Annotated in this window: 121 protein-coding genes, 1 other RNA gene and 1 other annotated feature (2 of these 123 cut by a window edge); of the genes, 16 read left to right on the top strand and 106 right to left on the bottom strand. The window is 45.4% G+C overall.

Annotated features, from left to right (window positions below):
- From dnaG to rpsU, 16 genes are all read right to left on the bottom strand, one after another.
- Positions 1–1,201, bottom strand: the 5' portion of a protein-coding gene (gene dnaG / locus HT574_RS12655; RefSeq protein WP_175244863.1) for a DNA primase. The gene continues 602 nt to the left of window position 1, outside the view; the window shows 1,201 of its 1,803 coding nt (coding positions 1–1,201); it begins with the start codon at positions 1,199–1,201; the stop codon falls past the left edge of the window.
- A gap of 38 nt (positions 1,202–1,239) precedes the next feature.
- Positions 1,240–1,689, bottom strand: coding sequence for a YaiI/YqxD family protein (locus HT574_RS12650; RefSeq protein ID WP_042406269.1), 450 nt, complete (start codon positions 1,687–1,689; stop codon positions 1,240–1,242).
- A 308-nt stretch (positions 1,690–1,997) separates the two neighbouring features.
- Complete coding sequence (locus HT574_RS12645; protein ID WP_042406273.1) at positions 1,998–2,798, bottom strand: pyruvate, water dikinase regulatory protein; 801 nt, start codon at positions 2,796–2,798, stop codon at positions 1,998–2,000.
- Between the two features lie 19 nt (positions 2,799–2,817).
- Positions 2,818–3,447: a transcriptional regulator CcpN gene (ccpN, locus tag HT574_RS12640; protein WP_255212249.1), complete on the bottom strand. Its 630-nt coding sequence runs from the start codon at positions 3,445–3,447 to the stop codon at positions 2,818–2,820.
- Positions 3,448–3,653: 206 nt separating this feature from the next.
- Positions 3,654–4,463 carry a DNA repair protein RecO gene (gene recO, locus HT574_RS12635; protein ID WP_175244862.1) on the bottom strand — a complete coding sequence of 270 codons (810 nt, stop codon included), beginning with the start codon at positions 4,461–4,463 and terminating at the stop codon, positions 3,654–3,656.
- 29 nt (positions 4,464–4,492) lie between these two features.
- The gene (locus tag HT574_RS12630; protein ID WP_017435639.1) at positions 4,493–4,636 is read right to left on the bottom strand and encodes a YqzL family protein; all 144 of its coding nucleotides are present in this window, start codon (positions 4,634–4,636) and stop codon (positions 4,493–4,495) included.
- Positions 4,637–4,733: 97 nt separating this feature from the next.
- Complete coding sequence (gene era, locus HT574_RS12625; RefSeq protein ID WP_175244861.1) at positions 4,734–5,642, bottom strand: GTPase Era; 909 nt, start codon at positions 5,640–5,642, stop codon at positions 4,734–4,736.
- Positions 5,635–6,033 (bottom strand): cytidine deaminase, encoded by a 399-nt coding sequence (locus HT574_RS12620; protein WP_217499508.1) that lies wholly within the window; start codon positions 6,031–6,033, stop codon positions 5,635–5,637. Before HT574_RS12620 ends, era begins: the two co-directional genes overlap by 8 nt.
- 115 nt (positions 6,034–6,148) lie before the next feature.
- Positions 6,149–6,508: a diacylglycerol kinase family protein gene (locus tag HT574_RS12615; RefSeq protein WP_175244860.1), complete on the bottom strand. Its 360-nt coding sequence runs from the start codon at positions 6,506–6,508 to the stop codon at positions 6,149–6,151.
- 2 nt (positions 6,509–6,510) lie between these two features.
- The gene (gene ybeY / locus HT574_RS12610) at positions 6,511–6,981 is read right to left on the bottom strand and encodes an rRNA maturation RNase YbeY (protein WP_017435635.1); all 471 of its coding nucleotides are present in this window, start codon (positions 6,979–6,981) and stop codon (positions 6,511–6,513) included.
- Positions 6,978–9,083 (bottom strand): HD family phosphohydrolase, encoded by a 2,106-nt coding sequence (locus tag HT574_RS12605; RefSeq protein WP_175244859.1) that lies wholly within the window; start codon positions 9,081–9,083, stop codon positions 6,978–6,980. Before HT574_RS12605 ends, ybeY begins: the two co-directional genes overlap by 4 nt.
- 55 nt (positions 9,084–9,138) lie before the next feature.
- Complete coding sequence (locus HT574_RS12600) at positions 9,139–10,101, bottom strand: PhoH family protein (RefSeq protein WP_017435633.1); 963 nt, start codon at positions 10,099–10,101, stop codon at positions 9,139–9,141.
- A gap of 2 nt (positions 10,102–10,103) precedes the next feature.
- The gene (gene yqfD, locus HT574_RS12595) at positions 10,104–11,291 is read right to left on the bottom strand and encodes a sporulation protein YqfD (protein WP_175244858.1); all 1,188 of its coding nucleotides are present in this window, start codon (positions 11,289–11,291) and stop codon (positions 10,104–10,106) included.
- Positions 11,292–11,312: 21 nt separating this feature from the next.
- Entirely contained in the window at positions 11,313–11,597 is a 285-nt protein-coding gene (gene yqfC, locus HT574_RS12590; protein WP_017435631.1) for a sporulation protein YqfC, read from the bottom strand.
- Between the two features lie 103 nt (positions 11,598–11,700).
- A complete protein-coding gene (locus HT574_RS12585) occupies positions 11,701–12,153 on the bottom strand; it encodes a GatB/YqeY domain-containing protein (protein ID WP_017435630.1) in 453 nt (150 codons plus the stop codon).
- Positions 12,154–12,167: 14 nt separating this feature from the next.
- On the bottom strand, positions 12,168–12,341 hold the full coding sequence (gene rpsU / locus HT574_RS12580) for a 30S ribosomal protein S21 (RefSeq protein WP_008879912.1): 174 nt from the start codon (positions 12,339–12,341) through the stop codon (positions 12,168–12,170).
- Between the two features lie 152 nt (positions 12,342–12,493).
- Between rpsU and HT574_RS12575 the strand changes: the two genes are divergently transcribed.
- A complete protein-coding gene (locus HT574_RS12575; RefSeq protein WP_175244857.1) occupies positions 12,494–13,426 on the top strand; it encodes a Na/Pi symporter in 933 nt (310 codons plus the stop codon).
- On the opposite strand, the gene deoC is transcribed toward HT574_RS12575, so the two are convergent.
- The 13 genes from deoC to gpr all read right to left on the bottom strand — a co-directional run bounded on the left by deoC (position 13,423) and on the right by gpr (position 28,274).
- Entirely contained in the window at positions 13,423–14,094 is a 672-nt protein-coding gene (deoC, locus tag HT574_RS12570; RefSeq protein WP_175244856.1) for a deoxyribose-phosphate aldolase, read from the bottom strand. The genes HT574_RS12575 and deoC overlap by 4 nt on opposite strands.
- Positions 14,095–14,217: 123 nt before the next feature.
- Entirely contained in the window at positions 14,218–15,573 is a 1,356-nt protein-coding gene (mtaB, locus tag HT574_RS12565; protein WP_175244855.1) for a tRNA (N(6)-L-threonylcarbamoyladenosine(37)-C(2))-methylthiotransferase MtaB, read from the bottom strand.
- An 11-nt stretch (positions 15,574–15,584) separates the two neighbouring features.
- The gene (locus tag HT574_RS12560; RefSeq protein WP_175244854.1) at positions 15,585–16,334 is read right to left on the bottom strand and encodes a 16S rRNA (uracil(1498)-N(3))-methyltransferase; all 750 of its coding nucleotides are present in this window, start codon (positions 16,332–16,334) and stop codon (positions 15,585–15,587) included.
- An 18-nt stretch (positions 16,335–16,352) separates the two neighbouring features.
- Positions 16,353–17,288 (bottom strand): 50S ribosomal protein L11 methyltransferase, encoded by a 936-nt coding sequence (gene prmA / locus HT574_RS12555; protein ID WP_175244853.1) that lies wholly within the window; start codon positions 17,286–17,288, stop codon positions 16,353–16,355.
- A 5-nt stretch (positions 17,289–17,293) separates the two neighbouring features.
- The gene (dnaJ, locus tag HT574_RS12550) at positions 17,294–18,436 is read right to left on the bottom strand and encodes a molecular chaperone DnaJ (RefSeq protein ID WP_175244852.1); all 1,143 of its coding nucleotides are present in this window, start codon (positions 18,434–18,436) and stop codon (positions 17,294–17,296) included.
- Positions 18,437–18,582: 146 nt separating this feature from the next.
- The gene (dnaK, locus tag HT574_RS12545; RefSeq protein WP_175244851.1) at positions 18,583–20,409 is read right to left on the bottom strand and encodes a molecular chaperone DnaK; all 1,827 of its coding nucleotides are present in this window, start codon (positions 20,407–20,409) and stop codon (positions 18,583–18,585) included.
- Positions 20,410–20,433: 24 nt separating this feature from the next.
- A complete protein-coding gene (grpE, locus tag HT574_RS12540) occupies positions 20,434–21,102 on the bottom strand; it encodes a nucleotide exchange factor GrpE (RefSeq protein WP_175244850.1) in 669 nt (222 codons plus the stop codon).
- Positions 21,103–21,199: 97 nt separating this feature from the next.
- Positions 21,200–22,234, bottom strand: coding sequence for a heat-inducible transcriptional repressor HrcA (gene hrcA, locus HT574_RS12535; RefSeq protein WP_042406309.1), 1,035 nt, complete (start codon positions 22,232–22,234; stop codon positions 21,200–21,202).
- An 83-nt stretch (positions 22,235–22,317) separates the two neighbouring features.
- Positions 22,318–23,460 carry a radical SAM family heme chaperone HemW gene (hemW, locus tag HT574_RS12530; protein WP_175244906.1) on the bottom strand — a complete coding sequence of 381 codons (1,143 nt, stop codon included), beginning with the start codon at positions 23,458–23,460 and terminating at the stop codon, positions 22,318–22,320.
- A gap of 70 nt (positions 23,461–23,530) precedes the next feature.
- Positions 23,531–25,360: a translation elongation factor 4 gene (gene lepA, locus HT574_RS12525; RefSeq protein WP_017435619.1), complete on the bottom strand. Its 1,830-nt coding sequence runs from the start codon at positions 25,358–25,360 to the stop codon at positions 23,531–23,533.
- A gap of 162 nt (positions 25,361–25,522) precedes the next feature.
- Positions 25,523–25,864: a YqxA family protein gene (locus HT574_RS12520; protein ID WP_042406314.1), complete on the bottom strand. Its 342-nt coding sequence runs from the start codon at positions 25,862–25,864 to the stop codon at positions 25,523–25,525.
- Between the two features lie 14 nt (positions 25,865–25,878).
- Positions 25,879–27,078 carry a stage II sporulation protein P gene (gene spoIIP, locus HT574_RS12515; RefSeq protein WP_175244849.1) on the bottom strand — a complete coding sequence of 400 codons (1,200 nt, stop codon included), beginning with the start codon at positions 27,076–27,078 and terminating at the stop codon, positions 25,879–25,881.
- A gap of 77 nt (positions 27,079–27,155) precedes the next feature.
- Entirely contained in the window at positions 27,156–28,274 is a 1,119-nt protein-coding gene (gene gpr / locus HT574_RS12510; RefSeq protein WP_175244848.1) for a GPR endopeptidase, read from the bottom strand.
- A gap of 207 nt (positions 28,275–28,481) precedes the next feature.
- Between gpr and rpsT the strand changes: the two genes are divergently transcribed.
- A complete protein-coding gene (rpsT, locus tag HT574_RS12505; protein ID WP_042406317.1) occupies positions 28,482–28,751 on the top strand; it encodes a 30S ribosomal protein S20 in 270 nt (89 codons plus the stop codon).
- A gap of 48 nt (positions 28,752–28,799) precedes the next feature.
- Here rpsT and holA read toward each other — a convergent pair whose 3' ends face one another.
- Complete coding sequence (holA, locus tag HT574_RS12500) at positions 28,800–29,834, bottom strand: DNA polymerase III subunit delta (RefSeq protein WP_175244847.1); 1,035 nt, start codon at positions 29,832–29,834, stop codon at positions 28,800–28,802.
- Between the two features lie 286 nt (positions 29,835–30,120).
- Between holA and HT574_RS12495 the strand changes: the two genes are divergently transcribed.
- On the top strand, positions 30,121–30,255 hold the full coding sequence (locus tag HT574_RS12495) for a YqzM family protein (RefSeq protein ID WP_017435613.1): 135 nt from the start codon (positions 30,121–30,123) through the stop codon (positions 30,253–30,255).
- Positions 30,256–30,301: 46 nt separating this feature from the next.
- Here HT574_RS12495 and HT574_RS12490 read toward each other — a convergent pair whose 3' ends face one another.
- From HT574_RS12490 to HT574_RS12480, 3 genes are all read right to left on the bottom strand, one after another.
- Complete coding sequence (locus tag HT574_RS12490) at positions 30,302–32,587, bottom strand: DNA internalization-related competence protein ComEC/Rec2 (protein WP_175244846.1); 2,286 nt, start codon at positions 32,585–32,587, stop codon at positions 30,302–30,304.
- Positions 32,588–32,621: 34 nt separating this feature from the next.
- Positions 32,622–33,077 (bottom strand): ComE operon protein 2, encoded by a 456-nt coding sequence (locus tag HT574_RS12485; protein ID WP_017435611.1) that lies wholly within the window; start codon positions 33,075–33,077, stop codon positions 32,622–32,624.
- Between the two features lie 104 nt (positions 33,078–33,181).
- Positions 33,182–33,787, bottom strand: coding sequence for a helix-hairpin-helix domain-containing protein (locus HT574_RS12480; protein ID WP_175244845.1), 606 nt, complete (start codon positions 33,785–33,787; stop codon positions 33,182–33,184).
- 98 nt (positions 33,788–33,885) lie between these two features.
- Here HT574_RS12480 and comER point away from each other — a divergent pair, with 98 nt between their 5' ends.
- On the top strand, positions 33,886–34,707 hold the full coding sequence (gene comER, locus HT574_RS12475; RefSeq protein WP_017435609.1) for a late competence protein ComER: 822 nt from the start codon (positions 33,886–33,888) through the stop codon (positions 34,705–34,707).
- A 187-nt stretch (positions 34,708–34,894) separates the two neighbouring features.
- On the opposite strand, the gene HT574_RS12470 is transcribed toward comER, so the two are convergent.
- The 8 genes from HT574_RS12470 to HT574_RS12435 are packed head-to-tail and all read right to left on the bottom strand — an operon-like array spanning position 34,895 to position 39,954.
- Positions 34,895–35,638, bottom strand: a complete 744-nt coding sequence (locus tag HT574_RS12470; RefSeq protein WP_175244844.1) for a class I SAM-dependent DNA methyltransferase — start codon at positions 35,636–35,638, stop codon at positions 34,895–34,897.
- Positions 35,635–35,991, bottom strand: a complete 357-nt coding sequence (rsfS, locus tag HT574_RS12465; RefSeq protein WP_175244843.1) for a ribosome silencing factor — start codon at positions 35,989–35,991, stop codon at positions 35,635–35,637. The genes HT574_RS12470 and rsfS overlap by 4 nt, the downstream gene beginning before the upstream one ends.
- Positions 35,988–36,566, bottom strand: coding sequence for a bis(5'-nucleosyl)-tetraphosphatase (symmetrical) YqeK (yqeK, locus tag HT574_RS12460; RefSeq protein WP_175244842.1), 579 nt, complete (start codon positions 36,564–36,566; stop codon positions 35,988–35,990). The genes rsfS and yqeK overlap by 4 nt, the downstream gene beginning before the upstream one ends.
- Complete coding sequence (locus tag HT574_RS12455; protein WP_017435605.1) at positions 36,535–37,125, bottom strand: nicotinate-nucleotide adenylyltransferase; 591 nt, start codon at positions 37,123–37,125, stop codon at positions 36,535–36,537. The genes yqeK and HT574_RS12455 overlap by 32 nt, the downstream gene beginning before the upstream one ends.
- Before the next feature lie 39 nt (positions 37,126–37,164).
- Positions 37,165–37,458 carry a ribosome assembly RNA-binding protein YhbY gene (gene yhbY, locus HT574_RS12450; protein ID WP_175244841.1) on the bottom strand — a complete coding sequence of 98 codons (294 nt, stop codon included), beginning with the start codon at positions 37,456–37,458 and terminating at the stop codon, positions 37,165–37,167.
- Positions 37,459–37,462: 4 nt separating this feature from the next.
- Positions 37,463–38,296, bottom strand: coding sequence for a shikimate dehydrogenase (aroE, locus tag HT574_RS12445; protein WP_081160182.1), 834 nt, complete (start codon positions 38,294–38,296; stop codon positions 37,463–37,465).
- 36 nt (positions 38,297–38,332) lie between these two features.
- Positions 38,333–39,439 (bottom strand): ribosome biogenesis GTPase YqeH, encoded by a 1,107-nt coding sequence (gene yqeH, locus HT574_RS12440; protein WP_017435602.1) that lies wholly within the window; start codon positions 39,437–39,439, stop codon positions 38,333–38,335.
- Positions 39,439–39,954 carry a YqeG family HAD IIIA-type phosphatase gene (locus HT574_RS12435; RefSeq protein ID WP_175244840.1) on the bottom strand — a complete coding sequence of 172 codons (516 nt, stop codon included), beginning with the start codon at positions 39,952–39,954 and terminating at the stop codon, positions 39,439–39,441. The genes yqeH and HT574_RS12435 overlap by 1 nt, the downstream gene beginning before the upstream one ends.
- Positions 39,955–40,292: 338 nt before the next feature.
- Between HT574_RS12435 and HT574_RS12430 the strand changes: the two genes are divergently transcribed.
- Complete coding sequence (locus tag HT574_RS12430; protein WP_017435600.1) at positions 40,293–40,433, top strand: sporulation histidine kinase inhibitor Sda; 141 nt, start codon at positions 40,293–40,295, stop codon at positions 40,431–40,433.
- A gap of 20 nt (positions 40,434–40,453) precedes the next feature.
- On the opposite strand, the gene HT574_RS12425 is transcribed toward HT574_RS12430, so the two are convergent.
- Complete coding sequence (locus tag HT574_RS12425; protein WP_017435599.1) at positions 40,454–41,233, bottom strand: phosphatidylserine decarboxylase; 780 nt, start codon at positions 41,231–41,233, stop codon at positions 40,454–40,456.
- Positions 41,234–41,355: 122 nt separating this feature from the next.
- On the opposite strand from HT574_RS12425, the gene pssA reads away from it, so the two are divergent.
- The 3 genes from pssA to motB all read left to right on the top strand — a co-directional run bounded on the left by pssA (position 41,356) and on the right by motB (position 43,617).
- Positions 41,356–41,895: a CDP-diacylglycerol--serine O-phosphatidyltransferase gene (gene pssA / locus HT574_RS12420; RefSeq protein WP_175244839.1), complete on the top strand. Its 540-nt coding sequence runs from the start codon at positions 41,356–41,358 to the stop codon at positions 41,893–41,895.
- Positions 41,896–42,071: 176 nt separating this feature from the next.
- Complete coding sequence (motA, locus tag HT574_RS12415; RefSeq protein ID WP_175244838.1) at positions 42,072–42,863, top strand: flagellar motor stator protein MotA; 792 nt, start codon at positions 42,072–42,074, stop codon at positions 42,861–42,863.
- Positions 42,856–43,617: a flagellar motor protein MotB gene (motB, locus tag HT574_RS12410; protein ID WP_175244837.1), complete on the top strand. Its 762-nt coding sequence runs from the start codon at positions 42,856–42,858 to the stop codon at positions 43,615–43,617. Before motA ends, motB begins: the two co-directional genes overlap by 8 nt.
- A 62-nt stretch (positions 43,618–43,679) precedes the next feature.
- Here the strand turns inward: motB and ytvI are convergent, their stop codons facing one another.
- From ytvI to HT574_RS12395, 3 genes are all read right to left on the bottom strand, one after another.
- Complete coding sequence (gene ytvI / locus HT574_RS12405; RefSeq protein ID WP_175244836.1) at positions 43,680–44,705, bottom strand: sporulation integral membrane protein YtvI; 1,026 nt, start codon at positions 44,703–44,705, stop codon at positions 43,680–43,682.
- A gap of 117 nt (positions 44,706–44,822) precedes the next feature.
- Positions 44,823–45,416, bottom strand: a complete 594-nt coding sequence (gene uptA / locus HT574_RS12400; RefSeq protein WP_017435594.1) for an undecaprenyl phosphate transporter UptA — start codon at positions 45,414–45,416, stop codon at positions 44,823–44,825.
- A gap of 144 nt (positions 45,417–45,560) precedes the next feature.
- Entirely contained in the window at positions 45,561–46,826 is a 1,266-nt protein-coding gene (locus HT574_RS12395) for a cation:dicarboxylate symporter family transporter (RefSeq protein ID WP_175244835.1), read from the bottom strand.
- Positions 46,827–47,019: 193 nt separating this feature from the next.
- On the opposite strand from HT574_RS12395, the gene sigK reads away from it, so the two are divergent.
- Positions 47,020–47,730, top strand: a complete 711-nt coding sequence (gene sigK, locus HT574_RS12390; RefSeq protein ID WP_017435592.1) for an RNA polymerase sporulation sigma factor SigK — start codon at positions 47,020–47,022, stop codon at positions 47,728–47,730.
- Positions 47,731–48,062: 332 nt separating this feature from the next.
- Here sigK and HT574_RS12385 read toward each other — a convergent pair whose 3' ends face one another.
- From HT574_RS12385 to HT574_RS12365, 5 genes are all read right to left on the bottom strand, one after another.
- Positions 48,063–48,293 carry a YrhC family protein gene (locus HT574_RS12385; RefSeq protein ID WP_017435591.1) on the bottom strand — a complete coding sequence of 77 codons (231 nt, stop codon included), beginning with the start codon at positions 48,291–48,293 and terminating at the stop codon, positions 48,063–48,065.
- Between the two features lie 64 nt (positions 48,294–48,357).
- Positions 48,358–49,494, bottom strand: a complete 1,137-nt coding sequence (locus HT574_RS12380; protein WP_175244834.1) for a bifunctional cystathionine gamma-lyase/homocysteine desulfhydrase — start codon at positions 49,492–49,494, stop codon at positions 48,358–48,360.
- Between the two features lie 2 nt (positions 49,495–49,496).
- A complete protein-coding gene (locus tag HT574_RS12375) occupies positions 49,497–50,420 on the bottom strand; it encodes a PLP-dependent cysteine synthase family protein (protein WP_175244833.1) in 924 nt (307 codons plus the stop codon).
- A gap of 64 nt (positions 50,421–50,484) precedes the next feature.
- On the bottom strand, positions 50,485–51,183 hold the full coding sequence (gene mtnN / locus HT574_RS12370; RefSeq protein WP_175244832.1) for a 5'-methylthioadenosine/S-adenosylhomocysteine nucleosidase: 699 nt from the start codon (positions 51,181–51,183) through the stop codon (positions 50,485–50,487).
- A gap of 15 nt (positions 51,184–51,198) precedes the next feature.
- Positions 51,199–51,846 (bottom strand): class I SAM-dependent methyltransferase, encoded by a 648-nt coding sequence (locus HT574_RS12365; RefSeq protein WP_175244831.1) that lies wholly within the window; start codon positions 51,844–51,846, stop codon positions 51,199–51,201.
- Between the two features lie 242 nt (positions 51,847–52,088).
- Here HT574_RS12365 and HT574_RS12360 point away from each other — a divergent pair, with 242 nt between their 5' ends.
- Positions 52,089–52,295, top strand: a complete 207-nt coding sequence (locus tag HT574_RS12360) for a YrzA family protein (RefSeq protein ID WP_175244830.1) — start codon at positions 52,089–52,091, stop codon at positions 52,293–52,295.
- A gap of 36 nt (positions 52,296–52,331) precedes the next feature.
- Here the strand turns inward: HT574_RS12360 and HT574_RS12355 are convergent, their stop codons facing one another.
- The 25 genes from HT574_RS12355 to HT574_RS12235 form a co-directional block, all read right to left on the bottom strand.
- Positions 52,332–52,967 (bottom strand): YrrS family protein, encoded by a 636-nt coding sequence (locus HT574_RS12355; RefSeq protein WP_175244829.1) that lies wholly within the window; start codon positions 52,965–52,967, stop codon positions 52,332–52,334.
- A gap of 72 nt (positions 52,968–53,039) precedes the next feature.
- On the bottom strand, positions 53,040–54,818 hold the full coding sequence (locus tag HT574_RS12350) for a peptidoglycan D,D-transpeptidase FtsI family protein (RefSeq protein ID WP_175244828.1): 1,779 nt from the start codon (positions 54,816–54,818) through the stop codon (positions 53,040–53,042).
- A 49-nt stretch (positions 54,819–54,867) separates the two neighbouring features.
- The gene (gene greA, locus HT574_RS12345; protein WP_017435584.1) at positions 54,868–55,344 is read right to left on the bottom strand and encodes a transcription elongation factor GreA; all 477 of its coding nucleotides are present in this window, start codon (positions 55,342–55,344) and stop codon (positions 54,868–54,870) included.
- Positions 55,345–55,471: 127 nt separating this feature from the next.
- Complete coding sequence (gene udk, locus HT574_RS12340) at positions 55,472–56,107, bottom strand: uridine kinase (RefSeq protein WP_017435583.1); 636 nt, start codon at positions 56,105–56,107, stop codon at positions 55,472–55,474.
- A 1-nt stretch (position 56,108) separates the two neighbouring features.
- Positions 56,109–57,377 (bottom strand): peptidase U32 family protein, encoded by a 1,269-nt coding sequence (locus HT574_RS12335; RefSeq protein ID WP_017435582.1) that lies wholly within the window; start codon positions 57,375–57,377, stop codon positions 56,109–56,111.
- 60 nt (positions 57,378–57,437) lie between these two features.
- The gene (locus tag HT574_RS12330) at positions 57,438–58,367 is read right to left on the bottom strand and encodes a peptidase U32 family protein (RefSeq protein ID WP_061579637.1); all 930 of its coding nucleotides are present in this window, start codon (positions 58,365–58,367) and stop codon (positions 57,438–57,440) included.
- Positions 58,364–59,017, bottom strand: coding sequence for an O-methyltransferase (locus HT574_RS12325; RefSeq protein ID WP_175244827.1), 654 nt, complete (start codon positions 59,015–59,017; stop codon positions 58,364–58,366). Before HT574_RS12325 ends, HT574_RS12330 begins: the two co-directional genes overlap by 4 nt.
- Positions 59,018–59,156: 139 nt before the next feature.
- Complete coding sequence (mltG, locus tag HT574_RS12320) at positions 59,157–60,251, bottom strand: endolytic transglycosylase MltG (protein ID WP_175244826.1); 1,095 nt, start codon at positions 60,249–60,251, stop codon at positions 59,157–59,159.
- 127 nt (positions 60,252–60,378) lie between these two features.
- Positions 60,379–60,666, bottom strand: a complete 288-nt coding sequence (locus HT574_RS12315) for a DUF1292 domain-containing protein (RefSeq protein ID WP_017435578.1) — start codon at positions 60,664–60,666, stop codon at positions 60,379–60,381.
- Between the two features lie 16 nt (positions 60,667–60,682).
- A complete protein-coding gene (gene ruvX / locus HT574_RS12310; protein ID WP_017435577.1) occupies positions 60,683–61,099 on the bottom strand; it encodes a Holliday junction resolvase RuvX in 417 nt (138 codons plus the stop codon).
- Between the two features lie 3 nt (positions 61,100–61,102).
- Complete coding sequence (locus HT574_RS12305) at positions 61,103–61,369, bottom strand: IreB family regulatory phosphoprotein (RefSeq protein WP_017435576.1); 267 nt, start codon at positions 61,367–61,369, stop codon at positions 61,103–61,105.
- Positions 61,370–61,439: 70 nt separating this feature from the next.
- Positions 61,440–64,073 (bottom strand): alanine--tRNA ligase, encoded by a 2,634-nt coding sequence (gene alaS, locus HT574_RS12300; protein ID WP_175244825.1) that lies wholly within the window; start codon positions 64,071–64,073, stop codon positions 61,440–61,442.
- Between the two features lie 325 nt (positions 64,074–64,398).
- Positions 64,399–65,460: an AI-2E family transporter gene (locus HT574_RS12295; protein WP_175244905.1), complete on the bottom strand. Its 1,062-nt coding sequence runs from the start codon at positions 65,458–65,460 to the stop codon at positions 64,399–64,401.
- A 95-nt stretch (positions 65,461–65,555) separates the two neighbouring features.
- Positions 65,556–65,690, bottom strand: a complete 135-nt coding sequence (locus HT574_RS12290; RefSeq protein WP_175244824.1) for a YrzQ family protein — start codon at positions 65,688–65,690, stop codon at positions 65,556–65,558.
- A gap of 12 nt (positions 65,691–65,702) precedes the next feature.
- Positions 65,703–65,894, bottom strand: coding sequence for a hypothetical protein (locus tag HT574_RS12285; protein WP_015864601.1), 192 nt, complete (start codon positions 65,892–65,894; stop codon positions 65,703–65,705).
- A gap of 16 nt (positions 65,895–65,910) precedes the next feature.
- Entirely contained in the window at positions 65,911–66,384 is a 474-nt protein-coding gene (locus tag HT574_RS12280; RefSeq protein ID WP_175244823.1) for a PRC-barrel domain-containing protein, read from the bottom strand.
- 35 nt (positions 66,385–66,419) lie between these two features.
- Positions 66,420–68,774 (bottom strand): SF1B family DNA helicase RecD2, encoded by a 2,355-nt coding sequence (recD2, locus tag HT574_RS12275; protein WP_175244822.1) that lies wholly within the window; start codon positions 68,772–68,774, stop codon positions 66,420–66,422.
- Between the two features lie 18 nt (positions 68,775–68,792).
- Positions 68,793–69,455 carry a tetratricopeptide repeat protein gene (locus tag HT574_RS12270; protein WP_175244821.1) on the bottom strand — a complete coding sequence of 221 codons (663 nt, stop codon included), beginning with the start codon at positions 69,453–69,455 and terminating at the stop codon, positions 68,793–68,795.
- 145 nt (positions 69,456–69,600) lie between these two features.
- Positions 69,601–70,716 (bottom strand): tRNA 2-thiouridine(34) synthase MnmA, encoded by a 1,116-nt coding sequence (gene mnmA, locus HT574_RS12265; RefSeq protein ID WP_175244820.1) that lies wholly within the window; start codon positions 70,714–70,716, stop codon positions 69,601–69,603.
- Between the two features lie 17 nt (positions 70,717–70,733).
- Positions 70,734–71,876, bottom strand: coding sequence for a cysteine desulfurase family protein (locus HT574_RS12260; protein WP_175244819.1), 1,143 nt, complete (start codon positions 71,874–71,876; stop codon positions 70,734–70,736).
- 18 nt (positions 71,877–71,894) lie between these two features.
- On the bottom strand, positions 71,895–72,311 hold the full coding sequence (gene cymR / locus HT574_RS12255; protein ID WP_175244818.1) for a cysteine metabolism transcriptional regulator CymR: 417 nt from the start codon (positions 72,309–72,311) through the stop codon (positions 71,895–71,897).
- A gap of 10 nt (positions 72,312–72,321) precedes the next feature.
- The gene (locus HT574_RS12250; protein WP_175244817.1) at positions 72,322–72,981 is read right to left on the bottom strand and encodes a YczE/YyaS/YitT family protein; all 660 of its coding nucleotides are present in this window, start codon (positions 72,979–72,981) and stop codon (positions 72,322–72,324) included.
- A gap of 48 nt (positions 72,982–73,029) precedes the next feature.
- Complete coding sequence (locus HT574_RS12245; protein ID WP_175244816.1) at positions 73,030–74,340, bottom strand: replication-associated recombination protein A; 1,311 nt, start codon at positions 74,338–74,340, stop codon at positions 73,030–73,032.
- A 38-nt stretch (positions 74,341–74,378) separates the two neighbouring features.
- Positions 74,379–75,272, bottom strand: a complete 894-nt coding sequence (locus tag HT574_RS12240) for a TetR/AcrR family transcriptional regulator (protein ID WP_175244815.1) — start codon at positions 75,270–75,272, stop codon at positions 74,379–74,381.
- A gap of 111 nt (positions 75,273–75,383) precedes the next feature.
- Entirely contained in the window at positions 75,384–78,434 is a 3,051-nt protein-coding gene (locus tag HT574_RS12235) for an efflux RND transporter permease subunit (protein WP_175244814.1), read from the bottom strand.
- 194 nt (positions 78,435–78,628) lie between these two features.
- On the opposite strand from HT574_RS12235, the gene HT574_RS12230 reads away from it, so the two are divergent.
- Positions 78,629–79,279: an RsfA family transcriptional regulator gene (locus HT574_RS12230; protein ID WP_175244813.1), complete on the top strand. Its 651-nt coding sequence runs from the start codon at positions 78,629–78,631 to the stop codon at positions 79,277–79,279.
- Between the two features lie 84 nt (positions 79,280–79,363).
- Here the strand turns inward: HT574_RS12230 and HT574_RS12225 are convergent, their stop codons facing one another.
- The 12 genes from HT574_RS12225 to HT574_RS12170 form a co-directional block, all read right to left on the bottom strand.
- Entirely contained in the window at positions 79,364–80,128 is a 765-nt protein-coding gene (locus HT574_RS12225) for a tRNA threonylcarbamoyladenosine dehydratase (RefSeq protein WP_175244812.1), read from the bottom strand.
- A 166-nt stretch (positions 80,129–80,294) separates the two neighbouring features.
- Positions 80,295–80,479: non-coding RNA, 6S RNA (ssrS, locus tag HT574_RS12220), on the bottom strand.
- Between the two features lie 91 nt (positions 80,480–80,570).
- Positions 80,571–82,346, bottom strand: a complete 1,776-nt coding sequence (aspS, locus tag HT574_RS12215; RefSeq protein ID WP_175244811.1) for an aspartate--tRNA ligase — start codon at positions 82,344–82,346, stop codon at positions 80,571–80,573.
- A gap of 12 nt (positions 82,347–82,358) precedes the next feature.
- A complete protein-coding gene (hisS, locus tag HT574_RS12210; RefSeq protein WP_017435559.1) occupies positions 82,359–83,630 on the bottom strand; it encodes a histidine--tRNA ligase in 1,272 nt (423 codons plus the stop codon).
- A gap of 47 nt (positions 83,631–83,677) precedes the next feature.
- Positions 83,678–83,909 (bottom strand) — a binding site (T-box leader).
- A 68-nt stretch (positions 83,910–83,977) separates the two neighbouring features.
- Positions 83,978–84,154, bottom strand: coding sequence for a hypothetical protein (locus tag HT574_RS12205; RefSeq protein WP_017435558.1), 177 nt, complete (start codon positions 84,152–84,154; stop codon positions 83,978–83,980).
- 92 nt (positions 84,155–84,246) lie between these two features.
- A complete protein-coding gene (gene dtd, locus HT574_RS12200) occupies positions 84,247–84,705 on the bottom strand; it encodes a D-aminoacyl-tRNA deacylase (RefSeq protein ID WP_175244810.1) in 459 nt (152 codons plus the stop codon).
- Between the two features lie 14 nt (positions 84,706–84,719).
- Entirely contained in the window at positions 84,720–86,918 is a 2,199-nt protein-coding gene (locus HT574_RS12195; protein WP_175244809.1) for a RelA/SpoT family protein, read from the bottom strand.
- A gap of 189 nt (positions 86,919–87,107) precedes the next feature.
- Complete coding sequence (locus HT574_RS12190) at positions 87,108–87,620, bottom strand: adenine phosphoribosyltransferase (RefSeq protein ID WP_017435555.1); 513 nt, start codon at positions 87,618–87,620, stop codon at positions 87,108–87,110.
- Positions 87,620–89,977, bottom strand: a complete 2,358-nt coding sequence (gene recJ / locus HT574_RS12185; protein ID WP_175244808.1) for a single-stranded-DNA-specific exonuclease RecJ — start codon at positions 89,975–89,977, stop codon at positions 87,620–87,622. The genes HT574_RS12190 and recJ overlap by 1 nt, the downstream gene beginning before the upstream one ends.
- Positions 89,978–90,034: 57 nt before the next feature.
- A complete protein-coding gene (locus HT574_RS12180; protein WP_175244807.1) occupies positions 90,035–90,937 on the bottom strand; it encodes a cation diffusion facilitator family transporter in 903 nt (300 codons plus the stop codon).
- 168 nt (positions 90,938–91,105) lie between these two features.
- Entirely contained in the window at positions 91,106–93,358 is a 2,253-nt protein-coding gene (gene secDF / locus HT574_RS12175; RefSeq protein ID WP_175244806.1) for a protein translocase subunit SecDF, read from the bottom strand.
- Between the two features lie 174 nt (positions 93,359–93,532).
- On the bottom strand, positions 93,533–93,826 hold the full coding sequence (locus HT574_RS12170) for a post-transcriptional regulator (RefSeq protein WP_175244805.1): 294 nt from the start codon (positions 93,824–93,826) through the stop codon (positions 93,533–93,535).
- Between the two features lie 117 nt (positions 93,827–93,943).
- Between HT574_RS12170 and spoVB the strand changes: the two genes are divergently transcribed.
- Together spoVB and HT574_RS12160 are read left to right on the top strand one after the other, a co-directional pair.
- The gene (spoVB, locus tag HT574_RS12165; protein WP_175244804.1) at positions 93,944–95,506 is read left to right on the top strand and encodes a stage V sporulation protein B; all 1,563 of its coding nucleotides are present in this window, start codon (positions 93,944–93,946) and stop codon (positions 95,504–95,506) included.
- A gap of 68 nt (positions 95,507–95,574) precedes the next feature.
- Positions 95,575–95,949, top strand: a complete 375-nt coding sequence (locus HT574_RS12160; RefSeq protein ID WP_175244803.1) for a TIGR04086 family membrane protein — start codon at positions 95,575–95,577, stop codon at positions 95,947–95,949.
- Positions 95,950–95,991: 42 nt separating this feature from the next.
- Here HT574_RS12160 and yajC read toward each other — a convergent pair whose 3' ends face one another.
- The 15 genes from yajC to nadB form a co-directional block, all read right to left on the bottom strand.
- Positions 95,992–96,267 carry a preprotein translocase subunit YajC gene (gene yajC / locus HT574_RS12155; RefSeq protein WP_175244802.1) on the bottom strand — a complete coding sequence of 92 codons (276 nt, stop codon included), beginning with the start codon at positions 96,265–96,267 and terminating at the stop codon, positions 95,992–95,994.
- Positions 96,268–96,290: 23 nt separating this feature from the next.
- Positions 96,291–97,433 carry a tRNA guanosine(34) transglycosylase Tgt gene (tgt, locus tag HT574_RS12150; protein WP_175244801.1) on the bottom strand — a complete coding sequence of 381 codons (1,143 nt, stop codon included), beginning with the start codon at positions 97,431–97,433 and terminating at the stop codon, positions 96,291–96,293.
- 17 nt (positions 97,434–97,450) lie between these two features.
- Positions 97,451–98,479, bottom strand: coding sequence for a tRNA preQ1(34) S-adenosylmethionine ribosyltransferase-isomerase QueA (queA, locus tag HT574_RS12145; protein ID WP_175244800.1), 1,029 nt, complete (start codon positions 98,477–98,479; stop codon positions 97,451–97,453).
- Between the two features lie 15 nt (positions 98,480–98,494).
- Positions 98,495–98,701 (bottom strand): DUF2905 domain-containing protein, encoded by a 207-nt coding sequence (locus HT574_RS12140; protein ID WP_175244799.1) that lies wholly within the window; start codon positions 98,699–98,701, stop codon positions 98,495–98,497.
- Complete coding sequence (gene ruvB, locus HT574_RS12135) at positions 98,698–99,699, bottom strand: Holliday junction branch migration DNA helicase RuvB (RefSeq protein WP_042406397.1); 1,002 nt, start codon at positions 99,697–99,699, stop codon at positions 98,698–98,700. The genes HT574_RS12140 and ruvB overlap by 4 nt, the downstream gene beginning before the upstream one ends.
- A 14-nt stretch (positions 99,700–99,713) precedes the next feature.
- Positions 99,714–100,319, bottom strand: a complete 606-nt coding sequence (ruvA, locus tag HT574_RS12130) for a Holliday junction branch migration protein RuvA (protein WP_175244798.1) — start codon at positions 100,317–100,319, stop codon at positions 99,714–99,716.
- 124 nt (positions 100,320–100,443) lie between these two features.
- Positions 100,444–100,926 carry an intercompartmental signaling factor BofC gene (locus HT574_RS12125; protein ID WP_175244904.1) on the bottom strand — a complete coding sequence of 161 codons (483 nt, stop codon included), beginning with the start codon at positions 100,924–100,926 and terminating at the stop codon, positions 100,444–100,446.
- Positions 100,927–101,121: 195 nt separating this feature from the next.
- Positions 101,122–101,865 carry a YebC/PmpR family DNA-binding transcriptional regulator gene (locus HT574_RS12120; protein WP_175244797.1) on the bottom strand — a complete coding sequence of 248 codons (744 nt, stop codon included), beginning with the start codon at positions 101,863–101,865 and terminating at the stop codon, positions 101,122–101,124.
- A 112-nt stretch (positions 101,866–101,977) separates the two neighbouring features.
- Positions 101,978–102,706: a YhcN/YlaJ family sporulation lipoprotein gene (locus tag HT574_RS12115; protein WP_175244796.1), complete on the bottom strand. Its 729-nt coding sequence runs from the start codon at positions 102,704–102,706 to the stop codon at positions 101,978–101,980.
- A 110-nt stretch (positions 102,707–102,816) separates the two neighbouring features.
- Positions 102,817–103,557: an NAD(+) synthase gene (gene nadE, locus HT574_RS12110; RefSeq protein WP_017435539.1), complete on the bottom strand. Its 741-nt coding sequence runs from the start codon at positions 103,555–103,557 to the stop codon at positions 102,817–102,819.
- Positions 103,558–103,595: 38 nt separating this feature from the next.
- Positions 103,596–104,540, bottom strand: coding sequence for a phosphotransferase (locus HT574_RS12105; protein WP_175244795.1), 945 nt, complete (start codon positions 104,538–104,540; stop codon positions 103,596–103,598).
- Positions 104,527–105,975: a SafA/ExsA family spore coat assembly protein gene (gene safA / locus HT574_RS20290; RefSeq protein ID WP_175244794.1), complete on the bottom strand. Its 1,449-nt coding sequence runs from the start codon at positions 105,973–105,975 to the stop codon at positions 104,527–104,529. The genes HT574_RS12105 and safA overlap by 14 nt, the downstream gene beginning before the upstream one ends.
- Positions 105,976–106,131: 156 nt before the next feature.
- Positions 106,132–107,235, bottom strand: a complete 1,104-nt coding sequence (gene nadA, locus HT574_RS12095) for a quinolinate synthase NadA (RefSeq protein WP_175244793.1) — start codon at positions 107,233–107,235, stop codon at positions 106,132–106,134.
- Positions 107,236–107,255: 20 nt separating this feature from the next.
- A complete protein-coding gene (gene nadC, locus HT574_RS12090) occupies positions 107,256–108,086 on the bottom strand; it encodes a carboxylating nicotinate-nucleotide diphosphorylase (protein ID WP_175244792.1) in 831 nt (276 codons plus the stop codon).
- Positions 108,087–108,123: 37 nt separating this feature from the next.
- Entirely contained in the window at positions 108,124–109,671 is a 1,548-nt protein-coding gene (gene nadB, locus HT574_RS12085) for an L-aspartate oxidase (protein ID WP_175244791.1), read from the bottom strand.
- Between the two features lie 108 nt (positions 109,672–109,779).
- Here nadB and HT574_RS12080 point away from each other — a divergent pair, with 108 nt between their 5' ends.
- The 3 genes from HT574_RS12080 (at position 109,780) to HT574_RS20520 (ending at position 111,810) form a co-directional block, all read left to right on the top strand.
- A complete protein-coding gene (locus tag HT574_RS12080; RefSeq protein ID WP_175244790.1) occupies positions 109,780–110,919 on the top strand; it encodes an IscS subfamily cysteine desulfurase in 1,140 nt (379 codons plus the stop codon).
- A 1-nt stretch (position 110,920) separates the two neighbouring features.
- Positions 110,921–111,460 (top strand): transcription repressor NadR, encoded by a 540-nt coding sequence (locus tag HT574_RS12075; protein ID WP_175244789.1) that lies wholly within the window; start codon positions 110,921–110,923, stop codon positions 111,458–111,460.
- Between the two features lie 224 nt (positions 111,461–111,684).
- Positions 111,685–111,810, top strand: a complete 126-nt coding sequence (locus HT574_RS20520; protein WP_375154105.1) for an NUDIX hydrolase — start codon at positions 111,685–111,687, stop codon at positions 111,808–111,810.
- Between the two features lie 247 nt (positions 111,811–112,057).
- Here the strand turns inward: HT574_RS20520 and pheA are convergent, their stop codons facing one another.
- The 4 genes from pheA to HT574_RS12050 form a co-directional block, all read right to left on the bottom strand.
- A complete protein-coding gene (pheA, locus tag HT574_RS12065) occupies positions 112,058–112,906 on the bottom strand; it encodes a prephenate dehydratase (protein WP_175244788.1) in 849 nt (282 codons plus the stop codon).
- Between the two features lie 19 nt (positions 112,907–112,925).
- Positions 112,926–113,369: an ACT domain-containing protein gene (locus HT574_RS12060; RefSeq protein WP_305798070.1), complete on the bottom strand. Its 444-nt coding sequence runs from the start codon at positions 113,367–113,369 to the stop codon at positions 112,926–112,928.
- A 26-nt stretch (positions 113,370–113,395) separates the two neighbouring features.
- On the bottom strand, positions 113,396–114,682 hold the full coding sequence (gene obgE / locus HT574_RS12055; protein WP_175244786.1) for a GTPase ObgE: 1,287 nt from the start codon (positions 114,680–114,682) through the stop codon (positions 113,396–113,398).
- Between the two features lie 207 nt (positions 114,683–114,889).
- Positions 114,890–115,343: the 3' portion of a sporulation initiation phosphotransferase B gene (locus HT574_RS12050; protein ID WP_175244785.1), read on the bottom strand. It continues 89 nt past the right edge of the window; only the last 454 of its 543 coding nucleotides appear in the window; its start codon lies beyond the right edge, outside the window; the stop codon is at positions 114,890–114,892.

Below are 115,343 nucleotides of genomic sequence, written 5' to 3'. Positions count from 1 at the left end.
TTTCGCGAAGCACTTCCTCAATATAACGGATTTTATCATTCTCGTTCTGCAAGTTTTTTCCCCTGCGGAAATACATCATTTTAAACGTCATCAGCGAGCTGCTAGCGTCAATAATATCACGCTGAAACCGCGCTGCACCATATTTCTTTATATATTCATCCGGGTCGAGGCCATCAGGAATTGTGGCGACTTTCACATGGCAGCCTGCATCCGCCAACAGCTTTGCGGCGCGGAATGTCGCTTCTATTCCCGAAGCATCGCCATCATAGCAAATAATGACTGTATCGACATTGCGCCGAAGGATGCGCGCATGCTCTTCCGTCAACGCTGTGCCCATCGTTGCCACCGAATGGGCAACTCCTGCCTGTACGGCAGAAATGACATCAGCGAATCCTTCCAATAAAACGGCTTCTTGATGCTTTCGAATATGTAGGCGCGCTTGATGAAAATTGTATAAAATGCTCCCTTTATGGAAAATCGGTGTTTCCGGGCTGTTTAAGTATTTCGGCTGACCTTCCCCAAGCAGCCGGCCCGAAAAACCGACAGCATCTCCGTGATGATTATGAATGGGAAACATGATGCGGTGGCGAAAACGATCGACATAGTCGCCGTTTTCTTTGCGAATGATCAACCCTGCCTTTTCCATCAGGCTGGGTGAAAAGCCGCGCCCTAGCAAAAGTTTGACAGCGAAATCGCGTGAATCAGGCGCATAGCCGATTTCAAACTGATCGATCATTTCCCTTGTCCATCCACGCATTTGTAAATAATCAAAAGCTTCCTGTCCTTCCTTTGTATTGACAAGCAAATGATGGTAAAATTTTTTCAAAAGCGCATGCGCTTCGATCATCATTTTTGTTTCGCCTGCGTCGGTGCGACGGTGCTTATCAACGTCGTCCAACTTGAAAGCGGACAAATCCACGTTTGCCTTTACGGCCAGCCGCTGGACCGCTTCAATAAAGGATAGACCTTCTATGTCCATTAAAAACGAGAATACATTTCCGCCAGCACCGCAGCCGAAACAATGAAAAATTTGTTTCTCTGGAGAAACCGAAAACGACGGGGTCTTTTCCCCATGGAACGGACATAACCCAAAATAGTTACGTCCTTGTTTTTTCAACTGGACGTAATCGCTAATCACATCGACAATATCGATGCTACGGCGAATCGCTTCAATCGTTTCTTCGGGAATACGGTATCCCATATGAACAGCTCCATATCTTATTATTCTCGGGTCTATGTCTATTTTCCTGTAAGTTTCGACAAAATTTTTTCGAAATTTTGCCGAAAACGGCGACGATCCTGGTCAGAAAATTGTTTCATTCCTTTCGGATATACTCCTTGCCTTCGCAGTTTTGCATGAAAATAGCGATGGTAAAGAGCATTTGCCATCTCTTCCTCTTTATACACCTTTCCGCGCGGAGAGATGACATGCACGCCGCGGCTCACCAGCATGCTTGCCAATCCCACGTCCTGGGTCACCACCACATCCCCTCGTGCCGCATGATTGAAAATGTACAAATCCACCGCTTCCTTTTCTGTATCAACGTATACCCACTTCATTTGTTGCAACGGTGAAAAGTGATTGTACGACGAAATAAACACACTTGGTATATTATATTTCGCGGCAAGGGAGAAAATTTCAATTTTTATCGGGCAAGCATCCGCATCTACAAAAACCGTCGGTCCCACTGTCTATATCTGACTGCTATCGCCGTTCATCGCGCGTTGTCTAGAATAGGCTAATGAAGCAACCAGATTTACACCTCCTATTATTCTACACCATTCTCAAAAATCCTTCTTTTTCCCCCCGTATAATGAACGAATTTTGTCGAAAAAAATTTTACACTTGCCCTTGACAAATAACTATAAATAGTTTACTCGTCTTTTACACGCTCTAAACCTATATTGTGCATTTTTCTCGCAATTTTTTATTATAATATAAACATTGAAAATATGCTACAAAAAATAAAAGCACAATTCACATGAACGTGAATGTGCTACAGTTTTCTTTTCTTCATAATAATGCTTGCTGTTTCTTCGACTGCTTTATTCGTCACATCGATCACATCGCAGCCGATTTTCGCGACAATTTCATCGAAATAAGCAAGCTCTTCTTTAATGCGGTCCATATTGGCATAAATAGCCTGGTCATTTAATCCAAGCGACTTTAGACGCTCGCGGCGAATCGAAAGCAGCTTTTCCGGACTAATTTTCAAGCCGAAACATTTTTCGCTCGACACCTGAAACAGCTGCTCCGGCGGCTCTACTTCCGGTACGATCGGCACGTTGGCCACTTTTAACCGCTTATGGGCCAAATATTGTGATAGCGGCGTTTTCGAAGTGCGCGATACACCGATTAAAACGATGTCAGCGCGCAAAATTCCCCGCGGGTCGCGCCCGTCATCATATTTAACCGCAAATTCAATCGCTTCAATTTTCTTAAAATAATCCTCATCCAATACACGCACTTGTCCTGGTTCATACCTTGGCGTTAATTGAAACAGATCGCTCATTTTTTCAATCAGCGGCCCGATAATGTCATACGCTATCACTCCTTCGCGCGCTGCTTCCTCAAGAAGAAACTGGCGCATCTCCGGAACGACGAGAGTAAAGGCGATAATTCCCTGATTCATTTTCGCTAGCGCCACCACTTCGGCCAGCGTCGTTTTATCTTCTACATACGGTACGCGTTTGATCTGAATATGGGAGCTATAAAACTGGCTTGCTGCCGCTTTCACTACAAGTTCCGCTGTTTCCCCTCCTGAATCGGAAACAACATAAACAAGGCGTTGATTCATCTTTCTCCTCCTTTTTCTCCTACAACAAATCGTCTTTTGCTAGCGCAACGAACGCCTTTGTCATATTGGTTTTCGTTATTCGTCCAATGACTTCGTACCCTTTCTCTGTTTTCCGCACTACCGGCATGGCATCGATCTGCTTTTCGATCAGCCGTTCTGCTACTTCAATAAGCGGATCATCTTTATAGCAAACCGCTATATTCGGCATTCTTGTCATAATGATATTGACTGGAATCGCCGTTAACTCCTGTTTGCCGATGCTTGCACGCAGCAAGTCTTTCCGTGATAGTACACCAACTAACAGCGATTCATCGTCAACGACAAACAAGGTGCCGACATCTTCGAGAAACATCGTCACAATCGCATCATATACGCTTACATTTTCATTGACAACCACCGGAATTGACTGGTAATCAGCAACCTTTATCTTTTTTATTTTATCAGCCAGCAGCTGCGATCCCGTTTTTCCTGTATAAAAATAGCCTACCCGAGGCCGCGCTTCCAAATAACCGGCCATTGTTAAAATCGCCAAATCCGGACGCAATGTGGCCCTTGTTAAATTCAACTTCTCGGCAATGCTTTCGCCGGTAATCGGGCCATGATCTTTCACAATTTGCAAAATTTGTTCTTGGCGTTTATTCAGTTCGATCGTTGCTCACCACCTTGCCTAAAAGCTATATAAGTTTAACTTGAAGATTAGACCTCTGATGATAAAAAATTTGTCATAGATTTTCGACTGTCACGCATTAGCGTGACAGTCGAAAAACATCGTGATCCTTTGATAAATGGCAAGTTCTATAATTTATTATACTATACTCCGTTTCTAAGGAGAAAATTTTGTATCTGAAAAGATAACTAATGATCGCTTGCTTTTTCGTTGTTTTTATTGTGGTTTCCCATGTTTTGGCCAGATGAACTTATCTCTTTTAATTCATCGATTTGACTTAAAAAACGTTTCGTTTTCAGCGATAATCCGGAATATTCATCATAATAGGAAGAAATGACGGTACGGAGTTCTCGCTTCGTTTTTTCTTTTACAGAAATAGTTCCTAGCCTTGATATATCGATGTAATAAAACAAGCGCAACAGTCGGACAGCGGCTGCGGAAAGGGGAATGCGGTGCGGATCGGCAGACTCGCAGCGATGACAAAGAAAACCGGCTTCCTTCACTGAAAAAGAAAAATTCCCCTCCGTTCGACTGCATATTGCACAACGATCTAATGTCGGGGGAATCCCCATCACCGATAACATTTTTACCTCATAAATACAAGTAAGAATCTCTAAATCTCGCCCTTCGTTCATATATTGTAATGTCTGCAGAAGCAGTTCAAATAAATATGGATTGCGCTTTTGCTCCTCGGTAATTTTATCTGTCAGCTCTACAATATAGGATGCATATGCTGCAGTGAAAATATCCTCGCGGATGGTGCGCATGGAATCGATGATTTCTCCCTGATGCAGCACGCCAACCCCACGGCTTCTGCGGATTAAGTAATGGCCGTATGTAAACGGTTGTGTAACGGCAGAAAGGCGGCTGCTTGGCTTTTTCGCTCCCCGTGCCATTGCAGCCACCTTTCCCCATTCTCTCGTGAAGAAAGTAACGATTTTATTTGTTTCGCCATAATCAATGGTACGAATGACCACTGCTTCACATTTTTCAAACAATCGTATCACCACCGATTTACGAACGCTCATTAAAAAATAGGCTGATCAACTTCCTCCAGTTCCGCTTCTTGTTCATCGCCGCTAAGCTGTTGCTCTCTTTCCAGCTCTTTAAAAAGAAGATATGTGTCGATATTGCCTGTTTGGCTAAATAATTTCCAAGTGAATTCAAGCATGGAACCACACCTCTTTCCGCCTGCAGCATTGCTTGTTTTTCCGTCTAATAATAGGTTGACTCCAACAGAAATGTTTATGTTACATAAAATTTTCTAATTAATACTCCTCTTCCCGGAATCCGAAATCGCGCAACTGGGCAAGGCGATTGCGCCAATCCTTTTGCACTTTGACCCATAGCTCCAAAAATACTTTTGACCCAAGCAGGGCTTCAATATCCATGCGCGCCCGCTGTCCAATTTCTTTTAGCATCCGTCCTTGCTTTCCAATAATGATCCCTTTTTGCGAATCGCGTTCTACGATAATGACGGCACCGACATAAACGGTGTCACTATCCTTGCGCCGCTCAATGCTTTCCACCACGACAGCAATAGAATGCGGAACTTCCTCACGCGTTAAGTGAAGCGCTTTCTCACGAATCAACTCCGCGATAATAAACTGTTCCGGATGATCGGTGATTTGGTCAGGCGGATAATATTGTGGGCCTTCCGGCAAATATTTTTTAATTTGCTCGACCAAATTTTCCACATTATTTCCTTGCAATGCGGAAATCGGAACGATTTCAGCAAATGGATAAAGATCTTTATATTGATCGATTAGCGGCAACAAATCATCCGGATGGACTTTATCAATTTTGTTCATGACTAGAAACACCGGAGTGTTTACCTCTTTCAGCCGTTCAATAATAAATGCATCGCCGCGTCCAAATCCTTCTTCAACGTTAACCATAAACAAAATAAGATCGACTTCCCTTAACGCGTTCAGCGCCACCTTCATCATAAAGTCGCCAAGCTTATGTTTTGGCTTATGCACTCCTGGCGTATCAATAAAAATAATTTGTGCATCTTCTGTCGTGTAAACACCTTGAATTTTATTTCGCGTCGTTTGCGGCTTATCGCTCATAATAGCGATTTTTTGGCCAATGACACGGTTTAAAAACGTAGATTTTCCAACGTTTGGTCTACCGACAATTGCTACGAATCCTGATTTATATCCTTCCTTATTCATGGATATCCTCCGCTGAAAAAGCTTTTGGTAATAGTTCTCCCACTGTTAGTTCCATTATATCACCGTTTAAATTTGCCAATATTACTTTCATATCACTTGGACATAGCTCGAAAATAACTTGACGGCAGGCGCCACAAGGGGATACCGGCCAGGGTGTATCGGCAATCACCGCAAGGGCGACAAATTCCGTGTCCCCTTCCGAATACGCCTTAAAAAGCGCCGTTCGTTCCGCACAATTGCACATGCTGTAAGCAGCGTTTTCAATATTGCAGCCGCGGTACACTTTTCCGTCTTTGGTTAATAAAGCGGCGCCAACTTTAAATTTCGAATACGGAACGTAGGCATATTCTCGTGCTTTTTTTGCTTCTTCGATGAGTTCATTCTTTTTCAACGTTTCTCTTCCTTTCTCGGCTTGGAAGGCAATGTACCTCTTCTTTTATTTTACAAAAAATCTTTATAAATTTCATCTCTCGTCATGAAAATGTAACAGAAAAATTAGAATTTTCCTACTTATCTATCATATATGGCAGAAAGATGATGATTCCAATGGCCACTGCAACGATGGCGGCGAACAAAACAGCGGCCGCCGCAATATCTTTTGCCGCTTTTGCCAACGGATGGAAGTCGGTTGTCATCAAATTGACAACACGCTCGATCGCCGTGTTGATAAGCTCTAACGTAATCACGCTCCCGACGGTCAGCAAAAGAATAAGCCATTCCCATTTAGAAATACGAGCGACAGCAGCAGCAGCAATGGCAACAACAGCTAGGGCGATATGAACGCGCAGATGCTCCTCTTCTTTAATTGCGGTCCTCATTCCTGCCCATGCGCAAGCAAACCGTTTTTTTTCCTTCTGCCAATTCATAGCTATCTCCTTAATCCAAATTGCTTTAAAATCTCTTCTTGCTTAGAAAACATCGTTTTCTCTTCTTCCTCCGTTTGGTGATCGTAACCTAACAGATGCAAAAAGCCGTGCACCGCCAAAAAACCGAGTTCGCGCATGAACGAATGCCCGTATTCTTCGGCCTGTTCTTTTGCCTTTGGAATAGAAATAATAATGTCGCCAAGCAATGGCGGAATATCGGCGCCGATAATTTCAATCTCTCCTTCTCCTTTTTCCTCAAGCGCGAAGGAAATCACATCGGTTGGCTGGTCTTTTCCACGGTAGTCGCGGTTGATGATGCGGATTCGTTCATTGTCGACAAAGGAAACGCTCACTTCTGCCCCTTGAGGGACGCCTTCAATTTCCGCCGCATGGTTTAGCAACCGCTCGATCATCGTTATTTGTTCTTCTGTAACTTCATTCGTTTCGTCGATAAAATCGATGTGAAGAATCATGCGTGTTTCACCTTTTCCTTTCTTATCTCTGGATATTCAATGCGCGAATGAAATACACCATTTAGCGTCTCACAAAACGAACGGGCGACAATTTCTAATTCTTTTAACGTAATATCACATTCGTTCAATTGGTTGTCTTGCAAACGGTCAGCAATAATGGAGCGCACAATTTTTTCGATTTTTTCCTGGGACGGGCTAGAAAGCGAGCGCACTGCCGCCTCCACGCTATCCGCAATGCTAACAATCGCCGCTTCCTTCGTTTGCGGCTTCGGCCCCGGATAGCGGAATTCTTCCTCCAGTACAAAGCCCGTTTGTTCCAGAGCTTTATGATAAAAATATTTTAACAAAGTTGTACCGTGATGTTGTTCGGCAATGTCAATAATTTCCTTTGGCATGCGGTGCTTTTTTAATATTGCCACTCCGTCTGCTACATGAGCAAGAATAATATTTTTGCTTAACTGCGGCGATAAATGATCGTGCGGATTCCCGCCGATTTGATTCTCGATAAAATAGCGCGGCCGTTTCGTTTTTCCGATGTCATGGTAATAGCAGGCGACGCGCGCCAGCAGACCGTTCGCACCAATCGCTTCGCACGCAGCTTCGGCCAAATTGGCGACCATAATGCTATGATGGTACGTTCCCGGCGCTTCGATTAAAATTTTGCGAAGCAGCGGGTGATTCGGGTTAGACAGTTCAATTAGTCTGATCGATGATAAAATCCCGAATGCCGCCTCCAACATTGGCAATAGCCCAATCGTCAAAATAGCGGAAAAAATGCCGGAAGCAAGCGCCATTAGCAAGAACATTCCAATTTCCGAAAGCGAATAATGGCCGTTTTTTAACAAGATCATGGCCAGTATCAATACCATATTAATAAAAGCAACAAATAATCCAGCCTGCCAAATTTTTGCCTTGCGCAGCTGTTGATGCAAAAAGAAGCTGCCTGCCAACCCGCTTGCTAGCAAATAAATGGCTAACGAAACTTGTATCGTGCCGTTTGCGCCTATTTCCTCATTAAACATCAAACTTCCGCATACAGCGCAAAGAATTGCCGTCATGATCGCTATTCGTTCCCCAAGCAAAATGCGCACCAGCATGGTGCCGAAAGCAATCGGCACCAGATAGCCGGTGGAAACAGTATCTCCTTGCGGCAAGAGGCGGACAAGCTCCATTATCAGCATAGTGATGGTAAATATCGTTGTAAATAGAAATAAATCCGTGTTGGTCCGTTCGCGTCCAAAGTAATAAACAAGCGGAGAAAGCAATAATAGCACAAGCATGGAAAGGCCGATCAACGGATGGAAAGAATGGTCGTTTTGCAATAAGCCGGCAAGCTGCAGCTGGTGGTAAATTTCATTCGTAATAAACTGTCCTTCCTCTACGATCACTTGTCCCTGCAAAATTTTTACCGGCTTAACCTCATCCATTACCTGTCTCCGCTTTTCTTCCGTAGCCGCCCGGTCATAAACCACGTTTGGAATGACAGCCTGTTTTGTAAGCTTTATAACGATTTCTTTTAATGACGGCGAAAGCATCGCATACTTCAATTCATCTGCTGCTTTTTCTCTTGCCTTATCTAATTCCTCCTGCGTAATTCGTTCCCTCATAATCAAATGGACGGCCGTTACCGCTGCTTCTTTCGCAGTTTTTATATCTTCTGGAGCCGCATGAAGCAGCGCTTCCCACTCGTTGGCCGACAAATAAGAAAACCATTCAGGCGGCAGCCGCTCCTGCAGCGCGCCGACCATGTCCGTCTCCACTTCGTTTTCCCTTTTTGCTTGTTCCTGTATGTCCACAATGGCTGTAAATAAGGACGAAATTAAATCGACGCGGTTTTCCGCATATTCTTTTTTTAATGTATAAATATCAGCCACTTTATTGGCCGCTTCTTCTTTCAGCCGTTCGGTCGCCTCCTTATCTTCGATCGTAATCGGCGACCGGATTGTTTCTTTTGCGACGTCAAACAGGCGCAGTTCATATTGGCGCGGCTTTACATGCCAGTAAAGGACGGAAAACAGCATTAGCCCTAAAAACAAAAACAAAAGATAGCGGACAAAACGAACACGGCTCGTATGCTTTAGAAAAAAGTGAATCCTTTCCAACGGTTTTCCCCTCACTTTAAAGAAAAGACCCTGCGGGAAACGGGTCTTTTTTTATCTATAAACCTGCCTGATTATACGCTTCAATAATTTTCGCCACGAGCGGGTGGCGCACTACATCTGATTGCTCGAGAAAAACAAATGAAACACCGCTGATGGTAGCCAATATTTCTTTAGCTACGGCAAGGCCTGATTTGACTCCCTTCGGCAAGTCCACTTGTGAAATATCGCCGGTAATGACCATTTTTGAACCAAATCCTAGCCTCGTTAGAAACATTTTCATCTGAGCCGGCGTTGTGTTTTGCGCTTCATCTAAAATGACAAAAGCATCTTCTAACGTTCTCCCGCGCATGTAAGCGAGCGGAGCAATCTCGATCGTTCCACGCTCGATAAGGCGCTGCGTATGGTCTACCCCCAACACATCGTGCAGCGCATCGTAAAGCGGGCGTAAATACGGATCTACTTTTTCTTTTAAATCTCCCGGTAAAAACCCTAAACTTTCTCCCGCCTCCACCGCCGGACGAGTCAAAATAATGCGCTTCACTTGGCCGTTTTTTAGCGCCCGAACAGCCATGACTACCGCCAAGTACGTTTTCCCGGTTCCAGCTGGACCGATACCGAAAACCAGATCATGCTGCTTAATGGCGGTTACATAATGCCGCTGTCCTAGCGTTTTGACGCGAATCGGTTTTCCTTTTGCATTTTTCGTTATTTCTTCCTCATATAAACTGACCAAATAGTCGAGTGCTCCCTTTTTCGCTAACTGTATCGCATACATCACGTCCCGCTCGCTAATCGTAATTCCCTTGCGGATGATGATCAATAAGTGGCGCAGCAAGTCATCCACAAGCTGTACTTGCTCGGGGGTACCGGAAACACTCACTGTTTCCCCTCTTGTTACAATGGAAACCCCCAATTCCTCTTCCAATCGTTTGAGATGGGCATCATGAATGCCGAACAAGGCAATGGCTTCGTTTGCGTTTTCTAATTGCTGACTGATCGTTACAAACTCCTCTAACATTCTCAATCTCCTTGAACGATAGGTTGTGGTATTGCGATATTTTCAATCACTTGATAATGCAATTCTACCACTACTTTACCATTCTCTTTCGTCTGATGCAAAACTTTTTCGCCTTTTATGGAAGCATCATCAGGCAGTTTCTCTTTTAATTCCTCGCGGGCAAGTTCCTTTGCCTTTGCAAACGCTTCTTCCCACGTATAGCTCCGCTTTACTTCTGCTGTTTCCCGGAAAATGACGCGCTCATAATATAAGGGCAAGTCCCATTTCCAAAAACGAAACGGCCTTTTTTGTACATTGATTTCATAATTGGTAAACTTCGGCTTTTCCCATCCCCAAACCGGAAGAGAAATATTTCCTATTTTTATATAATGTTTTTCCATATATTTTCCTGTCAAGACGCGAAAAGTGGCATCAAGTGGCAGGACAACGGTAGACTTGTACCATGTTTCGCCAAAAATTTTCCCCCTTGCCGGCACTAATTTTGTTTGCCCTTCTTTCCCGATAATTCCAGACACGAGCAGCTGCCCCTTTGTAACATGGTCATGAACGGAAACAAGCGGCTGTCCTTCTTCAACAAACATATCAGTAATAATCGCCTTCTTTTTCGCTACTAAATGCTGCGCCCCTATTTTTTTCGGCTCTTCAGGCTGTTCTTTTTCTACCACCCGAAAATAAAGCGTTGTCCCTTTCCATTCTACACCAACCCATGTAATCGCATCGATGCGATCTGTCAATTTCTTTTGAATCGTTTCCGGATCATCAACGAGAAATTGAAACGCTCCTTTTTCTATCCCCATTCTTTTTAATTCTTTCCAAATCCGGTATTCCGTCTCCGGCTTTGCCCCTTTGATTTCAATCCCCCATGTCATGTTGGAAAGTAAAAAAACAATAACGAAAAATAAACATATTCCGAGCAAAAACCCGGTGTTCGACAACGCTTTTTTGCAGAAAAAAGGAAACCCTGTTTTTCCGACAAAATAAAGCTTGCACTCGCTTTTGCGGGCGACGATGCGCAACCGCTTCACATCGCTTAACTTAATAAAAAACGTCACAATATGGTCGCTATGCTTTTTCACATTCCAAATGACAATATCGTTGCGCACACACGCGTTCAGCAAACGTTCCACACCTTTTCCTTGTGCTTTCACCCTTACGCTGCCAATCAGTATGTTCATCCATTGATTTTTCATCGTATTTCCTCCCGTGAATGGTTATTCATCTATATAAATCACTTGGTTGATTTTCCCTTCCAACAAAATTTCTTCTGGCAAAATCGTTTTGATGACAAACTTTTCGCCGCGAACAAGCAGCTGCCCTTGCTTCAAAAGCAGGCGTAGTTCTTTATCGCTAAACGTCAACAGCCCTCGGTGATTTTCAATATAAATATGTATTTGCCCAACCATCGTAATGCGGGGAAGGTCCATCACAATATCAGCGGGAAGCTCCAGTTTATCGGTAATCCATCTTTTCATCTTCTGGCGCCACTTTTTCACCATAAAAAAGAACCCCCTTTCATCTCATATGTATGAGAAGAAAAGGGGTTATAGCACCTGTTTTGCAAAAACAAAGGGCGCCCGTCTACACGGAGCACCCTGTTCATCATGATTGTGAAAGTTGTTGTTGGACAAGTTTATTGACGAGAGAGCCATCCGCTTTTCCTTTTACTTTCGGCATGATCGCTCCCATCACTTTCCCCATATCCGCTTTCGAGGAAGCTCCTACTTCGGCAATCGTCTGTTTGACAATTTCCAAGAGCTCTTCCTCTGTGAGTGGTTTTGGCATATATGATTGAACAATTTCCAATTCTACCTTCGTTTTTTCGACAAGGTCAGCACGGCCTGCGTTTTCGAATTCCTGGAGGGAGTCTTTACGCTGCTTTAATTCTCGAGAAAGAACGGTTAGCTCTTCGTCTTCCGATAATTCGCTTTTCCCTAGTTTAATCGCTTCGTTTTGCAACGCCGCTTTCAACATGCGAAGAACGGAGAGTTTTTCTTTTTCTCTGCTTTTCATCGCCTGCTTCATGTCGTCATTTAAACGATCGAGAAGACTCATATATACACCCTCTTTTAATGCTTGCGCTTTCTAGCCGCTTCAGATTTTTTCTTCCGTCTGACGCTTGGCTTTTCATAAAATTCGCGCTTTCTTACTTCTTGCAGTGTACCTGTTTTGGAAACGGCACGTTTGAAGCGACGAAGAGCGTCGTCAATGGATTCGTTTTTTCGAACGATGGTTTTTGACATCCTGCTTCCCTCCCTCCGAGCAACAACCATTACATTTTGTTACTATGCGTGTACTTGTCAATTATAATACATGCTTGCGCCAAAGGTCAATAAAAAACTGTCATTGTTCACCTTCCTTGCCCATACAAATAGGATGAAAGGGGGAAGGACAAGTGGTGCAATTGCTCATCTGGTTTTCGGTTTATACTGGCATTTTTCTTCTTGGCATGTTTATGATGAAAGCAGGATTTTACACTTTATCTGGACACCGTCTAAAACGCTGGCTATTACGCTTTACAGACACCCCGTGGCAAGGATTTCTCACCGGAACGGTGACGACTGCCCTTATGCAAAGCAGCTCTGCCGTCATGGTAATTACAGTTGGGCTCGTCTCCACCGGCTATCTTACATTCCGGCAATCGATCGGCATTATTTTAGGAAGCAATATCGGCTCTACCATCACGACAGAAATCATGACACTCCATGTTGGCGACAACGCCATTCCATTGCTTTTCGTTGGCGCGATTCTCGTCTTTTTTGGTCGTTACCGTCTTGCCTATAGCATCGGAATGATTATGGTCGGGCTCGCTTCTTTATTTTTTGCCATGAACGGGTTTAGCCAATTAGCAAAACCGTTGGCCGCTTATCCGATCATTGACGAGTGGCTGAAAAAAACGAACAATTCCCCGCTTGCCGGAATCATGATCGGCATTATTTTTACAGCCATTATTCATTCGAGTGCGGCAATGATCGGCATCGCCATGGGGTTTTTGAATGAACATCTATTAACATTGCCAGCCGGCATCGCCATTTTGCTTGGCGCGAATATCGGTACATGTATAACCGGCCTCCTTGCCAGCATCGGTTCCGCATATGAAGCAAAATTAACGGCGTATACTCATTTATGGTTTAATGTCATCGGCGTGATCATCTTTTATTTTTTTATTGACCCGCTCGCTTTTGTTGCTGGCAAGCTAAGTAATTCCCCGGATGTGCAGCTGGCTCATGTCAGTGTCCTGTTTAACGTTATTTGTTCGTTGGCGGCGCTGCCATTTGTCCGCTGGATCGAAGCGGCTATATTATTTTTTCACGGCCGGCGTTTTTAATAATCAGAGTGGGCTGTTTTCCCTTCGATAATCGCTACGCCCGAACTTGTGCCAATGCGCGTCGCCCCTGCTTGTATCATGGCGTTTGCACTTTGTATGTCACGGACGCCGCCGGAAGCTTTCACCCCGATGGACGGGCCGACCGTTTTGCGCATTAATGCCACATCTTCGACTGTCGCACCGCCGGTAGAAAATCCGGTCGACGTTTTGACATAATCCGCGCCTGCTTTCACCGCAAGCTGGCAAGCACGCACTTTTTCTTCTTCTGAAAGCAGACATGTTTCAATAATTACTTTGACAAGCGCTTTCCCCTTCGCCGCTTCGACAACGGCGCGAATATCGCGTTCCACAAGCTCATCGTTTCCATCTTTCAGCGCGCCGATATTGATCACCATATCGACTTCCGCCGCCCCGTTTTCAATCGCGTTTTTCGTTTCGAACGCCTTTGTTTCCGGCGTATTGGCTCCGAGCGGAAAGCCGATTACCGTACATACTTTCACATCCGTGCCTTTTAACAGTTCGGCGGCGGTTGCCACCCATGTCGGATTGACGCAGACGGAAGCAAATCCATACCGTTTTGCTTCTTCACACAGCTTTACAATATCGTTTTTTGTTGTATCCGCTTTCAACAAGGTATGGTCAATCATTTTGGCAATATTTGTTTCCAACTTCATCAATCTCCTTTCATGCATAGAGGTCTGACCTCTATCATCATACCATTTTGAACAAAAAAAAACTAGTCTACAGCATATTTTTATAGTAAACAAAAACCCAGCTCTGTACTAGCTGGGTTATGAGCTTAATTCGACGGATTGCGGGATGTCATCCGTCACGACGCGGACAAATTCGCCTTCATTATACGGATATCCGGCTTTTGTAATTTTTACTTTAACGATTTCACCGACCATTTCTTCAGTAGCCGGGAATTTTACTTTTAAATAGTTATCGGTGTAGCCGATATACAGACCGCTTTCCGGATTTTCTTTGTCCCGTTCTTCCGGAATTACTTCCAGCACTTGTCCTTCAAATTGCGAAGCATATTCTTTCGCCAGCTGATCAGACAGCGCAATTAAACGGCGGACGCGATCGTGTTTCACATCCTCATCCACTTGATTTGGCATGCGTGCGGCCGGCGTGCCTGTCCGTTTGGAATACGGGAAAACGTGGAGTTCGGAAAAGTGCTGTTCGCGCACAAAGTTGTACGTTTCCATAAACTCTTCTTCCGTTTCGCCTGGGAATCCGACGATCACGTCTGATGTAATCGCCAATTCAGGGAACACTTCACGCAAACGTGCTAGCCGCTCGGCAAAAAATTCGGTTGTATATTTGCGGCGCATCCGTTTTAATACGGTATTGGAGCCCGATTGAAGCGGAATATGCAAATGGCGCACGATCTTATCGGAACGCCGCAGCACTTCGATCACTTCATCGGTAATTTGGCTCGCTTCAATCGATGAGATGCGGAGCCGTTTCAGACCGACAACTTGCTCGTCCAAATCGCGGAGCAGCGCCGCAAAGTTATAGTCTTTCATATCCGTTCCATAACCGCCTGTATGGATGCCCGTTAAAACAATCTCTTTATAGCCGGCGTTAACTAGCTGCTGCGCCTGGCGGATGATTTCTTTCGGATCGCGGGAACGCATTAATCCGCGCGCCCATGGAATGATACAAAAGGTGCAAAAGTTATTGCATCCTTCTTGAATTTTTAAAGAGGCACGCGTCCGGTCGCTAAACTCCGGAACGTCCATTTCTTCGAACACGCGTGTTTTCATAATGTTGTGAACGGCATTAATCGGCTGGCGTTCACGCTGAAACTGTTCCACATATTCTAAAATTTTTCCGCGGTCTTGTGTGCCGATGACGATATCCACCCCCGGAATCGCCATTACTTCCGCCGGAGACGTTTGCGCGTAGCACCCCGTCACGCACACAACCGCATCCGGATTCCGGCGAATGGCGCGGCGAATGACTTGGCGGCTTTTTTTATCGCCTGTGTTCGTCACCGTGCAAGTATTGATGACATACACGTCAGCACGGCTTTCAAAATCTTTCCGTTCATAGCCTGCCTTTTTAAACAATTGCCAAATCGCTTCCGTTTCATAATGGTTGACTTTACATCCAAGAGTATGAAATGCAACGGTTGGCATTTGCTCTCACCTCACTGTAGTTCAAATTGGTACGAAGCAGCCGCTAACAAATAAAGCGGCGCCGTTTCGGTCCGCAAAATCCGCGGACCGAGGCTGCAGGAAAAAAAGCCATGCTGCCTCAGAAGGTCAACTTCTTCATTGGAAAAGCCACCTTCTGGTCCAAACACGGCAAGGAGAGACTGGCCTCGCTTCATTTGTTGAAAAATAGCAGCAAGCGTTTGATGATTGCCGCGCTTCGCCTCTTCCTCATAGGCAACCATTCGGCAATCCATCGTTTTCGCAAACTCGATCAGCTCATGGATCGTTAGCGGAGTGTGTATATCGGGAATTTGGCTGCGATGAGCTTGCTCTGCCGCCTCTTTTGCGATTTTTTTCCATCGATCTATTTTTTTATCCGCCTTTTTTGCGTCCCATTTGACAACAGAACGAGCCGCCAAAAAAGGAAGGAAAGCGAAAGCGCCGAGCTCCGTTCCCTTCTGAATCACAAGCTCCAGCTTATCTCCTTTCGGCAGTCCATGGGCAATATAGACGCGAATAGGCAGTTCCGTTTGTTCTTCTATCCATTCTACAACACGAGCTATTACATTCTCACTGGTAATTTGTTCAATTTCGCACCGAGCCGTTTTGCCGTTCGAAAGGACGCAAATCAATTTGCTTCCTTTTCCCATGCGCATCACGCGGACAATATGGTGGTAGTCATCGCCGCCAATGGCAATCCGGTCATTCGCCTGTTGATTGTCGGGGACAAAATATCGCTGCAACGCAATCCCTTCTTTTCATCATTTTTTGACGATAAACGCCACCCAATCTTCCATTACTAACGTTTCCTCAATGACAAATCCTGCCGCTGTTAAACCATCTTTTACTTCCTGCTTCTTCGCCTGAATAATTCCAGACGTAATAAAATATCCGTCTTTTTCAAGAAGGCGATACGCGTCATCAACAAAGCGCAAAATAATTTCCGCTAAAATATTGGCAACAATAATGTTTGCCCGTTCATCGATGTGGTCAAGCAGATTGTTTTGCGAAACAGTCACGATATGCTGCACCTTATTTAGCTTGACATTCAACCTTGCACTATCGACAGCCACTGGATCCAAGTCAAGAGCGCGGACGGATTTGGCGCCTAGCATTGCTGCGGCAATGCTTAAAATGCCGGAACCAGTGCCGACATCAATGACCTTATCCCCAGGCTTTACATATTTCTCCAGTGCCTGAATACACATGACTGTCGTCGGGTGGGTTCCTGTGCCAAACGCCATGCCCGGGTCCAATTCAATAATCAATTCGTCGCTCGACACTGGCTCATAAACTTCCCACGTCGGAACAATCGTAAATTTTTCTGATATTTTCACAGGATTATAATATTTTTTCCAGGCGGTTGCCCATTCCTCTTCATTTACTTCGCTGATGGTAATCTTATTTTTTCCAATATCAATATCGTACAATAATAAATTGTTAATCGCCTGTTTAATTTCTTCCACCGTTTCTCCGAGAAAGCTGTTGACCGGCAAGTACGCTTTAATAATGACGCCTTCTTCCGGATAATCGTCCGGATTCAGCTCATATACTTCCCCAAACCAATCTTCTCTTTCTTTTATTAAATCATACGGGTCTTCGATCACGACCCCTCCTGCCCCTGCTTCGTGCAAAATATTCGAAATCGCCTCGACTGCCTCGTGCGTCGTATGGATGCTGATTTCTGACCATTTCATAAAATTCATGATTCTCCTTTAAACGCTTTTTTTACCTTATCAAAAAAGCGGTCATGTGGTTCATGGTGCATGCTGGCACCACCCAATTGGTCAAATTCACGCAGCAATTGCTTTTGCTTTTCTGTCAGCTTCGTCGGCGTCACAACGCGGACGATAACATGCTGGTCGCCATAGCCGTAGCCGCGCACATTTGGCACTCCTTTTCCTTTTAAGCGGAATCTCGTTCCTGTTTGCGTGCCTGCCGGGATTTTTAACTTCACTTTTCCATGTAGAGTCGGGACTTCGATCTCATCCCCAAGCGCTGCCTGCGCAAATGTAAGCGGCACTTCGCAATAAATATCATCGCCGTCGCGTTCAAAAAATTCATGTGGCTCCACATGAAAGATAATATATAAATCTCCTGGCGGCCCTCCGTTAATCCCCGGCTCTCCTTGGCCGGCAACGCGCAGCTGTTGTCCGTCATCAATTCCGGCCGGGATTTTCACATGGATTTTTTTCCGTCGTTTTACGCGGCCGGTGCCGCCGCATGTCGTACATTTTTCCTTAATATATTTCCCTGTTCCGCCGCAATATGGACATGTGCGGCGATTGACGATGCGCCCAAACGGGGTGGATTGCTCCGTGCTGATTTGTCCAGCCCCGTGACAATGCGGACATGTTTCCGGCTTTGTACCCGGTTTTGCTCCGGTGCCATGGCAAGTGTCGCATGTTTCTTCGCGCGGAATTTCAATATCGGTTTCTTTGCCAAATGCTGCTTCCTCAAATGTCAATGTCATCGTATATTGCAAATCGGCTCCAGCTCTAGGAGCATTCGGATTACGCCGGCGGCCGCCGCCAAAAAAGGTGTTGAAAATATCCTCAAAACCGCCGAAGCCGCTAAAACCACCAAAATCAAAATCATCGCTGCGGAAGCCACCGAAACCTTGATTTGGATCGGCGTGGCCAAACTGATCGTAATGGGCCCGCTTTTGGTCATCGCTTAACACTTCGTAGGCTTCTTTAATTTCTTTAAATTTTTCCGCCGCATCGGGCTCTTTACTCACATCTGGATGATACTTTTTCGAAAGCTTCCGATATGCTTTTTTAATCTCCTCTTTTGTCGCATTTTTGCTGACTCCGAGAATTTCATAATAATCTCGCTTCGCCATGATGATCATCCACTCCCGATTCACTCACATGAAGATAATTTTAGCATTTCTCTCTTTTTGATTGCAACAGATTTAAGCCGTCATCTTCTTATTAGCAAAAAAGTCAAAGCCAAGACAGGCCTGACTTTGACTTTTTCACCAATGTATTATTTATCATCTTTTACTTCTTCGAATTCTGCATCAACTACATTATCGTCTTTCTTCGTCGCGCCGTCAGCTCCCGTTTGCTGATTTTGCGCTTGCTTTGCTGCTTGTTCGTATAGCTTCATCGATAGCTGCTGCACCGCTTCTTGCAGCGCTTCTTTCTTTTTGCGGATTTCATCGAGATCGTTTTTCTCAAGCGCCGCTTTCAACGCATCTTTTGCTTCACGCGCTTTTTTCATTTGCGCTTCGTCTACTTTTCCTTCCACTTCTTTTAACGTCTTCTCCGTCGTAAATATTAAGTGGTCGGCCTCGTTGCGCAGTTCGGCCGCTTCTTTCCGTTTTCTGTCCGCTTCAGCGTTTTCTTCCGCCTCTTTAATCATGCGCTGAATTTCTTCTTCGGAAAGACCGGATGACGATTTAATGGTAATCGATTGCTCTTTGTTCGTGCCCAAATCTTTGGCTCGGACATGGACAATGCCGTTGGCGTCGATATCAAACGTTACCTCAATTTGCGGTACGCCACGCGGTGCCGGCGGAATATCCGTCAATTGGAAACGGCCAAGCGTTTTGTTATCGGCCGCCATTGGGCGTTCCCCTTGCAACACGTGAATGTCGACCGTTGTCTGGTTATCTGCTGCTGTCGTGAAAATTTGTGATTTGCTTGTCGGGATCGTCGTATTGCGTTCAATTAATTTCGTAAATACGCCGCCCATCGTTTCAATTCCAAGCGACAGCGGAGTAACGTCAAGAAGAACGACGTCTTTTACTTCGCCAGCGATCACACCGCCTTGGATCGCTGCGCCGATCGCTACCACTTCATCCGGGTTGACCCCTTTATGCGGCTCTTTTCCAAGTTCGCGTTTAATTGCTTCCTGTACAGCCGGGATACGCGTAGAACCACCGACCAGAATGATTTTATCAATATCTGCCGGTGTTAAGCCCGCATCTTGCAACGCTTGGCGAACCGGTCCCATCGTACGTTCGACAAGGTGGGCGGACAACTCTTCAAATTTTGCTCTTGTTAATGTTGTTTCTAAATGGAGTGGGCCGCTTTCATTAGCGCTGATAAACGGCAAGGAAATTTGCGTTTGCATGACTCCGGAAAGTTCTTTTTTCGCTTTTTCGGCAGCGTCTTTCAACCGTTGCAGCGCCATTTTATCTTTGGATAAGTCGATGCCGTGCTCCTGCTTAAATTGGTCGACTAAATAATCGATAATTACTTGGTCAAAGTCGTCCCCGCCAAGATGGTTATCGCCGGCCGTCGCTTTTACTTCAAACACGCCGTCTCCAAGTTCAAGAATCGATACGTCAAACGTACCGCCCCCCAAGTCATAAACGAGGATCGTTTGATCTTCTTCTTTATCCAAACCGTACGCAAGCGCAGCGGCCGTCGGCTCGTTAATGATGCGTTCTACTTGCAAACCCGCAATGCGTCCAGCATCTTTCGTCGCTTGACGTTGTGCATCGTTAAAGTAAGCCGGAACGGTAATGACTGCTCTTGTTACCGGTTCTCCTAAATAATCTTCTGCATACGATTTTAAGTATTGCAAAATAATTGCCGAAATTTCTTGTGGCGTATATTTTTTGCCTTCGATTTCTACTTTATAGTCCGTTCCCATATGGCGTTTAATGGAGATGACGGTATTTGGGTTCGTAATCGCTTGTCGCTTCGCTACTTCGCCGACTAAACGTTCTCCGTTTTTAAACGCCACAACAGAAGGAGTAGTGCGGCTTCCTTCCGGATTTGGAATGACCTTCGGCTCGCCGCCTTCTAATACGGCAACACAGGAGTTGGTTGTTCCTAAGTCAATACCGATAATTTTGCTCATTACGATCACCCTCCTAATACTCATTTACTGACTTACTTTTACCATTGCTGGACGAATGACACGGTCTTTCAGTTTATAGCCTTTTTGAAATTCTTCCACGACCGTGTTTGGTTCATAGTTGCTGTCTTCTACTTGCATCACCGCCTGATGCAAATGCGGGTCGAACGGTTTGCCAACCGCTTCGATCGCCTCGACCCCTTCTTTTTTTAAGGCGTCTAATAGGGAGCGGTAAACCATTTCCATTCCTTGTAAAATAGATTTCGCCTGTTCGTTTTCTGTCTCTATTTTTAACGCGCGCTCAAAGTTGTCCAAAGCCGGCAATAGATCGCTCACCAAACTTTGGGCGCGGTACTTTTCTGCTGCTTCCATTTCTTGTCGCGTGCGGCGACGGAAGTTTTCAAAATCGGCATATAAACGAAGATAGCGGTTTTCCATTTCTTTTATCTTCGCTTCAAGTTCCGCAATTTTCGCGTTTGCCGCCGCCAGCTCATCGTTTTGTCCTTGCTCCGCTTTTGGCTGTTCTTCTTCAGGTGCTTCTTGTTGCGCTTGCATATTTTCCTGCTGCGCGTTTCCCGCACTTTCCTCCTGCTGTTCATTTTTGGCGCGTTCTTCTGCTTTCCCCTCTTGCGGTTCTGGCGCTGTCCGCTCTTGTTCATATGTAGCTTTTTCTTGAGTTGCTTTTTGTTGTTCCATCGGTTTCACCTCCCTTTAAAGCAGCATGTCTATGTATAAATGGTCACAAGGAAAGGATGGATTGCACCCATCCATCCATTATCCAATATGACCATTGCTAACTATTTTGATACCATTTTGTTAACACGGTGGATAAATCGGAAGCCACCCTATTTAAAATGGTAATGGCGCGGGAATACTCCATTCGTGTCGGTCCAAGAATCGCAATGGTCCCCAACTGCTCATCGCCGATCGAATATGTCGCTGTAATCAGGCTGCAGTTCTCCATTCCGCTTAATTGATTTTCACGGCCGATCGTCACTTGAATGCCTTTACGGTTATGTTTGCGCAACAAACGATAAAAATCTTTTTCCTGTTCAATCATTTTCATAAGCGGACGAATTTTTTGAATGTCGCTAAACTCCGGCTGGTTAAGCATATTCGTTTTCCCGGCAAAAAACATCTTTTCTTCCTGAGGGATGTCCAGCGTCTCGACAATCGTTTTCAACATGCTATCGTAGTTATGAATATGCTTGCGCAGCACATCGGCCACTTCTTTATAAATTTTATCCTTTAAATCGATCAGCGGGACGCCAATTAGCCGTTCGTTTAAAATATTCACCATTTTTTCTAGATCAGATGGGTTCACCGACGCAGGAACGGTAATAACATGGTTTTCTACATGTCCCGTATCGGTAACAATAATTGCCACAGCGGTTTGCTGGTTCAACGGAATGATTTGGATTCGTTTTAATTTATTCTCTTTCACCGCCGGCCCAAGAGCAATCGACGTATAATTCGTCAAATCGGATAAGATTTGCGCCGATTTTTGCACCACTTTCTCCAATTCGTAAATTCGCTCAGCAAAAATAGACTTGATTTTTTGAATATCTTCTTTCGTTAAACGCTGCGGTGATAACAAATGGTCGACATAATAACGATATCCTTTTTCCGACGGCACCCTACCGGAGGATACATGCGTTTTTTCGATATATCCAAGCTCCTCTAAATCTGCCATTTCATTGCGGATCGTCGCCGAACTTAAAGCAATTTCATGTTTTTTCGATAACGTCCGCGACCCGACAGGCTGTCCGGAGCGGATAAAATCATCAATAATCACTTGCAAAATAAGCAATTGGCGCTCCGTTAACACGCTCATCACCTCTGTTAGCACTCAAATACACCGAGTGCTAAATCTATTATTAAGGTATCAAATCCATATGCTAATGTCAATGTTTACATTCCGGTGAGAAACGCTTGAAACACCTCGTTGCCAAGGAGTCGTCCGCGGCGAGTCAGGCGCACGTGCGTGTCTGTTTCCTCAAGCAGCCCCTTTTGCCGTTCGGCACGAATGGCTGCCCCAAACACATCATGCATGTCTCTGCCGAACTTTTCGGAAAAGCGCCGTTTGGATACTCCTTCTGTTTTTCTAAGTCCCAGAAACATTTCTTCTTCCATTTGTTCCATCCATGTGACACGATGAACTTCACGATACGGCAGTCCTGTTTCCTGTACTTTGGCGATATATTGTTTAATCGGACCGATATTAACGCGGCGAACGCCATTTACATAGCTGTGGGCTCCTGCACCGATGCCGTAATATTCTTCATTGTTCCAATACGTTAAATTATGGCGGCTTTGAAAGCCTGGGCGCGCATAGTTGCTAATTTCATATTGCTGATATCCGTGAAGTTCCATCTGTCGCATCGCTTCCTCATACATTTCTGCTTCTTCCTCTTCGCTCGGTAACAGAAGCGTTCCTTTTCTCCACAGATTGTAAAAAATCGTTTTTGGCTCAATGATGAGAGAATAAGCGGAAATATGCTGAATATCAAGGGAAAAGGCGATTTCCAGGTCCTCCTGAAACTGCTGCAGCGTCTGGTTAGGCAACCCATACATTAAATCAATGCTGATATTATCAAAGCCGGCTTCTTTCGCTAATGAAATCGTACGCATGACATCGTCATAGCGATGTGTCCTTCCTATTGTCTTTAATAGGGAATCATGAAACGTTTGCACCCCGAAACTTAGGCGGTTGACCCCCGCGGCTTTTAACAGCTGCAGCTTTTCTTTTGAAAGTTCATTTGGATTCGCTTCAAATGTAAATTCCACTTCGTCTTTGGAAAAACGGAAGTGTTTATAAATGCTTTCGAGCAAAAAATCAAGCTGCTTCATTTCTAAAACAGTCGGAGTCCCGCCGCCGACAAACAAAGTATCAAGCCGCTCGGCTGGAAAGACTTCCACCGTTTTTTTCATTTCCCGCTCCATCGCTTGCAAATATTCATCCACCGGTTGGCCTTGGAAAAACACTTTATTAAAATCGCAATAGTAACAGATTTGCGCACAAAACGGTATGTGGAAATACGCGGATTTCACCAACATAAACATCCTTTCCTATAAATAAACAAGGCTATCCCGAAAAAGGAAGAGACAGCCTTGTACATACAGATTATTTTTTATTATCATCGATTTTTAAGACCGCCATAAACGCTTCTTGCGGAACTTCAACCGAACCGATTTGCTTCATCCGTTTTTTTCCTTCTTTTTGTTTTTCCAATAGTTTGCGCTTCCGTGATACGTCCCCGCCGTAACATTTCGCCAACACGTTTTTGCGCAGCGCTTTAATGGTCGAACGGGCAATAATTTTATTGCCGATGGCCGCTTGCACCGGCACTTCAAACTGCTGGCGCGGGATTAAGTCTTTTAATTTTTCGACAATCACTTTCCCCCGCTCGTACGCCGCGTCGCGGTGAACAATGAACGATAACGCATCAATTTTTTCGCCGTTTAAAAGAATATCCATTTTCACTAAGTTTGACGGCTTATAGCCAATCAGTTCATAATCAAACGAAGCATATCCTTTTGTGCTCGATTTGAGCGTATCAAAGAAGTCATAGACAATTTCCGAGAGCGGAATATCATAAATTAAGGTGACGCGTTTTTCATCTAAATATTGCATATCGACAAAGTTGCCGCGTTTCGCTTGACACAGCTCCATCACCGGCCCCACATAATCATTCGGCACCATAATGGTCGCTTTGACGTATGGCTCCTCGACATGGTCAATTTTTTGCGGTTCCGGCATATTGGACGGATTATCAACTTCTACTTCCGTTCCGTCTGTTAAGTGCACTTTGTAGACGACGCTAGGCGCTGTTGTGATTAAATCAATATTAAATTCACGTTCAATGCGCTCTTGAACGATTTCCATATGCAATAACCCAAGGAAGCCGCAGCGGAAACCAAACCCGAGCGCTTGCGATGTTTCCGGTTCAAAATAAAGTGCCGCATCGTTTAATTGCAGCTTTTCTAACGCTTCGCGCAAATCGTTATAGCGGGCTGTATCGATCGGATACATGCCGCAAAAGACCATTGGGTTTAGCTTGCGGTATCCTGGCAGCGGCTCGGAAGCCGGATTTTCTGCATCGGTGATCGTATCGCCGACGCGCGTGTCGCTTACATTTTTAATGGAAGCCGTTAAATAGCCGACATCGCCGACCGTTAATTCGTCGACTTGTTTTGGCTTTGGCGTAAACACACCGACTTCGACGACCTCAAACTCTTTGCCAGTAGACATCATCTTAATTCGCTGCCCCGGCTTCACCGTTCCATCGACAACGCGAATATAGGCGACAACGCCGCGATAGGAGTCGTACAGCGAATCAAAAATAAGCGCCTTTAACGGTGCATCCGGGTCGCCGGATGGCGCTGGAATTTTCTCTACAATTTTTTCTAAAATTTCTTCAATGCCAATGCCGACTTTTGCCGAAGCCAGCACCGCATCCGATGCGTCAAGCCCGATTACTTCTTCAATCTCCTGGCGAACGCGTTCCGGTTCGGCGCTTGGCAAATCGATTTTATTAATGACCGGCAAAATTTCTAAATTATTATCGATCGCTAAATAGACGTTGGCCAGCGTCTGTGCCTCAATGCCCTGGGCCGCATCGACGACAAGAATCGCTCCTTCGCAAGCAGCAAGGCTTCGCGACACTTCATACGTAAAATCGACATGGCCAGGCGTATCGATTAAATGGAAAATATATTCTTCCCCATCTTTTGCTTTATACTTTAACTGAACCGCATTTAGTTTAATGGTAATGCCGCGCTCCCGCTCCAAATCCATCGAATCTAGCATTTGCTCTCGCATTTCCCGCTCGGAAAGCGCACCTGTTTTTTCTAAAATGCGGTCCGCGAGCGTCGACTTTCCATGGTCGATATGAGCAATAATGGAAAAATTGCGGATCCGATCGCGCCGTTTTAATCTTTCTTCTCGATTCATCTCTCTCACTCCTACTATTTCCCGAAACTACACTAGCTTTGATTATAGCAACAGAGCAAGCAAGATTCAATGACATAGTTTCGCAAACGCTCTCGTTATAAAGAAAAACATTGGCGAACCGTTTTCCTGCGTTTCGCCAATGTTCTTTTATCTTTCTGATTGTCACTTTCCGAATAGTTTGGTGAAAAACGAAAGCAGCTGTTCCATCAACGTCTCGATTGCGTTGGCAAATTGTTTGCCAAGCTCGGAAAAAAGGTTGAACGCTTTTATTTTTTCGATCTCTTCTTTTTTCTCCTGTAGATCATCTACTTCCACTTTTTTTCCGAATACAGACGCCTCGATTTCTCCGCTTTGGTTTTTGGAAAGATGGAGTACAGACGGCAGCGACGTGTCCTCATATCCTCTCATCTTTTGCATTCCTTCATTTGCCTGCTGCATGCCGAGCAATACGCCAAAAAAGAGGATCAGCACAGCAAAGCAAAATTGAACGATAAATTTGGCCATACCACTCCGCTCCTTTATCGTTTTTCTGCCGGTGCGGGTGCCTGAACTTTTTGCGCCTGCCAATAATACTCGCTAAACGCATCGGCAAGCGCGGATACGGACCGAAACAGCTCTTCAAAGGTATTATCCACTCCACCGACTTCAATTAAAATCGCATTTTGCGATAAATCTTGATTAAATTTTCCGTTCGTCCCGGCTCCTTTTTTTTCGATCACCCCGCGGCTCAGCCCAGGATATTTCTTTTGCAGCAATTGATGAAGCTGTGTAGCAAGCTGCAAATTTTTTTCATACTTCGCGTTTTCGCCGCCGATAATAAAAGCAACGCGCGCATAATCGACGCCATTAATCGTGACGGTTGTGTATTTTCGCCTGCGCGAATCGCGATGAATATCGATGAAATATTGCAAATCGTGGTTTCTGCCCATTGCTTCGACGACGGTTTTTCTCGACATATCATAAGCTTGATAATATTTCATTCCTTTTTTTTGCAGTTCCGCCTCAATATCCACCTCGCTTACTTCCGCTCCAATACCGCGTTTTTCTAATTCTTCCGCCAATTTTTCTCCCACTTTTGTCACATTTACCGTCCGATGGAATGCTAAATCAGGATCTGTCACTCCTTTTAAGGCAGGTAAGTATGATTCACGTGTATGTGTATGGTAAATATATACAACCCTTCTGCCGCCTGTCGTTTGCGTTGGTGGGGGAACTTGCTTCTCCTCATGTTTTTGATCTGCCTTCTCTAGGTCTTCGAGGGAAGCTTGCCGTTCTGCAAGCATCACCTCAAGCGGCGGGGCAGATTCGTACGGCATGTTGGTGTAGTCCGTTCCTTCTCCGGCAACGATAATTTTGCTGTCATATAAAGCAAATCCCGGAAGCTCGCTGCCGAGCAAGCTGCGCGGGTCGTCCGGATTCACGCTTGTTGCCATGCGAAACAACATGGCCGAATAACTCACCTGCTGCCGCTCCTTTGGCAGCATTTGCGAAAAATAATGGTTTTCAAAACTAAATAAGCGGACAAATGTCTCATTCGGAAAATGATTCGTTACGTAATTCACGGACGAAGAAGAAATTCGGTATTCAGGGTTTAATGATGTAATCGCTCCTACCAGCGTAAATACCATCATGCAACCCAATACCGCTAAAATCATGATTTTTTTAAGGCTGGCTCCCGGAACGGCAACGATCATGTGCGGAGAACGCCACTTTTTCATGTTTTCACCCTTTCCCAGCTTGTCTACTAATTTAACGTATGGCCAAGCTGGAAAAGATAGAACTTCTTTTTTCTCTATTAATGGGTGTAGGAACCAGTATTATGTTGATCAATTTGCTCATGCAATGCAGCATTAAGCCCGCTTGCTAATAAATTGGCCATATCGCCAATAAACATATCGACTTCTTTTGGCGTCACCATTAAATTATGGCCAAGCGGGGCAAGCACTTCATAAATCAAGCGGCGCTTTTCCTCTTCCTCAAGCGTGCCGATCATGCCAAGAAATGTCGAACGCTGCTCCGGCGACGGCATGTCCTCTTCTGCCAGCTTCTTTTTCTTGCCAAATGTCCATCCTGCTGGAGCAAGGGCGCTAGACGGCCGGTTTCCTTCACGCATTTCTCTGCCAAAATGCTTCAAAATAAAATCAATTGTATCACTTGTAATCGATACCGCATCGACCACGGTCGGCACCCCAATGGAAATAACAGGAATCCCTAACGTTTCTTTGCTTAATTCCTTTCGTTTATTTCCCACCCCCGAGCCTGGATGAATTCCTGTGTCGGAAATTTGAATCGTTGCATTGACCCGTTCGATTGAACGGGACGCTAAAGCATCAACCACAATGATAAAATCTGGATTTGTTTTTTTGACAACCCCATCGATAATATCGCTTGTTTCAATCCCTGTTGTTCCCATTACCCCCGGAGCAATTGCGCTTACCGGACGAAACCCTTCTTCGACGCTTTCGGGCTCAAGATGAAATAGATGCCTTGTAATCAGCAAATTTTCCACCGTCAACGGCCCTAACGCATCCGGTGTTACGTTCGAATTGCCCAAGCCAACAACAAGGCAGCTCGCTTTTTTGCCAATGTGCAATCGCTGCAAAAATTGGCTTAACTCCTTGGCGAATATTTCTTGCACTTTCTGCTGCAGCTCCGTATTATGTTCGCGAATCCCCTGCGCCTCAATCGTCAAATAATTTCCTGGCTTTTTTCCAATCGATTTTGATCCTTCTTCCGTCACTTGTACATACGACAGCTTAACCCCATCTATTTCGCGGTCGCGAATCATGACGCCTTCAATCGGGGAGGCGCTTTCTTTCTTCTGTTGCAGGCGTTCCTCTACGGCGATTTCATGAGCTTCGATCGCTAAATCTGTCCGCACCGAATACATGCTTAAATCCACTGACTGATCCATATCGTTCCTCCTAAAACATATCGTTTTTCTTTTAGTGTCGCCGTTTTTTACACTTCTCATTCGTTTTTTGCACCATCAGTAAAGCATTTTTGCTTGAATGATCTTGCATAATTAGACCTCGTTTGATAGAATAACACTTGTTCTTACTGTTCTTTAATACGGAAATAATATAAGAACAGAGATGGCAGATGACGGAGGTGAAAGAACGTGGCAAATATTAAATCGGCTATTAAACGTGCAAAAACAAGTGAAAAACGCCGTGCTCACAACGCTTCGATGAAATCGGCAATGCGTACAGCGATCAAAAAATTTGAAGCGTTGGTTGAATTAAAAGATGTAGAAAAGGCCCAAGAAGCATTCATTATTGCTTCCAAAAAGCTAGACAAAGCGGCAAGCAAAGGCCTCATTCATAAAAATACAGCTAGCCGGCAAAAATCCCGTCTAGCGAAAAAGCTAAACAGCATTATCGCATCCTAATAAAAAACGACCTGATGGCAGGTCGTTTTTTATATCGGCAAAATATAATTATTCGGCTTTAGTGAACATTCCTTCATTCCAGCGCATCAGTAGCAGCTCCATTACCAGCTGCCGATCCATCGCCCCGCTTTTCATCTCATAGTCCGCTTCGGCAATCTGCCTTACAGCCGCCGCCAGCTCTTGTTCGGAAAACAGCGCCGCTTGTCCCATCGCCAGCTTAACGCGAAACGGATGCACTTTCAAAATAGAAGCGATTTGCTGCTGACCATATCCTCTCGACATCAGCCATTTTACTTGATATAAAAGGCGGAATTGACTGGCAAGGAGCGCCAAAATTTTCAGCGGCTCCTCGTTATTTTCGAGCAAATCGTAAAACACCTGCAGCGCCTCGGCGATTTGCCGCTTCGTCACTTTTTCCACTAATACGAACACGTTTTGCTCTAATGTGCGGGAAACGAGCATTTCCACCGTCTCTTGCTGGATCGTTCCTCCCGATCCGACAAACAAAGCAAGCTTGTCTAACTCGTTGGCAAGCGTTGTTAAATTCGTTCCCGCTAGCTTTAACAAAGTATCAATGGCATTTTCCTCTATCGTTACATTGTCCTGTTTTACTCTCTCCGCGACCCATGCGCGCAGTTCTTTTTCTGCAAGCGGGGCGGCCACTAAAACCTCGGCATGTTCCTTTATTAATTTCGTTATTTTTTTACGCTCGTCCAATTTTTCATACGGACCCGCGAAAATGACGATCGAAAAAGAAGAAGGTGACAATATGTACGATTCTAATTTTTTTAAGTCATGCTCCACTTCTTTTTCCTTCTCCGCTGTAAAAAAGTAAGGGTTTTTAATGAGAATGACGCGTTTCTCTCCAAAAAACGGAAACGTTTCTGCGTCTTCCAACGCCGTTTGCACCGGAGTCTCTTCGCAATCGTACACCGATGCATTCCATTCCCGTTCCTCTTCGGCTAATGCGGTGCGAAGCAAAAGTTCATATGTTTCCGTTAATAAAAACGATTCGGTGCCATATAATAAATAGAGGGGAGACAGACGACCTTTTTTGATTTTTCCCCAAAAGTCAACCACCATATTTCTCTTCTCCATTTCTGTCAACAATTTTTCTCTGTTGAAAAGATACAATGTTTTTCTTATTTTTACAAGGGAACCGGTTAGCGGGAAAACCGGCTCCCCTTTATATAAACGTTGACAAATAAGTCCTAGGACCTTATTTGTCAACGGGTTATTTTTATATTTTCCCGGGCGCAGAAAAGTATTTGTGTCAACTGTTGTTAACAAAGGAAATGGACAAGGGGATATAGATTTTTTTTTCTTTTTCGTCTATACTAAAGATGATTGCACGAGGAGGGGTAAAAGGATGAACGTATTTGAAAAAGACGTACAAAGCAAACGCAATGACGCCGTTGACTCTGCTGTTGGTTTTATCGTTTCATTCGGCTTTTTTGCAACGATGTTCATTATTGCCACATTAATTAAATTTTTCGGATCGTAAAGAGATTGCTTACATAAGCAGTCTCTTTTCTTTTTCGTACTATATGTTATGGCAACATGACAGAAAAGGTTCCGTGGTTTTTTACATAAGTATAGCGCACCGCACCATGCTGATCCGTCCGCAAAATAAGCGTATTTCTTTTCTGCAAACGTTCGATCACGGACGGAGAAGGATGGTGGTAACGGTTATGTTCGCCCACCGAAATGACTGCTATTTTCGGCTGGATTTGGTCCAAAAATAATTCTGTTGTCGAAGTGGCGCTCCCATGGTGCGCGACTTTTAACACGTCCGCTTTTAACCGTGGGAATACGTTAACCAACTCTTTTTCCCCAGCTTCTTCTATATCCCCCGTAAACAGCCAGGATACGCCGCCAAGTTTTGCATATAATACAATGGAATTATTATTATCCTTGGCATCCGTCGCAGACGGATGGAGAACGTAAAAAGAAGTTCCGCCCGCACTCCATCGGTCTCCTCTTGCCACGTTCAACACGTGAATATGTTTTTGCCGCGCAAGTTGAAGGAGTTTTGCCTGCAGCGGCGAATGGTTTCCATCCCCCTTACTGACTAGCAGCTCCTTGACGGCAAACGTACGTATGATTTCTTCTGCCGCTCCAATATGATCCACGTCTTCGTGTGTAGTAATCAGCTTATCAAGCGATCTTACTCCGTTTGATTTTAAAAAAGGAATAACAACATCTTTGCCCACGTCCCATTTTCTTTTTCGTTGTTGCCACGTTTCCCTTTGCTGCGGCAATGTTCCGCTGGTATCAATTAGATACACCGCTTTGCGATAGGGCAATTCGATATAGATGCAGTCTCCTTGTCCGACATCTAAAAAAACAACCTCGCCATAACGGTCAATATACGGGCTCAACGCATGAAGCGCGATCACGATGACAACCCATCCGATTCCCCAATAACGCCGCTTCTCCATTTGCACAAAGGCAACCAAAATGGCCGCAACATAGCCAATGAGCAGAAAAAAAGAAGGACGGCCGAGCGTAAGCGATAGCGGATAGGAAGAGGAAAACAAGAGAACAACTTTGTCCGACCAAACAATCACCTTTTGCAGCAACCACATGAAAGGAACGGAAAAAAGCGGATTCATTGCACACGCGGCAACGGATATCACAGAAAGCGGCAAAATAATAAAGGAATAAAGAGGCACAAAAATCATATTAAGAATGATGCTCCATAGCGACATTTCAAAAAAATAGTAGACAAGAAGCGGCAGTGCGCTCAATTGGGCAATCAACGCAGGCCAGAATAGGCGCCACAATGTGGAATCGCAGAACATAATCACTCGCGAGGATAAAATAAGGGCAAACGTCACCGTAAACGATAATTGAAATCCGACATCCCATAACATATAAGGATCCGCGATAAGCATAAGGAGAAAAGCGATGCTTAACGTATCCAGGGGCGGCAATGTCATCTTTCGGTAATTGGCTGCTAAAAAGAGCATCGCCGTCAAACAAGCGCGAATCACCGAAGGGGAAGAACCGGTTAACACGACATATACAGGCAGAAGAAGCAGAAGCATAATTGTAGCCGTTTCCCTTGTGAACAAACGAATCAATAGAAAAAATACCGCTCCAACCAACAAGGTGACATGTAACCCGGAAATGGCCAACAAATGGATTAAGCCGAGCTTCTGATACCCTTCTAACAGCGCCTCATCCAGCTGTTTCCGCTCTCCATATATCAGCGCCTGCACAATGCCAACCGTTTCCGCCGGAAAATGGTCTTCAATTTGCCGGATTCCTTTTTCACGAAGAGAAAGAAGCTGTTCGTATATGGTAGGAGAAGAAAGATGGCAGTTTTGTGAAAGGATGGATTGTGGGGTTAAAATCCAATGAATGTGGTGAAATCGCAAATAACGGCGGTAATGAAACGCATTGGGGTTGCGCGGCAACGCCGGGCGCTCAAGCGTTCCCTTCACTTTACAGATGGTTCCGGGAGTCAAAAGCGACGAAAGCAATTGTTTTTCCCTTGAAGACTTTATGTAATACACAAGCTGAAGTTTCTCGCCGTTCACATTGACGATAGTCTGCAGCCGATCTCCCTCTATCGTAATAGGGGCAGTCAAACGAAACAAAAATACCGTCATGTTATCCGAGAGATGCGTGTTATTTTGCTGATCCACATAAACGAAATGAAGGTAAAAAAGACAACTCGCAACGACAGAAACAAGAAAGAGGCGCCTTTTGCGGATGAAGAGAAACAAGACATAAAGAATGAGAAACAGCCAAGCAACAGTAGACCGCGCATAGGCAGCCGTTATGGAAAAAATAGCGGCTACAGCTATATAAACAACATTCCCCCTCACGTCTGCGCCCCTTTCTATGCATGATTCCGTCTGTTTATTTTTGTAAAAGTGACAATATTTTTTGATCGAATGGCACCTGTTGTACGTGGACTTCCGCTTGTTCAAACAACTCAAGCGCATATGGATGGTTTTTATAATCTTTCGCATAATATACGGCGCGAATTCCGCTTTGAATGATTGCCTTGCAGCAATGCAAGCACGGAAAATGCGTGACATACATTTCTGCTCCCTCTGTCGGGACGCCAAACTTGGCGCATTGCAAAATCGCATTCATTTCCGCGTGGATGGTACGAACACAATGTCCATCAATAACGTAACATCCCTCATCAATACAATGGGCGCCGCCAGCGATCGAACCGTTGTATCCTCCGGCAATAATCCGCTTATCACGGACGATCGTCGCCCCCACTGCCAGCCGTGTGCATGTGCTGCGCAAGGCTAGCAAATGGCTTTGTGCCATAAAATATTGATCCCATGTAATCCGCTTCATATTTTCTCCCCCGCTTGTCCATTGCAAATCGGTTTTTTCATGTTTATATGACATGTAGGCATATTTTTAGTGTAATCGCACAGCCAGCAACGCGTCAACGCCCGTTATGGCACAACAATATACTCTTTTATCTTTTCGAGCGTCTTTTCGCCAATGCCTGTCACGTTTAATAAATCTTCCGTCTTTTGAAAAGGGCCATGCTCTTCGCGGTACGCAATAATCGCCTGCGCTTTTGTTTTTCCAATCCCCGGAAGCTGGGATATTTCTTGCTCTGATGCAGTATTAATATAAATTTTATTGGAATCATCCGCCTGGAGCGATGGGACAGCGGAAGGCGCATTCGTTTCTCCTCGCACCGGCACGTAAATTATCATTTCATCATGCACCTTCGCCGCTAAATTTACCTTTGTCTCGTCTGCTTCCCTTGTAAATCCTCCCGCTAAAGCGACGACATCATTCACCCTCGCCGTGTTCCGTATTTCATACACCCCCGGGTGCACAACCGCTCCCTTTATATCAACCATTACTGTCTTTGTTTCCTCTTTTCTTTCCTGCACTGCATCCGGAACATGTTGTTTTACTTCCAATATCGGCTCCTGTTCTTTTTCCGCTATTTCGTTATTTCTAAACAGCATAATGGTGCCGGCGGCTAACAGCACCAAAAGCAAGCCGTACCATCTTTTATCATATTTTTTGATCGTTTCCCACACGGGCATCATCCTTTCCGTTTAGTCATAAAATAGATAAAGCGCTCATACATATCGTTGAAGAGACATATAGGTAATGCCAGGGAGGGGGGAAGCAAAGCATGAAAATTGGCGTTATTGGCACGGGAAATATGGGAAGGATTTTAATTGAGGCATTTCTCGAATCGGGTGCGGTCAAGGAAGATGAGCTGATTATTACGAACCGCACATTGAAAAAAGCGCTAGACATAAAGCAGACTTATTCCGGTGTATGCGTTGTTGCCAGCGCAGAAGAAGTGGTGCAACGGGCAACAATCGTATTTTTATGCGTAAAACCGTTAGATATTCACCCCCTTTTACAACGATTATCTTCCTTTTGGACAAAGAAACATTGTCTCATATCCATCACCAGCCCGATTAGCGTAGAACAGCTCGAAGCGGTCGTACCTTGCCAGGTTGTTCGTGTCATTCCAAGCATTACAAACCGCGCGTTCGCTGGCAGCACGCTGATCACAGTTGGAAAACGCTGCTCTTTGCAATGCCGAAACTATATTGAAACACTGTTCCGTCACATTTCTACACCTTCTTATATCGACGATGAAATTACTCGGATCGCTTCTGATATCGCGAGCTGTGGCCCCGCCTTTTTTAGCTATTTGTTGCAGCGTTTTATCGATGCGGCCGTTGCAAAAACCGCAATCACAAAAGAGCAGGCAACGGCATTGACAACGGACATGATCATCGGACTAGGGGAGCTACTGAAGCATAATCTTTACACACTTCCGACACTACAGGAAAAAGTTTGCGTCAAAGGAGGCATTACTGGAGAAGGAATCGCAGTACTGGAAAAAGAAATGAAAGGGGTATTTGAAGAAGTATTCGATAAAACACATGAAAAATTTAAAGACGACATCGAAAAAGTAAAAAAGCAATTCGGTTGTTAAATTCGACAAGAAAAGAAAAAATCCTTCCTAAACTTCAAAAAGTGTTGGATGAAAATGAAAACTGCACTCATCGATCATAAGCTTTCCGGCCAAAGCCCGATAAAGACATGGAATCTGCTCTGGGCTTTGGCCAAAAAGCTAAAATAGCAGGCGCGGCACGTTCTCTTTTGCAGAAACGGCCGTCATTTTATTTTTGTGCAACAAAGAAAATGCGTTCAGACGTTTCCGTTGGTGCTTCATCAGTAAAGTCCGCAGTTATTTCCAGCACCGTAAATCCCGCTTCCATTAACCATTGTTGATACTGAGTCACTTCGTAAGTGCGCTGCTGATGGAACTCATCGTACCGCTCATATTTTCCATCGCCGCCGCGGACAAAAAATGTCAGCTCATGCTCAACGCTATGCGAAAAGGAAAGTGGGTAGCACGACCAAATATAACTGATTTCTTCATCATTGCTGGTAAACAAGGCATCGCGAAAAACGCAATCCATTTTATACGGTGAATGAACGTCAAATAACAGCAAGCCGTCTTTGCGCAGCAGTTTATAAATACAAGAAAATGTTTGCTGCACTTCTCTTTCTTCTAATAAATAGTTAAGGGAATCGCAAAATATCGTCGCACAGTCAAAGTCGGAAAATCCCTGGAGGTCCGTCATGTTTTGCTGAAAAAATTCAACCGTTACCTGCTGCGCTTCCGCTTTGGCTTGTGCAACCGCGAGCATATTTTCCGATAAATCGACACCGGTAACGGCAAATCCTGCTTTTGCCAACCGAATCGCCAACTCTCCGGTGCCGCATCCAATATCGAGAATGCGGGCTGCACCGCGACGCCCATATTGCTGCAGTTTATATTGCACAAATGATTGCCACGCATCGTACGGCGCTTCTTCCATTAACGTATCGTACCAATAAGCAGATGACTCATATGTCATTGCTGCAACACGCTCGCCACATCTTCAAGCGGCGCATCTCCCCATAAACGCTCTAAATTATAATAACTGCGTTCTTCCTTATCAAAAACATGGACAACAATATCGCCTAAGTCGACCAACACCCATTTCGCCTCATGAAAACCTTCGATTCGTTTCACCGGGATATGGTGTTCTTCCGCTTTTTCTTTTATTTCCCGCGCAATCGCCTGCACTTGTTTTTCCGAATTGCCATGACAAATAACAAAATAATCGGCGACAAGGGAAATTCCTTTCATATTAAGGACAATGATGTTTTCTGCTTTTTTATCGTCAGCCGCGCGAACCACTAAGCTCAATAGTTCCTGTTCCGTCATTTTTCCCATTCCCCCTTTATTTCCATTATTAAAGAATTATAGGTGTTAATCGTATCCGGGTAAATAGGCTGATTTTTCTTCAATAAAAATTGAATGGTGTTTTGCACTGCTCTGATTAGCGCTTTATTCAAATCTTGTTTGGCAAGGTCGCGGACTTCCTCCACCCCTGGGAATATACGCCCAGGTTCAATATAATCAGCCAGGTAAACGACCTTTTCCAATACCGTCATATTGGCGCGGCCGGATGTATGATAACGAATCGCATTTAATATTTCTTCATCGCTAATGCCGACTTCCGTTTTCACCAAATAGGCGCCGACTGGCGCATGCCATAGTTCGGTGTTATAGGAGAGCAAATCTTTTGGCATATTTTGCTCCAAAATAATTTGTTTCATTTCTTCTTTTGGCCGAAACTTGGCATAATCATGAAAAATCGCTGCCAACTCTGCTTTTTTTACATCAGCTCCATACCGCTTCGCCAGCTCGATCGCTGTTTCCATGACGCCAATCGTATGCTGGTAGCGGTGTTCAGTCAATTGCTTTTTAACGATAGTTAACGCTTCTTGTCGCTCCATATAACTTCTTCTCCTCAATGTAAAGTCTTACGCATTCCGGTACTAAGTAGCGAATGGTTTGTCCGTTTCTTACCCGCTCGCGAATAAAAGAAGAAGAAACAGAAAACTGCGGTGCTTCCACTTCGATAATCGGATAGGTTGTTTCCATGGAAAAGCCAGGGCGTTTGACGCCGACAAATGTCACTAACTTGATTAATTCATTGATGTTATACCAGTTCGGCAAATATTCAACCATATCCGCACCAATAATAAAATAAAATTCATCATTCGGATGCATAGAAAGAAGTTGACGCACCGTATCATACGTATAGGAAGGTCCTTCTCTTTCCAGCTCGATCGTTTCGATATGAAAGTGCGGATGACCGGCAATCGCTAATTCAAGCATGCGCAAACGATCTTCACTTCTTGTCACTTGTTCATGTTGTTTGTGAGGTGGGATCCGGTTTGGCATAAACCAAATTTCCGACAACTGAAGGGCGTGCAGTACTTCGTTCGCCATTAATAAATGCCCGCAGTGAGGCGGATCAAACGTCCCTCCAAAAATACCAATTTTTCTCATCGTTCTTCCCTCCGCCGTCTCTATATGCGGCTTTGCTGTTTAGTGCGGTAACACAATTTGCTTGTTTTCTTTTGATTCTTTATACAATACAATTGTATTCCCAATTACTTGTACAAGTTCCGCTCCCGCCCCTTGTGCAAGCTGATCGGCGACAACATGGCGATCTTCTTCGCAGTTTTGCAGCACGCTTACTTTAATCAGCTCGCGCGCTTCCAGCGCATCAACAATTTGTTTAATCATATTTTCGTTTACTCCGCCTTTTCCAACTTGGAATATCGGTTTCAAATGATGAGCTTTCGCCCGCAAAAACCGCTTTTGTTTTCCTGTTAACATTAGGTTACCTCCTAAGCTGTTCCATCACAATTTTTTTCATCCGCTCTACATCCGGAAATATTCCTGTCCACTTTTCAAACGCCAGCGCTCCTTGATAAATAAACATACCGACGCCGTTTTGCACAATGGCATTGCGCTCCCGTGCTTCCTTTAACCATTTTGTTTCTAGCGGATTATAAATAATGTCGGAAACAATCGTTCCTTCTTTCAGGTTGGCAAGCGATAGCGGTATTTCTTCCATGTTTGGATACATGCCGACCGACGTTGTATTAATCACAATATCATATTCCCCTAAACGTTGTTCCGCTTCATTTAGAGAATAAGCGGCTGATGAAACTGCAGCATCGCCTTCCTCAATAAGCTGTTTTGCTTTGGGTACCGTGCGGTTGCAAATATCGATCTGTTTTGCCCCGCGATCGATAAGCGAAAAATAAATTCCTCTTGCCGCTCCACCGGCGCCGATGAGCAAGATGCGCTTGTCCTTAATTTCGACGTTTGTTTCTTCTTCGAGCGCCCGGACATATCCAGGGCCATCTGTATTATAACCGATTAAGCGTCCATTTTCATTGACGATCGTGTTCACAGCACCGATGCGGCGCGCCTCTGCATCGATATCATCGAGCAACGGCATGACAGCTGTTTTGTGAGGGATCGTTACATTTAACCCGGCAATCCCGAGAGCCCTCACCCCGGCGACAGCATCCTTCAAGTATTCCGGTTCTACATGAAAAGCATGATAGTGGGCGGCGATGTTCATATGACGAAACGCATCGTTATGCATAAGCGGCGACAAAGAATGATGAACCGGACAGCCAAACAGCGCGTATAGTTTTTCCATTTTCTCCCCTCCCGTTTATGATGCTTACACAGTCCACTAAATCAATGATTTTCTGATGAAAATGTCGACTCCTTTTGGGGCATAGGCAATCACTTGCGCTCCTGGATCATGGCAAGTTACCCAGCCAAGCCCGGAAAATACGATATCGGTTTTTCGTTCTTTGATGGTAAATGCATGCGCCTCTAGTGGCGGAAATTCCGCGGCATAATGTTTGTTTGGCGGCGAAAGAAGCTCGCCTAATTGACTGGCATATAATGCATCTGCTTTTTCTAACTTTGTCCGATGAATCAGTAATTCATTGGAAAAGTAACAGACGAAAGGCCGACGTCCTCCTTTGGTGTAGTCAAGCCGGGCAAGGCCGCCGAAAAATAACGTTTGCTGTTCATTTAACTGATATACCCGAGGATGGATTTCCCGCTTTGGCGTAATGGTTTTTAAATCTTTTTTATCCACAAAGTGCGCCATCTGGTGATGGTTAATAATTCCCGGCGTATCGTAAAGCGTAGCTCCATCCTCTAATGGAATTTCGATCATATCTAACGTTGTTCCCGGAAAATAAGAAGTAGTAATGACATTGCCTTTGCCTGTGACTTCTTGAATAATCCGGTTAATAAACGTCGATTTCCCGACATTCGTGCAGCCAACGACATACACATCTTTGCCGAACCGGTATTTCTCGATGGCTTCCATCACTTTCGCCATTCCGATTCCTTTCACCGCGCTCACTAAACAAATATCAACCGGTCTTAAACCGAGGTCGTTTGCCGACTGCTTCATCCAGTGAATCAGCTTCGGGTATTTCACGGATTTCGGAAGTAAATCTACTTTATTACCAACAAGCAAGATCGGATTATTGACTGCAAATCGATGCAAACCTGGAAGCCAGCTTCCATTAAAGTCAAAAATATCGACGATTTTAACGATTAGTGCGTCCGATTGTCCGATACGGTGCAAAATTTTTAAAAAATCATCATCAGTCAGAGAAACATCTTGTACTTCATTATAATGTTTCAAACGAAAACAACGCTGACAAATGACTTCTTCTTTCTCTAGCGCACTCTCCGGGGCATATCCAGGCTTTGTTTGATCCTCCGATTGGATGACTGCTCCGCAACCAATGCAACGAATTTGTTGTTCCACCATCATTCCTCCCAGTAAACCATCCCTTTTTTACGCATTATATTTAAAATTTTCCGTTCTATCTTGCGATTAAATCGGGTCCACAGTCCGTCTGTCTGCGCGACAGGAACGACCAAAATTGTATTTAACCCCAAACGATTGCCGCCAAATACATCTGTCAGCAATTGATCGCCAATCACAACCACTTCCTCTTTGCGCAATTGCATCGTCGCTAATGCCTTTTGAAAGGCACGCGTCAGCGGCTTTCGGGCTTCAAAAATAAAGGGAATTCCAAGCGGTTCCGCAAAAGATTGCACCCGCCTTTTGTTATTATTCGATACAATCATCACCTTAATGCCTTCCCGCTTCATCTTTTCAAACCACTCTGTTAGCTCTGGAGTAGCGCACGGCCGATCCCATTCGACAAGCGTATTATCCAAATCGGTAATGATCCCTTTAATCCCTTTCTCTTTTAACTCGCTAGGGGTGATATCCAATACGCGTTTGACAAACTGATTTGGCAAAAAATAATGAAACACACCAATCACCTTACCTTTTGGCCTTTTCTTTGCCTTTCCTCATCATACATAATTTTTGTGTACCTTTCAAAACAAACTTTGACAAATATATACACAGAAAAAAATTTTTTCGACAAAATCCCTTATCCACAAAAATGTGGATAAGTTTTACCCACATCATTCACAAGCTAATTATCATGCTTTTACAATCTTATAAACATGTTTTCCACATGTTATCCACGAGTCGTTGTGGATAACAGAACGGTTGTTCTATTCCGGAAATCATGATACAGTTAAAGTAACTTACCATTATATGTATCAATTACAAATTATATTCCATTGCTGAAGGGGGTTTCAGCATGAAGCATCTATCCGATGAGCTGTTGATCGAATCGTATTATAAAGCAAAAGAGCTGAATTTAAATCCTGAATTTATTGCGCTCATCGAAAAAGAAATCCAGCGCCGTTCGTTAAGTCATAAAATTAAACTGTCATCCTGATTCGCCTCAGGGCTTTTTTTTTATTTTAAGTACCCAAGCCGCTCCCCAACTTTAATTCCCATGGGCACAACGATCCGTTCATCAAGCTCAATGCTATCTTTTTCAAATAATAAAACAACAGTAGAGCCAAAAGAAAAGTAGGCAATTTCCTGTCCTTTCGTCAATTCTTTGCTTGCATGAGTAAGCTCAATACTGTTGACAAACATCGCACCTATTTTTACAATCGCAACTTGTTTTCCGTTTGCATCGACTTCCGTGATCATGCGATAGTTTTTCGACAGCGGCTGTTTCCCGTACTTCAAGCCAAGACGATTGACAGGATATGATTTTTTTCCAAGCGCCCATTGCCTCTGCACCACTCCAGATATTGGACTGTGAATGCGATGATAATGGCTTGGGCTTAAATATAAAATAATAAATAATCCGTTCAAATATTTTTGGGCGGCCTCGCTGCTGCCAAGCATCTCCGCAATCGAATACGTTTTGTTTTTCACAACGATTTCACTATTTTCATGAATGATGCCAATATCTTCAATAATGGCATCGACCGGACTAATCACACTGTTTTCGGCTTCGTCAATCGGCCTTGTCCCCGCTTTTAGCCTGCGAATAAACAATTGCTGCAACGTTTTATAATGTTTTAAGTTTTTTTCCATCTCTTCTTGATTAATATGATAAATTTTTGCATATGATGGAATAAGTACTGCACTTAAACGGGATTTCGTAAAAATGGCAATGATTTTTGACGAAAGCCAATGATTTGTCAATTCAATCAGCAGGCGATACAACCATTTCAGCAAACATATTCCCTCCAATTTGTGGCGATAGTGTTTTTTGCTACCTTTCATATTACAAGTAAAATGAGTATAATGGTAGTAGATTTTGCCGGCCGTGTTTTATGGCGAAAAAGGAGTGAGGAGAAATGTTTTTATCCGATTATTTAGATTACACATTAAAAAAATTAAAAGCAAACATGGCAAACATCTTAACCATGACTAATTTATCGCTTGGCGGCTTCTCCGTCCTAACGACGTTAAAAGGGCAGCTTCATGTCAGCCTGCTCCTTATCTTTTTAGCGGCCTTGGTCGATCGCTTTGATGGAGCTGTTGCGCGGAAACTAAACATTGAATCGGACCTCGGCAAACAATTGGATTCAATGAGTGATATCATATCCTTTGGAGTGGCCCCTGCATTGCTAATGTATCAGAGTTTGCTGTACGAATTTGGTGCACCAGGTGCATTTTTCACTATTTTATATATCGGCTGCGGCGCCTTTCGGCTTGCGAGGTTCAATATTACAGAAAATAACGGCTATTTTTCCGGGCTTCCCATTACGGCAGCAGGAGTGCTGCTGACGTTAAGCTACTTAACGATTCATTATTTTCCCCCGCAGTTTTTTATTTTCCTAATGATCACCCTATCGTTTTTAATGGTCGGAACATTTAAGCTGAAAAAAATATAAAACTAAGCAAGGCTGTCCTTTCCAACAGCGAAATCAAACGGATTGGGCAGCCCTTTTGTTTCCTTACCACACTATTTTCCCTTTTCAATCTTTGTTATTAATTATATGATAAATGTGGATTTATTATAAAGCACAAAAATGGAATATTGTGTTTTTCATGTAACGGGGGGATTTCATTGGATAAAACATCGATTATTGGAATTCTTCTTGGCATCATTGCTGTTGCCTTAGGAATGTTCTTTAAAGGGGTCAATCTAAGTGTATTAATTAACCCGGCAGCAATTTTCATTATTATCGTCGGAACAATCGCTTCTGTTACCATCGCGTTTCCGGCCCGCGAAATAAAAAAAATACCGAAGTTGTTAGCCGTCATTTTTAAAGAACAAAATATTCCAACGGTGGAAGAATTGATTCCGTTGTTTGTCGACTGGGCGAACATAGCCCGGCGTGAAGGGCTGCTCGCCTTAGAAACAAAATTAGATGAGATTGGCGATCCATTTTTGCGAAACGGTTTAAGCATGGTGATTGACGGTCAAACGCAAGATTTTATTCGCGATGTCATGACCGAAGAAATTGAAGCGATGGAAGAGCGACACGAGGCAAATGCATCTATTTTTTCACAAGCAGGTACATATGCGCCGACACTTGGAGTGCTTGGTGCAGTCATCGGACTCATTGCGGCACTGGGGAATATAGAGCATATCAGCGAAATTGGCAAGGCGATTAGCGCGGCATTCGTCGCCACCTTGCTTGGAATTTTCACTGGATATGTGCTATGGCATCCATTTGCCAATAAATTAAGAAGAAAATCAAGGGAAGAAGCAAAAATACGGCAAATCATGATAGAGGGAGTCCTTTCTATTTTGGAAGGACAAGCGCCACGAACGATTGAACAAAAGCTTGCTTCCTATCTTTCAGAAGGCGAACGTCGGAAACTGATGGAACAGGGAGAAAAAGGAAATGAGTAAGAAAAAGAAAGTGAAGCAGGCAGGGAATATGAACGAATCCTGGCTGATTCCGTACGCTGACTTATTAACGCTATTGCTTTCCCTTTTTATCGTTTTGTTTGCGAGCAGCCAAATCGACCAAAAAAAATTCCAGGAAATTTCCCGCTCATTTAGCGCCTCGTTTACTGGCGGGACGGGTGTCCTTGATTTTGAAAGCCCGGTTGAGCCAAAACAGCTTCCTTCGTCGTCAAAGCAAGACCATAAACATAAAAGTGCACTCGATAAACGAGATAAAGAAGAATTACAGAATGTAAAAGAAAAAATTGATGAGTACATCGTGCAAAATCATTTAAACGGGAAATTGCAGACCTCTTTAACGGAAGAAGGATTGGCGATCACCATATTAAACGATATTTTATTTGATTCGGGAAGTGCAGAAGTACGGGTAAAAGACCGGAGGCTCGCTAAAGAAATTTCCCAGCTGCTCGTCATGAATCCGCCGCGCAATATTATTATTAGCGGACATACGGATAACGTGCCGATTCATAATGCTCAGTTCGCTTCCAACTGGGAGCTAAGCGTGATGCGGGCAGTAAATTTTATGAAACTGTTATTGGAAAACCCGAAGCTCGATCCGCGCTCGTTTAGCGCAAAAGGATACGGGGAATTTAAGCCGGTTGCATCAAATGATACTCCTGAGGGGAGGATGAAAAATCGGCGCGTCGAAATTTTAATTTTGCCGCACACGAAAACATCACCCTATTCCCTTCACTGAAAACTATCGTTTGCACACCGAAGCAAAAACAGGCTGGCAAATATGTGCCAGCCTGTTTTTGCTTAAAGCTTAAAAGAAAATTTGATCACTCCAGCCTTTACCATTGTTTCTACTAAAATCACCAATGCCGGTCCAATAAACAATCCAATGAAACCCAGCAACTGAAACCCTAAATAAACGCTGATTAATGCAGCCAAAGGAGAAATGCCTAAGTTCGTTGAGAACACTTTTGGCTCAATAATTCGGCGCAATACGGTAATAATGACAAACAATACAATAAGACCGATGCCAAGCCCGCTATGGCCATTGGCAATGCTGATGACTCCCCAAGGCACCAGCACAGAACCGGTTCCTAAAATAGGCAAAATATCTACAATCACAATAATTAATGCCATAACAACAGCATAATCCACTTTTAACAGTAATAAGCCGACCAAGGCAATAAAAAAGGTGATCAAACTGAGCAAAAACTGCGCTTTAATAAAGCCAATGCCGGCTTTGCTTAACTGCGCCACCACCATCGCCAGCCGCTGATACGTGCGCTCGGACAAGTATTTTCTCGTTCCCCTTTTTAGTTTCGGCAAATCTAAACTAATGAGAAACAACGCTACTAAATATACTAAGAAATGAATAAGAAAACCGGGAATAAGCGTGATATAATGAACAATCGACTGCGTTAAATTAGTGGCAAACTCTAAGAGTAAATGTTGAATTGTTTTTACACTGTTTTCCAATGAATGAATAATTTCTTTCGGAATCGAACTCGAGTACGACTCCCACATCTGAATTAAGTCATCTAAAACTTTCGTCGTCTCACTCAAAAAGTGCGGCAGTTTTTGCGAAAAAGTCATCATTTGCTGTACAAGGATGACGATCAGGAAGTAAAAAGAAATGCCAACGATGACAAGGAATAACGAAAAGATCGCCGTTACCGCATGCGCCCGTTTCAACCGATAATGGATTTGCAAGTGCTGCACTGACGGCTCCAGTAATAACGCCGTCGCTAGCGCGAAAATAAGCGGCAAGCTGTATGGTAGCAGAAATAATACTACGGCGAGAATGAAAGCAATAATAATAAACTTTTTCACTATCGTACCCCATTCAATTAGATTTTTTGAGCAGTCCCTATCATAAATATAGAGAATGGAGACAAAACAATCAACCATCGTGAGCTCCCCATCACAGCTTCGTTTGATTGTAAGAGATCACATCCGCTTGCGCCGATACATTTGGACGCCGATATAAACGACAATAGCAATGACCGCTGCCGCCATAATCGGCCGCAAATACGGGCGAGCAATTTGATCAATCTCCTGCCAGTGGCTTCCTAGTCGTTCCCCTAAATAAATGAAGAAAATCGACCACGGAATAATCGCGCACGTTGTATAGAAAGTGAATTTTTTCCACGACATTTTCGCGATGCCCGCCGGGATCGAAATAGCGTGGCGGACAACTGGAATGAATCTCGCAGTAAATATGACGCCTGGACCGTATTTTTCAAACCATTGTTCCGCTACATCAAGATGTTTCTTTTTAATCAACAAATATTTTCCGTATTTATCAAGAAACGGTCTGCCGCCATAATACCCCATCCAATAAAGAAACAGCTGGGCGATCGTTCCGCCGATCGTTCCCGCTATCACCGCTCCAATCAAGGATATTTCTCCACGCGATACCAAATATCCCGCATAGGCAAGTACAATTTCGCTTGGAATAATTTCAATCATTAATGCCAAGGCGACTCCGAAATATCCTAAATCCGCCAAAAAGGTAAAAACCGTCTGTACCAACTCGTGCATCGTTCTCCTCCTATGTATGTATATTAAAGCCAAGCCGTCCATTACAACCCTATTCCGCAACCAATTATACTATACTGCATGGCAGAAAAAAATAAATTTATCCATAGAAAAAAAAAGCTGTCTTTTTCGGACAGCTTTTCACCATCATGCACTTTGCTGCAGCTTGGAAATATATTGTTTTGCTTTTTCTTCGTTATATTGTCCTTCCCATTTGGACATAACAACCGCCGCCAGCGAGTTGCCAATGACGTTGACAACCGTGCGGGCCATATCCAAAATGCGGTCGATTCCGGCAATAAACGCCAATCCTTCTACCGGAATGCCAACTGTTCCTAGCGTCGCGAGCAACACGACAAACGAGACGCCCGGCACTCCGGCGATTCCTTTTGATGTTACCATTAACACAAGTACAAGGGAAATTTGTTGCGAAATCGGAATATCAATGCCGTACAGCTGTGCGATAAAAATGGCAGCCAGCGCCTGATATAACGTAGAACCGTCTAGGTTAAACGAATAGCCTGTCGGAATGACAAACGATGTAATCGCTTTCGGGCAGCCGAATTTCTCCATCTTCTCCATAATTTTCGGAAGAACCGTTTCCGAACTCGCTGTACTGTACGCCAGAATCAATTCGTCCTTTAAAATTTTGATAATATTAAAAATATTTATACCAACAAGCTTAGCAACTCCACCAAGCACCGCAACAATAAAGAAAATCATCGTTGCATAAACGAGAATGACAAGTTTGCTAAGCGGAATGAGCGATTCAACCCCAAATTTCGAAACTGTTACACCGATCAGCGCAAACACGCCAAACGGCGCAAATTTCATAATTTGGTTTGTCACATAAAACATCGCTTCCGCCGTACCTTGGAAAAACTGCAACACCGGCCTCCCTTTCTCCCCGATTGCTGCTACGCCTAAACCAAACATAACCGAGAAGAAAATAATTGGCAACATATTCCCAGTTGATAACGATTCAAAAACGTTTTTTGGAACAATATTGACAAATGTTTCAACCATCGAATGGTGTTGCACTTCGTTCGTTGTATCAATATAGCTTTGAATATCTGTTTTCTCCAACGATTTCATGTTCACGCCGGCTCCCGGCTGAAAAATATTCGCCGCCAATAAACCAACGACAATCGCAATCGTCGTGATAATTTCGAAATAAATAATCGTTTTTCCGCCTAGTTTTCCAAGCTTCTTCAAGTCTCCAACATTAGCAACGCCTACAACAAGGCTTGAAATCACAATTGGAATGACAATCATTTTGATAAGGCGAAGGAAAATATCTCCAATCGGCTGCAAATAAGTAGCTACTTTCGGATTTCCATAGAAAATAGCCCCAACAACAATCCCCAGAACAAGACCGATAAAAATTTGCCAAGCTAATCCAATCTTTTTCACCTCATCGCCTCCTTTGGATAGTTTTTAGACAAAAAACGACAAAATTATTTTACTATTACAACATTCAGACGTCAATAATATTTGTTATTTACGTACGCTTCTTTCTTTTTTTGTTCAAACACGTACAACCCCCTTCCGTCATATACATAAAATAGGCCATTGCCTACAACGACATAGGGTGGGGGGTGACAGAATGTCCGGCATTTTATCAGCGTTTGCGTTTCTAATGAAAGAATTAATGTTTTTAGTATCATACATTAAAAACAATGCATTTCCCCAACCGTTAAGCCCCAAGGAAGAAGAAAAATACTTAGAGCTGATGGCGAAAGGAGATAAACAGGCCCGCAATATTTTAATTGAACATAACTTACGTCTTGTTGCCCATATTGTAAAAAAGTTTGAAAATACCGGCGAAGATGTGGAGGACTTAATTTCCATTGGCACCATCGGCCTGATTAAGGCGATCGAAAGCTACTCGTCCAGTAAAGGAACAAAGCTGGCCACATATGCAGCCCGCTGCATTGAAAACGAAATTTTAATGCATTTGCGCTCATTGAAAAAAACAAGAAAAGACGTCTCCTTGCATGAGCCGATCGGGCAGGATAAAGAAGGAAACGAAATTAGCTTAATTGATATTTTAAAATCCGAAGGAAACGATATTGTGGATGAAATTCATCTGAACATGGAACTTGAACAGGTAAAAAAATACATCGATGTGTTGGATGAACGAGAAAAAGAAGTCATTATTAGCCGGTTCGGCCTTGATATGCAGCAGGAAAAAACACAGCGCGAAATCGCTAAAGAACTTGGCATCTCAAGAAGCTATGTATCCCGAATCGAAAAGCGCGCATTAATGAAAATGTTTCATGAGTTTTATCGGAATGAAAAAGAAAAGCGAAGATAAGTATGGAAAAGGTGTCCCAAGATGACTATTGGGACACCTTTCCTTTTTCTTCTTATTTTGTTAATTTTGTGCTTCCACACTTACTTCCGCTGTTATAATCAATGCTATCGCTGCAGTAACCACAATCCCCATCACCATTGCGAACATCCCTTGTTCCCCCTCCTTGCATTTCTTCCTCTTTCATTTTACACGGAGGAACAATCGGTTTCTTTGCATGGTTGTGAACAATTTATGAAATCACAGAGGTAACTATATCCAACTGGAATATGTTTACAAACAGTTTTTTGGTAAAAATGGCAATAAACCTGCCTCTCCAACAAGAAAAGGCAGGTTTATTTGTCCGTTTCCCGCAATAAGCGGATATATTTGATCGCTCGTTGAAAAAAGGAAAACGCGCCTATTAACAATATCACAATGAAACTAAGCAAATACGCCTTTTTCTCCGGCGCAATCGTAGGAAGAAGCGTGCCAATATACAAAAAGACACTTAACGCTAGCAATACGCCAGCAAACATTTTGTAATCAGCCGCTTTTTCCTTCCATTGTTGCTTTTGCCGTTCCATCGCTATCCCCCCACTTTCCATCCTTAACTGTATCATACAGGACAGCAAATGTGGGGATGTAATTTTAACCATGCAATGCTTGCGCTAAATCTTCAATTAAATCTTCCACATCTTCCAATCCAACAGAAATGCGAATCAACCCATCAGTAATTCCTAATTGTTCACGACGTTCTTTCGGAATGGATGCGTGCGTCATTTTCGCCGGCAGCGAAATTAAACTTTCCACCGCTCCCAAACTTTCCGCAAGCGTAAAATAGCGGACACGGTTTAACACTTGATCGGCTTTCTCCGCACTTCCGACATCAAAGGAGACCATGCCGCCAAATCCGCGCATTTGCTTTTTGGCAACCTCATGGTTTGGATGTGTTTCCAATCCTGGATAATATACTTTTTGGATCGCTGGATGATTCACTAAAAATTCAACGATTTTTCTCGTGTTTTCTTCATGCTCCTCCATGCGCACGCCAAGCGTCTTGATGCCGCGCATAAGCAGCCATGAATCTTGCGGACCGAGAATTCCTCCGGTGGAGTTTTGAATAAAATGTAGTTTTTCTGCTAATTCTTCTGAATTGACAACTGCCAAACCAGCGACCACATCGCTATGGCCTCCTAAATATTTCGTCGCGCTATGGACAACAATGTCGACGCCAAGAGCAATCGGCGTTTGCCAATACGGGGTGCTGAACGTGTTGTCGACGATCGTAAGCAGGCCATGCTTTTTGGCGATGGCGGAAGCAGCTTGAATGTCAGTAATTTTTAAGAGCGGGTTGGTTGGTGTTTCAATGTAAAGCGCTTTCGTATTCGGCTGGATATGTCTTTCGATGTTTGAAAGATCGCTTGTATCAATAAAAGTCGATTCAAGCCCTAGGCGGTTTAGCACTTTTGTCATAACGCGATACGTGCCGCCATACACATCGTCGGTTAAAATGACATGATCCCCGCTGTTAAACAGCATCATGACCGCCGTAATCGCCGCCATTCCGGAGGCAAATGCAAAACCGGCATATCCTTCTTCTAAATCTTTAATCAGTTCTTCTAACGCATGGCGGGTTGGATTGCCGGTGCGCGAATATTCAAAGCCTTTATGACCGCCAACACCTTCTTGTTTATATGTGCTAACTTGATAAATCGGAACAGAAACCGCTCCCGTATGCGGATCACCTGAAATGCCGCCGTGAATGAGCTTTGTTTTTCTTTTCATTATCATATCCCACCTTCATAAATTTTTTTGCTTAAATAGCGCTCACTGCTGTCCGGAAAAATGACGACGATATTCGTTCCCGGCTTTGCTTTTTCCGCTTCGAGCAATGCGGCATGGAACGCGGCGCCAGAAGAACTGCCGACGAGCAATCCTTCTTTGGCAGCGAGCTCTTTGACGCGGCGGAACGCATCTTCATCACGGATCGTATGAATCGCATCAAAGTAGCTCGGATCCATATAGTCCGGCAAAAATTCCATACCGATTCCTTCTGTTTTATGCGGTCCGGGCTCTCCGCCGTTTAAAATCGACCCTTCAGGCTCGACAATGACCGTTTTAATGTTAGGATTTTTTTCTTTTAGAAACGTTGCCGTTCCCATAAACGTTCCGCCCGAACCGGCTCCGGCAACAAATATGTCGATTTGTCCGTCAAGGTCTTCCCATAGTTCCGGGCCGAGCGTTTTATAATACGTTCTTGGGTTGGCCGGGTTGGCAAACTGCTGCGGACAATAGGAGTTCGGAATCTCACGAGCCAGCTCTTGCGCCTTGCGAATCGCTCCTTGCATTCCTTCGCTCGTCGGTGTGTGGACAATTGTTGCACCGAGCGCTTTCATGATTTGCTGCTTTTCAATGCTGAATTTTTCAGGCACGCAAAAAATCACGTTGATGTTTTTGCCAATCGCCGCCAGCGCCAGCCCAATGCCGGTGTTTCCCGCCGTCGGCTCAATGATCGTTCCACCTTCCTTTAATTTCCCTGTTTCTAATGCATCGCGCAATAACTCTTGGCCAAGACGGTCTTTAATGCTTCCTCCCGGGTTGAAAGATTCCAATTTTGCAAATACGCGGACTCCCTCCGGCAGAAGAAATTGCGTAATTTCCACCACCGGCGTATGTCCAATCAGCTCGTGCACATTTTTGGCCACTCGCATTTTTGTCACTCCATTTCTTAACAAACATAGAAAGAGGAAGGGACGCCTTCCTCGGTTTATTGGTTTATTTTTGCAATAATGACAGCATCGATGCGACTAAACGGGCGGAATGTTTTGCCGCCGTATCTAAAAATTGTTCAAATGAGATATCCGATTCCTTGCCGGCAATGTCGGAGAGTGCACGAATAATCACGAACGGCACAGCAAATTGTATGCATACTTGGGCAATCGCTGCCGCTTCCATTTCGACGGCGCAAAGCTCCGGAAACTTGCCTCGGACAAACTCGACGCGCGCCGGATCGTTCATAAACGAGTCACCAGTGGCGATGAGGCCTGTGACAACTTGCACATTGTTAATTTCTTGGGCGCTGCGTTTGGCAATGTCTATTAATGTCTTGTTCGCCTGATAGCGCGCCGGCATTCCCGGCACTTGCCCATACTCATATCCAAAAGCCGTCACATCGACATCATGATGCACCACTTCACTGGAAATAACGATATCACCGACGTTTAACGCCGCTAAAAATCCCCCCGCTGAACCGGTATTAATGACGTAATTCGGCCGGAACCGCTCCAGCAAAATGGCCGTTGCCATCGCCGCGTTTACTTTGCCAATGCCCGATTTCGACAAAATGACATCGACACCGTTGATCCGGCCCGTTGAAAATTCGCAATTGGCGATAACCGTTTCTTTCCGTCCTTCCATTTGGTCACGCAAAATAGTTACTTCTTCTTCCATTGCCCCGATAATCGCTGCTTTCATGTTTCTCCCTCTTCCTTATTTTTCTTGTTTTACCGCCTCCATCACCCATACAAATGCATTTTTTTGTGTAAATGTGACGGAAAAGCCGTGTTCTGTAAATAGTTTTGTCAATACGTCCAATGTCGTATAATATTCACGTTCGAGGTCTTCAGCCAAGTTATGGAAACCGCGCGCCCTTGCCTCCTGTATGGCCTGCTGAAACGCTTGCTTGTCACGGAATGCCGTGTCAGCAAACACTATTTTATCACCTTTTTTTAATAACTTGCCATACTTGGCAATTGCTTCGCCTTTTTCCGCATCGGTAAGATGGTGAAAAGCATATGTGCTGACAACCGTATCGATCGGCTCTGGAGGGAGCGGAAACTGCAAAAAATCCCCGTCCACGATTGACACGTGTGCCCCTAGCTTTTCGCGTGCTTTTTTTCGCATCGGTGCAGACGGTTCTACACCGTACACTGTTTTGCTTTGTTCGATTAGCTTTTTCGTTAAATTTCCTGTGCCGACGCCGAATTCAAGCACGACATTCCCTGCCTTATCAGCGACTGTATTTAAAATATCATCATAATTTGCAAACACCTCGCGGTATTCTTCGTCATATCCTTCCACGGATTGATCATATGATTCCGCCCATTCTTCAAACAAATCAAGAAACTCTCTGCCCATAATGTCACGCTCCATAATTTTTATAATTCCTATGAATATACTATGTTTTATACCTCAAATCTGTTCTCAATGTATCATAAGTTTTTATTTTCTTCAATGATAAATTTTTTTCGTTTTACCCATTCTCTATTTTTCCTAGACAAAATGGCCAGCTTGCGACAAAAATCGCAAATGTTTTCCGCGACCGAATAGATTATAACGTGAAAATCTGCTACACTTGGCGGTGAAAGGAGGCTTGATCCATGAACATTTCTCTCGATCTCATTGAGGATAAAGTCGAATTTTTTGAGGCCGATGATTTGCAGACGCTCGAGAAAAAAATTAACGAACAAATCGAGCATAATAAGGCGCTTTTGCTTCACGTCCACCATGTTTCGCATCAAATGCATGTAGCGGAAAACGGAAAAAGGTTTTACAGCGCTGTCGTCCATTTCAAAGCAAAAAAATAGGCGGATTTCCATCAACACAGGAAATCCGCTACTTTCTTATTCCTTTTCTTTCAGCTTTTGCACTTTCGTCGGTTTCCATCCTTGGTTTTCGACCCATTCGATATATACCTTGTAGTGCTGTGTTTGATCTCTCGTAGAAATGGTGGCCACCGCTTTGTTCGGTCCATTATTGCCAATAAACCACACGATCATATCCGATTGGGAAACTCCGGTCGCGTAACTGACCGCGTCGAGCATTTCCTTCCAATCTACCGAATCTTTTTTAAATTGGGTGACATGCGGCTCCGACTGCGTCGTGCCAATCGGCTGCCATGCCGGATTGACGATTTCTTTCTCGATGTTGGAACCAGGGGCTCCTGGCGTTTCTATCACTTCTTGTTCTTGTTCTTCTTCCTCGCCCGTTTCTTTCTTGTCGGATCGCTCACTTTCTTCATTTATTTGCTGCTTATCCCCCATCTCCACCTCTACTTTTTTATCATCATGATTTTCTTTCGTTTCCGTTTTTGCCGATGTGTTCGCCGCTTGCTTATGCGGCTCGTCGTCACCAGCAAATAAATTCCACGCCACCACCACAATCAGCAAAACAACGACGGCAATGGCGGCATTGAGAATGCGATTGATTTTCCGGCGCTTTGCCCGTTGTGCGAAACGCGGTCCAATTTCTTTTGCCAACCGTTGACAACCTCCCTCATTTAGCTGCTTCTATTGTATCATGGCGACCCTTTCTAATAAACTGTTTCGTCGTTATTCCGATTTTTTGTCCTGTTTGTCAAACTCATATATTTTTTGTACGAGATCGAAAAAGATATCGTTCGTTACCGTCCGTGAACTGTGGCAGTCCAGCTCGACGACGACGAGCGCGTATTTCGGGGCATCGGCAGGGAAATAGCCAGCAAACCATTTATTCACAAGTTCTTCATTGGCAAGTTTTTTTCCGGTTTCTGCCGTACCCGATTTTCCGGCGACCGCATACGGAAGCGATTGAAAACGCCGTCCCGTTCCCTGTTTATCCGTCACCACTTTGCGCAATAACCGCTGCAATTGATTGGCGGTAACCGAAGAAATCGGCGGTTCATCGGAAAACGTTTGCTGCGGAAACGTGAACAAAGTCGTGCCGTTTTTATATAAAATTTTGTCTACCGCCCTCACTTGCCTTGCCTCGCCATTGCGGGCAATCGTTGCCATCATGTTGGCGACCCCCAGCGGCGATACGCGCACGTCTTTTTGTCCAATTGACGTTTGCGCAACGGCAAGCGGCACATGTTTATCACGCTCATCATGCCATATCGTTCCTTTTCTCTCCTCTGGAAATTGTTTAAAATCCGTTTCATGATAGACATCGCCTCGCCATCCGGCGAGCGGATATAAGCCAAGTTTTTTCGCATACGTTTCCAAAATGTCCGGCTCTTGTTCAACAAGCTTTTTCCCAAGCGTCGCAAACGCGTTGTTGCAGCTGACCGCAAAACTTTCCTCAAACCCTAGCGTTCCGTAATCATGATCTCGATCCGGCGTTACTCCATCAATTTTTTTGCCGCAATCAAACATTTCCGTTGACGAAACCATCCCTTTTTCCAACGCAGCGGCGGCAACGACGGTCTTAAATACGGAGCCTGGGATTTGTGGCAACACCATCTGGTTTTCCGCGCCGTGGTTTTTATACGGATTGCGCGGGTCCATATCAGGACGGCTGACCATTGCAAGAACACTGTTTGTTGGGATATCCAATAGTACAATGCCGCCTTTCTTTAAATGATGCTCATCAGCGGCCCTTTCGGCAATTTTTTGCAAATCGCGGTCCATTGTCGTTTTTACAGAAACAGGATAAAATGGATTGCTAGGATCACTATACTTCACGTCAAGGCCAAATAAAGGGCCTCCTTCCGCATCAACATGATACAACAGCTTTGTTTCTCCTTCAGGGATTAAAAATTCGTCAAATGCCTTTTGCAGGCCATGAATGCCAACTTCCGTATGCGGAGGAAGATGCCGCTTTGGGTAGCGGGAACGCAAAAGGCGGCTGTCCGCTCGGGTAAATCCGATTAAATGTGGCGCATATACTTTTTCAAGCGGATACTGCTTGTTTACCGCAAACACACCTGGAATATGCAACTGGTTGATTTTTTCCATTTGTTTTTCGCTCAGCACAAATGGATGGCTGTCCATAGTCAATACAAACGGTTCTTTTGCTTTTTGCAGCTGATCAATGATGACTTGCGGTGAAATGTGAAGAATGTTTGCCACTTGCTCGACAGGCCATTTCATCGTTTTTAAAAACGGGAATAGCACAAGAGAGGGGATATACTGTTTCGTGAGCGGTTTCCCGTTTCGATCCGTAAACATTCCCCTCCCGTCGTCAATCATTAACTCTTGTGTCCGTTGCGCAACGCTTTCCTCAATCAAATTGACTTTCTTCACGGAAAACGACTCTGTGCTCACTAACTGGATTTGAACAAGCCTGCCGATGAGAAGAAAAATGCTGATTTGGATAAGAGCAAGCACCACCATTACTCTTTTTTTCCACATAAATAAAACACCTCATCTTCATTTTCGACGAGGTGTTTTATTTTGAAACCTATTTAACAGCAACAATTTTTACGAGCATTTCGCCACCTGGTGTTTGCACGGTGACTTCTTCGCCAACTCTTCTGCCAAGCAGCGATTTTGCGATCGGGGAGTCATTGGAAATTTTCCCTTCAAATGGATCGGCCTCTGCGCTGCCGACAATCGTGTACGTTTCTTCTTCCCCGTCCGGAAGTTCAATAAATGTCACTGATTTTCCTAAGGAAACGACATCCGGATTTTCCTTGTCTTCTTCAATGATCACCGCATTGCGAATCATATTTTCCAACGTTTGAATGCGCGACTCGACAAATGCTTGCTCATCTTTGGCGGCATCGTATTCCGAGTTTTCCGACAGGTCTCCAAAACCGCGGGCAATTTTAATGCGTTCCACTACTTCCTTCCGCTTTACCGTTTTTAAATATTCAAGCTCTTGTTCCAGTTTCTCTTTTCCCTCTTTTGTCATTGGATATTGCTTTTCATTTGCCATCATCTTTCACTCCTCTATATATTTTTCTTTTTCATGATGTGTATGTAAAACGTACGAACAACGGAAAACGCTGTTCGTACGTTTACTTGTTTATATATATTTATATTGTTTTATCTATGCTATGTTATTATAAAAACGATTTTTGTTCAAGAATTGTGCGAATTTTTGTGACCAGTAAATCAATGGCGACATGATTTTGCCCGCCTTCCGGAACAATGATATCGGCATAGCGTTTCGTCGGTTCGACGAATTGATTATGCATTGGGCGGACGACGGAAACGTACTGTTCGATGACGGACTCGAGCGTGCGGCCACGTTCTTTAATGTCGCGGAGCAGGCGGCGGATAATGCGGATGTCCGCATCGGTATCGACGTATACTTTAATATCCATTAAGTTGCGCAAACGCTCATCCTCTAAGACAAGAATCCCTTCTAAAATAATAACATCTTTTGGCTCGACGTGGATGACTTTATTCGACCGTGTGTGAAGTTTGTAATCATACACCGGCTTTTCAATCGGCTCATACTGCAACAATTTATGAATATGCTCAATTAACAAATCATTATCAAACGCAAGCGGATGATCGTAATTCGTTTTCAGCCGTTCTGCAAACGGGAGATGGCTTTGATCCTTATAGTAAAAATCTTGCTCAAGCACTAAAATCGAGCGATCGCCAAAATGCTCATAAATTGCCTTTGCCACGCTCGTTTTCCCCGAGCCGGATCCACCGGCTACGCCGATGACAACAGGCTTCTTCCCCATGTTAGTTCTCCTTTCTCATCATGTTGTACGGGAAGACTTCGCGCTCTACTTTAAACTTGACGATTTGCAGCGGGTGGCGCGCCGCGTCCAATTCGTTCCCATTTTCATCCCAAATTTTATCTACGACTTGCGTGAAGTTTTCAATTTCTGGACCAAAAAATTCCACTTCATCACCTGGTTTAAAGAAGTTACGCTGCTGCAATGTCACCATTTGCGTTTCTTTATCATAATCGAGAACAAGGCCGGCAAATTCATGGGTCGTTTTGCGGCTGTGCGAACCGTACATATGATCGTTGTATCCTGGCATGCCAGCAAAGAAAGACGGAGCTGTATCACGGTTGGCGCATTTATCAAGCTCTTTTATCCATTCCTCGCGAATGACGAAATGGTCGGGATCCGCGCAATACGCATCAATCACTTTGCGGTATACGCTCACAACCGTCGCCACGTAATGGATCGATTTCATCCGTCCTTCAATTTTTAAGCTGTCGATTCCTAATTCAATCATGGCTGGAATGGCGCGAATCAAATTCAAATCTTTAGCGCTCATAGCAAATGGTGCGTCGTTTTCATCAAAGAGCGGAATCTCTTTATCCCCTTCTAATTTATATAAATCATAATCCCAGCGGCACGATTGACAGCAGCCTCCGCGGTTGGAATCACGCGCCGTCATATGGTTGCTTAACACGCAGCGGCCGGAGTACGCCGAGCACATCGCTCCGTGAATAAACGCTTCAATCTCAATATCGACTTTTTCTTTAATTTCGCGGATTTCTTGCGCGCTCGTTTCGCGCGCGAGCACGACGCGCTCTAATCCTTCCTCTTTCCAAAATTGCACCGCTTTCCAATTAGCGAGCGACTGCTGCGTGCTTAAGTGCACTTCCAATTTCGGCGCCACCCGGCGCGCCGTTTCAATAATAAGCGGGTCGGCGACAATAATGCCGTGAACGCCGGCCTGCTCTAACGCCTGTAAATATTCCTCAAGGCCGGGAATGTTTTCGTTATGCGCATAAATGTTGGCCGTTACGTACACTTTGGCGCCATATTGGTTTGCAAACTGAACACCTTCTTTTATTTCTTCGATCGTAAAGTTATCGGCGTTCGCGCGCAAGCTGTATTCTTGACCGCCGATAAACACCGCATCTGCGCCGTAGTGCACAGCGATTTTTAGCTTTTCCAAGTTGCCGGCCGGAGCGAGAAGCTCGGGTTTTTTCACGATTACGCGTTTGCCGTCAATGATTTCGGAAATTTTATCATTTTTTAGCAGCATCCGCTCATTCCTCCTTTTCTTATTGCCTAGCGTGATGCAACGTATCGCTCGTTTTTGTTGTTAGTAAACCGTTTCTTTAAAGAAAAATCCCGTATCCAATGGGCGGTGTTTCGGCTGAATCGCTTCGATTTTCGCCAGCAGCTCATCCTTTTCTTTTTCGTATTGCGCACGGTTTTCTGCACATAAATCAATGGCGCGGCGATACAGTTTAGTCACTTCGGTAATATAGCTTTGTTCATGCAGCACTCCATCGATTTTAAAGCTGTCAATCCCTGCGTCTACCATCTCGCTCAATTCATCAATGATGCAAATATCGTTTGGACTCATAATATGTGTGCCGTTTTCGTCCTCGAAAATCGGATATTTATTGTCGCGTTCTTTATCATATAAAAACATGCCTTTTTCATATTTTTTTCGTTCGATTTCCATCACTTTTCCTTGATACTCAAAATAGTTGCCGATCAATGAACGCTTCGACTGATACATGCACGTCATTCCGTGCACTTGCACTTCGATTTCTACTTCCGCATGCTTCTTAATTTCCAAAATCGCCTCCATATTTAATTCACGGGCGAGAACGGCGCGCTTTGCCCCCTTTCTCCCCCAGTAGTTGCACGTATACCAGTTTGTCGCCGTCGTTTCCGTATTCCAGTGCAGCTTCATATGGGGAGCGACTTCACGCACCGTCATTAATACGGCCGGATCGCCAAAGACGATCGCATCGGCGCCGACCTCGGCAAGAAAACGAATGTAATCGCCAAGTTCATCGACTTTATCATTGTGAAAAATGGCATTCATCGCGACATATACTTTCATGCCGTATTGGTGCGCTGCTTTCACCGCTTCTGCTACATCCGCGCGGGAAAACTCCCCGGCGAGGCGCAGACCGTAACGCTGTTCGCCGATCATCACCGCATCGGCGCCGGCATTGGCTAAATCATGTATGTGGGAAACGCTCGTTGGCGTCACTAACAATTCTGGTTTTTTCATTGCCTTTCACCTCGTTTTCTTGATATTGCCACCCCATCCCCAACCGGAAGAATGATCGTTTCGTAATCTTTGCGGCCTGCAAGCCATTCGTTATAACGGCGAATTTTCGCCGCTAACTGGCGCATGCGCTTGTTTTCAATTGGCTCCTCTGTTGCAACAAGCCCCTTGAACAACACATTATCCGTAATGATCAAGCCGTTTTCTGCAAGCAGCGGCTCATACAGTTCAAAAAAGCGCTGGTATTGTCCTTTTGCCGCATCAATAAACAAAACATCAAATGGGGCAGCTTTCGCGACATCGCTATAAACGTTGAGCGCATCTCCGAAAATGACGCGGATTTGCCCGCTTGTCCCTGTTTGGTTGATATAATAAAGGGCTCGCTCATATCGCTCCTTATCTCTTTCAATCGTAACAATTTCGGCGGCGGGAAGCGCTTTTGCCATGCGGATCGCCGAATACCCTATCGCTGTGCCGATTTCCAAAATCCGCTTTGGCTGGGCGATTTTCAATATGTGCAGCATTACTTCTATTCCCGTCACTTCCATAATGGGAATATCATATTCTTGCGCGTAACGCTCCATCTCTTTTATTTGCTTATCCCGCTCCGGAATAAACTGCTTAATATATTGGACGATTTCTTTCGATATCAAAAGAGCCCCTCCCCGAAAAAATAAGAGTCACTGAAGGACTCTTATTGTAGGATAGCGATTGATAACTTTATATATACTACCACAAAACATACGAAATGCGAAATATTTTCGCCCGTCGTCCAGCAATTCACATTCGATTCTATTGTTTTCCAATATATTTCTCCTTCTGACGATTATGTTCTTCCAATGTTTTGGTAAAAACAACATCTCCGCCTGGTGTAGCAAGAAAATAGAAATAGTCCGTTTTCGCAGGTTTCAATGCCGCTTGAATCGACATCATCCCCGCATTGGCAATCGGCCCAGGCGGGAGGCCTTTGTAGATATACGTATTATATGGGGATTTTACTTCTAAATCTTTATAATAAACGCGATCTTTATGCTTGCCAAGTGCATACAAAACGGTAGGGTCTGTCTGCAATGGCATGCCCTTGCGGAGGCGGTTGTAAAACACGCTCGCAATTTTTTGGCGATCCGCTTTTTCCGTTGCCTCCTCCTCAATTAGAGAGGATATGGTTAACAGCTGGTGCGGCGACATATTTGCTTTCTTCATATCCTGTTCGTATTTCGCTAACACCTCTGCTGTTTTCCCCAACATCTCCTCAATAATGTCGGAAATAGGAGGCTTTTTTTCATCAAACGAATACGTAGCAGGAAACAAATAGCCTTCTAGCGGATAACGGATGTTTTTATTAAAAATATCCTTCGACAAAACGGTAGGGTATTTTTGCATCAAATGTTCAATATAAGCACGGTCATTTAACTGCTTTAGCACCTCTTCCTTCTTATATCCCGTTTTTTCAGCAATGATGGCCGCGATTTGCGTTATTTGCGTCCCTTCGGGAATCGTTAGCTTAAGTCCGGCTTTTTTCGTTACCTTTCCCGTTTTTAAAACTGCAATAATATTGTCAACGGACATGGAACGATTTAGTTTGTATTCCCCTGCTTGGAAATCCACATGATTTTTAAATTTGACGTAATAGCGAAACACTGTTGCGCTTTTGATCAGCCTCTTTTTTTCCAACAGATTGGCAATCTCATTCACGGAAGAGCCGATAGGAATCGATATATGAACAGGCTTTTTGTCCTGTGGATCGACTGGTTGCAACGCCGACTTGATATAGAAATAGCTGCCTACCCCTATCGCGATACAAGCAATCAATATAGCAGCACAAACGAGCAACACGATTTTTCGTACAATTTGTGCATCTTTTTGTAAAAATTGGTTATTGTCCATTGGAAACCTCCTTTCACTCGTGATATTATACTACAAATTTTTGCATTTTTCGCTATTCGTTTGTCTTTTTTTTTTCAATAAAAAAGATGGCCCGGTATACCGGGCCATCTTTTTCATCCTACTTTTCTCATTCTTCTTGTTCGGCGCAGAACGTATTCCATACTTCTTCAATCATTTCCCATTCTTCTTCCGACTCAATTGGCAGCAGTTCCCCTTCTTGCTCACCTTCACCAGGAATAAATGCCGACACATGAATTTCCGTTTCTTCGTCATCGTCTTCAAATTCTGCACCTACCGGATAATAAAACACATACGATTTTCCAAAGTCCTCTGACTCAAACGTAAACAATATTTCACATAATTGCTCATTGCCGTTTTCATCGACAACAGTAATATGTCGATCGCCATGTTCCATATTTTTCTCCTCCAATTTACTGTTTACTATCCAAATACGACTGCAAAATGACGACAGCCGCCATTTTATCAATAACCTTTCTGCGCTTTTTTCGGCTGAGATCGGCGGCGATTAACATCCGTTCCGCCGCCATAGTAGATAAACGCTCGTCCCACAATATGACTGGAAGGGAAAATTCCCGTTTGAGCAATTCTGCGAAGCGCTGGCTCGCCTCCGCCCGCGGACCAACGGTTCCATTCATATTTTTTGGAAATCCGACGACAATCGTTTCGACCTGATATTCGTCAATAATTTCGCGAAGCCGCTTCAGCCCGTATTCTCCTCGCTCTTCGTCGATTGCGATCGTCTCCAGTCCTTGCGCCGTCCAGCCCAGTTCATCGCTAACTGCTACTCCAAGCGTTTTTGTACCTAAATCAAGTCCCAATATACGCATCGGTTAATCCTTTCGTTGCCCTTGTAAATAGAATTTCACCAATTCCTCAATTAATTCATCACGCTCCACTTTTCGTATTAACGCGCGCGCATCTTTATGGCGGGGGATGTAAGCAGGGTCGCCAGATAATAAGTACCCGACAATTTGATTAATCGGATTGTATCCTTTTTCTTGCAGAGCGTCATACACCGTCAGCAGCACTTCGCGAATATTTGTTTCGGCTGGCTCTTCCGAAAAATGAAACCGCATCGTTTGGTCAAACGAGCTCACCGTCTCCACCTCGCTCTCCGTTCTGGCATCTCCCTATCTTACATCCATTGTACACTATCTTTATCAATTATCAAACGGATTTTATCCATTTTTCGACATATTGCAATGCTTCTCCGACTTTGCTTGGGTCTTTTCCGCCGGCCTGTGCCATGTCAGCACGACCGCCGCCACCGCCGCCGCAGCGAGCGGCCACTTCTTTAATTAATTTTCCAGCATGGTATCCTTTTTCCACTAAATCGTTCGTGACACCGGCGATCAAGTTTACTTTTTCTTCTTGCACAGCAGCCAACACGATAATAGCGGATCCTAGTTTTTGCTTCAAATCGTCTACCATCGTCCGCAAATGATTCATATCTGTCGCATTGACTTTGCTAGCTAATACCGGAATGCCGTTTACTTCTTTGACTTTATGGACAAGATTAGCCGCTTCTAAATTGCCAAGACGGGCCGCAAGTGATTCATTTTCTCGCTGCAATTGACGGATTTCGTTCATTAATGCGTCTAGTCGCCCCATTATTTCTCTCGGGTTCGCTTTTAATTTTTGCGCTACTTCTTGCAAGAGGGCGATTTGTTCATTCATAAAGCGATACGCCGCCTCGCCTGTAACGGCTTCAATCCGGCGGGTGCCGGCGCCGATTCCGGACTCGGAGACGATTTTAAACAAACCGATCGCCGAGGTATTCGGCACATGGCAGCCTCCACAAAGCTCTAAACTGTAATCGCCTACTTGCACGACGCGGACAATCTCGCCGTATTTTTCGCCAAATAGCGCCATCGCCCCCATCGCTTTCGCTTCTTCAAGCGGCTTATAGAAAATGTCGACCGGAATGCTGCGCCAAATTTTTTCATTGACAATGGCTTCAATTTGCTCTAGCTCCTCTGGCTTCACTTGGCCAAAGTGGGTAAAGTCAAAGCGCAAGCGGTCTGGAGCGACTAACGATCCTGCCTGGTTGACATGTGGCCCGAGCACATCCTTTAACGCCTGGTGCAACAGATGGGTCGCTGTATGGTTTTTAATAATATTGGCCCGTTTTGCCTCATCAATTTGTGCTGTATATGTTTCTCCTTTTCTCAATGTTCCTTTTTCGATGACGACATAATGCAGGTGCTGCCCGTTTGGCGCTTTTTGCACATCTTTTACAAACGCTTTTGTCGTTTCGTTTTCAAGCCAGCCTTGGTCGGCGATCTGTCCGCCGCTTTCCGCATAAAACGGAGTTACATCTAATATAATTTGCGCTTCGTCTCCTTCTTTTACTTCATCGACAAGCTGCCCATCTTTGACAATAACGGCGACCGTAGAGGCGGTATGGAGCTGGTCGTAACCGACAAACTTGCTTTCTACTTTAATATCGCCGAGCACGCCGCCTTGCACCTGCATCGAGTCGACGTCCTGTCTAGCGGCACGGGCGCGCTCACGCTGCCGCTCCATTTCCCGTTCAAATCCGTCGTGGTCGACTTTCATTCCTTCTTCTTGCGCATATTCTTCCGTTAGTTCAATTGGAAAACCATAGGTATCATAAAGGCGAAACACATCTTCTCCGGAAATGACATCGCTTCCCCGTTCTTTTTCTTTTTGAATGACGCTTGCTAAAATCGCCAACCCTTCATGAAGCGTTTCATGGAAGCGCTCTTCTTCATTTTTGATCACTCTTTGGATGAACTCGGCTTTTTCTTTTACCTCCGGGTAGAAATCGTTCATGATTTCGCCGACAACCGGCACCAATTCGTACATAAACGGCCGCTCGATACCGAGCTGCTTAGCATAGCGAACCGCACGGCGCAATAACCGTCGCAATACATATCCGCGCCCTTCGTTTGACGGCAGCGCGCCGTCGCCAATCGCGAATGTGACCGCGCGAATATGGTCAGCGATCACTTTAAAAGCCACGTCTTTCTCCTTGTCCACACCATATTTTTGTCCGGAAATTTGCTCTGTCGCACGAATGATCGGCATAAACAAATCGGTTTCAAAGTTAGTCGGCACTCCTTGCAAAATCGAGCACATCCGCTCCAGGCCCATGCCCGTATCAATGTTTTTCTTTGGAAGCGGCGTATACGTGCCGTCTGGATTATGGTTGAATTGCGAAAATACCAAGTTCCACACTTCTAAATAGCGGTCGTTTTCCCCGCCTGGATACAATTCCGGATCATTCGGATCGTTTCCAAATTCTTCGCCGCGGTCATAGAAAATTTCTGTATTTGGTCCGCTCGGTCCTTCGCCAATATCCCAGAAATTTCCTTCCAACCGTATGATTCGTTCTTCCGGAATGCCGATTTCTTTATGCCAAATTTCAAACGCCTCTTCGTCTTCCGGATGAACCGTGACAGACAGCCGCTCCGGCTCAAAGCCAATCCATTTTTCGCTCGTTAAAAATTCCCATGCCCAATGAATCGCTTCCCGTTTGAAATAGTCGCCGATGGAAAAGTTTCCGAGCATTTCGAAAAATGTATGATGGCGTGCGGTTTTGCCGACGTTTTCAATGTCATTGGTACGGATCGATTTTTGCGCATTGCAAATGCGGGGGTTCTCTGGAACAATGCGGCCGTCGAAATATTTCTTTAACGTCGCCACCCCGCTGTTAATCCATAACAGCGACGGATCGTCAACAGGAATGAGAGAGGCGCTTGGCTCAACGGCATGGCCTTTCTCCTTAAAAAACTCTAAAAACATTCTCCTTACTTGCGCAGAAGTAAGCTTCTTCATGATGATCCTCCCTTTCTATGTAATATAATATATAAAAAACTCTCATCCCCTTCAGGGACGAGAGTTATGCTCGCGGTACCACCCTGTTTATGAACGGCAGAGCGTTCATCACCTCATTAGCCGTAACGTGGCTTAGACGTCAGGTTTTGCCTGCGCTCCGGATTAGCGTTCTGTTACCCTTCATCTGGAATTTCTTTCAGCCGCGGAAATTCCTCTCTGTGCGCGAATTCGCGCTTTAAGATGGACTGTAACATACTCGATCCGTCATCGCATTATGTATATTCACTTTTTCAATGTATGATTATAGGCAAGCCATATCGATTTGTCAACGCGGCTGGTAATGTTCTTTCCAATGAAGAAGAGCCACCTTCAATACTGCCAAAAGCGGAACAGCAATAATAAGGCCGAGCGCTCCGGCAATTTCGCCGCCAAAAAACAAAGCAAACATAATCACGAGCGGATGCATATGCAAACTTTTTCCGACAATCAGCGGTGATAAAATATTTCCTTCCAAAAATTGAAGGAGAAAAATAATAGCAGCGACGATGAGCACCATCTTCAAGGAAACGGTTGCCGCTAAAATGACCGCGGGAATGGCGCCGATAATTGGTCCAAAATAAGGAATAATATTGGTGATGCCGATGATGCAGCCAAGTAACAGTGGATAATCCATTCCAACAAGCCACAAAGCGAGCGCGGCCACCGTGCCGATCACGGCTCCTACAAACAATTGCCCGCGGATATAGTTGCCAAGCGATTCGTCAACATCTTTCAAAAAGGCCATTCCCGGCTCCCGCCACCGTTTCGGCGTCATATACCATACCGCTTTTTTCAGCAGTTCGATATCCTTTAACATGTAAAATACAATAAATGGAATAAGCAGAAACAGAAACGCCGAATTGACCAATCCTTTTACACCATTCATCACCATCGTTAACGTATCGGCAGCGGTTCGTTCCATTAGCGTCAGCATCGCTTCAATTCGTGTATGAATTTCCATTGGCCATGTCGACGTCTGGTTATGAATGTCCTTCGCCCAATTCCGGTATGTTTCGATTAACGCCGGCAAGCTTTCGCTCAATTCTTTCGACTGTTCAATAAACAGCGGAATACCTTTATACAAGCCGTAGCCGATGCCGCCGAAAAAAAGAAAATAGATCAATAAAATGGCTATCCAGCGTGGGATTCCCTTTTCATGAATGTATTCCACCAACGGATGCAATAAATAAGTAATAAAAGCGGCAATGATAAATGGAATCAACGCGGTAATCAATAAATCGACGGCAGGCAGCCACACTTCTTTCATACGGACGATTAAATAAATAATAACCGTAATAAGCAGCCATTTGCCAATTCGAACAATCGACAACCACTGCTGTTCCCCCATCATAACACCCCCTTACCGTTAGTGTAGGAGAAGGGAGCGGAATTATGCAAAAAAGCGCCAATTCCCGCTATGTTTACAGGAATTGGCGCCAGCTTTTAGCGAATGGCGCGGGCTAAACGGCGTTGCATTTTTTTCATTGTGCGGTTGTTCATCCAGTTATTGCGCTGTGCTACTCGATAGGCAGCAACACCTAATCCTAATGCCAACAGAGAGGTCATTGTCCGATTCATGCACGTTCCCTCCTAAAATTGGATTGTGCGCTCGTGTTCATCAAACAAATCATCTAACGAGCTTAACGTCCCGTCTTCCTCGACTTGATGGGCGTGAATAATCCCTTTTGACACGGATAATTCAATAAAGCAGTCCCAACAATAGTATTGATTCACACCAATTTTCCCTAAATTTTTGCTTTTGCAATTCGGGCAAATGAGCACGAAACAGCCACTCTCCTTACATCGTTGTGTTTACAATAATCGCTTCTTCCCCCGCGGTGAAAGGGGCAGCAGCAATTCGTTTTTTTCCTTCCGTTAAATCGGCAAAAAAACCGTCTGTAATCTCATATCCTCCGATTATGCCCAATTGCCCGTGAAAATATACATCCTCTAATAATCCAAGTTTTTTCCCATCCGCCGTAATCACCGGTTTGCCGGCGATTCCGCGCTCACTGTAAAGAGAGTAGCCGGTTTGGAAAGAGGAAAATGGTTGTAAACAGGCAGCATCCTTTATGATAATCCCATCCGTTCCAACTGCTTGCACAGCCGAAAACGGGAGATAGCGATGGCGGGCAAACCACCCTTTGCTCTCTACTGCAAATCCTTGCACTTTTCCATGGCTGGTAAAACAGATATCGCTGATTTTTCCAACGATCTTCCCTGTTTTTTGTTCATATACTGGAAGACCTTTCATATGAGAAAATGTTCGCAAAGATCTCCCCACCTTTCCAGCCATGCTTAGCTTGGCTAGCTGCTCATAAAATCATACGGTGAAACGTTTTCCATCCCTATGTTCGCATCTTCCATCGGCAGCTCTCCTTCGGTAAATGGCGCGAGAAACCGCTGCAATTTCTCCGCCAACGTCGTCTGCCGCGTCCCATCATCGCTGCGGGCGACTCCGAGCCGAAACGCCTCTTCCTCCCCGCATAAAATTAAAAACTGTTTGCTTCTTGTTACGGCGGTATATAGCAAATTCCGCTTCAGCATGCGGTAATAACTTTTGACAACCGGCAAAATAACAATTGGAAATTCGCTTCCTTGCGCTTTATGAATCGAACAGCAATAGGCATGGGTAATTTGCGACAAGTCTTGCCGCGAATACGTGACCTCTATGCCATCAAACGAAACAACGACCAAATCCTGCTTTTCCGTATTTTCTTTCGCGTAAAAAATGGCGACAATTTCACCAATATCCCCGTTAAACACGTTATCTTCCGGCTGATTGACAAGCTGCAGCACTTTGTCGCCGACCCTGTACACGACATCTCCGACAGAAAGCTCCCGCTTTTTTTCAGACTTTGGATTGAATAATTCTTGCAGCACTTGATTCATCCGGTCAATTCCGGCAGGTCCGCGGTACATTGGGGCGAGCACTTGAATATCTTTTACAGCAAAGCCTTTTTTGCGCGCATTATCGGCAATTTGCCGCACTACTTCGGCTACTTGTCCTGTCTGGCAACGGATAAAGGAACGATCCGCTTTTTGGGCCGTTAAATCGGAAGGAACGAGACCGTTTTTCATCTGGTGGGCCAATTCAATAATCGATGATCCTTCCGCCTGCCGGTACACTTCGGTCAGGCGAACGGTCGGCACCACTCCTGCCCTTAGCAAATCCTTTAACACTTGTCCCGGCCCAACTGATGGAAGCTGGTCTTCATCGCCAACAAGAATCACCTGCATGCCGTCAGGAATCGATTTAAACAGCTGATTTGCCAGCCACGTATCGACCATTGACATTTCATCAACAATTAAAAGCTTGCCGCTAATCGGTTCATCCTCGTCATGCGTAAAACCTTCCGCTCCGTTCCAGCCAAGCAGCCGGTGAATTGTTACAGCGGGAAGCCCGGTCGCCTCGCTCATTCGCTTTGCCGCTCTTCCCGTTGGTGCGGCAAGCAAAATCGGAAACGGACGGTCTTTCGTATAGTCTTTCGGATCAAGGGAAAGGCCATGCAAATCAGCAAATATTTCCACGATCCCTTTAATGACCGTCGTTTTCCCCGTCCCGGGCCCGCCGGTTAAAATAAAAAGCGAAGAGGAAAGCGCCTGGCGAATCGCTTCCTTTTGCAGCGGAGCGTATTGTACAGACAAACGCTCTTCCAATCTGCCGAGCGCCAGTAAAAATTCCGATTCTGGAAACGTCATGACCGCTTCCGTTTGCTGCAGCAAGCGTTTTACATTTGTCACAATTCCTTTTTCGGCAAAATAAAGTGACGGAATGTAAAACCTTTCCTCCTCCTCAATGAGTTTGCCTTCCTCGGCAAGCATGACCAACATTTGCTCAATCGTTTCGGCGCGGATTGTTTCACTGCGCTTTGCTTCTAAAAGCTGCTTCACATGTGCTGTCAGTTGGTCTTTCGTTATATATACATGTCCCTCTTGTAGGCAATCCTGTTCCAGCGCAAATAAACAGGCGGCGCGAATCCGCGCTGGGTGGCTTCCTGAAATGCCAAGCTGATATCCCAATTCATCAGCACGGCCAAATCCAATTCCTTCAACATCTTCAACAAGCTGGTATGGGTTTTGCTGAATAATGGAGAGCGTTTCTTCTTGATATGCTTGATAAATTTTCATCGCTAACTGCGGCCCAAACCCAAACTGTGAAAGGGCGATCATCGTTTGCTCTAATCCTTCGTGGGTGCGCAGCGTTTCATACAATTCTTTCGCCTTTTGCTTCGTTAATTTCGGAACGCCATCTAATACGCTTGGATCCTCTAAAATTTTAGAAATGGCATTCTCCCCGAGCGTTTCGACGATGGCCATTGCCGTTTTTTTTCCGATTCCTTTAAATAAATCGCTCGCTAAATAATGAATGAGTCCCTCTTTCGTATTCGGGAACTGTTTGCGAAAATGTTCGACTACGTACTGCCGGCCAAATCTCGGATGGTTGTGAAATTTCCCATAAAAAATATACGTATCCTGTTCGTTCATTTTCGGAAAATATCCGGTCACTACTACTTCTTGTTCTTCACAGGCTTCATTCGTTTCCTCCACACGGACGCGGATGACGGAATAAAAATTTTCCTCGTTATGGAAAATAGTAGCAACACATGTTCCTTTAATAAACGACGCTTCGTCTAATGCAAACGATTCCTGTTGGTGCAATGGGAATCCCCTGCCTTTTTATTGTTGTAGCTTCTTTTCCATCATCTTTTTTCCATATCCCGCTAATAGGTGATCCGGCTGAATTTCCAAAGCAGTAGAAAACATGTCATGGGCGGTTTTGATATCCTCTTTGTAGGCATAAATGACGCCTAAATTATAATAGGCATCCGCATGACGGGGATCTAGCTGAATCGTTTTCTGGAAATAGTCCATCGCTTCGTCTACCAATTCGAGATGGGCAAGGCATAATCCTAGTTGAAACACAGCCTCCACGTCGTTTTCCTTCAACTCCACCGCCCTTTGTAAATACGGAAGCGCCAGACGCGGCATCTCCAGGTTGATTAGCGACATGCCGAGCATAAAAAAAGCATCCGCATCCTGTAATCCTTTTCGCATCGCTTGTTCAAACATGTTCTTTGCTTGCGTGAATTGCCCGCGTTTGTAATAGACGGAGCCTATTCCGTAATAAGCGGCAGCTGCATTATCATCAAGCTCGAGCGCTTTCTGGAAAAACTGCAGCGCCTTTTCCTCTTCTCCCGCCGCGGCTAACACCGTGCCAAAATTAATGTAGCCGACCGGATCTTTCGGATTTTCCTCAATCGCGTCGTGGAAGCATTGAATCGCCTCCTCATAATTTCCTTGCCGCATATAGGAAATTCCTTGTTGATTTTTATCTCCCATTGTTTTGTCACCCCTTACACCAATTGTAGCACATATGTTCGCAATTTTCTATCATTTACAAAAACACCTCAACCCAGGCAAGAGTTGAGGTGTTTCCTATCTGCCGCCGCTTTCTTCGCTTTCCAAAGCCCAAGGCTATCATCCTTTAACCGACATACCAGAGCTTTTCACCATCGCGGAACACTTCATCAATGGTGCCGCCGCCGAGGCACTCCTCACCGTTGTAAAAGACAACCGATTGCCCCGGCGTAACGGCACGAACTGGTTCATCAAACACCACTTCGACTCTTTCGTCATCAATCGGATGAACGGTAACGCCGGTATCCGGCTGACGATAGCGGAATTTTGCCGTGCAATGGAACGATTGCGTCGGTTTGCGATCCGACACCCAATTGACGTTTATGGCAATAAGGGAAGTGGAATATAAATATTTGTTGTTGAATCCTTGCGCTACGTACAAAATATTTTCTTTGACATTTTTTCCAACGACAAACCACGGCTCACCGCTTCCGCCAATGCCAAGGCCGTGGCGTTGCCCGATCGTATAGTACATCACCCCGTCGTGTTTTCCTTTTACTTCACCATCCAGCGTTTTCATCACGCCTGGCTGCGCCGGCAAATAATTGCTTAAAAACTCTTTAAAATCGCGTTCCCCGATAAAACAAATTCCCGTGCTGTCTTTTTTTCCAGCGGTGGCAAGCCCCGCCTCCTTCGCAATTTGCCGCACTTGCGCTTTTTCGAGATGTCCGATCGGAAACATTACTTTGGACAGCTGCGCTTGTCCTAATTGGTTTAAAAAGTACGTTTGGTCTTTATTTTGATCAACGCCCCGCAGCATTTTATATTCGCCGTCGCGATACGCCACGCGCGCATAATGCCCGGTCGCTACGTAGTCGGCTCCAATCGATAGCGCATGTTCTAAAAATGCTTTGAACTTAATTTCTTTGTTGCACATCACATCCGGGTTTGGAGTGCGTCCGGCTTTGTATTCATCCAAAAAATACGTAAACACTTTATCCCAATACTGTTTTTCAAAATTGACGGCGTAATACGGAATGCCGATCTGATTGCAGACGCGCACTACATCTTCGTAATCTTCCGTCGCCGTGCAGACACCGTTTTCATCTGTATCATCCCAGTTTTTCATAAAAATCCCAATGACATCGTAGCCTTGCTGTTTTAAAAGCAGCGCCGCGACGGAAGAATCCACACCGCCAGACATGCCGACAACGACACGTGTATCTTTTGGCGCTTTATTCACATGTTTCACCCCCCCGTTTATTTGTTTGTTAATCTTTTCACAATTTTTACCGTTTCCGTTGCTGCCCGCTCAATTTGTTCTTTTGTATTTCCAAGTCCAAAACTAAAGCGAATCGACGAGCGAATTCGTTCTGATTCTTTTCCGAACATGGCGACAAGCACATGGGACGGATCAATCGATCCAGCGGTGCACGCCGAACCGCTGGAAGCAGCGATTCCCGTCAAATCGAGATTGACCAGCATCGACTCGACGTTTGTGCCTGGAAACGCCACATTGACGATATGCGGCAATCCGTCTTCACTTCCGTTTACTGCAAAATCGATGCCTGATTCGGCAAAAATAGATAACATGGTTTCCCTAAGCAAGCGATACTCTTCCTGCTTTTGCTTCATCGTTTCTTGGGCAATTTCCACCGCTTTCGCGAGCCCGGCAATGCCGGCGACATTTTCCGTTCCGGCGCGGCGTTTCCGCTCTTGCTCCCCGCCGTAAAAAAGCGGAGACAGCTTGACCGTTTCCCGGGCATATAAAGCGCCAATCCCTTTTGGGCCGTTTATTTTATGGCCTGAAACAGACAGCAAATCAATATGGTGCTCATTGACGTCCATCGGTATAAGTCCATAAGCTTGCACCGCATCCGTATGAAAATAAGCCTGGTGCTCTTTTAGCAATTGCCCGATTTCGCGAATCGGTTGCAGCACGCCTACTTCGTTATTCGCAAACATAATCGAAACCAAAATAGTGTCGTCGCGAAGCGCCGCTTTGACATCGGCTGGAGAAACCTTTCCATGTTCATCTACTGGGAGATAGGTGACATCAAACCCTTGTTTTTCTAAATATTGACATGCACGCAATACAGCGTGATGCTCAATCGCCGTCGTTATAATATGGCGCCCGCGATCACGGTTTGCCATCGCGGTGCCGATGAGCGCCATATTATCCGCTTCCGTCCCGCCGCTGGTGAAAATGACTTCCGTCTCTTTCGCGCCAATGCTTTTTGCCACCAAAGCTCTTGCTTCATCCACGGCATGACGGCTTTGTCTGCCAAAATAATGAATACTTGACGGATTTCCAAACACTTCGGTCATAAACGGAATCATGCGCTCGACCACGTCCGGATGAACCGGTGACGTAGCGGCATGATCCAAATAAATCCGGTCCAATGATCATTCTCCTTTCCATCAAATATAAAACATATATGCCTCATTATCATCTTCGCCATACTTCGCCAAATCTTCCAGCGTCGTACTGTCTAGCACTTCCTCGACCGCATCGCGAATGCGAATCCATAGCTCTCGTTTGGCCGGCTCTTCTTCCTCGAGTTCTTCGACAGGCGTGATCGGCCCTTCTAGCACGCGGATCACATCCCCAGCGGTAATTTTCGCCGGATGATCCGCTAGCACGTAACCGCCGTACGCCCCGCGGATGCTTTTGACAAGCCCGGCATTCCTAAGCGGTGTGACAAGCTGCTCCAAATAATGTTCAGATAAATTATTTGCTTTGGCAATCGAGCGCAGCGAAATCGGGCGGTCGCCATACTTTTTTGCCAACTCAATCATAATCGTCAATCCATACCTACCCTTTGTCGAAATCTTCATATTACTCCTCCTAACGACTTAAACCTTGTGTTTCCATATGAATTGGTTCCATGATGCGCTCGGTGATTCTTCGGCATTGCGGGAGGGCAACGCCAGCCACCGATCCGATCGTCACGCAAAAAATGAGCGTCCCTATCGATACCGGCCCGCCTAGCAGCCAACCGATCAATAAAACAAAAGCTTCCATCGCAATGCGAATATATTGCACTTTCCAGCCGGTTAAATCCATCAGGGCAAGCATCAAGCTATCGCGAGGACCAGCGCCAACATCGGCAGAAATATAAAGCCCCATTCCATAACCGGCAATAACAATGCCAATCAGCAGCATCGCAAATCTTCCAGCAATTGTAGCAGGAGTTTGCAAATACGGAATCATCATATACATATCGATAAATACGCCGACAAAAAGCATATTCAAAAAAGCGCCGAGTTTTGGCAGCTGTTTGACAAGCAGGGAAGATAACGCCAAAATCACAATGCCGACAATAATTGACCATGTCCCAATCGTCAACCCGAATTTTCGGTACAATCCGATATGCAATACATCCCACGGCGCACAGCCAACATCGGCTTTAATTGTCAGTACAATCCCGAAAGACATTACCAATAAGCCAATAAAATAAACTGTCCAGCGGAGCAAAGATGCATATTTATAATGAGAATGGGACATAGGCTCCCTCCATTATTGAGCAAAGTAAATAAATCGATTGTCATTATATCATAAAATTTTGCTTCCTTCATTTTTGAAATTTTGCTGTTTTAATTGTTCCAGCCGTTCATATACTTTCGCATAATATTTTTCTTCCCCGTGTTCTTTTGGCATATAATATTTTACACCTGCCAACTCCTTCGGCAAATATTGCTGTGCTACCCAGCCGTTTGGATAATCGTGGGGATACCGATATCCTTTTCCGTGTCCAAGCACGCTTGCTCCATAATAATGCGCATCTTTTAAATGATCGGGAATATCGCCGATCTTTCCGGCGCGCACATCGGCAATTGCCGCATCGAGCGCTTTATAGGCAGAGTTTGATTTCGCGCTTAAACATAGCTCAATCGTGACGACTGAAAGCGGAATTCTTGCCTCCGGGAGCCCTAACCGTTCTACCGCGTTGACCGCTGCTTGCACTTTCACTCCCATCATCGGATTGGCAAGCCCGATATCTTCATAGGCGATGACAAGCAATCTCCGGCAAACGGCTGCTAAATCCCCGCCCTCAAGCAAGCGTGCCAAATAATGAAGCGCCGCATCGACATCACTGCCGCGCACGCTTTTTTGAAACGCCGATAGAAGCGAATAATGCACATCCCCGTTTTTATCATGGGTAAATCCCCGGTTTGCTGTACACTCTGCTATCGTCTCTTCTTTGACATAAATTTGCCCATTGACTTCCCGCGAAGCATAGACGGCCGCTTCTAACAAATTTAACGCAACGCGCGCATCTCCTCCGGACGCTTCAGCAATACGAAACAGCAGTTCTTCTTCGATCACAATGCGAAAGTTTCCCAATCCTCTGTCCGGATCTTGCAGCGCACGCCGTAAGAGGGCAACGATATCATCAGGCAAAAGGCGCTTCAATTGTTGAATTTGTCCGCAGCGGCTGCGGATCGCCGGATTTACTTCGTGAAACGGGTTTTCCGTCGTAGCGCCGATCAACGTAATCAGGCCATTTTCCACGTGGGGAAGCAAATAGTCTTGCTGCGCCTTATTAAAACGGTGGATTTCATCGATGAATAAAATGACGTTGCCGATAAGCTTCGCCGTCTCCACTACTTCTTCGATATCCTTTTTTCCCGACGTCGTCGCATTAATGGCAAAAAACTCGCGCCCAGCCGTCCCGGCAATCGCATAGGCAAGCGATGTTTTTCCCGTCCCCGGCTCTCCGTACAGCAATAACGAAGGCACATACCCTTTTTGAATCATTTTGTACAAAGCGGTATGCGGCCCAATAATATGTTTTTGCCCGACGATCTCGTCAATATTCCGCGGTCTCATGCGGACAGCAAGCGGTTCTGCCGTAAAAAGCATAAAACGATCCCTCCGCTTATGAAAAGTATCGTTGTTCTTTAGCCGGCAGAGAACTTCTGCCTATCGAAATAGCGCTCTATTGCCGCCTTTAATTCATTGTATAAAGGCAAATCCCATTTCTCTAAATAAAGCAGCAGCGCATCCACCATAAACGGCCGTGCTTCTTCTCCTTTTTTCATCTCCAGTTTTAATGTTTCTAACGAGTAGCGTACATCCTCTTCCATTTCTCCATTAATCGGCATAGCAGCGATCATATGGTCAAGATAGGCGAGAATTTGTTTCTGCCTCTCCTGTTGATCGGTTTGCTCCGCGAAAAGATAATCGTGCATCGTTTCTATCGTTAATAACGGTTCTTCTCGTCCGTTCATGCTAGCCACCAGCGCATCGAGCCGCCGAAGCAAAAACGGCGCCATCTTGGCTAAAGGCAACTGTTTTCGGTCAATCGCCATATAAAACAAATATTCTTTGAGCATTCCGTTGAGCATCGTCGCACAATCCAGCGAAAAACGGCGCACTTTTTCTCCGTATATTTCTTCGATGGCCCGGCGATACCAGTTGAGCATTTTCGCACGAATGCGAAACACGAGCCGATGAACTTCATCATTGACTTTTACCGTTTGTTCGCCCATATGCATTTGGACTAGCTCTTTATGGCGGTAAAATTCCTCGATTTGCACAGACAGCTGTTTTTCAAATTTTTCCCGTGCTGACAATGCGACATCATCGGCAATATCTTTCATTTTGCGAAAGAGAACGTCATAGTAATAACGCAAAATCGACACCGCAATTTCTTCCTTCGATTTAAAGTAATTATAAATTGAACCTTTCGCTATCCCGCTCTGCTCGGCAATTTCTTGCATCGATGTAGCATAATAGCCTTTCTGCGCAAACAGCTTCATTGCCGCCTGAATAATTTCTTCTTTCCGGTTCAATGTTTTCTCCTTCCTTATTCTTGTTTATGATTATTATAATAGATTCTTTTTTGGAAAAAAAACGAAACAAAAACGATGGATGGCCCGCTGCAACATGGGCCATCCTTCCATTTACTGTTTCATCCGTTCTGCCTTCGCTTGGCGAATAAAGAATAACTCATACATCACAGGAATAAGAATAAGCGTTAACAAAGTGGAAGAAGTAAGACCACCGATCACGGTAATCGCCAATCCTTTGGAAATCAATGTTCCGGACTCGCTCGTCAGCGCCAATGGAATCAGCGCTGTCACCGTTGCAAATGCAGTCATTAAAATCGGCCGCAGCCGTGTTTTGCCTGCTTCCATAATCGCTGCGCGAATCGTCATTCCTTTTTGTTCACGATTTTGTCCAATGCGGTCGACAAGAACGATGGCGTTGGTCGTGACAATTCCAATTAGCATTAATAACCCGATCATGACACTGATGGACAGCGGCTCTTTTGTGATATATAAGCCAAGAAGCGAGCCGATTGGCACGAAAATAAGCGAAGACAGAATGACAAACGGGATGCGCGCTTTTCCGAATGTGACAAGCATCGTAATATAGACGAGGCCAATGGCAATGAGCATCGCAATGCCAAGCTCCTGGAACGTTTGCATCGTCTCATCGCTGCCGCCCCCTCCCTCTAATGACACATCATCTGGAAGGTTCAGATCATTTTTCACATGGCGAATGACATCATTGGTGACTTTTTGGATGTTATCGCCAACGATTTGCGCGGATACACGGGCAAACACTTTTCCATTCAGTTTTTGAATTGATGTATACGTATCTACCTCGTTGACAGACGCCAGCTCAGAGACAGGAACAAGTCCTCTCTTTGTAAAAATCATCGTATTTTTCAGTTCATCTACCGATTGAAGATGTTGATTGTACGATAATTGAACGGTCCGCTCTTTTCCGTTTAGCGTTAATGCTCCGACCTCTACCGGCTTCGTGGCGTCGGCAATCGTTCCTAAAATTTGAAATCCAGAAACGCCATAAGCGGCCGCTTTTTCCGGGTCGATATCGACGACGATTTGTTTTTGCTTATCGGCGAAGTTGTTCGTTACATCTTTCAAATCATGGCGTTTATTTAAATAGGTTTCTACTTGTTTTGCTGCTTTTTGCAAGGAAGATAAATTGTTGGAATACAAATCAATATCGACATTGTTATTGGTCGGCGGACCGCCGCTCTCCATCTCGCGCACGCCGAACTTTGTCCCGGGTGCTTTTTCATTGACGATTTGTTCCATCTTTTTCTCTAGCTTTTTGATTAATGGCGCAACAGCAACATCTTCTTTTAAATTAATAAAATAGTTTGCCTGGTTTTGACGTTTTAGTCCGCTGCGATAATCACGGCTGCCAACGGCTGCGGTGACGTTTTTAATTTCTTTCTGCTTGACAAACATATTTTCTAATGCTAATGATACATCATTTGTTTTTTCCAGCGACGTTGAAGACGGAAGTTCAATGCTGGCGACCAACGTTTTTTGCTCTTCATTTGGCAAAAAAGTAAACCCTAGCGCCGGAGTGAGTGCAAATGAACCGACAAGCAATACCACCGATAGCAGCAAAACAAGCGCTTTATGGCGAAGCGCCCAGGCAATGACGCGTCCGTAAACACGCTGCAGCGCTCCCTCTTTTTCTTCCGGCGGAACTTTTTTGAAGGAGAATTTCGCCAAAATCGGCACAACCGTAACGGCAACAACCAAAGAAACCAACAGCGCGAACACAATGGTTAAAGCAAACGGCAGGAAAAATTCGCCGGTAATTCCGCCGACAAAGCCGAGCGGCAAAAAGACGACCACTGTCGTAATCGTCGAAGAGGTAATGGCTTTTAGTATCTCTCTCGTCGAATCTTGAATGAGTTCATCCGTTATTCCCGTTTTCGCCTTGCGCACACGGCGAAAAATATTTTCAATGACGACAATGCTGTCATCGACGACGCGCCCTACTGCTACGGCCATCCCTCCAAGCGTCATCACATTTAAAGAAATATCCATTCGATTGAGAAAAATGGAAGCGACCAATAGCGAAAGCGGAATGGACACGATCGCGATGACCGTCGCGCGCACATTGCGCAAAAAGAGAAGCACCGCAACCGAAGCGAACAGCGCCCCGAGCAATCCTTCCCGGACGAGCGATTCGACCGATTTTTTAATTCCTTCCGCCGAATCAAAACCGATGGTGTAATCGAATTTGTCCTTATACGAATCCAATACTTTGGTCACTTTGTCCGCCACTTCTACCGTGTTCGCGTCTTGCTTTTTCGTTACTGCCATCGATAGCGCTTCTTTCAAGTTATAGCGCGTAAACTCGGCCTGATCGGCAACCGTTTCGATGCTGGCGATGTCTTTTAACTTAATCGCTGGCTTTGCTTGCGCCGCAGCAGGCATGGATTGCAGCACCGGCGATGTCAGCGCCATATTTTCCAGCTCTTTCACCGTTTCTAGCTTTTCCTGCACACGAACCGGAATTTGCAGCGTATCGGTATGAACATTGCCGGCTGGGAAAGACATGTATTTTTCGTTGATTTGATCTTTAATCTGTGTCAGCGTCAATCCTGCCTGCAGTGCTTTTTGCTTATCGACAGTAATTTTTATAATTTCCTCCTTCTCCCCGCCGACAGAGATGGAGTTAATTCCATCAATTTTATTTAACTCAGGAATAACTTCTGTTTCTAATATGTTTTGCAAATCCACATCTTTCTTGGCAAATAAAGAAATATTAAAAATAGGAATCGTTCCAAATGAAAACCGGTTGACTTTCGTCTCCACATTTTCCGGAAGATCCGTGTCTTTTATTAATGTGTCAACTTGCCGTTCCACTTCCTCCATATCGGTATGAAACGGAAACTCGAGATTAATAACGGCCATGCTTTCATACGAAGAACTTTGCATGTTCTTTAGCCCTTCAAGCGATTTGAATTTTTCCTCCAACTTCGCCGTTACTTGATCGTTTATATCTTGCGGCGACGCCCCCGGATAAACGATTTCAATCGATAATTGCGGAAACTCAATGTTTGGAAGCAAATCGACTTTCAGGGATGAAAACGAGTATGCTCCTAAAATAATCAGCAAAAAAGAAATAATGAATACGGCGACTGCATTTTTTAGGCTAAATCTTGTTAAAAAATTCATCCTTCCACCTCTTTCCCTTCGTCATTTCTAACCAATTGTTCATAGTTTTTTACAACCGACTGGTCGTAATAAATATAGGCCCATTATAAAGGATTATTGGCAAACTTTCAATGAAATAAAAAATATAAAGTTTAAATTTGCCAACAAGAGGAAAAACTATCATCTATCTAAATTTATTTGCGGGGTGTGACAACATGAAAACAAGACAAGACGCCTGGTCTCACGAGGAAGATGTCGTGTTGGCGGAAACGGTGCTACGATATATTCGCGAGGGGGGAACGCAGCTTGCCGCATTTGAAGAAGTCGGCAACCGCTTGAACCGGACAGCGGCCGCATGCGGGTTCCGCTGGAACGCCGAAGTTCGGAAACGATATGTTGAAGCGATTGAACTGGCGAAAAAACAGCGCAAAGAGCGGAAGCGCGCGCTAGAAATGGCCAAAAAACTCCAAAAAGAAAACAACGCAGCAACGTTGCTCCCATCATCAGAAAACATTTCTTATCAAGGATCGTCGCCACTTCTCCCTGCTTCGACGCTCACCCTTGAGCAATGCATCGCTTTTTTGCAAACGTTAAAACATGACTACGAACAGGTCGAAGCAATGAAAAAAGAAAATGAACGATTAAAACAAGAACAGGTACAGCTGCAAAAACAGCGGGAAGAATTACAACAAAAATTGGAGCGCCTCGAAGCACAGCAATCCACTATTCAAGAAGATTATGAGGCATTAGTAAAAATTATGGAGCGTGCCCGTAAACTCGTGTTGGAAGAAGAGTACGGAGTGCCGCCAGCCCATATTTTCCGCATGGATAAAAACGGAAATTTGGAACATATTGCCCGTTCTTAAAAAACGTCGCAGCCCATAGTCTGCGACGTTTTTCGCATATTTTGAGAAGTCTCCCACCTCTTAACAGAGGGTAGATGGAGAGGTTCATTCTTCTCCAACACGATAAATTTTGATGTCTTTTAAAAGTTCCCGCACGACGTATGACGCCATGATCAATCCGGCCACCGACGGCACAAACGCGTTGGAAGACGGCGGCATTTGCGCTTTGCGGATCGGCGACTGGTCATTGCCTACGACTTTGCGGACATCTTCGCGAATAATAATCGGCTTTTCATCAGAAAATACGACAGGAATCCCGCGACGAATGCCTTCTTTGCGCAATTTGGCACGGATGACTTTCGCGATCGGATCCGTGTGCGTTTTCGAGATATCGGCGATGCGGAAACGCGTCGGATCCATTTTGTTGGCGGCGCCCATGCTAGAAATAATCGGAATATTGCGCTTTAAACATTCCTTCATTAAATGCACTTTATAAATAATCGTATCAGAAGCGTCAATGACAAAATCAAGATCATAGCTGAAAAATTGCTCATATGTTTCTTCTGTATAAAACATTTGCAGCGCAATCACTTCGCATTCCGGATTAATATCGGCGATGCGTTCTTTCATCAATTCGACTTTCGGACGGCCGATCGTCGAAAGAAGCGCATGAATCTGCCGGTTGATATTCGTAATATCGACATTGTCCCGATCGACAAGAACGAGCCGTCCGATGCCGGAACGAGCCAGCGCTTCCGCCGCAAAAGAGCCGACCCCACCGACGCCGAGAACAGCCACTGTTGCTTGTTTTAATTTTTCCAGCCCTTCTTTGCCGATTGCCAATTCGTTGCGTGAAAATTGATGTAGCATCAATATCCTCTCCGTTGCTCTATTGTAATTTCCATGCCGTTTTTTATCCTACAATAATCGGCGCTTTATTTTCAATCACATTTTTATGCCGGCAAAAACAAAACCCTATGTAAAGGGCAGCCTTTACATAGGGAAGTAGCCTGGCATATGTAGCAAAATTTCAGCTCTCAGTCCCAATCGTGCCGTCGATGCCTTCGTTTTGAACCCGCTCCCAAGCAGGTGGGTGCCCTGTCCCAAGGTTTGCACTTTCTCGTACGGGGAGGCATGTACGCCGCTTGGAAACCCCGGGCTCCCGTATAACTTATTGTTCGGTCAAAACAATAGGTTATACGACGAACACATCAGGACTATTTCTATTTGTTTTTATTGTATCACAGATTTGGTCGCTTGTGAACCTCCCCGTCCACATACTTTTAAGGAATAAAGGACGATAGGAACCTGCTTACTCTTCTTTTTTCCATTGAACCGCTAAATGCAATTCTTCTAGCTGCTGCTTGCTGACTGGACTCGGTGCTTCGGTGAGCAGGCAGCTGGCGCTCGCCGTTTTTGGAAACGCGATTGTATCACGCAAGTTGGACCGTCCCGCAAGCAGCATGACAAGCCGGTCTAAGCCAAGCGCGATGCCGCCATGCGGCGGGGTGCCGTATTCAAACGCTTCCAGCAGGAAGCCAAACTGCGCGCGTGCTTCTTCTTCGGTAAATCCCAATGCGCGGAACATCTTTTCTTGTACGTCGCGCTCAAAAATCCGCATCGATCCGCCGCCAAGCTCATAGCCGTTAAGAACAAGATCATATGCCTGTGCTCTTACCTTTTCTGGATTTGTTTCAAGCGCTGGCAAGTCTTCCCGTACCGGCATCGTAAATGGATGATGTGCCGCATAGTAACGCCCTTCTTCCTCGTCATACTCTAACAGCGGCCAGTCCGTAATCCAAAGGAAATGAAGCTTTGTGTCATCAATTAAATTTAAATCTTTGCCAAGCTTCAGCCGCAGGGCGCCAAGCGCATCGGCAACCACCGCTTTTTTATCGGCGACAAACAGCAATAAATCTCCTTCTTCCGCCTCGAGCGTTTGAACGAGTCCTGCTTGCTCTTCTTCGGTGAAAAATTTTGCAACCGGCCCTTTCAACCCGTCTGCTTCCACTTTCAGCCAAGCCAGCCCTTTTGCGCCGTAGCGGGCGACAAACTCGGCCAACGCATCAATATCCTTGCGGGAATACCGATCTGCCGCGCCTTTTACATTGATCGCCTTTACTTGTCCGCCGTTGGCAACAGCGCCGGCAAATACTTTAAATGAAGAGTTCTTCACTATTTCCGATACATCGACAAGCTCTAAACCGAAACGCGTATCCGGCTTGTCTGAACCGTAACGGCTCATCGCCTCGTCATACGACATGCGCGGAAACGGAAGGGAAACATCGATTCCTTTCGTCACTTTTACAACGTGGGCCATCATACGTTCCGTTAAGTCCATAATCTCTTCTTGGCTCATAAACGATGTTTCGATATCGATCTGTGTAAACTCCGGCTGCCGGTCAGCGCGCAAATCTTCATCGCGAAAACAGCGGGCAATTTGATAATACCGTTCAAATCCCGCAACCATTAACAGCTGCTTAAATATTTGCGGCGACTGCGGCAGCGCATAAAATTCGCCTGGATGAACGCGGCTTGGCACTAAATAGTCCCTTGCCCCTTCCGGCGTGCTTTTCGTTAACATCGGCGTTTCCACTTCCAAAAAACCTTCGCCGTCTAAAAAGTCGCGAACCGCTTTCGTCACACGGTGGCGAAGCTGCAGCGTACGGAACATCACCGGGCGGCGCAAATCTAAATAGCGATACTTCAAACGCACTTCTTCGGCAACGTCTGTTTGGTCAGAAATAATAAACGGCGGTGTTTTCGCTTCATTAATGATGATGATCTGTTCGGCTTGAACTTCAATTTTTCCTGTTGGAAGATTTGGATTGATCGTTCCTTCTTCCCGGGCCACAACAGTTCCCTCGACGCTTAACACATATTCATTCCGCACTTTTTCAGCAACATGCAGCGCTTCCTGCGACACCTCTGGGCTGAAGACGACTTGCACGATGCCTGTGCGGTCGCGAAGGTCAATGAAAATCAGTCCGCCAAGGTCGCGGCGTTTTTGCACCCAGCCTTTGAGCACGACTTTCTCGCCAATCGCTTTCTCCGTGATTTCCCCGCAATAATAGGTCCTGCCAAACATGCTGATGCCCCCCTATGATAATCGTTCTTTTAAGAAATCGATCAATGACGGCAACGGTACTTCCGTTTGTTCGCCTGTACTCATTTCTTTTATATTGATGACATTTTTGGCAAGCTCGTCATCGCCAAGAATCGCCACCAATTTCGCGTTTAACCGGTCAGCTGCTTTCAACTGTGCTTTTACTTTGCGGTCCTGGTAGTCTTTATCAGCAACTATCCCTGCTTTTCGCAGCTGATTTACCAGCAGCACGGATTCCTCTTTTGCTCTTTCGCCGACAGCAACGACATAACAATCAATGCCTTCACGAACCGGCAATGTAATACCTTCTGCCTCCAGTGCGGCCAGAAGCCGCTCAATGCTAAGTGCAAAGCCAATGCCAGGCGTTTCTGGCCCGCCGATTTCCTGGACGAGCCCGTTGTAACGGCCTCCTCCGCATAATGTCGTGATTGCGCCGAACCCCTCGGCATCGCTCATAATTTCAAAAGTGGTATGGTTATAATAATCCAACCCGCGTACAAGACGCGCGTCCACTTCAAACGGAATGCCCAGCTTTGTCAAGTACGATTTTACTTTTTCAAAATACTGATGCGATTCCTCGTTCAAATAATCAAGGATGGACGGCGCTGTCGCCATTAACTCATGATCGCGGTCTTTTTTGCAGTCAAGGATGCGAAGCGGATTTTTTTCGAGACGCACTTGACAGTCTTCGCAAAGCTCATGAATCCGGCCCCGGAAATGGTCGATCAATGCTTGGCGGTGCGCTTTGCGGCTTTCCGCATCTCCCAGACTGTTAATCACTAATTTTAGTTGCTTTAATCCTAATGTTTGATATAGTTCCATCGCCAGCGCAATCACTTCCGCGTCCATCGCCGGATCGCTGCTGCCGAGCGCCTCGACGCCAAATTGCACAAACTGGCGGAATCTTCCAGCTTGCGGGCGTTCATAGCGGAACATCGGCCCTATGTAATACAGCTTCACCGGCTGATTCGGATTGCCGTACATTTTATGTTCCACAAACGAACGGACGACCGGTGCCGTGCCTTCCGGGCGAAGCGTCAAGCTTCTTCCGCCTTTATCTTCAAACGTGTACATTTCTTTTTGTACAATATCGGTCGTGTCGCCGACGCCGCGCAAAAACAGCTCCGTATGTTCAAAAATTGGCGTGCGAATTTCATGGTAATTGTAACGCTCGCAAATATCGCGGGCGATTTTTTCAATATACTGCCATTTTTCGGCTTCACCAGGCAAAATATCTTGCGTTCCTCTTGGAATTTGAAAAGCCATAACAAACCTCCTTTACCAAAATAAAAACGCCCTTGTTCCCTATAAATGATAGGGACGAGAGCGCTGTTCCCGTGGTGCCACCCTAATTGAAGCAAAAAAGCTTCCACTTGTTACCGATAACGCGAGACTCGCGTTCCCTTTTACTGGCGCCATGCACGTTCAAAGGGAAACCTACGGAGTGTCTTTCGTTAAGTCATCATGGAGAAATGCTTCCAGCCTCAGGCATTTCCTCTCTGGCCATGTGTATTCTTAACTACTTTTCTCCGTCATTGGTTGTTCATATGTACAATTTTTATAACTTATGTTACGAATGAAATCGAATTTTGTCAAGGAGAAAATCATTGTTTTTAGGAACGAAAAATTTGTTTTTTTAGCTTTTGTACGTCTCTTAGCGTCAAGCCAAACTCAGACGCTAATTCAAAGGCGGTATATTCCGCCTCTTTTCTCATAAATTCGTGAAAATCGACATGAAATAATTCGCTTGCCTTGCGATGGGCAAATTCTCCTTTCGCGCTATGCCGCATTTTTCCCATCCTTCCTCATAGAAATTCGTCGCATCCGTTTGTTTTATTCTTTCCTATTTCGGCAAAAAATAAAATAAAAAAACGGGTGAACGTCATTCGTTCCCCGTTTTTTCCTTACTTTCAACAATGAGTGTCACTGGACCGTCATTAATGAGCTCCACTTCCATCATTGCACCAAATTTTCCAGTTTCCACGCGAATCCCTTTCTGCCGCAGCGCCTCGTTCAACGCTTCATACAGCGGCAGTGCATGATCCGGTTTTGCGGCTTCCATAAAATTCGGCCGCCGGCCTTTTCGACAATCGCCGTATAACGTAAATTGCGAAACAGATAAAATATCGCCGCCAACATCCAGCATGGAAAGATTCATTTTTCCCGCTTCATCTTCAAAAATGCGCAAATGGGCGATTTTATCGGCGATAAAGGCGACATCCTCAAGCGTATCGCTATGGGTGACGCCGACAAGCAGGACAAGTCCGTGCCCAATCGCCCCGACCACTTCTCCATTCACCGTTACTTTTGCTTTTTTCGCTCGCTGTACGACTACTTTCATAAACCGTTTCCTTTCTAGTTATTCATGATTCGCTGTACCGAGTAAATATCTGGTATTTGTTTAATGCGGTCGACCACCTTTTGCAAATGGCTGACATTGCGAATCGCAATCGTCATATTAATCGTGGCGATTTTATTGCGGTGATCGGATCTACCGGAAACAGCCGAAATATCTGTTTTTGTTTCATTCACCGCCTGCAGCACTTCATTGAGCAAGCCGCGGCGATCAAAACCGGTAATTTCAATATCCACGTTATATTCGCGGCTTGTTTTTGCATCGCTTTCCCATTCGACCGAAATTAAGCGGTCGGCCGCTTCTTCCGTCTGCACGTTAGGACAATCGACGCGATGGACGGAAATGCCCCGGCCCCTCGTAATAAAACCGATAATTTCGTCGCCGGGAACCGGGTTGCAGCAGCGCGACAGGCGGATCAGCAAATTGTCCATCCCTTGAACGCGGATGCCGCAATCGCGTTTCTTTCCAGCCGGCACTTTTGTTTCCGATATCGTCTCCGTCAATTTTTTCTGCTGCTCTTCTAAATCGCGCTGTTTTCGCCATTTGTCTGTTAAACGGTGAGCAATTTGCGCCGCGGTAATCCCATGATAACCGACAGCGGCGTACATATCCTCTTCGTTGGAAAAATTGAATTTCTCCGCAACGCGCTTGACGTTTTCCGCCGTTAAAATTTCTTTTACATCAAACCCGAGGCTGCGGACTTCTTTTTCAACAAGCTCTCTTCCTTTTTCAATATTTTCTTCCCGTCTTTGCTTTTTGAAAAACTGACGGATTTTATTTTTCGCATGGGACGTTTGCGCCAGCTTCAGCCAATCTTGACTTGGCCCGTATGAGTGCTTCGAAGTCAGAATCTCGACAATGTCGCCTGTCTGCAGCTTGTAATCGAGCGGCACCATTTTGCCGTTGACCTTGGCGCCGATCGTTTTGTTGCCAATTTCCGAATGGATACGGTAGGCGAAATCAATCGGCACCGAGCCGGCCGGCAATTCGATGACATCGCCTTTTGGCGTAAACACAAACACCATATCGGAGAATAAATCCATCTTCAGCGATTCCATAAATTCTTCGGCGTTGCTTGCATCGTTTTGCCATTCTAAAATTTCCCGGAACCAAGAAAGCTTTTCTTCGAACGAATTCGGCTTAATGGTCTTCCCTTCTTTATACGCCCAGTGAGCAGCAATTCCAAACTCCGCGATTTGATGCATCTCAAACGTGCGAATTTGCACTTCAAGCGGCTCTCCTTTTGGACCGATTACAGTCGTATGGAGCGATTGATACATATTCGGCTTTGGCATCGCAATGTAATCTTTGAAACGCCCCGGCATCGGCTTCCAGCAAGTATGGATAATACCTAATACGGCATAGCAGTCTTTAATGCTGTTGACAATAATGCGGACGGCAAGCAAATCGTAAATTTCGTTAAACTGTTTGTTTTGCATGACCATTTTGCGGTAGATGCTGTAAATATGCTTTGGCCGGCCGGAAATTTCACACGGAATCTGAACCTCGTTCAGCCGTTCACGCACTTCCTGAATGACTTCTTCCAAATATTGCTCTCGTTCAGCCCGTTTTTTCTTCATTAAGTTCACAATGCGATAATATTGCTGCGGATTTAAGTAGCGGAGAGCGGTATCTTCCAATTCCCATTTAATCTTGGAAATTCCAAGGCGATGGGCCAACGGCGCGAAAATTTCCAATGTTTCATTGGCGATACGCCGCTGTTTTTCCGCCGGCAAATGTTTCAACGTCCGCATATTGTGGAGACGGTCCGCTAATTTAATTAAAATGACGCGGATATCTTGCGCCATTGCCAAAAACATTTTGCGATGGTTTTCCGCTTGCTGTTCTTCCTGAGATTTATATTTAATTTTTCCCAGCTTCGTCACCCCGTCGACAAGCATCGCCACTTCAGCGCCAAATTCCCGTTCCAAATCTTCTTTTGTCGCCTCTGTATCCTCGACGACGTCATGGAGAAATCCAGCAGCGATCGTGGCAGGATCCATTTTTAAATCTACTAAAATCCCCGCGACCTGAATCGGGTGAATGATATACGGCTCCCCTGATTTGCGATATTGATCGCGATGGGCATGTTTCGCAAACTCATACGCCTTTTTAATAAATTCGACGTCTTTTTCCGACAAATAACAGCCTGCTTGTTCAAAAACTTGCTCCGCTGTCAATACTTGTTCATTGGCCATAGGATCCTATCACCTTTACGTATAATAAAATCATGTATTGATACTATTATCATGAAAAAAATTTTTCATGTAAAGAGTTATGCAATGTCGACCGTTGACATATTTAGACAACAACGGCTAATAAGAAAGAGCACTCATGAGAGTGCCCTTTTTATCCATTATAGCGAAAAAAGCCGATGATGTCGATGGTTAGAATTGCATGAGCGTTAAAATATCATAGCCCTCTAGCTTTTTGCGCCCGCCTAATTCGGTAAGCTCGATTAAAAAGGCAATGCCGGCTACGATGCCGCCAAGCTGTTCGACAAGCTGAATCGTAGCGCGAATCGTCCCGCCTGTCGCCAACAGGTCATCGGTAATTAACACGCGCTGCCCCGGCTTAATCGCGTCTTTATGCATGGTCAGCACGTCTTTTCCATATTCTAGACCGTATTCGACACGGACTACCTCGCGCGGCAATTTGCCTTCCTTGCGAACTGGGGCAAATCCAACTCCAAGCGCGTACGCAACCGGACAGCCAATAATAAACCCGCGCGCTTCCGGACCGACAACGATATCGATTTTCTTTTTGCGTGCATACTCTACAATTTGGTCTGTCGCATATTTATACGCTTCGCCTTTATCCATTAACGTCGTAATATCTTTAAACATAATCCCCGGTTTTGGGAAGTCAGGAACAATTGTAATATATTTTTTTAAGTCCATTACACATTTGCCTCCTCGTATGTTTGCGACCCTTTCATTTCGAAAAGACAACGCTTTAATTGTTCGTAAGTTGAATACAAAAGAAGGTTTTCCAGCTCCAGCTGAGCTTGTTTTAGACGATACGTCGGCGATTCGTTTAAGTCACGCTTTGCTGGCTGCGGAATAAGCGATATCACTCCGTTGCGTTCGGTAATAAATTCGAGCTCTAAAAATACTTTTGCCATAAAGTGGACGGTTTCTTCCGTCCATCCACGTGCACGCGCCAATTGACCGCCATGTTTGGCGATATGAAACACGCCTTGCTTTCGTAAAAATGCATAAAACCATTTAAAATGGTCACGCGTCGGCAGCGTGCGGAAAAAGTGAATCTCCCTTTGATAGAATACCGCATAAATGCGCGCAGGTAAACTAGAACGCAACAACATTTTTAATATTTGTAATGACGGAGGCAGATCCAATAGCACTACATAGCGGCCGTCCAAGCAAAGAGCTGCCGCTTCTTCGCCGGAATGAATATAATGCAATTCATCCTTAAATAATGCCATATCTGCAAGCTGTTCCGTTTCTTTGCGAAACATGATGAGCAGCCGTTTTTCTTTCGGAAGCGATGCAATGAGGGAACGGATATCCCTTTGGCCGCGAACGTCAAATAATTGGCATTCACTTACAGCGACGTCATAAATCACCAGCTGCGGCTTGCGCAATCCATTCCACTCATTTACGGCTAATTCGCCGACAACAGACACTTTTGCATCTGGAGCGATTTCATCATATAGATGACCAAATCCAAACCCAATGCCATCAACAGTGGCGCCATTTTCGGCAAAAACCGCCTTTAAATGAGATTGATCGGCGCCGATGCGGCGCATCATTTCGACGGAAACATTTTCAATTAAAAAAAGCGGCTTCGCATTGCCAACGCCAAACGGGGCGAATTGTTCCAGCTGTTCGGCTGCCGACAGCGTTAAATCGGAGACGGAACAAACCGCATCGACGACCGTAATCGGAGTGAAATCATCGTCTGACAACGTTTCATCGGCAAGAGCGTTCAGGCGCTGCCGCAATTCGTCAATATGGTCGATCGATAACGTCATTCCAGCTGCCATTGGGTGGCCGCCAAAATGCGGCAAGATATCACGGCATGTCGATAAGCTGGCAAAGAGATCAAAACCATGAATGCTTCGCGCTGAGCCTTTGGCAATTCCTTTTTCAGCATCAATGCTTAAAACGATCGTTGGACGATAAAATTGTTCGACTAGCCGGGAAGCAACGATGCCGATGACCCCCGGATTCCATCCTTCTTTCGCCACGACAATCACTTTATGCCTGGCTGGCGGAAACTGTTCACGAACGATTTGCGCCGCTTCTTCCGCTATTTCAGCTACTAACTGCTGGCGTTCGCGATTAAGGTCATCCATTTCTTTCGCCAGCCTTTTCGCTTCCGCTTCACCCTCGGTCATGAGCAGCCTTACAGCCGGGTCCGCTCCGCCTAAACGTCCAACCGCATTCATTCGCGGCGCGATCACAAAGCCAACCGTCTGTTCGTTGATTTCCTTCGCTTCTATCTTGCACTGCTGCCATAAGGCGCGCAAGCCGATGCGCTTCGTGCGGCGCAGTTCTTCAAGTCCTTGCGCAGCCAGCAAGCGGTTTTCCCCCGTCAAAGGCACCAAATCAGCGATCGTCCCAATGGCGACGACATCCAATAAATGGCGCGGAACATCCCCAAGCAATGCATGGGCAACTTTAAACGCTACCCCGACGCCGGCTAGTTCACGAAACGGATATGTACTTCCAGGTTTTTTTGGATGAATAATTTCATACGCTTCCGGCAACACCGGTCCCGGCTCATGATGGTCGGTTACAATAATGTCCATGCCAAGCTCATTGGCAAGGGCCACTTCCTTCACCGCCGTGATGCCATTATCCACCGTAACAATAAGAGAAACTCCTTGCTCCTTCGCGCGGCGAAAAGCGGCTTCATTCGGGCCGTATCCTTCGGTAAAGCGATTGGGAATGTAAAAATCAACAACAGCACCGGCTTCTTTTAAAGCGCTAACCATGACAGTCGTGCTGCATACACCATCGGCATCATAGTCACCGTATACTAAAATAGACTCGCCTTGCCGTATCGCCCGATTTATCCTCGCAATCGCCCGTTCCATTCCATCGAGCAAAAATGGATCATGAAACGGCTGCTTGAGCGGATGCAAAAAAGCGGCTGCCTCTTTTGCCGTACAAACGCCGCGATGCACAAGAAGCTTGGCAATCAGCGGGTCGATGTGCAACTGTTCTGCTAAATGTTTAGCGATATGTTCGTCAGGATGCTTCACATCCCAACGCGTTTTTGCTGTTAACATGTATCCCACCTCAACTCTTCCTATTATACAAAAAGAAAAAAAGGGTGGGCAATGAAGTTACGTGTTTTTTTCCGGGTGATACGGATTGATGTGCACCATCACATTTTCCACGCGCGGAAGCGTCAGCAGCTTTTCCTTCACTTTTTTGCCGATGCGGTGCCCTTCTTCGACGGTGATAAAAGGATCCACGGCAATTTTTAAATCGACAATGACGTAATGCCCATGTTCGCGCGCACGCAGCTCATGAATTTGTTTGACATCGGGAAACGACAATACGGCCTTGCGCAAATATTCCGTTTCCTCTTCATGCAATACATGGTCAATCGCCGTATGAATCGATTCCTTTCCCAGATCCCACGCCATTTTTAACACGAGAACGGAAACAAACAACCCTGCAACCGGGTCGGCATATAGGAGCCAATCGATCTTCCATCTTCCTCCTATTATTGCCGCGCCAACCCCGATGAGGGCGGCAATCGAGGAGAAAACGTCCGAACGATGTTCATAAGCGTTGACGATAATGGCGTTGCTGTTTAATTTTTTTCCCAGGTGATATTTATAGCGAAACATCGCTTCCTTTACCAAAATCGAGAGAACTAGCACATATACCGCAATGATTTCCGGCGACCTGAGCGGCTGAAAAAAAGCAAACACGGCCGATCGGCCGATTTCTATTCCAATAATAAATAAAAGCACCGCTACAATAATGGCAGCAATCGACTCGGCTTTCCCGTGGCCGTACGGATGGTCTTCATCCGGCGGCCGCTTCGCCGCGCGCAAGCCGATCCATACCGCGAGCGATCCGGCGACATCGGAAGCAGAGTGAACGGCATCGGCAAGCAGCGCCTTGCTGTTGCCCAGCACTCCCGCCACTCCTTTAACAACGGCAAGCACAACATTGCCGATGATTCCAACGATGGCGGCAAATTCCGCTTGGCGAAAACGTTCTTCCTTTTTCATGCTCCTCCTCCTTTCTATTCCATGCCTGCCTCCCATAGTTTATCCGTTTTTTCATTTTCTCAATAAGGAAAGGATATTTTATCCGCGAACATTGCCACGATAAACAAAAAAGTGCCCCGCTTTTTTTACGGAGCACTTTTTGGATGAATCCCATCGATGACGTTGGGCTTATACTTGCGGTTTCAGCTCTTTCGCGGAGCTCTTTTTTCCTTTTCCTTTTTTCAGCTGGTTTCCTTTCCAAACTACCCATAATTGCGACGCAATGCATATTGAAGAGTAAACACCGCATATAAGCCCAGCGAGCAGAGCGATATTAAAGTTAAAAATCGCTTCGCTGCCAAAGATTAAAAGAGCGACAACGGTAAAGATAACCGTTAATACCGTATTAATCGAACGGGTGAACGTTTGTTGCAGCGCTCTGTTGACAATATGTTTCAAGTCGTCTACCGTTTTCACTTTCCGCTTCTTCATCAAATCGCGGATGCGGTCAAACGTAACGATCGTATCGTTGATCGAATAACCGATGATCGTCAGCACCGCGGCGATAAACGTCAAATCCACCTCCAGCCGCGTCAGGCTGAAAAAGGTGATAATGAAAAACGCATCATGAAGCAGCGCGACAATCGCCGCCAGCGCCATATATAGCTCAAAGCGGATCGCCACGTAAATAATGATTCCAAGCGAGGAAATCAGCACGGCAATAAACGCGTTGCGCGCCAATTCTTTTCCAACGACTGGCGACACCGTGCTCACGTTTGGCTCGGAGCCGTACTTTTGTTTAAAATGCGATTTCAGCTCGGCAATCTCCTTTTTGTTTAATACGCCGATAAAGCGAGCCACACCAACGTTATTACGGTCGCCGGACAACACAACATCCTCCGGTTTCAGCCCAAGCTGCCCGAATTCATCTTTTAGCTGTTCCGCGTTTATCGGCTTGTCGCTGATCACTTCGACGCGCGTCCCGCTCGTAAAATCGATGCCAAGATGAAGTTTCATCGTTAATAAGGCAATAACCCCGATTGCCGTTAGCAAACCGGAAAAAATGAAAAATTTTTTACTATGTTTTACGAAATCCCAACGGTCAAATTTTGTCGGCACTTCCGTATCATCCGTTGTTTCCGCGATATTTAAGATTTCCGATTTTTTTACGCCGAAATAGCCTGGTTTATTGTTCAGCCAGCGGCTTTGGACAAGCAGGCCAAGCAACAGGCGCGTGCCATACACCGCCGTGATGAAGCTGGCTAAAATGCTGATGATGAGCATCGTCGCAAATCCTTTGACCGAGCTCGTCCCGTAAATAAAAAGAACGACACCAGCGATAATCGTCGTAATGTTCGCATCCAAAATCGCCGCAAACGATCCTCTGTTTCCCGAACGGAACGCCGACATAATCGACTTGCCGAGCTTAATCTCTTCTTTAATCCGCTCGTACGTAATGATGTTGGCATCTACCGCCATCCCGACACCTAAAATAAGAGCGGCAATTCCCGGCAATGTCAACACGCCGTTCATCAAGTCAAAAATAAGAAGAATCAAGTAAATATACACCAGCAATGTGATGACCGCGATAACCCCAGGCAAGCGATAAAACAAAATCATAAAGAGGAAAATCGCAGCTACTCCTACAATGCCGGCAAAAATCGTTTTTTGCAGGGCATTTTGGCCAAACTGTGCTCCGACCGATGTTGAGTAAATCTCTTTTAATTCTACTGGAAGCGCTCCAGCATTAAGCAGATCGGCTAATTGTTGCGCCTCTTTAACGGTGAAATTGCCCACAATGGAGACATCCGTTTGGTTAAATACTTGGTTTACCGCTGCCGCAGAAATAAATTTTGGATGTGCTTTTCCCGCTTCTTTTCGATAGGAGTCTTCTCCCTCTTTAAAATCAAGCCAAATGACCAGCAAGTTATTTGGAGGCCCCATTTTATATACTTTTTCAGTCACTTGCTTAAATTTATCGGCGTCTTTTAATTTAATCGCGACGCTTGGCTTGCCGTTTTCATCGAAAGACAGCTTTGCCCCACCTTGGACAAGGTCGCTTCCATCCATTAGAACGTTGTCATTGACGTCGCGGAACGTTAATTTTGCCTGCGTTGATAAAATTTCGCGCGCCTGGTTTTGATCTTTGATCCCAGCAAGCTGGACGCGAATGCGGTTTTTTCCTTCGATTTGAATGCTCGGTTCGCTTACGCCGAGCACGTTAATCCGCTTGTTTAACGCGCTGACCGTGCTTTTTAGCGTTTCTTGATCAATTTTATCTCCTTTTTTTGCCGGCTTTACTTCATAAAGCACTTCAAAGCCGCCTTGCAAATCAAGACCTAATTTAATGTTATGTACAATTCCTTGAATCGTCGGCCCCATCACTCCTGCCAGAAGCAAAAGCAACAGGAAAAACGCGACAATGCGACTGCGTTTCACCATCGTAAAAAATCCTCCTTCAGTTCATCTTCCTGTTAAGGGCCCGTCCTATTCCGCTAACAGGAAAAGTTCAGTTTCACGTTTTGCGACGACCGGTTTTGCATCCGCCGGCATCAAGATATCTCTCAATATTCCAATTATGAAACAGCAAACGAAAACTGTCAAATTCCTACATCACTATAATAATTCCTCCAACATCGCCTCTAAATCATCATCACCCGCCAAACGCTGTTCTTTATAGGATTGCATCGTAATAAATGACATATATTCGCCAATTTGCAGCGATAAAATATCATTGACAAGCTCATATAATTTTTTTTCTTCTCCATTTTTCCACTTCTTTTTCGCTAGACATTCCCATATTTGATCGATGGTCACTTGCTCGTAGCCGAGCAGGCGAAATTCATCATACTTGCATTGCAGCGCCGGCATCAGCAGTTCGCGCAGTTCTTTTTGTTTTTCGTTTTCCATTTTCTCCTCTTCTCCCTCTGGCATGCTCGCCCACAATACTTGTCATGCTTGTTTATATGTACTGCATATAGTTAATTGTATAAAAGATTATGGTATTTGAGAAGGTAGGGAGAGGCGATGTCTAAATTTTTACAAGGAACGATGATTTTAATCGTTGCCGGCTTCATTACAAGAATACTTGGATTTGTCAATCGCATTGTTGTCGCGCGTGTCATCGGCGGGGAGGGTGTCGGCTTATATATGATGGCGATGCCGACATTAGTGCTTGCCATTACCATTACGCAAATGGGGCTCCCTGTTGCCATTTCCAAACTCGTCGCGGAAGCGGAAGCCGTCGGCGATCGGAAAAAGGTAAAAAAAATTCTCGTCGTCTCGTTAACGATTACCGGCACGCTTAGTTTAGTCTTCTTTCCTGCGATGATTTTGCTCGCCCCGTTGTTAGCACGAACATTATTCACTGACCCGCGCACCTATTATCCATTAATTGCTATCGCTCCGGTCGTTCCGATCGTCGCCATTTCTTCCGTGCTGCGCGGATATTTCCAAGGGAAACAGCAAATGAAACCGTACGCCTTTTCCCAGCTTTTAGAACAAATCGTCCGCATTAGCTTGATCGCCATGTGCACAAAAGCGTTATTGCCGTATGGCATTGAATACGCCGCTGCCGGCGCCATGTTCTCCTCAGTGATCGGCGAATTGATGTCGCTCATCTATTTGCTTTGCATGTTTCAATTGAAAAAATCGATCAAACTGCGGACAAAGTTTTTCCACTATGTCAAAGCAGGAAGAGAGACGTTTATCAGCTTAATGCGCATCGCGCTGCCAACGACAGGAAGCCGTCTCATCGGTTCGCTTTCCTGGTTTTTAGAACCGATCGCCGTCGCCAACAGCTTGGCCATTGCCGGAGTTGCCACCTCCCTGGCGACAAAACAATACGGCCAGCTTACCGGTTACGCGCTTCCGTTATTAATGCTGCCTTCCTTTATTACGTATTCGTTGTCGACCTCACTGGTCCCAGCAATCAGCGAAGCGATGGCGCAAAAACAGACGTTGCTCGTGGAGCACCGTATTCAGCAGGCCATGCGCCTGTCGCTTGTGACCGGCGGCCTTTCCGTCGTCGTTTTATACGTATTTGCCGAACCGCTCATGCAATGGATGTACGGAACAAGCGAAGCAACGATGTTTGTGAAAGTGATGGCACCGTTTTTCCTTTTTTATTATTTTCAAGGTCCGCTCCAAGCCGTACTGCAAGGCCTTGATTTGGCAAATGCTGCGATGATCAACAGCCTGATTGGCGCTGTAGTAAAGCTGGCCTGCATTTTTGCGCTTGCCACGCAGCCTAGTTTAGGAATTATGGGGGCGGCGCTAGCGATCGCCATCAATACGGTGCTTGTTACCTTGCTCCATTTTGCAACGGTTGTCAAGGCGGTGTCCTGTTCCATTTATGCCATGGAATATATGAAAGCATTTCTATCTATGGTTGCAGCCGGGATTGTCGGATATGTATCCTTTCACTATTCTTTCGCTTACCTCCCGCTTTCGCTGCAAACATTGGCATCTATCATCGTGACCATTATCGTTTACTCGCTTTTATTAATCATTTTTCAATTAATTAGACGGGAAGAGCTTGCCTATATTCCGGGAATCGGCGCCTTCATCGCGAAAAAAAAGCGCAAATAAACTTCTAAACATGTCCAAAGCGGAATATACTTTGGTAAAACGTATTATCAGCGACAGGGGGAAGAGAGATGTCAAGATGGGGAACAGCGGTTGTTTACGGGGTGGTTACGATTTTCTTGCTGGCGGCAGTAATCAGCTTCTTTCTATCTCTTATCCTCAAGTGGACAGATGTGCAGGAGGCTTCATTAACATGGATTATTTTTGCTGGGTCGCTTCTTTCCATGTTCATCGGCGGGCTGGTCGCCGGCGGAAAAGGAAAAGAAAAAGGCTGGCTGGCCGGTGGTATGACCAGTTTATTATTTACTGCCATCATATTTCTCTTTCAATTTTTAGGATTGGAAAAATCCTTTACCTTGGAACAATGGATTTATCACCTCATCTTTTTCGTCGCGGCAGCACTCGGCGGCATCGTCGGCGTCAATATGAAAGCATCGCGCAGTTAAAAGAAAAACGGCTACCTTTTCTTATTGGTAGCCGTTTTTCTTTTATTTGTTGTTACCTTCCGCTACTACTTCACGCACCGCTGAGCGGTCATATGTAAGGCGAGTGCCGTCTCCTGCACGAATCACCACTTTATCTTCATCAACGGAATCGATGATCCCGTGCAAGCCGCCAATCGTGATGATTTTATCCCCTTTTTTCAAATTCGCCTGCATTTGCTGCACCGCGCGCTGCCTTTTTTGCTGCGGCCGAAGCAGCAGGAAGTAAAAGATGACAAAAAATAGGACAATTGGTAATAAATTTACAATCGCTGCGTTCATTCTTTTCCCTCCTTTCGCGATCGTTAAAAGTTTTTCGCATTTGGTTTATTGAAACCGTAACGCTCGAAAAATTCCTCGCGGAAATCGCCGAGACGATCTTCGCGAATCGCTTGTCTCACTTGCTCCATTAATTTTATCAAAAAATAGACGTTATGGTAAGAAGTCAAACGAATGCCAAACGTTTCTTCACATTTGATGAGATGGCGAATGTACGCGCGCGTATAGTTGCGGCAAGTGTAGCAATCGCAGTTCGGATCAAGCGGCGAAAAATCTCGGGCGTATTGGGCGTTTTTAATGACGACTCTTCCTTCGCTTGTCATTACCGTTCCGTTGCGGCCGATTCGTGTCGGCAGCACACAGTCGAACATATCGATGCCGCGAATCGCCCCATCGATCAACGAATCAGGCGAGCCGACTCCCATTAAATAGCGCGGCTTATTCGCCGGCAACAGCGGCGTCGTAAACTCGAGCACCTGGTTCATCACTTCTTTTGGTTCGCCAACGGATAAACCGCCGATTGCGTACCCTGGAAAATCTAATGACACTAAGTCCTGCGCGCTCTGTCTGCGCAAATCTTCAAATTCTCCACCTTGCACAATACCGAATAATCCTTGCTCATTCGGACGTTTGTGAGCTTTTAAACAGCGTTCCGCCCAGCGGCTTGTCCGCTCTACCGACTTTTTCATATATTCATGTGTGGATGGATACGGCGGGCATTCGTCAAACGCCATCATAATGTCCGAGCCAAGCGCGTTTTGGATTTCGATCGCCTTCTCCGGCGATAAAAACAGTTTATCGCCGTTTAAATGATTGCGGAAATATACCCCTTCCTCCTCAATGCGGCGAAATTCGCTTAAACTAAACACTTGGAAACCGCCGGAATCGGTTAAAATGCCGCGGTCCCAGTTCATAAACGAATGGAGGCCTCCCGCTTCCTGAACAATGTCAGGCCCCGGGCGCAGCCAAAGATGATACGTGTTGCTTAAAATCACACCGGCGCCCATTTCCTTCAATTCTTCCGGCGATAACGTTTTTACGGTCGCCAGTGTGCCAACCGGCATAAACATCGGCGTTTCAAACGAGCCGTGCGGCGTGTGAAGAATGCCGAGACGCGCTCCAGTTTGTCTGCATGTTTTGATGAGCTCGAAACGAATCGGTGATGTCAATCGAACGTTCCCCTTTCTTAAATAATCAACATCGCATCGCCAAAGCTAAAAAAGCGATAGCGCTCTTTTACCGCCACATGGTAGGCATGCAAAATATTTTCGCGGCCGGCAAGCGCACTGACAAGCATGATGAGCGTAGATTTTGGCAAATGGAAGTTGGTTACTAATCCGTCGATTCCTTTAAACTCGTAGCCAGGATAAATGAAAATATCGGTCCAGCCGCTTTCCGCGACAAATTTGCCATTATGTCTCGTCGCAATTGTCTCTAGCGTGCGCGTCGAGGTTGTGCCGACAGCGATAATGCGGCCGCCTTGCTGTCTCACCTCATTTAACAGCTGCGCGGTTTCCTCGGGCATTTGATAAAATTCCGCATGCATATCATGCTCCTCAATGTTTTCGACACTCACCGGACGAAACGTGCCAAGTCCAACATGAAGGGTGATAAACGCGATATGCACCCCTTTGGCGCGGATATCGTCCAAAAGCGGCTTGGTAAAATGCAGACCCGCTGTCGGCGCCGCCGCTGATCCCACCTCGCGGGCATAGACGGTTTGATAGCGTTCCGGGTCCTCTAATTTTTCTTTAATATACGGAGGCAGCGGCATTTCCCCAAGTTGTTCGAGCACTTCATAAAAAATGCCTTGATAGGAAAACTCCAACACGCGGCCTCCATGCTCTAACGTATCCACACATACCGCTTTCAGCCGCCCGTCGCCAAATGTTATTTCCGTGCCGACTTTCACGCGTTTCGCCGGCTTCACTAGCGTTTCCCAGCGGTCTCCTTCCAATTGTTTCAAAAGCAATACTTCAATATTGGCGCCTGTATCTGTTTTTTCGCCATAAAGCCGCGCCGGCATGACACGCGTATCATTCAGCACGAGGCAGTCCCCTTCGCATAGATACGAGATAATATTGCGAAAAGTTTCATGGCGGATTTCCCCGGTTTTTTTATTTAACACCATCAGCCGCGAAGCATCGCGGTTTGGCAGCGGCGTTTGCGCAATCAATTCTTCTGGCAGTTCAAAGTCAAACAAGTCAATTTTCATGTTGCTCTCCTTTCTTTAGCGAAACCTTCCTAGCACATAAAAAATAAGCGATAGCACCACGCTTAGCAAAATCGATGTGACAACCGGAAAATAAAAAGTCATATTTCCTTTGCGGATAATAATATCCCCGGGGAGCCGGCCGAGTTTTATAAACTGCATGAAAAACCCGATGATAATAAGAACCACACCAATCGTCATAATGAGCTTAGGCAGGCTGTTCATCGTTTTGGAACCTCCATTCCAAAATGTTCGTACGCTATCGGCGTCACAATGCGGCCGCGCGGCGTCCGCTGCAAAAAGCCGATTTGCAGCAAGTACGGCTCATACACGTCTTCAATCGTCTGCGCCTCTTCGCCGATCGTCGCGGCAATCGTATCAATCCCTACTGGTCCGCCGCTAAACTTTTCTATAATCGCTGTTATTAGTTTATGATCGATATGGTCCAGACCTAGCCGGTCGACTTGTAGGAGCTCAAGCGCTTCCTCTGCCAGCGGAAAAGTGATCGCCCCGTTTCCCCTCACTTGCGCGAAATCGCGGACACGCCGCAGCAGGCGATTGGCGATGCGCGGCGTGCCGCGAGAGCGCCGTGCGATTTCCACTGCCGCTTCCGGCGCGATCTCTACCTGTAAAATCTCCGCTGTCCGTATTACAATCTGGGTAAGATGCTCTACATGATAATACTCTAACCGGCTGATAACGCCAAACCGATCGCGAAGCGGGGCAGATAAAGCACCCGCCCTTGTTGTGGCTCCAACGAGAGTAAACGGCGGCAAATCAATGCGAATGGATCGGGCTGTCTGCCCTTTGCCGATGACAATATCCAAACAATAATCTTCCATCGCCGGATACAGCACTTCTTCCACCGTACGGTGCAGCCGGTGAATCTCATCAATAAATAATACATCACCTGGTTCTAATGACGTTAAAATGGCTGCCAAGTCGCCGGGGCGCTCAATCGCCGGACCGGAAGTGGTGCGCAGATGGACGCCCATTTCATTGGCGATAATCGCCGCCAGCGTCGTCTTTCCCAGTCCCGGCGGGCCGTACAACAGAACATGATCAAGCGTTTCCTCGCGCATTTTTGCCGCTTCAATAAATATTTTTAAATTGTCTTTTACTTTCTCTTGTCCAATATATTCATGCAAAAACTTTGGGCGGAGACTGTGTTCAAGTGAAACGTCTTCACGGTGGACGTCACCGGAGACAAGGCGTTCTTCCACTTCCACCCCTCCCTTTATTTTAACAGTTGCTGTAGCGCGCGCTTCACATATTGCTCAGTAGATAAGTTTTCTTTGCTAAGCGCTGGTATGACTTTTTGAATTTCCTTTTCCCCGTAGCCGAGCGCTTTTAATGCCGCGATGGCCTCCTCAAGCGCAGCGGTGTAAAGCGATCCCGTCTCCTCCTGTTGGGAAACGAGGGCGGCATGCGGCCTAGACGCAATCGCCGCCAGCTTACCTTTTAAATCAAGGATCATTTGCCGGGCCGTTTTTTTTCCGACCCCTGGGAACTTGCATAAAAACGCTTCATTTTCTTGTTCAATCGCTTCAACCAGCTGCTCCGGCTGCCCCGCGGCTAAAATCGCCAATCCGCCTTTGGGGCCAATTCCAGATACTTGCAATAGTTTGGCGAACAGCATTCGTTCCTCACGGGTGCGAAATCCGTACAAAGCAACGATATCTTCACGCACGTACTGATATGTATAAACGGTTACCATCGTATCGCGGCTTTCTTGAAAGGAAAACGGATTCGGGGTAAAAATTTGGTATCCAATGCCATTGTTGTCGATGACAATGTATTCCGGGCAGACATAATCAACATACCCGCGGACAAATTCGATCAACGCTGTGCTCCTCTCCTTTTCTTTCTGCCTTTCCATTGTATCATACCATTACATTATAACAAAAAGCGAATGTATATTCCTGTTTGGAACATAAAAAAAGACTTACCAAAAATGATAAGTCTTTTTATCGGATCACGGCAAAATGGCGATATGTTTCAATCACATCTTTATATTGTGCTTTCGAGAGGACGCGAATTCCTTTTTTCAATTGTTCGTGCTGACGGCTTTCCAGTTTTTTTACATCAATTTGAAAGAAAGATTGGATAATCTTATTAGAACGGGTCGGTTTTCCATTAAAAATCGACAACGTTCCATCTTCGGTAATTCCAAAATAGCCGTTTGCTTTTAAAAGGGGCGAAATATCGTTTACCGTTTTGCGGAATATAATCGTCTGACCATCCATATTAATGAGCTGCCAATCCTTATATTTTTTCCATATCTCTTTCAGCGAAACAACCGTTTCTTCCCTCGTTTCTTGGCTCACTTCTCCATCTAAGTATTGCCGTTGCAAAATCACCGTCATTTTTACGGAATCTGATGCGGCAGCAACATTGTCGATAGGCAAGGCAAGCAACATCGCCATGAAGAAAGCGGCAAGAATTCGCATCTCCATTTCCTCTCTTTCATGATAAAATTAACGATACCCCTATTTCTATTTTCGCCTATATGAGCAAATTTATCCATTTTCTCTCCTCATTCTGCCGTTATTATTTTCGCAAAGCGGCATTTCTATGTAGTGTTTGTCGAACAATATCGAAAAAAATTCCCGATGTTTTGAGACATCGGGAATGCGTTTCATTGTTTATTCGTTTTCCAGCACGGACTCGTCTAAATTATGGTACACTTCTTGCACATCATCGTCATCTTCAAGCGTATCGATCAGTTTTAGCATTTTCTTTAAATCTTCGCCAGCAAGCGTCGTATACGTTTGCGGAATCATCGTAATTTCCGCGCTGGCAAACGTAAAGCCTTTTTGTTCTAATTGTTCCTTCACTTCTTCAAACGTTTCCGGTGTCGTATAAATTTCAAACGAATCTTCGGTCGTTTCCATTTCCTCCGCTCCCGCTTCAATCGCCTGCAGAAGCATCTCATCTTCGTCAATGTCGAGTCCTTCGCGCGCGATAACGAGCAGTCCTTTGCGCTCAAACAAATAAGAAACACAGCCGGTTTCTCCTAAATTGCCGCCGTTTTTCGAAAAGGCCACGCGTACGTTCGAAGCGGTACGGTTTTTATTATCCGTTAAGCAAACAACCATCACGGCAACGCCGCCAGGCCCGTATCCTTCGTAGCGGATTTCTTCATAGTTTGTATGTTCTTGGTTTCCCGTTGCTTTTTTAATTGCACGTTCAATATTTTCACTTGGCATGTTAGCGGCTTTTGCTTTTTCGATTACCAGGCGCAAGGTTGGATTAGACGCTGGATCGCCTCCACCTGTTTTTGCCGCTACATAAATTTCTTTCGCCAATTTCATAAATAATTTGCCGCGTTTCGCATCTTGTGCATTTTTCCGACGTTGAATGTTCTTCCACTTCGAATGTCCAGCCATCGAAATTTCTCCTCTCATCGCAACGAAATTTCCGATATTACTATACCAAAAAAAGAGGAAAATGTCATATGGAAAAGGGAGCACCTAAAAAGGTGCCCCCTTTTTACAATCGTTAACGTGTGTTAGCCGGACGTTCGTTAATTTTTCCATCGATAAAAATCGTTTTTAGATCCCGTTCGATTTCTTTCAATGGCCGGCCGCGGCGAATATCGTTGTCGATAGTGCGGACGCGGTTGTACATGCTCGGGTTGGAAACAACGCGCACATGTTTTCCTTTCGTATACGGTGCGACCGCTTGGGCGACGAGACGCTCAATACGATCTCTCTGCTTGTCATTCGTTGAAATCGCAACCAGCACATGGTTACGGTAAACAAGCGTCCGCGCATCGTTGACTCCTCTTACTGCATCAGCACGGCGGGAAATCATCTCGGCTAAGTTCCCGCTATAGCTTCTATAGTAAGAAGGAACTGTTTTACTTCCCATCGAATTTAAATGCCCATGGTAGTTGCGGTCCGCATCCCCGAAATCCGTATTGTGCGGAAGTGCAGGCACATCCGTATCAAAACGGGTAACCCCTGGAACACCCGTGCGGTTGTTGTCGGTAGCAAAGTAATCCGTTACCGGTCCGCGGCGGCTCAATATATAGTTATTGTCGTAATTGATGGCATTTGTTCCATAGCGGCCGTAACGGAAGTCATCAGCAAAACGCTCAGTGGAATAATAGCCGATCGGACGCGTCGCATCATTGTAGCGTCTATCATCGTTGTCCGCATAATTGGCGCACGCAGCCATCGCGCTTAAGATGGAAACAGCTCCGATGATTTTCATTGCGTTTCTCAATGGAAAAACCCCCTTGTTTTCCTTCGCACCAGGCCGAAAAAACATCTTTCGGCCTTATTATTAGCTTGGCGAAGGAATGGGAGTTTTATGGCTGTCAGTTAGCGACAATATTAAAATTTTGGCGGTGCAATTGCCAATTGCCGTTTATGTTGCGAGCGTTTATGCAGGCGTTCAATAATTTGCCGGTCCTTTTCCGGAATTTCTTCTCCCTTTAGATACTTATCAATCATTTCGTATGTCGTTCCCATCTCATTTTCATCTGTCTGTCCTTCCCATAATCCCGCGCTTGGCGCTTTTGTAATAATTTCCTCAGGAACGCCAAGAATGCGCGCCATTTCACGTACTTCACCTTTTGTAAAATGAATGAGCGGCACTAAATCGACTCCGCCATCTCCGTATTTGGTAAAGTAGCCGGTATGCCACTCTGCGGCATTATCCGTTCCGACTACGATATACCCATAATTATTGGCGACGGCATACAACGTTGTCATGCGCAAGCGCGCTCTCGTGTTGGCATCTCCTAACCGCGCCGTTTCTTCATTCCATTCCCCTTTTTCTTTCAGTTTTTTTTCCACTTCCCCAAATAACGTATTGTGCGTTTCCGTTAAATCAATAATAAAATGTTTAATGCCGCAGCTTTCCACTACTTTTAATGCGTCTTCCATATCTTTCGGATTGCTTTTGCACGGCATAATCAGCCCGAGAGAGTTGTCGGGAAACGCACGTTTAATTAAATGGGCGACCACCGCAGAATCAATGCCGCCGCTAATTCCGACAATCGCCCCGTTCAATCCGGCATTCGCTACTTGTTCGCGCAACCATTGAATCAGCTTTTCAATCTTTTCTTGCATCGTTTTTCGACTTCCTTTCTCCCCAAAATGGCATATATTTATTTTAGCATACTTACAATCTTATGGACAAAGGATTCCCGTTCCTTACGGGCAATCGCGAGTCGTCTGTTATATTTTAATGCAAAGCGCCATTCCCGGAAAATATCGGCCGGAAATAAAAGCGCGTGTAGAAACCACGGTTTGGCAAGCCAATCGGAAAAAGGAGAAAACCGGGACAAATCAGAAAAAGACCATTGCAAATGCGGCAATATCCGGCTCGCATACTGCAAATAGTCAATGGCCGGGGAAGCGATGGCAGCGGTATCGTAGTCGATTAAGTATACTTTTCCCTTTTTCGTTCGTAAAAAATTATGGGCGGCAACATCACCGTGAATGATCACAACCCTTTCCCTTGCTAACGATGATATATAATTGGTGCAAGTGGAAAGACAATATTCGGCATATTGCATCGTAAAGGCGATATCTTCTTTTTCCATAATTTTCTCAATAAGCGGCAAATGGATATAAAAATCCTCATAGCGGCGCTGCCATTTTCTATATAAATGGTAATATGGGAGCGTCATTCGCCATATCGGGTGGGAAAGAAGCATGTCCGTAACGGAATGATATGTTTGCAACAACTGCAGCCCTGCCGCAATATCCTTTTTTTCCGTAAAGGAAAGCATTTTCGCGCCGGAAATATAAGTTTGTGTAAGCCAAAAACGGCCGGCAAAGAAAAATACACCATGCTGTCCTATGGCCGTATATACCGCGGGAACATGGCGAAACCCCATTTGTCTTAACGATTGCATAAGCATTGCTTGTTTCATCGCTTCGAAAAAAGTGCGATATTTTTTTACCACCCAGCAGCCTTCGCGTGCCGCAACCATCCATACGTTATGTTTTAGCATGTTTATCCTTTTCACATCGAAACCGTATACTTCTTTCAGCAGAAAAAAGAGACGACTAGCAACATCGTCTCTTTTTTGCTTATGGTTCATCATAACCATTGCTCTCCTCGTCTTGCGGTTCGGTAAACACCCGCCCTTCTGCACGCGGAAATGCAGCAGCCGTTGGTGCGAACGGATATGTCGCTCCTGACATATACGGTTGCGGCGGATACGGATAAAAAGCGGCTGGAGCCGGTGCGTAGTAATGATGCGCAACTGGCGAAAACGATGGATAGACTGGCGGATACCATCCGTATCCTTGTACCATTGGCAACGGCGCATACGATCCAGGATAGGAGGAAGGTGCATATGTTGAAGATGGAGAATAGCCAGCAGATGGAATATGGAACGCTGTCGGACTTTCTACCTCTTCTTCTCCGTGATATCCCGGCATTGGCGGCGCTTCATCTGATTCACTGCTGCTTTCTTTGATTCCCGGAAACGCATGGGAACTGCTTTCCATCCCCCCGCTAGTGAACGGCTGGGTGTAAGACGGATAAGGAACCGGAACGGCTGGCATGGATGGAAAATAATATCCAGCGCCTGGAAACATCGGCGTTACTGGCATGCAGTGCTGCTGGGATATCGGCGCAGTTGGAAACGCCCCTGGCAAATACGGCTGCTGCATGATCGGAACATACGGAACTTTTGGCAGCTCCGGCGGTGGATTATCGTCATCTTGGAACGCTTTTTCTTTTTCTGTTTCTGCTTCGGCAGGACTTTCTAACTCTTGTTCCATAATCCCCGGCAAAATATTTTTCGGTTTTGGCGGAATCGGCGGAACGTTAGGAATAACATTCGAAAAGTTAATATTGACATTTGGTGTTACCGGTGGAATCGTATGTGACAACGGTGGAATATTGATCTGTTTTTCTTCGGAACCCAGTGCGTCATTAGATGTTCCGGACGGTTTGTTTTCCATTGATTTCGGCGCTTCATTGACTGGCGCTTTTGGCGCCTCATTGATCGGCACGTTTGGTGTCTCATTGATCGGTGCTTTCGGTGCTTCCTTGGTCGGCGCTTTTGGCGCTTCCTTGATCGGTGCTTTCGGCGCTTCCTTGATCGGTGCTTTCGGTGCTTCCTTGATCGGCACGTTTGGCGCTTCGTTGATCGGCACGTTTGGCGCTTCGTTGATCGGCACGTTTGGCGCTTCGTTCACCCCTGCCTTGGGAGCTTTGTTTACCTTTTCTTCTTTTATAGGCTCCGAAAACTCCGCCTCAATATTCACCGATACAAACGGCTTTGCATTGGCATACGGATGCTCTATATTTTCTTCTTTTTTTGGAGCAAGATTAATTTTTGCCTCTTTTTTCGGCGCTTCTTTCTTTACCGGAACCCCTGCCATCGGCACTTTAATTTTCATTCCCGGCATAATCATATCTGGATTGCTTAGATGTCCGTTTATTTTTTTTAATTGTTCAAAATCCACCCCGTATTTTTGAGCGATTTTCCAAAGGGTATCGCCCTTTTGAACAATATGGATTTTCACTCCGTTCCCCTCCTAAACCGAAACTGTTCGCATTGTATTTCAGCCCCTGCTTGTTGTCGCCATCATCCTTCAACACAATCTATGATCCATCCCCTTGTTTTATGATAAAAAAATCATCCTGCCGGCATCCCAATGCTGCTTGGCAGGATGAGCGTTCTAGGCCAGCGCCAGCATGCGGTCAAGCGCCTGCTTTGCATCTTTGGCAATCGCTTCGGGAACAGTAATTTGATTGACGACGATTCCTTTTTCGAGCGCTTCAAGCGCCCATAATAAATGCGGCAAGTCGATGCGGTTCATCGTGAGACATGGGCACATATACGGATTTAGCGAGATGATTTCTTTATCTGGATGTTCGTGCATTAGGCGGTTCACCAAATTCATTTCCGTGCCGATCGCCCATTTGCTGCCGGAAGGGGCATTGCGGATCGTTTCAATGATATATTTCGTCGAACCGGCATCATCAGCCTTTTGCACAACGTCCCAGCTGCACTCCGGGTGCACAATGATACGCATATCCGGCTTTGTTTTGCGAATATGCTCAATATGGCGGACAGTAAAGTTTTCATGGACGGAACAATGTCCTTTCCAAAGAATCACTTTTGCTTTCTTTATATCGCCGTTGTACTCCAAATGATCGGCATGCGGATCCCATACCGCCATCTCGTCTAACGAAATTCCAAGCTCATAGGCTGTATTTCTGCCTAAATGCTGATCCGGCAAAAAGAAAATTCGCTCTTTTTGTGTAAACGCCCATTCGACCATCTTTTTCGCGTTCGAGGAAGTAACGACCGCCCCGCCATAGCGTCCAACGAACGCTTTAATCGCCGCCGTCGAATTCACATACGTCAACGGCAAAATCTCGTCGCTAAACAGCTTCTGTAAAATCGGCCACGCCCGTTCCACCTGTGAAATTTCCGCCATATCGGCCATCGAGCACCCAGCCCGCATATCTGGCAAAATGACTTTTTGATGGTCACCCGTTAAAATGTCTGCTGTTTCCGTCATAAAATGTACTCCACAAAACACAATGTACTCTGCTTCACTGTTTTGCGCCGCCACTTGCGCAAGCCCAAGCGAGTCACCTGTCGCATCAGCAAATTGTATTACTTCGTCTTTTTGATAATGGTGTCCTGGGATAAACAATCTTTTTCCAAATCGTTCTTTGATGGCGCGCACGCGCGCTTCCATCTCTTCCATGCTCATTGTTTTATAGCTTTCCGGCATATCATCAAGCCGTTTCATTTGTTCTAAAATGCTCATGCGTTCTTCCCCCGTTTCCGTTATTGTAAATTGAAGCTGATATCTAGAGCGGCAGCTGAATGCGTCAGCATGCCGAGCGAAATATAATCAACCCCTGTTGCCCCGTATTCCGCAAGATTTTCAAGCGTAATTCCGCCCGATGCTTCCGTTACGATCGACTTTGGTACGAGTGAAACAAACTCGCGCACTTCGTCGGGAGTGCGATTGTCAAACATAATCACATCTGCGCCCGCTTGAACTGCTTCTAATACTTGCTCTTTCGTCTCTGTTTCCACTTCAACTTTGACCATATGCCCCAGCTTCTTGCGCACCGCCTGCACCGCTTTTGTAATCGAACCGCAAAACGCAATGTGGTTATCTTTAATCATGACACCGTCATATAAACCAAAACGATGATTATAACCTCCTCCACATACAACGGCGTACTTTTCCAGCATCCGCAGTCCTGGCGTCGTTTTGCGTGTATCGCAAATGCGTGTATGGCTGCTGTTTAAAATCGTAACCGCCTGATGTGTTAAAGTGGCGATGCCGCTCATGCGCTGGAGGAGGTTTAAAATCACGCGCTCGCCGGTCAGCAGCGGTGCGACCGGTCCGGACGCAATGGCAATCACTTCCCCTTTTTTTACTTGTTCGCCATCACGTTTATAAAGCGTTACATTGATATGTGAATGCAAAAGATGGTAGCCTGTCGTAATAATATCCATACCTGCCAACACTCCATCTTCTTTGGCAGTAAATGTTCCTGTTGCCCATTCATTGTCTAGAAAAATCGTTTCACTCGTAATATCGCGTTCACCAATATCTTCAATGAAAAATTGCTGCAACAGCTGTTGTAATTTGAGTTGGTTCATCGTCTTTCCCCCCGTTCTTCCGGTATGGATACTTTTGCTACGCTATTACATTTAGCTCGCTCTTTGTCCGCCAAATCCGCCGCTGCTTCCATTGCTTCCGCTCAAATGGATAGTCGGAACGGTAATGCCCTCCCCTGCTTTCCGTACGCTGCAGAGCAGACGTCGTGATTAGCCAGCCCGTTAGCAACATATGCATAATTGCAATTTCATTAATGGAAAAATGATCAAGAGAGCTGTTCGCAAAATATGACAATGGAAATTGTTCGAACCATTTTTTTGCATATTGCAATCCTTGTTCATCACGAACGATGCCAACATATGTTGACATGATCGTTTGAATGGTTGATATTTCTGGCAAGTCGTTCACGACCTTTTTGTTGCTGTGTATATCATTTGTTTTTTTACGCAATTGTACCGGCGACACTGTTTCTCTTCGGATAGCCTCCGCAGCACGCGCTCCGAACACAATCCCCTCTAACAGAGAATTGCTAGCTAACCGATTTGCTCCGTGAACACCCGTACAAGCTACCTCACCGACGGCATATAACCCTTGAATCGACGTCTGCCCGTGATCATTCACATGGACGCCTCCCATTAAGAAGTGGGCACCTGGAACGATTGGAATCTTTCCTTTATCAATGTCTATCCCGTATGCTTGGCATAGTTTCGCAATCGTTGGGAATCGTTCACGAAAACGGGCAATCATCGAAACATCTAAATAAACGCGGTGACCGTGCTGGATTTCAGCATAAATCGCGCGTGCGACAATGTCGCGCGGCGCTAAATCCTGTAATGGATGAACAGACTTCATCACCTTGCGCCCGTCTTCCGTCACTAACACTGCTCCTTCGCCGCGCACTGCTTCCGAAATTAAGCTGACCGCTTTGCCATCAGCCAATAACATTGTTGGATGAAACTGAATAAACTCCATATCCGCCATTTTCGCGCCCGCGCGGTACGCCAACGCAATTCCATCACCCGTCGCCGCCTGGGAATTAGAAGAAAAAGCATAGATGCCTGCACAGCCGCCCGCAGCAAGTACGACAGTGTTCGCGTAATGGAACGCGATTTGCCCTGAACGGTTTTTCGTTTTTATCCCGACACACTGCCCATGTTTAACAAGCAGTTCCATTACATATTCGTTCTCAACCATTCGCACACGTCCCGCTAGCTTTTCAAGCAAAAACGCAACAATTGTCCTCCCTGTTTGATCACCTCCCGCATGCAAAATGCGCCGCTTGCCATGCCCCCCTTCGCGCCCGAAGTGAAGGCTTCCATCTTTCTTGGTATCAAACCGCAGTCCCTCCCTCATCCATTCAGAAATTCGCTTTGGTCCTTCGCGGACAAGCAGTTCCACCATTTTTTCATCGTTATGGTAGCAGCCGGCCGCAATCGTATCATGAAAATGGCATTGCCAATGATCTTCTACAGAAATGGCCGCAGCCACCCCACCTTGCGCCAGCCACGAGTTGCTCTCCTCCTTTCTCCTTTTTGTGAAAATCGTCACATTTTTATGCTCATGCAAATAATAGGCGGTAGTTAAGGCGGCGATACCGCTGCCGACAATAATAACCTCATTTTCCATCCCGAAAAGCGCCTCCTGATTTTATATGTCTTGACACATATATTGACACATATTTAAACTAATGACAAGAGTTTTGTTTACCATTTTGAAAATAAAGGACGGATGGCAATGATTTATTTAGACTATGCGGCGACGACGCCGATGAGCGAAGAAGCTCTGCAAACCTATGTAGAAGCTGCATCCGCTTATTTTGGAAACGCAAGCAGCCTGCATGATATTGGCAGCGCAGCCGAACGGCTTTTAACGCTATGCAGAAGGGAACTGTCCTATCTCATCAATGGGGAGGAACGGGGAGTTTACTTTACAAGCGGAGGTACGGAAGCAAACATTCTGGCTGTCCGCTCGCTTGTTAACGCACACCGTCACCGTGGCAACCATCTCATCACAACGGAAATCGAACATGCTTCCCTTTACCATCTTTTTAAGCAGCTAGAAATGGAAGGATTTTCAGTCACTTATTTGCCGGTGGACCATTTTGGCCAAATTCGCCTTCACGATTTACAGCGGGCGATTACGCCAAAAACGATTCTCGCTTCGATTCAACATGCCAATTCGGAAATCGGAACCATACAGCCAATTGCCGAAATTGGACAGCTGCTGCGGCGTCATGGGGTAATCTTTCATAGCGATTGTGTCCAAACTTTTGGTAAAATACGAATAGATGTAAAAAAGATGTGTATCGACAGCCTTTCCATTTCTGCTCATAAAATTTATGGGCCAAAAGGGGTCGGGGCAGTATATATTGACCCGCGCATCAATTGGCAGCCATGTTTTCCTAACGCCACCCATGAATATGGTTTTCGTCCAGGGACAGTCAATGTGCCTGGAATCGCTTCTTTTATTACAGCGGCACAGCACATTTGTGAAAATATAGAGGCCGAACAAACGCGTTTCGAGCAGCTGCGCCGCCACTTTTTGGCAATGATTCGCGAAAAGCAATTGCCAATTACGGTAGAGGGCCATCCTCACATGCGGCTGCCACACATTATCGGTCTTTCCGTTCACGGAATCGAAGGGCAATATGTCATGCTTGAATGCAATCGCGATAACATCGCCATTTCAACTGGAAGTGCGTGTCAAATTGGAAAACAAGCTCCATCGCGGACGATGCTGGCAGCTGGAAAATCAGCAGAGGAAGCAAAACAGTTTATACGTGTTTCATTTGGGAAATGGACGACGGAAAAGGACATTGACCAACTCGTATCTTCCCTTGAGCGAATCAGTCAGCAAAGAAAGGAGTTTGAATGAGTTGAAAGAAGAGAAAAAAATTCTTGGAGAACAGCGGCGCCAGCTCATTTTGCAATGGCTGAAAGAAAGCAAAAGGCCGATCACCGGCGCCGAACTCGCGGCAAAAACGAACGTCAGCCGCCAGGTGATCGTGCAGGATATTTCGCTCTTAAAAGCGCGCAATGAACCGATTATCGCCACAAGCCAAGGCTATTTATACCTGCCGCCAAACATTCCGGCACAAACATATACGCGCACGATTGCCTGCTTCCATACGCCCGAACAGACAAAAGAGGAATTGTATATTCTCGTCGACCATGGCGTCACCGTCAAGGATGTGAAAATTGAACACCCCGTATACGGAGACTTGACGGCCTCGATCATGGTCAGCAATCGCCTGGAGGTCGATCAATTTATTCAAAAAATTGAAGAAACAAAATCGTCGTATTTGCTGCAGCTGACAGACGGCACCCATCTTCATACGATTGAAGCGGACTCTGTCGCCAAGCTTGATGCCGCTTGTCACGCTCTCAAAAAAGCCGGGCTGCTCATTGAATCGTAGAGATTCGTCCCTTACAATAGATGGTAAGGGCTCTTTTTTTATTTTTCGAAACAACATAACAGAAAGGAAAAACTGCATGGGTTACATTGAAGAACTGTGCGCCCTTGCCGGCCATCGCCCCGCCATTTTAGCTGACGCGTTAGCAATCGTTAAAAATGAAAAATGAAGTATTGCTGCAAAAGCACAGATAACCGTATGGATATTGGGGACTTCCCGGCGGATTAATGGAGCTTGGAGAATCGGCTGAAGAAACAGCGAGGCGGGAAGTATGGGAAGAATGGGAAGAAACAGGGCTCACCATCGGAAGTTGCCGTCTCCTTGATGTTCTTTCCGACCAGGCGCGTACGTAAAAGTTCCTAATGGAGACGAATTTTACACCGTTACGATCGTGTATGAAACAAGTGAATTTTCTGGAGAAATCCACGCAAATGCCGACAATCCACGCAAATCCCGACGAATCATTAGATGTGAATCGGCTCCCAGAACAAATGATCCAAAGACATTACCGTATCATAGAAAAACATATAAAACCATCCCTGCGTTTTTAACCAGGGATGGTTCTTGTTTGGCCATCGTGATCTATCATTAGATTTATCATCAAATAATATAATACGGATAACTTCCTAGCACTTGCACCGTACATTCAAGCGCCTCTAGTTCTGCAATGGCCCCGGGGATAAGGACATCATCCATTTTTTGATCAATGTCAATGATAAAAAAATAGTTGCCAAGCCCGGTTTTTGCCGGGCGCGACTCGATTTTCGTCAAGTTTAATTTGCGCCAAGCAAACGCGGACAGCACTTGGTGAAGCGCGCCTGGCTGATCTTTTGGAAGCATGACGACAAGCGTTGTTTTATCGCCCGCATAAAGCGGCGAATCGATATCCAGCGGCTTATTTTGTTTGCGGACGACAATAAAGCGCGTATGGTTATAATCGTAGTCGTGAATGTTTTCATGCACAATCGTCAGCCCGTACTCTTGTGCCGCCAGCCGGTTGGCGATCGCCGCAACCGGAAGATGCGGGTGTTCACTGACAAATTTGGCCGCCGCGCTCGTCGATGTCATATACACCTGTTTGGCGTTTTTCAAAGTCGTATGCAAAAATTTATGGCATTGGGCGATTGCATGGGAGTGCGAATAAACTTCTTTGATCTCCCTCCAATGATGGGCGTGGTACGGATGCACCATTAAATGCTGCTGAATCGGGGCGATAATTTCCCCGACGATCGGCAGCAATTGTTCATGAATCAAATAGTCCAACGTTAAATTCACGGATCCTTCTAGCGCATTTTCCAGCGGCACGACGCCGGCATCGATCTCTTCCTTGCTGACGGCATCGATGCATTCCGGAATCGTATCGTATGGAATTTTTTCGCTATCCGGAAATATCGTCGTTACCGCTAAGTCCGTAAATGTCGCTTTTGGTCCTAAATAGCCTATTTTCATGCCTTGCCTCTCCCTTGCGTTAATACACTCCTGAACCGACAATCTCTACCTTTTCGACAAACTCCAGACGCCGCAATTTTGAAAGCAGCTCATTGATATCTTCTTTCATGTCATTGGTGCTAATGGATAGTGTAACATTGGCGCGGCCTTGAAGTGGAATCGTCTGATGAATCGTCAGCACGTTGCAGCCGGCGGCGGCAACAACACCGAGCAGTTGGGAAAGTGTGCCGGAACGGTCTTCTAAATGGAAAAATAACGTAACAATGTTTTCTTTGATTACGGTCTGGAACGGAAATACCGCATCACGGTATTTATAAAATACACTCCTGCTGATATCGACAAGCTGCGCCGCCTCGGCAACCGAATCGACTTTTTTGCGTTCTAGCAATTCTTTGGCCAGCAGCACCTTTTTCATCGCTTCCGGCAATACATCCTCGCGAACTAAATAAAATTTTTTATCCAATGAAGCCTCCCCTGCCCCTTTCAACATTAATCGACAAATTCAAATTCATAATCCAACAGCCTTACAATATCGCCATCTTTCGCACCACGTTCGCGCAACGCGTCATCCACTCCCATCGCCCGCAGCTGCCGCGCAAAGCGGCGGACGGATTCTTCCCTTGAAAAGTCGGTCATTTTAAATAGTTTTTCTACTTTTTCCCCAGATAAAATAAACGCACCATCGCTGCCTCTTGCAATCGTAAATGGCGGCTCCTCTTTTTCATACTTGTAGACGACGCGCTGCACCGCTGGCTCTTCCACTTCGTGAAGCGGGAATTCCGGCGTTGTTTCCAAAAGGTCGGCGATGGCAAATAGCAGTTCGCGCACCCCTTGTCTAGTCACTGCAGAAATTGGAAAAATCGGTACGTTATCCCCGATTTTTTCTTTAAACTTTTGCAAGTTTTCTTCGGCATTCGGCATGTCCATTTTATTAGCGGCAATAATTTGCGGGCGTTCCGTTAGGCGCAAATTGTATTGTTTTAACTCCTCATTGATCACTAAATAATCTTCATACGGATCCCGCCCTTCCGTCGCCGCCATATCAATGACATGGACGATGATGCGCGTCCGTTCTATATGGCGCAAAAACTGATGGCCTAACCCGACGCCTTGATGGGCTCCTTCAATCAGCCCAGGAAGATCGGCCATAACAAAGCTTCTGCCGTCATCCGTTTCGACCACACCTAAATTAGGAACAAGCGTAGTAAAATGATATTCGGCAATTTTTGGCTTCGCCGCGGAAACGACAGAAAGAAGCGTCGATTTTCCGACACTTGGAAAGCCGACTAAACCGACATCGGCAAGCAGCTTCAATTCAAGAATGACGTTGCGTTCTTCTCCCGGCTCCCCATTTTCGGCAATTTCCGGCGCTGGGTTTGCCGGCGTGGCAAAACGTGTATTTCCTCGTCCGCCGCGTCCGCCTTTTGCGACGACAAACCGTTGACCGTTTTCTGTTAAATCGGCTAGCACTTGATTCGTATCGGCATCGATGACAACCGTCCCAGGCGGCACTTTAACGATCAAATCTTCACCGTTTTTTCCGTGCTGATTTTTCGACATGCCATTTTCCCCCCGCGCCGCCTTAAAATGGCGTTGATAGCGGAAATCCATCAGCGTCCTTAATCCTTCGTCGACAACGAAAACAACATCTCCGCCTTTTCCGCCATCACCGCCGGCAGGACCGCCTTTTGGCACGTATTTTTCGCGGCGGAATGCAACCATTCCGTTGCCGCCGTCACCGCCTTTTACGTAAATTTTCACTTGGTCGACAAACATCTTCGTTCCTCCGATCTGTTGTTGAAATGCTATCACTGTTTATTATTGTATACAAAAGCAAAGGAAAGGCTGTCAATAGTATGTTGCTTCATGAAAAAAGCAGCAAAGGCGAAACGAAAAGGGACATTGATATAACAAAAAGTGCCGGGCAACGGCCAGGCTGCTGCACGCGAAAAATAAACGGCTTTCCCCACTCCGCGTCCGTACTCAGCTAAATACAATTTTGATCAGTATGGTCATTTCGTTCGTATGTACGTCAAAAGTGTCAAGATAAATGGATGGCGGCAACTGGCAGTTATGAAGCCAGCGCTTAACCTCATTTTCATCTTGTATTGTCCCGCTGTAATCAAAAAATATGTTTGTCCCTTGCGGCATCACTTCAATGGAAATGCTCATATGATTTTCCTGACGTCCATCCGCCTGCTTCTCCATAAACGCTAAAAAGCTGCTGCTCCATTGCGTCAAATCTTCATCATAAAGCGATAAGTCACGTTCCTCGCCAAGCACTTCATACTCCAAGGAAATAAGCCGCGGCTGCCAGTTATAAGTCATAAGGAGCTCGGCAAATTGCACCGCCTTTAAATTGGTCAGCTTTGTTTCGTGCTGCATCTCACGGATAATGTCATTGATAATTTCGTAAACCCGCTCTATTTTATTTAGC

This window comes from Parageobacillus sp. VR-IP, from assembly GCF_013357975.1.
Taxonomy (GTDB): Bacteria; Bacillota; Bacilli; order Bacillales; family Anoxybacillaceae; genus Saccharococcus; species Saccharococcus caldoxylosilyticus.
Note: the sequence above shows the minus strand (reverse complement) of the source record. Positions and strands in the feature narration are given on the sequence as shown.

What these genes read in the sequence shown, in the direction of transcription:
- HT574_RS12645 (WP_042406273.1), bottom strand. Translation starts at nt 2,798, where the DNA reads ATGAATCAACGCCTTGTTTATGTTGTTTCCGATTCAGGAGGGGAAACA.
- HT574_RS12630 (WP_017435639.1), bottom strand. Translation starts at nt 4,636, where the DNA reads ATGCTTGAATTCACTTGGAAATTATTTAGCCAAACAGGCAATATCGAC.
- era (WP_175244861.1), bottom strand. Translation starts at nt 5,642, where the DNA reads ATGAATAAGGAAGGATATAAATCAGGATTCGTAGCAATTGTCGGTAGA.
- HT574_RS12615 (WP_175244860.1), bottom strand. Translation starts at nt 6,508, where the DNA reads ATGAATTGGCAGAAGGAAAAAAAACGGTTTGCTTGCGCATGGGCAGGA.
- ybeY (WP_017435635.1), bottom strand. Translation starts at nt 6,981, where the DNA reads ATGATTCTTCACATCGATTTTATCGACGAAACGAATGAAGTTACAGAA.
- HT574_RS12600 (WP_017435633.1), bottom strand. Translation starts at nt 10,101, where the DNA reads ATGTTAGAGGAGTTTGTAACGATCAGTCAGCAATTAGAAAACGCAAAC.
- yqfD (WP_175244858.1), bottom strand. Translation starts at nt 11,291, where the DNA reads ATGAAAAATCAATGGATGAACATACTGATTGGCAGCGTAAGGGTGAAA.
- yqfC (WP_017435631.1), bottom strand. Translation starts at nt 11,597, where the DNA reads ATGGTGAAAAAGTGGCGCCAGAAGATGAAAAGATGGATTACCGATAAA.
- HT574_RS12585 (WP_017435630.1), bottom strand. Translation starts at nt 12,153, where the DNA reads ATGAGTCTTCTCGATCGTTTAAATGACGACATGAAGCAGGCGATGAAA.
- rpsU (WP_008879912.1), bottom strand. Translation starts at nt 12,341, where the DNA reads ATGTCAAAAACCATCGTTCGAAAAAACGAATCCATTGACGACGCTCTT.
- mtaB (WP_175244855.1), bottom strand. Translation starts at nt 15,573, where the DNA reads ATGCCAACCGTTGCATTTCATACTCTTGGATGTAAAGTCAACCATTAT.
- prmA (WP_175244853.1), bottom strand. Translation starts at nt 17,288, where the DNA reads ATGAAATGGTCAGAAATCAGCATCCATACGACGCACGAGGCAGTCGAG.
- dnaJ (WP_175244852.1), bottom strand. Translation starts at nt 18,436, where the DNA reads ATGGCGAAGCGAGATTATTATGAAATTCTCGGAGTCAGCAAAAATGCG.
- dnaK (WP_175244851.1), bottom strand. Translation starts at nt 20,409, where the DNA reads ATGAGCAAAATTATCGGTATTGACTTAGGAACAACCAACTCCTGTGTT.
- grpE (WP_175244850.1), bottom strand. Translation starts at nt 21,102, where the DNA reads ATGGAACAACAAAAAGCAACTCAAGAAAAAGCTACATATGAACAAGAG.
- lepA (WP_017435619.1), bottom strand. Translation starts at nt 25,360, where the DNA reads ATGAATCGAGAAGAAAGATTAAAACGGCGCGATCGGATCCGCAATTTT.
- HT574_RS12520 (WP_042406314.1), bottom strand. Translation starts at nt 25,864, where the DNA reads ATGGCCAAATTTATCGTTCAATTTTGCTTTGCTGTGCTGATCCTCTTT.
- spoIIP (WP_175244849.1), bottom strand. Translation starts at nt 27,078, where the DNA reads ATGAAAAAGTGGCGTTCTCCGCACATGATCGTTGCCGTTCCGGGAGCC.
- gpr (WP_175244848.1), bottom strand. Translation starts at nt 28,274, where the DNA reads ATGGATCAGTCAGTGGATTTAAGCATGTATTCGGTGCGGACAGATTTA.
- holA (WP_175244847.1), bottom strand. Translation starts at nt 29,834, where the DNA reads ATGGTGGTTGACTTTTGGGGAAAAATCAAAAAAGGTCGTCTGTCTCCC.
- HT574_RS12495 (WP_017435613.1), top strand. Translation starts at nt 30,121, where the DNA reads ATGAACGTATTTGAAAAAGACGTACAAAGCAAACGCAATGACGCCGTT.
- HT574_RS12485 (WP_017435611.1), bottom strand. Translation starts at nt 33,077, where the DNA reads ATGAAGCGGATTACATGGGATCAATATTTTATGGCACAAAGCCATTTG.
- comER (WP_017435609.1), top strand. Translation starts at nt 33,886, where the DNA reads ATGAAAATTGGCGTTATTGGCACGGGAAATATGGGAAGGATTTTAATT.
- HT574_RS12470 (WP_175244844.1), bottom strand. Translation starts at nt 35,638, where the DNA reads ATGACATATGAGTCATCTGCTTATTGGTACGATACGTTAATGGAAGAA.
- rsfS (WP_175244843.1), bottom strand. Translation starts at nt 35,991, where the DNA reads ATGACGGAACAGGAACTATTGAGCTTAGTGGTTCGCGCGGCTGACGAT.
- yqeK (WP_175244842.1), bottom strand. Translation starts at nt 36,566, where the DNA reads ATGGAGCGACAAGAAGCGTTAACTATCGTTAAAAAGCAATTGACTGAA.
- HT574_RS12455 (WP_017435605.1), bottom strand. Translation starts at nt 37,125, where the DNA reads ATGAGAAAAATTGGTATTTTTGGAGGGACGTTTGATCCGCCTCACTGC.
- yhbY (WP_175244841.1), bottom strand. Translation starts at nt 37,458, where the DNA reads ATGTTAACAGGAAAACAAAAGCGGTTTTTGCGGGCGAAAGCTCATCAT.
- aroE (WP_081160182.1), bottom strand. Translation starts at nt 38,296, where the DNA reads ATGGAAAAACTATACGCGCTGTTTGGCTGTCCGGTTCATCATTCTTTG.
- yqeH (WP_017435602.1), bottom strand. Translation starts at nt 39,439, where the DNA reads ATGGTGGAACAACAAATTCGTTGCATTGGTTGCGGAGCAGTCATCCAA.
- HT574_RS12430 (WP_017435600.1), top strand. Translation starts at nt 40,293, where the DNA reads ATGAAGCATCTATCCGATGAGCTGTTGATCGAATCGTATTATAAAGCA.
- pssA (WP_175244839.1), top strand. Translation starts at nt 41,356, where the DNA reads ATGTTTTTATCCGATTATTTAGATTACACATTAAAAAAATTAAAAGCA.
- motB (WP_175244837.1), top strand. Translation starts at nt 42,856, where the DNA reads ATGAGTAAGAAAAAGAAAGTGAAGCAGGCAGGGAATATGAACGAATCC.
- uptA (WP_017435594.1), bottom strand. Translation starts at nt 45,416, where the DNA reads ATGCACGAGTTGGTACAGACGGTTTTTACCTTTTTGGCGGATTTAGGA.
- sigK (WP_017435592.1), top strand. Translation starts at nt 47,020, where the DNA reads ATGTCCGGCATTTTATCAGCGTTTGCGTTTCTAATGAAAGAATTAATG.
- HT574_RS12385 (WP_017435591.1), bottom strand. Translation starts at nt 48,293, where the DNA reads ATGGAACGGCAAAAGCAACAATGGAAGGAAAAAGCGGCTGATTACAAA.
- HT574_RS12380 (WP_175244834.1), bottom strand. Translation starts at nt 49,494, where the DNA reads ATGAAAAGAAAAACAAAGCTCATTCACGGCGGCATTTCAGGTGATCCG.
- HT574_RS12375 (WP_175244833.1), bottom strand. Translation starts at nt 50,420, where the DNA reads ATGCGAGTGGCCAAAAATGTGCACGAGCTGATTGGACATACGCCGGTG.
- mtnN (WP_175244832.1), bottom strand. Translation starts at nt 51,183, where the DNA reads ATGAAAGCAGCGATTATCGGGGCAATGGAAGAAGAAGTAACTATTTTG.
- HT574_RS12365 (WP_175244831.1), bottom strand. Translation starts at nt 51,846, where the DNA reads ATGGGCAGAGAGTTTCTTGATTTGTTTGAAGAATGGGCGGAATCATAT.
- HT574_RS12360 (WP_175244830.1), top strand. Translation starts at nt 52,089, where the DNA reads ATGAACATTTCTCTCGATCTCATTGAGGATAAAGTCGAATTTTTTGAG.
- HT574_RS12350 (WP_175244828.1), bottom strand. Translation starts at nt 54,818, where the DNA reads ATGTGGAAAAAAAGAGTAATGGTGGTGCTTGCTCTTATCCAAATCAGC.
- greA (WP_017435584.1), bottom strand. Translation starts at nt 55,344, where the DNA reads ATGGCAAATGAAAAGCAATATCCAATGACAAAAGAGGGAAAAGAGAAA.
- udk (WP_017435583.1), bottom strand. Translation starts at nt 56,107, where the DNA reads ATGGGGAAGAAGCCTGTTGTCATCGGCGTAGCCGGTGGATCCGGCTCG.
- HT574_RS12335 (WP_017435582.1), bottom strand. Translation starts at nt 57,377, where the DNA reads ATGCTGCTAAAAAATGATAAAATTTCCGAAATCATTGACGGCAAACGC.
- HT574_RS12330 (WP_061579637.1), bottom strand. Translation starts at nt 58,367, where the DNA reads ATGAAAAAACCAGAATTGTTAGTGACGCCAACGAGCGTTTCCCACATA.
- mltG (WP_175244826.1), bottom strand. Translation starts at nt 60,251, where the DNA reads ATGGACAATAACCAATTTTTACAAAAAGATGCACAAATTGTACGAAAA.
- HT574_RS12315 (WP_017435578.1), bottom strand. Translation starts at nt 60,666, where the DNA reads ATGGAACATGGCGATCGACATATTACTGTTGTCGATGAAAACGGCAAT.
- ruvX (WP_017435577.1), bottom strand. Translation starts at nt 61,099, where the DNA reads ATGCGTATATTGGGACTTGATTTAGGTACAAAAACGCTTGGAGTAGCA.
- alaS (WP_175244825.1), bottom strand. Translation starts at nt 64,073, where the DNA reads ATGAAGAAGCTTACTTCTGCGCAAGTAAGGAGAATGTTTTTAGAGTTT.
- HT574_RS12295 (WP_175244905.1), bottom strand. Translation starts at nt 65,460, where the DNA reads ATGGGGGAACAGCAGTGGTTGTCGATTGTTCGAATTGGCAAATGGCTG.
- HT574_RS12290 (WP_175244824.1), bottom strand. Translation starts at nt 65,690, where the DNA reads ATGAATCGGACAATGACCTCTCTGTTGGCATTAGGATTAGGTGTTGCT.
- HT574_RS12270 (WP_175244821.1), bottom strand. Translation starts at nt 69,455, where the DNA reads ATGGGAGATAAAAATCAACAAGGAATTTCCTATATGCGGCAAGGAAAT.
- cymR (WP_175244818.1), bottom strand. Translation starts at nt 72,311, where the DNA reads ATGAAGATTTCGACAAAGGGTAGGTATGGATTGACGATTATGATTGAG.
- HT574_RS12250 (WP_175244817.1), bottom strand. Translation starts at nt 72,981, where the DNA reads ATGTCCCATTCTCATTATAAATATGCATCTTTGCTCCGCTGGACAGTT.
- HT574_RS12245 (WP_175244816.1), bottom strand. Translation starts at nt 74,340, where the DNA reads ATGCTTTTTACGGCAGAACCGCTTGCTGTCCGCATGAGACCGCGGAAT.
- HT574_RS12235 (WP_175244814.1), bottom strand. Translation starts at nt 78,434, where the DNA reads ATGAATTTTTTAACAAGATTTAGCCTAAAAAATGCAGTCGCCGTATTC.
- HT574_RS12230 (WP_175244813.1), top strand. Translation starts at nt 78,629, where the DNA reads ATGAAAACAAGACAAGACGCCTGGTCTCACGAGGAAGATGTCGTGTTG.
- HT574_RS12225 (WP_175244812.1), bottom strand. Translation starts at nt 80,128, where the DNA reads ATGCTACATCAATTTTCACGCAACGAATTGGCAATCGGCAAAGAAGGG.
- aspS (WP_175244811.1), bottom strand. Translation starts at nt 82,346, where the DNA reads ATGTTTGGCAGGACCTATTATTGCGGGGAAATCACGGAGAAAGCGATT.
- hisS (WP_017435559.1), bottom strand. Translation starts at nt 83,630, where the DNA reads ATGGCTTTTCAAATTCCAAGAGGAACGCAAGATATTTTGCCTGGTGAA.
- HT574_RS12205 (WP_017435558.1), bottom strand. Translation starts at nt 84,154, where the DNA reads ATGCGGCATAGCGCGAAAGGAGAATTTGCCCATCGCAAGGCAAGCGAA.
- dtd (WP_175244810.1), bottom strand. Translation starts at nt 84,705, where the DNA reads ATGAAAGTAGTCGTACAGCGAGCGAAAAAAGCAAAAGTAACGGTGAAT.
- HT574_RS12195 (WP_175244809.1), bottom strand. Translation starts at nt 86,918, where the DNA reads ATGGCCAATGAACAAGTATTGACAGCGGAGCAAGTTTTTGAACAAGCA.
- HT574_RS12190 (WP_017435555.1), bottom strand. Translation starts at nt 87,620, where the DNA reads ATGGACTTAAAAAAATATATTACAATTGTTCCTGACTTCCCAAAACCG.
- recJ (WP_175244808.1), bottom strand. Translation starts at nt 89,977, where the DNA reads ATGTTAACAGCAAAAACGCGTTGGGATGTGAAGCATCCTGACGAACAT.
- HT574_RS12180 (WP_175244807.1), bottom strand. Translation starts at nt 90,937, where the DNA reads ATGAAAAAGGAAGAACGTTTTCGCCAAGCGGAATTTGCCGCCATCGTT.
- secDF (WP_175244806.1), bottom strand. Translation starts at nt 93,358, where the DNA reads ATGGTGAAACGCAGTCGCATTGTCGCGTTTTTCCTGTTGCTTTTGCTT.
- HT574_RS12170 (WP_175244805.1), bottom strand. Translation starts at nt 93,826, where the DNA reads ATGGAAAACGAAAAACAAAAAGAACTGCGCGAACTGCTGATGCCGGCG.
- spoVB (WP_175244804.1), top strand. Translation starts at nt 93,944, where the DNA reads ATGTCTAAATTTTTACAAGGAACGATGATTTTAATCGTTGCCGGCTTC.
- HT574_RS12160 (WP_175244803.1), top strand. Translation starts at nt 95,575, where the DNA reads ATGTCAAGATGGGGAACAGCGGTTGTTTACGGGGTGGTTACGATTTTC.
- yajC (WP_175244802.1), bottom strand. Translation starts at nt 96,267, where the DNA reads ATGAACGCAGCGATTGTAAATTTATTACCAATTGTCCTATTTTTTGTC.
- queA (WP_175244800.1), bottom strand. Translation starts at nt 98,479, where the DNA reads ATGAAAATTGACTTGTTTGACTTTGAACTGCCAGAAGAATTGATTGCG.
- HT574_RS12140 (WP_175244799.1), bottom strand. Translation starts at nt 98,701, where the DNA reads ATGAACAGCCTGCCTAAGCTCATTATGACGATTGGTGTGGTTCTTATT.
- HT574_RS12125 (WP_175244904.1), bottom strand. Translation starts at nt 100,926, where the DNA reads ATGCGAATTCTTGCCGCTTTCTTCATGGCGATGTTGCTTGCCTTGCCT.
- HT574_RS12120 (WP_175244797.1), bottom strand. Translation starts at nt 101,865, where the DNA reads ATGGCTGGACATTCGAAGTGGAAGAACATTCAACGTCGGAAAAATGCA.
- nadE (WP_017435539.1), bottom strand. Translation starts at nt 103,557, where the DNA reads ATGCAAGAAAAGATTGAAAAGCTGATTCAATGGTTGCGCGAACAAGTA.
- HT574_RS12105 (WP_175244795.1), bottom strand. Translation starts at nt 104,540, where the DNA reads ATGATGAACCATAAGCAAAAAAGAGACGATGTTGCTAGTCGTCTCTTT.
- nadA (WP_175244793.1), bottom strand. Translation starts at nt 107,235, where the DNA reads ATGAGCATTTTAGAACAAATGAAACGGCTTGATGATATGCCGGAAAGC.
- nadC (WP_175244792.1), bottom strand. Translation starts at nt 108,086, where the DNA reads ATGAACCAACTCAAATTACAACAGCTGTTGCAGCAATTTTTCATTGAA.
- nadB (WP_175244791.1), bottom strand. Translation starts at nt 109,671, where the DNA reads ATGGAAAATGAGGTTATTATTGTCGGCAGCGGTATCGCCGCCTTAACT.
- HT574_RS12080 (WP_175244790.1), top strand. Translation starts at nt 109,780, where the DNA reads ATGATTTATTTAGACTATGCGGCGACGACGCCGATGAGCGAAGAAGCT.
- HT574_RS20520 (WP_375154105.1), top strand. Translation starts at nt 111,685, where the DNA reads ATGGAGCTTGGAGAATCGGCTGAAGAAACAGCGAGGCGGGAAGTATGG.
- pheA (WP_175244788.1), bottom strand. Translation starts at nt 112,906, where the DNA reads ATGAAAATAGGCTATTTAGGACCAAAAGCGACATTTACGGACTTAGCG.
- obgE (WP_175244786.1), bottom strand. Translation starts at nt 114,682, where the DNA reads ATGTTTGTCGACCAAGTGAAAATTTACGTAAAAGGCGGTGACGGCGGC.